A 115,343-nucleotide genomic window follows, 5' to 3' on the forward strand; every position below is an offset into this window, starting at 1 on the left:
GGCGCGGTCACCGGCTGCTTCGCCGTGGAGCACGCGGTCGTGTCCGGCACGGGACGGCTGCCCAAGGCCCTGCAGGCGCAGCGCCGGGAGCTCTTTCTGCGCGTCCAGCACGGGGACACGCCGGGGGTTCGTGGAGCTGCTGGACGCGGGGGTCGACCTCCGGGTGCGGGACGGCGGACGGCGCAGTCTGCTCCATGTGCTGCACCTGCTCGACCACGAGCTCCTGCTGCCCCGGCTGCTGGCAGCCGGTCTCGATCTGGAGGCGCAGGATCACCTGGACCGCACTCCGCTCTGCGCGGCGGTCGACGGCGGTGGTTCGCCGGACCTCGTGAAGGCGCTGATCGAGGCCGGGGCACGGATCGACGTGCTCGATCAGATGGAGCTCTCGCTGGCCCAGCTGATCAGCAAGTACCGGCGGACGGACCTGGACTTCCTCAGGGAACGGGTGGAGAAGGAACATCCGGGCATCGGGTCCGAGTGGTGGGAGGAGTGGGAGGAAGAGAGGGACGACGCGGACGAAGAGGACGAGGACGAGTGAGTACCGGAGGACGAGCGGTGGCGGGAGACGCGGTGAGCACCGCAGGACGGACGGCCGCGCGACAGACGGTGAGCACCGGGGAGAGGGCGGGCATCGCCGCCCACGGCGTCCCCGGGGCGTCACACGCGGTTCCGTCCGCGGGCGCCACTGGCGGGCCCCTGGACGCCGCCGACGATCTCAATCGCAGGCTGCGGACCTCGCGCACCGAAGCCGCCACGAATCCTCAACTGGAGGCACTGGCACTGGCGGTGACGGCCAATCAGCCGGTGTTGCTCTGGGGCGAGCCGGGCATCGGCAAGTCGGCCGGCATGGAGCAGCTCGCTGCCGGGCTCGGTCTCCCGCTGGAAACGGTCATCGCAAGTGTGCACGAACCCTCCGACTTCGCCGGTCTGCCCGTCGTCGGCGACGATCCGGCCGTGACCGGGGTGCCGATGGCCCCGCCGGACTGGGCGGTCCGGCTCGCGCGCACGGGCCGAGGGCTGCTGTTCTTCGACGAGTTGTCCTCCGCTCCCCCGGCCGTGCAGGCGGCGCTGCTGCGCGTCGTGCTCGAACGCCGCGTGGGCAGCCTGACGTTGCCGGAGTCCGTGCGCATCGTGGCGGCGGCGAATCCGCCGTCGAGCGCAGCGGACGGCTGGCACCTCAGCCCACCGCTCGCCAACCGTTTCGTACACCTCCAGTGGACGCACGATCCGCGCACCGTGGCGCGGGGCATGGCCGGTACGTGGCCGAAGGCCGCGGTCCCGGTCGTCGACGCCGCCAGGGTCGCAGGTTCGGCGGCACGGGCCCGGGGTGCGATCTCCGGCTTCCTGACCGCACGCCCCGGCCTCGTCCATCACATTCCGGCCGACGCGGAGAGCCGGGGCCGGGCCTGGCCGTCCCCGCGGACCTGGGACATGGCGCTGCGACTGCTCGCCACCGGGTACGCGACGGACGCCGGGCGGGAGGCGATGGCGGCCGCGTTGACCGGGGCCGTGGGAGACGGTGCGGGCATCGAGCTGCTGTCCTACCTGGAGAACCTCGATCTGCCCGACCCCGACCGCGTACTGGCGAACCCCGCCGCGTTCGCACTGCCCGAACGCGGCGACCGGCAACTTGCCTTCCTCATCGCGGTCGTCGCGGCCGTTCAGGGCGACCTCACCCGCTCCCGCTGGGAGGCCGGCTGGGCGGTGCTGGCGAAGGCCGTGGACGCGGGTGTGCCCGATGTGGCGGCCAGGGCGGCGGTGGACCTGGCGGCGATGCGGGACGCCGACTGGCCGGTGCCGGAGGGCATCGACGCCTTCGTGGAACTGCTGCAGCTGTCCGGCGCCCTGCCGCAGAGCGGCTGAGGCGAGCATGTCGGTGCCGGCGCCGGAAACCGCTTCGGGGCGGCCCCAGTTGGACACGACGAAGCTGCTCGCCGCCCGTTACCGGGCGGCGACCGACCGGCCCTACCTGGCCTCGGCGCTGTACGCCCTGTCGGTGGTGGCGAGCACCGAGGTGCCGACCATGGGCGTGGACCGGCACTGGCGCTGCTATGTGTCACCCGCCTTCGTGGCCGCGACACCGGTGGCGGAGCTCGCGGCGGTGTGGGTGCACGAGGTGGCGCATCTGCTGCGTGATCACCACGGGCGGGCGGAGCGGCTGCCCGCCGCCGACCAGCGTGACCCGCACCACGTCAATGTCGCCCAGGACTGCGAGATCAACGACGACCTCATCGCCGACGGGCTGCCCCTGCCGGCCGGCCGGATGGAGCCGCGGCTCTTCGGCCTGCCGAACGGGCAGCTCTTCGAGGCGTATCTCCCCGGTGTGCCGCAGGGCCCACCCCCGCACAACTGCGGGTCCGGCGCCCATGGGCAACCGATGCCCTGGGAGTCGGCCGGGTCGGACGGGCCGAGCTGCCTGGGGCCGGTCGAGGCCGAGGCGCTGCGGCGCCACACCGCAGAGGCCATGCGTGCTCACCGACGCAGCCGGGGCAGCCTCCCGGCGGGCTGGCAGCGCTGGGCGGACCAGGTCCTGGAGCCCACGGTCGACTGGCGGCAGGCGCTCGCGGGCGCGGTACGGGAGGCCGCGGCGTGGGCCGCCGGGGCGATCGACTACACGTACCGTCGTCCGTCCCGCCGCAGCGCGGCGCTCCGCGGTGTCGTCCTGCCCAGCCTGCGCCGACCGTTGCCCCGCGTCGCCGTCGTCATCGACACCTCGGGATCGATGGGGGACGAGGAGCTCGCCTCGGCGCTGGCGGAGGTCACCGGGGTGCTGCGGGAGGTGGGCATCCGAGGCAACCGCGTCACCGTGCTGGCCTGCGACGCCGATGTGCAAAGCGTGTCACGGGTGACTGCCGCCGAGCAGATCACCCTCGGCGGGGGCGGCGGCACGGACATGCGGGTCGGCATCGCTGCCGCCCTCGCGGCGCGGGACCGCCCGAACATTGTCGTCGTCCTCACCGACGGCTGTACGCCCTGGCCGGACGAGTCCCCCTCGTGCCGGCTCGTCGCGGCACTCATCGGCCCGGACGCTCCGCAGCCCCCGGGGTGGGTGGAGACCGTGCGCGTCACCTCCTGAGGCCGCAACGTCCCGGCCACACGGGAGCACGGGAACACACCGGAACACCGGACCGTACCTGGCTTCAGTCGCCGAGGACGACCGTGCGCCGGGCGGAGAAGTCCCCCCACTTGCCGTCGGGCAGTCTGGCGCGGATCTTCATCGAGTAACGGGTGCCCCGCGGGTCGCTGACGGTGAGCCGGTAACTCGCCCGGCCTGCGGGCGGGGTGGAGCCCCACACGATCGTGGTGGTCAGCCGGCCGTCCATGAAGAGCTGGTACGCCGGGATCTCGCCGCCCGTCTCGGGCTGTTTCCAGTCCAGTTCGATGGCGTACTCCTTGCCCTGGACCCGGTTGCTGATCCGCAGGTCGGTGGGGGCGGTACCGGCGGGTGCGCCCGGCGCCGACGCGGTGGTGAGGTCGAGGGCGTTGCTGTCGGGCGAAGAGGTGTCGGCGGCGTCGCGGGCGCGGACGGTGAAGGTGTAGACGGTACCGGGGCGCAGCCCGGTCAGATGCGCCGTGGTCTGCGTGCCGGGCACGCTGTGGATACGGGAGTCCTCCTGGTAGATGTCGTACGAGGTGACGCCGACGTCGTCCGTCGAGCCGCCCCAGGAGAGGTTCGCCGCCCGGCTGCCGTCCGCCGTGCCCCGCAGTTTCACCGGGCGGGTCGGCGGCTCGTGGTCGGCGGGGGTCGGGGCGGGCGTCGTGACGGTCGCGGCGGCGCTCGGCGCGGAGAGGTTCCCGGCGGCGTCGCGGGCGCGGACGGTGAAGGTGTAGGGGGTCGAGGCGGTCAGTCCGTCGACGTCGGTCATCACCTTGGTCGCCGCGACTGACCTCACCTTCTCGCCGTTGCGGTAGACCTCGTAGCCGGTGACCGCCTTGTTGTCGGTGGCCGGCTCCCACATGACGTGCACGGAGGTGGCGCTGCCGGCCTGTGCTGTCACTTGGTCCGGCGTCGTGGGCTTCCGGGTGTCCGCTGCGGAGGCCGAGTCGCATGCGGCGAGTGCGACGATGAGCAGGACGGTGGAGCAGGCCAACGCGGGTGTTGCGTGGGGGCGTTGCACGGTCGTGCCTTCCGTCGGGCGGCAATGGTCCAGACCTGTATCGCATGGCGCGGGGGCCGCCGACAAGGGGGTGTAGCAGAACCTTCCGCAATGTGCCGGTGTGCGCTCGCGATCGTGCGTCGACGGTCCGTCGACGGGGTGCCGGTGTACACCAGTGGTCTGTCGGCGGGGTGCCGGATGTGACGTACGGTCGGCTGATGCTGTGCATACGCGGGGTTGTGCTGCCGGAGCACGAGGAGCGCACGTTCTGGATCGACGGCGAGGTACTGCGCGCCGGCGGACCGCCGGGCGGACTCGCGGGCCGGGACGCGGAGACGATCGTCAACAGCGGCCGGCTGCTGCCCGGACTCGTCGACGTACACACGCATCCCGGGGCGCTGGAGCCGGGCGCCCCCTTCGACGAAGAGCTGCTGCGACCGATCCGCCCCCGGACCCCGCCGCGCTGGATCACCCGAGCCGGATCGTGCTCCGGGGACGCGTCGTGCGATGAGCGATGAGTTCCGGGCGCCGGAGCAGTCTGCACTGTATGGATACGAACCTGGAGACGACACCCATGATTCCCACGATCGATCTGGAGCCCGCGGCCCGGCAGATCGCCGGCCTGCTCGACGGTATCGACGAACAGCAGCTGGCCGACCCGACGCCCTGTCCCGACTACACGGTACGGGAGTTGCTCGCCCACGTGGTCGGGCTGACCACGGCCTTCCGCGACGCGGCGCGCAAGGACTTCGGGCCGACGACCGACACCGCCCCCGACGCCGCACTCCCGGTCCTCCCTGACGGCTGGCGCGAAGCGCTGCCGTCACTGCTGGACGAGCTGGTGACGGCATGGCGCGATCCTGCCGCCCGGCAGGGGATGACCAGGGCCGGCGGCGTGGATCTGCCGGGCGAGGTGGCCGCGGTGGTCGCGCTGGACGAGCTGGTCATCCACGGCTGGGACCTGGCCCGGTCGACCGGCCAGAAGTACGAGGCGGACGAGGCGAGCCTGCTCGTCTCGCTGGCCATGCTGACTCCCAGCGACACCGTCCCCCGGTCCGAGCACATCTTCGGTCCGCCGATTCCGGTCCCGGACGACGCACCCCTGGTCGACCGGGTCGTCGCCATGAGCGGCCGCCGCCCGGACTGGCAGCCGGGCGACTGAGCGGCGGGTAGCCGAGGCCGGTGGGCCGGGGCGAAACGGGACGGCCCCAGGCGCTGGGCCGGGACGGCCGGTGGCCGGACCCGGCCCGGTCGGCTCAGCATGCGCACCGCCTCACGTGCCTGCTCGCGCAGTCGTTCGTCGGCCGGGGCCATCCCCGATTCCGGGCCCGAGGCCGTCACCCTGAGGTCCCGCTCGGCAAGAGCCGTCAGGCGGCGGCGGTGGTCTTCGGTGAGGACGGTGCGGCCGAGGGCGACGAGCGCCTCCAGCACGGTCACGGCCTCGGCGTCCTCCGATGACGGCCGACCGGCAGGCGGCTTCGTCCGTGTCGCCGTGGTCCGCACCGCCCTCCGCCATCCCGCCGAGCAGCACCAGCAGGTCCTCCGTGCGGTACCCGGCCCCGGTGAGCTGTGCCATGTACGGCACGGCGCGGGCCGTGGGCCGGCAGCCGCTCGCCGTTCAGCTGGTGAAGAACTCCGTGATCTGCTGGGCGACCTGGTCGGGGTGGACCTCATGCACCCGGTGACCACCCCCGATCGTGATCAGCCGGCAGTCCGGGATCAGCGAGGCCATGTCCTGCAGGCGCCCCTGGGGCATGGTGGACTCCGGGCCACCGGCGATCATCAACGTCGGCGCGACAATCTCGCCGAGGCCGGCCGCCCACTCGGGGTCGGGGTCGGCCACCTCGGCCCGGATGGGTGCGACGACTGCCCAGTCGTAGTCCACCGGCCCCTCCGGTTCGGCGGCCGGCTTCAGCTCGCTCGGGAACGGCGGCGGGGTCTCCACCAGCACCAGCCGCTCCACCCGGTCCGCGTGCTCCTGGGCGAGCAGATGGGCGACGACGCCACCCATCGAGTGGCCGACCAGGCCCACCCGGTCGAGCTCGCACTCGTCGAGGAAGCCGAGGACGTCGTCCCGCATCAGCTCGACGGAGTACTCGTCCGGCCAGTCGCTCTCGCCATGACCGCGCAGGTCGATGGCGTACACCCGCCACTGTTCGCCGAGCAGACTCCCGGCCGCCTCCCAGCTCGCGGCGGAGCCGCCGAGGCCGTGCAGCAGGACCACGGGCGAGCCGAAGGGGTCGCCCCAGGTCCGATACGCCAGCCGTACATCGCCGACATCCACAACAGACTGATCTTCCATACCCATGACGCTACAGCCGATTGAGCGAAGACCTTTCACCCACGTCTTCCCGCGGCCTGGCAGGGTTGAGGGGTGAACGTCGTTCCCCGCCCGCTGCTCCTCGCTGTCGCCACTGCCGTCATGGCCGTCTCCGTGCTCTCCGGCTGCTCGTCCGCCGGGTCCGCCGAGGGCGGACCGGAAGCCGGGCTCGACGATCCGGCGAAGAAGGAGATCGCCATGCAGCTGGTCTCCAGCGCGGAGAACTCCTCGCTCGACTGGAAGGCGCAGTACAAGTACATCGAGGACATCGACGACGGCCGCGGCTACACCGCGGGCATCATCGGCTTCTGTTCCGGCACCGGCGACATGCTGAAGGTCGTCGAACGGTACGCGGCGGCGCGTCCCGGCAATCCGCTGGCACGGTTCCTCCCCGCCCTGCGCGCCGTACGGGGCAGCGATGCGCACGACGGGCTCGGCCGCCCGTTCACCGAGGCCTGGGCCGAGGCGGACGCCGACCCCGCCTTCCGGTCGGCGCAGGACGCCGAGCGCGACCGGTCGTACTTCGGCCCGGCGGTCGCCCGGGCCGAGGCGGACGGACTCGGCGCCCTGGGGCAGTTCATCTACTACGACGCCTATGTGATGCACGGGTACGGCGACACGGACGGCACGGTCGGCTTCCGTACGATCCGCCACGAGGCGATCGCCGCGACTGCGCCACCGGCGCGCGGCGGGGACGAGGCGGCTTATCTGAACGCCTTCCTCGACGCCCGTGTCGCAGCGATCCGTAAGGAGCCCTCGCACTCCGACACCAGCCGGATCGAGACGGCCCAGCGGGTGTTCGTGAGGGAGGGCAGGTTCGGGTTGGAGACACCGCTGCGGTGGCGGGTGTACGGCGACGGTTACCGGATCGACGCCCGTTAAACCCGTGATCGACGGGCGCGGGAAGCGTCCGCCCCGCTGACTGCGCACGCCGGTGCACATGTCATTTGACCTGCGCTTTCACTCCTCCACGCAGGGTGATCCGGACCCGTGACCCGACGGTCTGCGGCTCAGTTGAGGCTGACGAACGGCACACGCGGATGTGGGCCGGAATACGGAGGAGAGTTCCGCATGATGAAGAAGATGCTCGCCGCGACGGTCCTGGCCGCCGCTCTGGGGCTGGCCCTCGGCCCCGTCGCCCAGGCCGTGCAGAGCCCGGCCGCCGTACAGACGGCGAAGGCGCCGGCCACGGTCTGCACCGTCAACGACAACGGGGTGAACTTCCGCGGCGGCCCGGGCTCCGAGTACCCGGTCCTGGGTCAGGTGAACCGGGGCCAGAACCTCAACTACCGCGGCCGGCAGGGCAACTGGATCATGGGTGACCTGTGGGGCGGCCCCACGGGCGTCTGGATCCATGCGGCCTACCTCAACTGCTGAGGACGGCACGCCTCGGCCCCGCACCGCGCCTTCCGCGCGGTGCGGGGCCTTCCTGCGTCCGGGGCACATCCCCAACTCCCTTGTGTCGAAGGGGTGTACGGCACTCACTCCACTCTGATAGGAAAGCTTCCTAACAGACTGACACAACGACGAACTCCCTTTGGAGGACTGGTGCACACTCCCCACACACGCACCGCACGTCGCAACACCCGCTCCGTGCGCATCGCGGTCATCGCGGTCGGATTGACCCTCACGGCGATACCCGTCACGGCCTACGCCGGCGCCCCCACACACCCGGCGGTACATCAGCAGACGGCGGTGGTTCAGCACGCCGCCGCGACGGGGCTCGACGATCCGGCGAAGAAGGAAATCGCCATGCAACTGGTCTCCAGCGCCGAGAACTCCTCCCTCAACTGGAAGTCCCAGTACAAGTACATCGAGGACATCGACGACGACCGCGGCTACACCGCGGGCATCATAGGTTTCTGTTCCGGTACGGGCGACATGCTCGACCTCGTCGAGCTGTACACCGAGCGCAAGCCCGACAACGTCCTCGCCAAGTACCTCCCCGCGCTGCGGAAGGTCAACGGCACCCCCTCGCACAGCGGTCTCGACCCGAACTTCACCAAGGACTGGGTGAAGGCCGCCTCCGACTCCGCGTTCAAGAAGGCGCAGGACGACGAGCGGGACCGGGTGTACTTCAACCCGGCCGTCAAGCAGGGCAAGGCCGACGGCATCGGTACGCTGGGCCAGTTCGCGTACTACGACGCCATCGTGATGCACGGCGACGGCGGCGACAGCACCAGCTTCAGCTCCATCCGCAAACGGGCCTTGGCGAAGGCGAAGCCGCCGGCCCAGGGCGGCAACGAGGTCACGTATCTCAACGCCTTCCTGGACGCCCGGGTCTGGGCGATGCAGCAGGAGGAGGCCCACTCGGACACCAGCCGGGTGGACACCGCTCAGCGGGTCTTCCTGAAGAAGGGCAATCTGAACCTGGATCCGCCGCTCGACTGGAAGGTGTACGGCGACAGTTACCACATCGGCTGACGCACACCCCGGTCACGGCTGTGGCGCGTACGGCAGCACCCGCCGGGGTCCCCGTACGCGCCACGGCGCCCTGCCGGCCGAAGCCGGCTTCGGTCAGTGTGCGGCCACCGGAGCCGCGGCCGCCGGGCTCTGCTCCTGCGGCGACGGATCCGGATCAGGCTTCCTGCCGAGGTGGTTGAAGGCCAGGTTGAGCACGATCGCCACGACACATCCCGTCGAGATCCCGGAGTCGAGCACGACGAGCGCATCCTTCGGGAACGCGTGGTAGAAGTCGGGTGCGGCGATCGGGATCAGACCGATGCCCACGGCCGCTGCCACGATCAGCGCGTTCTCGCCCTTCTCCAACGCGGCGGTCGCCAGTGTCTGGATGCCGCTCGCGGCGACCGAACCGAAGAGCACGATGCCCGCGCCGCCGAGGACGGGCAGCGGGACGAGTGCGATGACGGATGCGGCTACGGGGACCAGCCCGAGCACTATCAGGATGCCGCCGCCCGCGGCCACCACGAAACGGCTGCGGACCTTGGTCATCGCGACCAGCCCGATGTTCTGGGCGAAGGCACTGCACATGAAGCCGTTGAAGAGCGGGCTGATGGCGCTGCCCAGGGTGTCGGCGCGCAGGCCGCCCTCGATGGTCCGCTCATCCGCCGGACGGTCGACGATCCTGCCGAGAGCCAGCATGTCCGCGGTGGACTCGGTCATGCAGACCAGCATCACGATGCACATGGATACGATCGCGGCCACCTCGAACTGCGGTGCCCCGAAGTGGAACGGCGTCGGGAAGCCGACCAGGTCGGCGCCCTTGATGGCGCCGAAGTCGGTGATGCCGACCGGGATCGCGATCAGCGTGCCGACGACCAGTCCGAGCAGGATGGCGATCTGCTGGAGGAAGCCGCGCAGCAGTTTGCGCAGGGCGAGGACGATCACCAGCGTCACCGCGGCCATGGTGATGTTGGTCGTCGAGCCGTAGTCGTCGGCCGTGGCGTTGCCCCCCTGGGACCAGTTGAAGGCGACCGGCAGCAACGAGACGCCGATCAGCGTGATCACGGTGCCGGTGACGACGGGCGGGAAGAAGCGGACCAGCTTGCAGAAGTACGGGGCGAGCAGGAAGCCGAGCAGGCCGGCGACGATGATCGCGCCGAAGATGACGGCGATGCCGTCGTGTCCGCGGTCCTTTCCTATCGCCACCATCGGGGTCACCCCGGCGAACGAGACACCGTTGACGAACGGCAGCCGGGCACCGATGCGCCAGAAGCCGAGGGTCTGGAGCAGGGTGGCCAGGCCCGCGGTGAAGAGGCTCGCCCCCATCAGGAAGGCGGTCTCCTTGGGGGTGAGACCCACGGCCGGTCCCAGAATCATCGGCGGGGCCACCACGCCCGCGTACATCGCGGCCACGTGCTGGAGGCCACTGGTGAACATCCTCAGCGGGGGGAGTGTTTCGTCGACCGGGTGTTTCCGGTCTGCCGAGGCCGAATCGCGGGCGGGGTCGAGGTGGGGGTCGGCATCGGTTGCTGCGACTGCGTCTTTGCGAAACCTGGGCGTAGCTGCCACGGCGGTTCCTCCGGTCGGGTACACGTCTGCGGCGACGTGGGTGTCAGGGAGGTGGTGCAAGTGGTGCGTTGGTGCAGGTGGGGCAGGTCGTGCAGCTGGTGCGGGCAGCTTTGGTGCAGGTGGGGCGGGTGAGGCAGGTCGTGCAGGTGGGGCAGGTCGTGCAGCTGGTGCGGGCAGCCTTCTTCACCGGTACAGGGGGCGCGTACATGCAGTACCCGCCCCCTGCACCGGTTGCCGTGGACCCCGCTCGGGTCCACGGCGGTCGGCCGAGGGCCGTCCCCCTCGGCCGACCGGTATCGGGGAGGTGCCCCGGAGCGTCAGGCTCCGGCGGCGATCTGCGCGAGGCGGCGGGCCTCGTCGCGGGTGGCGCGGGCGATGGCGTCCTCGTCCGCGGTGATCAGGTGGTTGCCCTCGACGACCGGCTTGCCGTTGACGAGGGAGAGGGTGACGGGCGCCGCGGCGCCGAAGACGAGTGCGGTCACCGGATCGGCGATGGAGGCGTGCGCGAGGGTGTCCAGTTTCCAGAGCACCAGGTCGGCGAGCTTGCCGGGCTCCAGGGAGCCGATCTGGTCGGCGCGGCCGAGTACCTGGGCGCCCCCGTACGTTCCCAGGCGCAGGGCCTGACGGGCATTCAGGGCCTTTTCGCGATGGGCGCCGAGGCGGTTGATGAGGAGGGCGTTGCGCAGTTCGGTGTGGAGTTCACCGGACTCGTTGGAGGCGGTGCCGTCGACGCCGAGGCCGACCGGGACGCCCGCGGCGAGCATGTCGGGCACCCGGGCGATGCCCGCGGCGAGCCGGGCGTTGGACGAGGGGCAGTGCGCCACACCCGTTCCGGTGCGGGCGAAGGCGGCGATGTCGGAGTCGTTCATATGGACGCAGTGCGCCATCCATACGTCGTCGCCGAGCCAGCCGGTCGACTCGAAGTAGTCGGTCGGGCCCATCCCGAACAGCTCGTGGCAGAACTTCTCCTCCTCCACGGTCTCCGATCCGTGGGTGTGCATGCGCACCCCCTTACGGCGGGCCAACTCGGCTCCCTGCCGCAGCAGTTCGGTGGAGATGGAGAACGGGGAGCAGGGTGCGACGGCGACCTGGGTCATCGCGTCGAACGAGGCGTCGTGGTGCGCGTCGACGGTCGCCTCGGTTCCGGCGAGCGCACCGTCGAGGGTCTCCACGGCGAAGTCCGGCGGCAGCCCGCCGTCCTTCACGCTGCGGTCCATGGAGCCGCGGGCGAGGGTGAACCGTACGCCCATGTCGCGGGCGGCCCCGATGATGGCGCCGGACAGATCACCGGTCCCCTGCGGGTAGACGTAGTGGTGGTCCATGGCCGTGGTGACGCCGCCGCGCGCCATCATGGCGAGCGAGCCCTGCGCGGCGGCGCGGACCATCGGCTCGTCGATGCGCGCCCACGTCGGGTACAGCGCGACCAGCCAGTCGAACAGGTTGTGGTCGGTGGCGAGGCCGCGGGTGATCCACTGGTAGAAGTGGTGGTGCGTGTTGATCAGGCCGGGGGTGACCAGATGCCCGGTGCCGTCGATGCGGCGTACGACGTTCTCCAGGCCTTCGGGGGCCCGGCCCGCGCCGACGGATTCGATGCGATTGCCCGCGACGACGACATGGCCCGAGGCGTACTCGGTGTCGTCGGCGTCGACGGTCGCGATCGAACAGTTCTCGATGACGATGCGTTCCACGTGCTCAGGAGCTGCCGATGCTGCCATGGTGCTTCCTCTTCTCTTCCGGCGATGTGGGCACGGCAGGACCCTAGGAGGATTTGAGTGCCACAGCCGGGCGGCCATGGGTGCCGAGATGGTGGAAGAACAGGTTGAGCAGGACCGCGACGAGCGCTCCGGCACTGATGCCGGAGCCCAGGACGGTCTGGGCCCAGGACGGGAATCCCGCGTAGAAGCCGGGCGCGGCGAGCGGGATGATGCCCGCGCCGAGCGCCACGGCGACCAGGATGATGTTGGAGCTGTCGTCGAGTCCGGCCTCGGAGAGCGTACGGATGCCGCTCACCGCGATCGAGCCGAACAGGACGATGCCGGCGCCGCCGAGCACGGGCATGGGCACGAGGGAGACGACCGCGCCGAGCACCGGGAAGGCGCCGAGGACCAGCAACGCGCCGCCTGCGGCCGCGACCACGTAGCGGCTGCGCACCTTTGTCAGCGACACCACGCCGACGTTCTGTGCGAACGCGCTCGTCGGGAAGCCGCCGAAGACCGGGCCGAGCAGGGTGGCGATGCCGTCGGTACGCAGTCCTCGGGTGATGGTCCGGCCGTCGGTGCGCCGGTCGCAGATCTCGCCGAGCGCCAGCATTCCCGCGGAGGACTCGGTCATCAGGACAAGCATGACGATGCAGAGCGAGAGGATCGCGGCGGGCCGGAACTCCGGGGCGCCGAAGGCGAAGGGGGTGGGCAGCGCGGCGACCGGTGCGGACTCCAGCGCGGAGAAGTCGGCGAGTCCGAACGGGATCGCGGCCAGGGTGCCGATCAACAGACCCATCAGCAGGGCGACTTGTTTGAGGAAGCCGCGCCCGAACCGCTGGATCAGCAGAATGACGACGAGCGTGAAGGCGGCCAGCGCGAGGTACTTCATCGCGCCGAAGTCAGTGGCGCTCTTGTCGCCGCCCTGCGCCCAGGAGACCGGGACGGGCATCAGCGTGACCCCGATGAGGGTGATGACGACGCCGGTGACCAGCGGCGGGAAGAATCGGAGCAGCCGGCCGAAGAACGGCCCGACGGCCAGGCAGAAGACTCCGGCGACGATCACCGCCCCGTAGATCGCGGGGAGTTGGTGACCCGGCGCGGTGGTCTCGGCGATGGCGAGCATCGGGGCGATTCCGGCCGAGGAAGCGGCGTTGACGAACGGCAGCCGGTTCCCGGCGAAGCCTCCGACGCCGAGGGTCTGCAGGACGGTGGCGCAGCCGGCGATCAGGAGGCTCGCCGCGATCAGCCGGGTCATGCCCGCCGGATCGAGGCCGACGGCCTGGCCGATGATGAGCGGAGGGGTGACGACGCCCGCGTACATGGCGGCGATGTGCTGGAGCGCGGCGGGCAGCAGCCGCGCGGGGGCGAGCTTCTCGTCCACCGGATGGACCGAACACTCCGGTGGGGTGGGACACGGGCCTTCTGCTTCTGCGGGCCCGGGTGCAGGCGTTGCCATGGGATTTCCCTCCGGCCCGGCCGGCCCCCGCCCGCTGTGGACGGACGGGAACCGGCGCGGCGCCGCGTCAGAGGTTGGTCATGTCGACCGGGATCTGCGGCTCGATACCGTCCCGCAGCACGGTGGCCTCGATGAGCCCGTACGGACGGTCGGCCGCGAAGTAGACCTCATTGTCGTTCTTGAGGCCGAACGGCTGCAGGTCCACCAGGAAGTGATGGTTGTTCGGCAGCGAGAAGCGGATCTCGTCGACCTCGCTGCGGCTGTTGATGATGCGCGAACCCATCTGGTACAGGGTCTGCTGGAGCGAGAGGGAGTACGTCTCGGCGAAGGCCTGGAGCATGTGCTTGCGCGCCTGCTCGTAGGACTTCTCCCAGTTCGGCATGCGCTCCTCGTCGCTGGTCCAGTTGTAGCGCCAGCGGGCGGAGACGTCGGTGGCCAGGATGCGGTCGTACGCCTCCTTGAGCGTCGTGTACTTGTCCTTGACGTAGCCCCAGAACTCGGAGTTGGTCGAGTTCATCACCGTGAGGTCCTTGAGACCGGAGATGACCTGCCACTTCTCACCGTCGAAGGTGACCTGGGCGGTGCGGATCTCCTGGTTCTTGCGGACGAAGGAGTGGTTGACCTCGTCCGAGCCGATGAACCTGGAGTTGTTGTCCGAGGTCGCGATGCGCTCCCAGGCGTACTCCTCGATCCGGATGCGCGCGACCTTGATCGGTTCCTGCGACGTCACGAAGTGGCGGGCGAGGTGGATGCCGAACTGTTCGGCGGACTCGATGCCGTGTTCCTTGGCGAACGCGTACACCGTGTTCTTGGTGGTGTCCGTCGGCAGGACGTTGGCGTTCGAGCCGGAGTAGTGCACGTCGTCCATGTCGCCGGAAAGGGCGATGGAGACGTTCAGGTCCTTGATGTGGTGGGTGTCGCCGTCCCGCGTGATCCTGACGACGCGGTTCTCCGCTTTGCCGTACTGGTTCTGGCCGAGGATCACAGGGCGGGGGCGGTGGGAATCGGCGGTCATGTCGGTGCTAGCTCCCTCGGTATACGGAGTAGCCGAACGGGTTGAGCAGCAGCGGTACGTGATAGTGCTCGCCCGGCCTGACGGCGAAAGTGATCGCCACCTCCGGGAAGAACGCACCGCTGTCCCTTACGCGGGGGGCGTCCTGCTGCGCCTCGGCTTGCTTCTTGGAGAAGTAGGTCTCGACCTCGAAGTCGAGTCGTACGTGAGTTGTGCCTTCCGGCAGGGCCGGCAGGTCCTTGCACCGCCCGTCCGCGTCGGTCGCGGAGCCGCCGAGCGCCACCCAGGCGGCTTCCGGGCCCGAGCGGGCCGCGAGCGAGACGGCGACACCCTCGGCGGGGCGTCCGACGCTGGTGTCCAGGATGTGCGTGGACACCGATGCGGTGGTTTCAGTGCTCATCAGTCCTTGTCCTCTTCCACGAGACGGGTCAGCCGGATTCGGTTGATCTTCCCGAGTTCGGTGCGCACGATGTCGCGCTCCTGCTCGGGCGAGTTCCCGATCCGGGACTTCATCGCGTCGCGCATCTGCTCACCGGTGGCTCCGGTGGCGCAGATCAGGAAGACATGTCCGAACCGCTCCTGGTAGGCCAGGTTCAGTTCGAGCATCTCGGCCTTGAGTTCCTCGGTGGCATCCGCCATCCCCCGCTGTTCGCGGGAGGAGGTCGGGTCTCCGGGCTTCGGGCGGCCGATCGGCGGGTGACCGGCCATCGCATCGGCCAGATCCTCCGGGGTCAGCGCGGCCGTTGCGGCGTCACCCGCAAGAAGAAGGGCTTGTGCGGTGGCGTACGGGCGTCGGGAGAGGATCGCTCTCCCCCATGCCGCACTGGCACACACCTCGTGCAACGCGGTGGCGGCCTCGTCGTCCGCCAGGGTGTTGAACCGGGCGAGGCCCGGTGTGGAGCTCGAAGTCACGGGAGCCTCCGTGGCTGTGTTCGCTGTGCGTCTCTTCGCGTCGCGTCGGTCGGGCTGCGGATAGCTAACGCCCTCCACAACACCACGTCAACACTTTGTTGAAATTACGCGAACGTAAAAGGCCGTCGCCCGATCCTCCGGACGACGGCCTTCCGTGGCCTTCCACAGCCTTCGCTCACCTACGGCCTCAACTACTCGCCTTTGGCGGCATTTTCCCTGTTGAGGTAGTTGTAGACGGTGAAGCGGCTGACTCCCAGCGCACCCGCCACCGTCTCCACTCCGTGCCGTACAGAGAAGGCACCGCGTGCCTCCAGGGTTCGCACCACCGACTGCTTGGCCTTGCGGTCCAGCTCGGCGAGCGGCATGCCGTGCCGACGCTCCATGGCGGCCAGGATGTGGTCGAGCGATTCCGAGAGCTGGGGCAGCCGGACGGCTATGACGTCCTCACCCTCCCAGGCCAGCACGACGTCGTCGGCCTGCGCCTGTTCGGGCCCGAGCAGTTCGGCGCCCATGGCGTCGACGAGCGGCTTGACCGCGGTGACGAGGGGGTGGTCCGCCGGTTCGGTCACTTCGAGCCCTCCCCGATGACGTTGACCTGGAGCGACACCCGGGTGGCACCCGATGCCAGGGCCCTGCGCAGCAAGGAGTCCACCGCGGTGAGCACCTGGTCCGCGCCGCCCTCCGCCGTGTTGCCGAAGGGGCCGACGTCCACGGCCTCCAGGTCGGCCGTCTGGATGACCTCGCGGGCCACGACCGCGTGGGCGGGCGCCTCGTCGAGATCGAAGGGCTCGGTGGTGAACTCCACTCTCAAGCGCACTGTGCCTCCCTCATGCGTTCGCCGCGTCTTCGTGAATCCGCGGCTCGGGCCCGACCCTAACGGACGGGTGCCGGGGCCGTCCGGTGACGGTTTCGTCCTCAATCGCCGGCCGGGCGCGTACTCCGGTACGGGAGCACGCAGACGGCCACCGGGGCGGGGAAGGCGTCACCGGTGCGGGTCAGGCCGCCGCTGCGGGCGTCGACCCGGAACACCGTCACCGTGCTCGACCTCTGGTTCGCCGCGAAGAGCAGCTTCCCGTCCGGCGAGAAGGCGATCTGCCGGGGGAAGTCGCCGCCGACGGGCACCGTGTCGAGCAGCCGCAGCACGGCGCCGTCGTCCTCGACGGCGTATCGCGTCAGGCTGTTGTGGCCCCGGTTGGCGAGGTAGGCGAACCGGCCGTCGCCGGTGACCAGGAACTGCGCGGGATAGCTGGTACCGGCGCCGGTCCCGGTGGACTGCGGGGCGCCCGGGGACAGGATGCCGGTGGTCGGGTCGTAACCGCAGACGACCGCGGTGTTGTCGACCTCGCAGGCCAGGTAGGCGAAGCGGCCGCCCGGGTGAAACGTGATGTGCCGCGGTCCGGCCCCGGGGCGCAGGGCCGCACAGGAGACCTGGTCCAGCCGGCCGCGGTACTCGTCGAGCCGGTACGTGTACACGGAGTCGTTGCCCAGGTCCACGGCCAGGATGTGGTCGCCGTCCGGGGTGGTGACGATCTGGTGGGCGTGCGGCCCGTCCTGGCCGGGGCCGGGGGGCGGCGCGGTGTGGGCGACCAGGTCCGTGCGCTCCCCCAGCGAGCCGTCGCCCCGGATGGGGTGCACCACGACGCTGCCGGAGGTGTAGTTCGCGGTGAGCAGCCACCTTCCCGTGGGATGGACGGAGAGATGGGTGGGCCCCGCCCCGCCGGTGCTGCGGGTTCCCAGCACCCCGTGGCCGCCGTCCGGTGACAGTGCGACGGCCGTCACCCCGCCCCGGTCCTGCTCGTCGACTGCGTAGACGGTGGCGCCGGAGGGGTGCAGGGCCAGGTACGAGGGGTTGTCGACGCCGGTGATCGCGGGGCCGGCCGAGATCGCCGCGGTGACGGCGTCGTACGAGGCCGTGCCGATTCCCTTACCGCCGCCCTCGGCCGAGGTGTACGTACCGAGCAGCAGCCGCCGGGTGGTGCGCGGGCGCGAACCGACCACCGGTGCGGAGTCCGGCGCGGGCCGGGGAGAGCCGGGCAGCGCGGGGGCCACGGTCAGGGCGGCGCCGGCGAACAGGGCTCCGAGGACGGCGCGCCGGCCGGTGGCGTGGTTCATGCGAGGCACCTCGTGTGGGGGTCGGCTGCATCGGATGCACCAGCCACCCTGACCCGCCCCGCACCCCCTCGGCAAGCGGCGCAATTCCGGTTGCACCTTGCACAACCCGCACGAAGGCACCGGCCGAATTCCGGGCACCCCCTTGACAGCTCTCCCAGCTCCGGGCAATCTTCCGTTACGTAGAAAGAAACTTCCGCAATACGGAAGGAGCGCCGCAACCCTCATGGGCTACCCGGACCAGCGCTTCGATGTGAACCTTTCGATCCTCTTCACGGAACTCCCGCTCCTGGAGCGTCCCGCGGCCGCCGCCGCGGCCGGCTTCACCGCGGTCGAGCTGTGGTGGCCATGGATCGAGACCCCCACCCCGCCGCAGGCCGAGCTCGACGCCCTCAAGAAGGCGCTCGACGACGCAGGCACCCAGTTGGTGGGGCTGAACTTCTACGCCGGACAGCTGCCCGGCCCCGACCGCGGCGCCCTCTCCGTGCCCGGCCCGGAGTCGGACCGCTTCCGCGCCAATATCGAGGTGGTGGCCGGCTTCGCCGCCTCGGTCGGCTGCAAGGCGCTCAACGCGCTCTACGGCAACCGCGTCGACGGTGTGGACCCGACCGTGCAGGACGAACTCGCTCTGGAGAATCTGGTCGTCGCCGCCCGTGCGGCCGACCGGATCGGGGCGGTCCTGCTGATCGAGACCCTCAACAAGCCGGAATCGCCGCGCTATCCCCTGGTGAGCGCACCGGCCGGGGTGGAGATCGTCGACAAGGTCAACGCGGCGACGGGGCTCGGGAACGCGAAGTTCCTGCTGGACCTGTACCACCTCTCGATGAACGGCGAGGACCTCGGCCAGGTCATCACGGCGTACGCCGGCAGGACCGGCCACGTCCAGATCGCCGACAACCCGGGGCGCGGCGCACCCGGCACCGGCTCGCTCCCGCTGGAGCAGCTCCTCGACGAGCTGACGATGGCCGGTTACGACGGCTGGGTCGGCCTGGAGTACAAGCCGGGCGACCGGCCGAGCGCCGAGGCCTTCGAGTGGCTCCCGGCCACCGCGCGGGCCGCCCGCTGAGGGCGGCGAACTCCCCCTCGTACACACGCTTATCGGAAGGCACCCTCATGAGCAACAACCTCCCCAAGGTTGCATGGATCGGACTCGGCATCATGGGCTCCCCCATGTCCGAGAACCTGATCAAGGCCGGGTACGACGTCACCGGTCACACCCTGGAGCAGGAGAAGATCGACCGGCTGGTCGCGGCCGGCGGCGCGGGCGCGGGCTCGATCGCCGAGGCGGTCCGGGACGCCGATGTCGTCATCACGATGGTGCCCGCCTCCCCGCAGGTCGAGGCCATCGCGTACGGCCCCGACGGCATCCTGGAGAACGCGAAGCGCGGCGCGCTGCTGATCGACATGTCATCGATCACCCCGCAGACCTCGGTGGACCTCGCGAAGAACGCGAAAGAGAAAGGCATCCGGGTGCTGGACGCCCCGGTGTCCGGCGGCGAGGCCGGTGCGATCGAGGCCGTTCTGTCGATCATGGTCGGCGGCGAGCAGCCCGACTTCGACGTGGCGCAGCCGATCCTCCGGGCGCTCGGCAGGACCATCGTGCTGTGCGGTCCGCACGGCTCCGGTCAGACGGTGAAGGCCGCCAACCAGCTGATCGTCGCGGTCAACATCCAGGCGTGCGCCGAAGCGGTCGTCTTCCTGGAGAAGTCCGGGGTCGACCTCGGCGCCGCGCTCGACGTGCTGAACGGCGGACTGGCCGGCTCGACCGTGCTGACCCGCAAGAAGGACAACTTCTTGAAGCGGGACTTCGCGCCGGGCTTCCGAATCGATCTGCACCACAAGGACATGGGCATCGTCACCGACGCCGCCCGCAATGTCGGTGCGGCGCTGCCCGTCGGCGCCGTGGTCGCGCAACTCGTCGCCTCGTTGCGCGCACAGGGCGACGGCGGACTGGACCACTCGGCACTCCTGCGCTCGGTCGAGCGCCTGTCGGGGCAGCCCGCCCGGGCCTGACCCGTCCGGGCCTGACCGGTCCGGCCCGGATCGGCAACCCAGAGACTTCCGGACGGCGTCGGCGCTGACACCTGTCCTGTCGCGCCCAGGCGTCGGCGCCGTCCGGAACACCAGACTCCAAATTTCAACAAACTGTTGACGTCTGGTTCGGGGCGTATTTACGCTCCTGGAGCCTCAAGCCGTCGCAGTTCAGCAGCTCCCGTACGGAAGGTCGCCCCGACACCATGACGCAGCGTGTGCTTACGACCGAGTCAGGCGCCCCGGTCGCCGACAACCAGAACTCCGCCACCGCCGGCGTCGGTGGCCCGATCCTCCTCCAGGACCAGCACCTGCTGGAGAAGCTGGCCCGCTTCAACCGGGAGCGCATACCGGAGCGCGTGGTCCACGCCCGCGGCTCCGGCGCGTACGGCTACTTCGAGGTGACCGACGACGTCACCGGCTTCACCCGCGCCGACTTTCTCTCCGCGGTCGGCAAGCGCACGGAGACGTTCATCCGCTTCTCCACCGTGGCCGACTCGCTCGGCGGCGCCGACGCCGTACGCGACCCGCGCGGCTTCGCCCTCAAGTTCTATACGGACGAGGGCAATTACGACCTCGTCGGCAACAACACTCCAGTGTTCTTCATCAAGGACCCGATCAAGTTCCCCGACTTCATCCACTCGCAGAAGCGCGACCCGTTCACGGGCCGTCAGGAGCCGGACAACGTGTGGGACTTCTGGGCCCACGCACCCGAGGCCACCCACCAGGTCACCTGGCTGATGGGTGACCGCGGCATCCCCGCCTCGTACCGCCACATGAACGGCTACGGCTCGCACACGTACCAGTGGACGAACGCCGAGGGCGAGGCCTTCTTCGTCAAGTACCACTTCAAGACGAACCAGGGTGTGCGCTCCCTCTCCAGCGAGCAGGCCGCCGAACTCGCGGGCAGGGACGGCAACTCGCACCAGACGGACCTGCTGCAGGCCATCGAGCGCGGGGTGCACCCGTCCTGGACGCTGTACGTGCAGGTCATGCCGGCCGGCGAGGCCGCTGGGTACCGCTTCAACCCGTTCGACCTGACCAAGGTGTGGCCGCACAGCGACTACCCACTGCAGCGGGTGGGCCGGCTGGTCCTCGACCGCAACCCGGACAATGTGTTCGCCGAGGTCGAGCAGGCCGCGTTCTCCCCGAACAACTTCGTGCCCGGCATCGGTCCGTCCCCGGACAAGATGCTCCAGGGCCGGCTTTTCGCCTACGCGGACGCGCACCGCTACCGGCTGGGCGTCAACCACACCCAGCTCCCCGTGAACGCGCCGCGCACCGCCGTCGTCGACAACTACGGCCGCGACGGACTGCACGCCACGCGCAACGGTGCGCGCCACGACAAGAACTACGAGCCCAACTCGTACGCGGGCCCTGCCCAGACCGGCGCCGCACTCTCCGCCCCGCTCGCGATCCACGGCTGGACCGGCACCCACGAGGCGCCCGCCCACACCAAGGACGACGACTACTTCCAGGCGGGCGAGCTGTACCGGCTGATGTCCGAGGACGAGAAGGACCGCCTGGTCGCCAACATCGCCGGAGGCATCTCCCAGGTCACCCGCGACGACGTGATCGAGAAGAACCTCGCCCACTTCCACGCCGCCGATGCCGACTACGGCAAGCGCGTGGAGGAGGCCGTCCGCGCACTGCGCGAGGACTGAGCCTCCCGCTGAACCCTGCTCGCGACGTGTACCCGGATGAGGGGTGTCACGCGGCGCGGGCAGGACGAGGTCGCGGCGGCTGTGCGACGCCAGTGCGGTGGCGGGGGCCCGGGGAGTCCCGTCTCCTGACCTGAAGGAGATGGGGGCTTCGGGCCCGATCGCCGCCGCCGCGACCCCTGTTCTGCTTCACCCGTGCCAGGGCGCGGAGTACGGATACGGTCCCGTGCTCCGCGCCCTTCTCGGCGTTTCCGGCTGCGCCCGGGGCCGGTCCCCGCCGCGGGGGTTCCGTCCTCACCCGCCTGACGGTCCGGAGACAGCCCGTGGCCCCCGCCCCCGGCTGTCAGAGGCGGGGGCGGGGGCCACGGGCGGGCCGGCCGGTCGTCAGGACATGGTGAGCGGGCGGATCGCGGTCGGTGCATGGGACGGGTCCGTCGCGATGTCCTCGAACTCGTTGACGGACGCGATGTCCGTACCGCTCATCGCAATGTTCGTCACGCGCTCCAGGATCGCCTCGACCACCACCGGGACCCGGAACTCCGCTGCCAGCTTCTTCGCCTCCTCGAAGGCCGGCAGCAGCTGTTCCGGCTCGGTGACACGGATCGCCTTGCAGCCCAGGCCCTCGACGACCTTGACGTGATCGACGCCGTAGACGCCGATCTCCGGCGAGTTGAGGTTCTCGAACTCCAGGTTGACCTGGAAGTCGATGTCGAAGTTGCGCTGCGCCTGGCGGATCAGCCCCAGGTAGGAGTTGTTCACCAGGACATGGACGTACGGGATGCGGTGCTGCGCACCGACGGCCAACTCCTCCAGCATGAACTGGAAGTCGTAGTCGCCGGAGAGGGCGACGACGGAGCCGTCCGGGTCGGCCGTGGCGACACCCAGCGCGGCCGGGATGGTCCAGCCGAGCGGGCCCGCCTGGCCGCAGTTGATCCAGTGGCGTGGCCGGTAGACATGCAGCATCTGCGCACCGGCGATCTGGGAGAGGCCGATCGTGGTGACGTACCGGGTCTCGGGGCCGAAGGCCCGGTTCATCTCCTCGTACACCCGCTGCGGCTTCAGCGGCACGTTGTCGAAGTGCGTACGGCGCTGCAGCGTGGCCCGGCGTTCCTGGGTGGACGCGGCCCACTCCGAGCGGTCCTTGAGGGTTCCGGCCGCCTTCAGCTCGCGCGCCACCTCGACGAACAGTTCCAGCGCGGCCTTGGCGTCGGAGGCGATGCCGAGGTCGGGGGCGAAGATCTTGCCGAGCTGGGTGGGCTCGATGTCCACGTGGACGAAGGTGCGGCCCCGGGTGTAGACGTCCAGCTTGCCGGTGTGGCGATTGGCCCAGCGGTTGCCGATGCCGAGGACGAAGTCTGACTCCAGGAAGTTCGCGTTGCCATAGCGATGCGAGGTCTGCAGACCGACCATGCCCGCGTTCAGCGCGTGGTCGTCGGCGATGATGCCCCAGCCCATCAGGGTCGGGACGACCGGGACCCCTGTCAACTCGGCGAATTCCACCATGAGTTCGGACGCATCAGCGTTGATGACGCCGCCGCCCGCGACGAGCAGCGGGCGATCGGAGCCGTTCAGCATCTCCAGGGCTCGCTCGATCTGCTTGCGGGTCGCGGCGGGCTTGTGCACCGGCAGCGGCTCGTACAGGTCCGGATCGAACTCGATCTCGGTGAGCTGGACATCGATGGGCAGGTCGATGAGGACCGGGCCGGGGCGGCCCGTGCGCATCAGGTGGAAGGCCTGCTGGAAGACACCCGGGACCTGGGCGGCTTCCAGGACGGTCGTCGCGGCCTTGGTGACGGGCGCCGCGATCGAGGCGATGTCGACCGCCTGGAAGTCCTCCTTGTGGAGCACGGCGGTCGGGGCCTGCCCGGTGATGCAGAGGATCGGGACGGAGTCGGCGATGGCGGAGTAGAGGCCGGTGATCATGTCGGTGCCGGCCGGTCCCGACGTACCGATGCAGACGCCGATGTTGCCCGGGCGCGCCCGGGTGTAGCCCTCCGCCATGTGGGAGGCGCCCTCGACGTGACGGGCGAGCGTGTGACGAATCCCGCCGGAGGCCTTGAGGGCCGCGTAGAAGGGGTTGATCGCCGCGCCCGGCACACCGAACGCGTTGCCGACGCCTTCGCGCTTGAGGATCTCAACTGCCGCTCGGGCAGCGGTCATTCGAGGCATTGAGTGCTCCTGCTCGGACCTGGTGGAGTCGGGCTCTGTCGCGCCACCTGAGAGCACCAATTCCGCATTGATTCCGCGTTGATTCCACATTGCGGAAACTGGATTCTGTTATACGGAAGTCAATCTAAAGTGCGGCCGGGCGACCGTCAAGAGAGCGGGCGTGGGGCGGCCGATGCGCGCACCGGTCCACGAAGTACGCCAAGTCACTCCCCAGGACCTCGCTCCTGATGGACCATGGGGATACGGAGTGGAGTCGGCCCGCATCGGCCGGCACCGGCGCGCCCGGGTGCGCCGGGGTGGCCCGTCGCCGGGGTGCGCGACCGGGCCGGAGGGAGTTCATGGTGGAGTCGGTGCCGGTACGCTGCCCGGCCTGTCGCCGCGACCACACGTACAGCACGCCGGTCTACAGCTGCCCGTGCGGTGCACCGAGCGCCCCGCCCGTGCTGCGCGGCGCCCCGGTCGTACCCATCACGCACCGCACCTGGAACGACGACTGGGTGACGGTGCGCTGTCGCACCTGCGGGCGCCACGACCAGTGGCCGCAGCCGGAGCTGTGCTGCCCGTGCGGGACGGTACTGCGGATACCGGTCCGGCCGGTGACGGAGGCCGACAGCGCCCCCGGCCCCGCCGACGGGGCCCGGCCCGGCCGGCCGTCCCACATTCCGCTGCCGCGTACGGCGCCGCCGCCCCGGCCGGCGTTCCAGCCCCTGCCGATCCGTACCGCACCCGATGCGGTCGCGAGCGCCGCCCTGTATCTGAAGTGGCTGGGCTACCACGATGTCGTACAGCCGGCGGAGCGCTCCCCCGCGCGGATCGATCTGCGGGCCACCGGGCTGATCGCCCAGGTCGACGCAGTCTCCCGGCCGACCGTCCTGCGCGACGTCGAGTGCCTCTGGCTGAACGCGCTGAGCACATCGGCCACGAGCGTGTTCTTCTCGCTCGCGGGGTACGCACAGGACGCCGAAGCGCGCGCGGACGGCCTCGGCATGCCGCTCTTCCTCATGGACCGCACGGGAACGCCGCAGCCGGTCAACAGCCCCGCGGACGAGCTGATCAGCACCGGCGCCTGAGCCCGGGGCGCCATACTGGCCGTATGCGTATCCGTACCGCCCGCCGCTCCGATCTTCCGCTGCTTCAGGACATCGAGCGCGCCGCCGGCGAGCCGTTCCGCGCGCTCGGCATGTCCGCCATCGCGGACGACGATCCCCCGCCGCTCGGACTGCTGGACGACTACCGCCGGGCCGGCCGCGCCTGGGTGGCCGCCGACCCCGACGACCGCCCGGTCGGCTACTTGATCGCCGACCCGGTCGACGGCGCGGCCCACATCGAACAGGTCTCCGTCCATCCGTCCGCCGCTCGACGCGGTCTGGGCAGCACGCTCATCGACCACCTCACCGGGTGGGCGCACGAGCGGCAGCTCGGGGCGCTGACGCTGACGACCTTCTCCCACGTCCCATGGAACGCGCCGTACTACGCCCGCCTCGGCTTCCGCACGCTGAGCGAGGCCGAACTCACCGACGGGCTGAGGAAGATCAGGGCGGAGGAGGCGGAACACGGCCTGGACCGCTGGCCGAGGGTCTGCATGCGGCGCGAGATCCCGCCCGCCGGGCACGACCCGCACCTCAGCGGAACCGACCGGCAACAGTGAGTGCAATCGGTCACGTTCGGGCCGAGGGCCACAAATGTTCGGCCGGTTGTCGGTGTCGGGCCTTAAGGTAGGGAACATGGCTTTAACTCCACGGCACACACCACCTGTCGACCCGCCGCGCACGACCCGGCCGACGTCCCCGTCCGCCGCCGAGGCGAACGAGGCGATACGCGCTTTGGTCGACGCGCGCGCCGGACAGGAGTGGTCCTCCGTGGAGTCCGCCGCCTACGAAGTGCTGCTGATCGAATGGGCGGCCGCGACCCGGGGCGTTGCCGGCGACATCATCGAGGCCGCCTGACAACGCCCGGGGCGATCCGGTCCTACTGCCCGTAGCCCTCACGCAGTTCGATCTTCCGGACCTTCCCGCTGACCGTCATCGGGAAGGCCTCCAGGATCTGCAGCCGCCGCGGGATCTTGTAGTGCGCCAGCTGTCCACGGCAGTAGCCCATCACCTCTTCCAGGGTCGGCGGGTTCACCGGGTCCCTCGGGATGACGCAGGCCAGGACCTCCTCGCCGTAGGTGTCGTCCGGTATACCCACCACCTGCACATCCGCGATCTTCGGGTAGCCGTGGAGGAACTCCTCGATCTCCCGCGGATATACGTTCTCCCCACCGCGGATGATCATGTCCTTGATCCGGCCGACGATCTGTACGTAGCCGTCCTCCCGCATCACCGCGAGGTCCCCGGTGTGCATCCAGCGGCCCGCGTCGATCGCCTCCGCGGTGCGCTCCGGCTGTTCCCAGTAGCCGAGCATCACGCTGTAGCCGCGGGTGCAGAGTTCACCCGCCGCACCGCGCTCCAGGGTCACGCCGATCACCGGGTCGACGACCTTGACCTCGATGTGCGGCATGACGCGGCCGACGGTGCCGGTGCGGCGCTCCAGGTCGTCGTCGCGTCGCGTCTGGGTGGAGACCGGAGAGGTCTCCGTCATGCCGTAGCAGATGGACACCTCGTCCATGTGCATCTCGGCGACGACCCGCTTCATCACCTCGACCGGGCAGGGCGATCCGGCCATGATGCCGGTACGCAGCGAGGAGAGGTCGTACGAGGCGAAGTCGGGGAGGTTCAGCTCCGCGATGAACATGGTGGGGACGCCGTAGAGCGAGGTGCAGCGCTCCTGTTGAACGGCGGCGAGCACGGCGGCCGCCTCGAAGGCGGGGGCCGGGATCACGATGCAGGCGCCGTGCGAAGTGATGCCGAGGTTGCCCATGACCATGCCGAAGCAGTGGTAGAAGGGGACGGGCAGACAGACCCGGTCCTGTTCGGTGTAGGCGACCAGCTCCCCCACGAAGTAGCCGTTGTTGAGGATGTTGTGGTGGGAGAGGGTGGCCCCCTTGGGAAAGCCGGTGGTGCCGGAGGTGTACTGGATGTTGATCGGGTCGTCACACGACAGCTCGGCTTCGCGGGCGGCGAGTTGTTCCGTCGTCACGGATCCGGACGCGGCCAGCAGTTCGTCCCAGGTCGGGTCGCCGATGTAGTGCACGGCGCGCAGGTCGGGGCAGCCCGCGCGGACCTGGTCGACCAGGGCGCGGAAGTCACTGGTGCGGTGCGAGAGCGAGGAGACCAGCAGCGAGATCCCGGCCTGCTTGAGCACGTACTCCAGCTCGTGCGCCCGGTACGCCGGGTTGATGTTGACCATGACGGCGCCGATGCGGGCGGTGGCGTACTGCACGAGCACCCACTCGGGGCAGTTGACCGCCCAGATCCCGACCCGGTCCCCCTTGGCCACCCCCGACGCCATCAGCGCACGCGCCAGCTCGTCGACCGCCGCGCCGAATTCGGCGTACGTCCAGCGTCGCCCCGATACGACGTCGACGAGCGCCTCACGATCGCCGAACGCCTCGACCGTGCGGTCGAGATTGCGTCCGATGGTGTCGCCGAGCAGCGCCGTGGTGCCGGTGCCCTGCGCGTAGGACAGCTCGCTCATCGCAGATCCCCCTCGTCGTACTCGGTGCCGGTGCCCTGGGCCGTGCGCTCGCGCAGTTCGATGCGGCGGATCTTGCCGGAGACGGTCTTGGGCAGCTCGGCGAACTCCAGCCGCCGGACCCGCTTGTACGGGGCGAGGACCGCCCGGGAGTGCTCGAACAGCACCTTTGCCGTGTCCGGACCGGGCTCCCAGCCCTCCGCGAGCACGATGTACGCCTTCGGCACCGCGAGCCGTACCGGATCGGGGGCCGGGACGACGGCGGCCTCGGCGACCGCCTCGTGCTCCAGCAGGGCGCTCTCCAGCTCGAACGGCGAGATCTTGTAGTCGGATGCCTTGAAGACGTCGTCGGCGCGGCCCACATAGGTGATGTAGCCGTCCTCGTCGCGGGAGCCGATGTCACCGGTGCGGTAGTAACCGCCCGCCATGGCCTCGGCGGTCCGCTCCGGGTCGCCGTGGTAGCCGGTCATCAGACCCATCGGACGGTCCGACAGATCGAGAGAGATCTCGCCCTCTACAGCGCCGGGTTCACCGGTGACCGGGTCGAGGAGCTCGACCTTGAAACCGGGGCTGGGCCGGCCCATCGACCCGGCCTTCAGCAGCTGGCCCGGGGTGTTGGCGACCTGGACGGCGGTCTCCGTCTGGCCGAAGCCGTCCCGGATGGTGACACCCCAGGTGCGCCGCACCGTCTCGATGACCTCCGGGTTCAGCGGCTCACCGGCCGCGACGACCTCGCGCGGCGGGGTCTTCAGCTGGGAGAGGTCGGCCTGGATCAGCATCCGCCAGACGGTGGGCGGGGCGCAGAAGCTGGTGACGCCCGAGCGGTCCATCTCGGCCATCAGCCGGCCCGCGTCGAAGCGGGTGTAGTTGAAGATGAAGACGGTCGCCTCGGCGCTCCAGGGCGCGAAGAGATTCGACCAGGCGTGCTTGGCCCAGCCGGGCGAGGAGATGTTGAGGTGGACATCCCCGGGCTTGAGGCCGATCCAGTACATCGTCGACAAGTGGCCCACGGGGTAGGAGACATGGGTGTGCTCGACGAGCTTCGGGCTGGCGGTCGTACCGGAGGTGAAGTAGAGCATCAGCGGCTCGTCGGCGTCGGTCTCCCGGTCCGCCCGGAAGGTCTCCGGCTGATCGTCGGCGCCGGTGTACGACAGCCAGCCGGGCACGTCGGCGCCGACCGAGATCCGGGTGTAGTCGCCGGGCACCTCGTCGAACTTGGCGGTGTCGGCGTCCCGTACCAGGACGTGCCGGACCCGGCCGCGCTCCACCCGGTCGCGCAGATCGACCGGGCCGAGGAGCGGGGTGGCGGGGATGACGACGGCGCGCAGCTTCATCGCGGCCAGCGCCGTCTCCCACAGCTCGACCTGGTTGCCGAGCATGACGAGGATGCGGTCCCCGGCCCGTACCCCCTGGGCACGTAGCCAGTTCGCGGCCTGGTTGGAGCGGGCGGACATCCGGGTGAAGGACACCTCGGTGCGGCCGCCGTCCTCCTCCACGATGTACAGGGCGGTGCGGTCGTTGTTCTCGGCGATGGCGTCGAACCAGTCGAGCGCCCAGTTGAAATGGTCGGTCCGGGGCCAGCGGAAGCCTTCGTAGGCGGCGTGATAGTCCTCGCGGTGCTGCAGCAGAAAGTCCCGGGCGGCCCGGAACGTCTCCGTCGCGCTGATTGCCGACATGTGCCCTCCTCATTGCGGACCGGACCGGTCGCTTAACATCATGTAAACAGTGACCCAGGTCTCACCACCCCCGAACGGGGGTGCAGCGGGCGGAGGCCGCCGAGCCTCCGGAGCCGGGCAGAAGGGCGTCAACGTGCCGGATTCCGTCGATGCGGTCGAGATGCAGGCAGCGTTGGTGCGGCTGCGCCGGACCAGCGGGCTGCCCGTGGCCTTCGGCGGGCTGCTCTCGGATGCCCGGCATGCCCGGATCGCCGAGCTGAACGGGGCGCAGACCGCCGCGCTGCGCGGTCTCGTCATCTCGGCGGGCAGCGGGCTCGGCGGCAAGTCGATCGCCCTGTCCCGGCCGTGCGCGGTGACCGACTACCGCTCCTCGCGCCACATCAGCCACGAGTACGACATGGCGGTAGCGGCGGAGGGCCTGCGCTCGGTGGTCGCGGTGCCCGTCGTCGTACGGCGCAAGGTGCGCGGTGTGCTGTACGGGGCGCTGCGCGAGCCGGTCTCGCTCGGGGACCGCACGTTCGACGCGGCGGTCGCCGCTGCCCGCGATGTGGAACAAGCCCTGGTCGTACGGGACGAGGTACAGCAGCTTCTGGCCGTGACCCGGGAACAGGTCACGGACCCGAGGGCCGCGCCGGAGGCGTGGGAGGACGTCCGCGAGGCCCATCGTGAGCTGCGTGCCCTGGTGCCGAAGGTCGTGGACCCGGCGCTGCGCGACGAGTTGCTCTCGGTGTGCGGGCGGCTCGCCTCGGCGGCCGGTGCCCGCGCGCCGCAGCCCTGTGGGGTGCACCTGGCGCCGCGCGAGGTGGACGTGCTGGCCTGTGTGGCGGCGGGGACGACGAACGCCGGGGCGGCGGAACGGCTGGGGCTGCGGCCGGAGACGGTGAAGGGGTATCTGCGTTCGGCGATGCGCAAGCTGGGAGCGCACACTCGTCTGGAGGCGGTGGTGGCGGCGCGGCGGGCGGGGCTGCTGCCGTAGCGCGACGGCGGGAGCTCACCGTTCGAAGTCGACGAACGTCGTGAACCGGATGTCGTACCCGTGCGCGTCGGTGCCCGCCGTCGCCATGGTGCAGAGCATCCGCACGGCCTCTTCCGCGACGGCGTCCCGATCGGCCCGGCTCAGCCTGCCGAGCGGCTGCACGGTGAGGGTCTTCGCCCGGGAGTCGGCGGCGGTACCGGTACCGGCGCCGAGCCGCCAGATCGCCGCGAGGAACCCGTCGACCAGCACCGTGCCGTACGACTGATTGCCGTTCCCGTTGCGCCCCCGGTACTGCGGCGGGATGACGCGCGTACGGTCCGCATGGCCGAGCAGCACATTGTCGAACTCGGGCAGGAAACGCGGCGGGGCAGGGGTGTCCTCGTCGGGGCGTGGGGCGTCCGGCAGGTCGAAGAGTTCGACGCCGTTCTCGTCCCGGAAGGTGATGAGCTGCGGCCTCAGCCGTTCGAAGACCTCGCGCAGCCGGGTCAGTCCGGCCCACGTCTGCATGTCCTGCACGGAGGCGGGTCCGAAGGCTCCGAGATAGCGCAGCACGGTTGTGTCCGGTGCGGGGACCGGCGCCGACGGGCTGCCGAGCCAGTGTTCGGCGGTGGTCAGCGCGACCCGGCCGCTCTTCCCCCACACCCCCCGCGGGGTGACCTGGACCAGCGGCAGCAGACAGCGGGCGGCCACACCCAGTGCCTGCGGGTCGGCGTGGGGCCACTCGGTGAGCAGCGCCTCGCGGATCTCCTTGGGGGTGCGGGGCCGCTCCTCGACGAGTTGTCTGCCGACCGCCCCGAGCCGGTCCAGGTCCACCCCGGCGAGCCCCTTGCGGAACATCTTGAGCTCCCGGTCGCGCGCCGCCTGGACGAGCGGGCGCAAAGTGAGCGCGTCGGCGGCCGTGTGCAGGTGGATGGTGGAGCGCATGGTGACGATACGAACAACCTCGCGGGACTCCATCAGCCCGGCGAGCTCGGCCGGGTCGAAACCGTCGAGGCGGGCGAAGAGCTGGTAGTACGGCGGCCTGGTGTTCTGCGCCTGGAGGCCGACCAGATGCCCGACCGCCTCCTTCGCGGACATCGCGGTCCGGCGCAGCAACAACTGGCGCTCCAGCGTGGCACGGCCCAGCGCGCGCGGGGAGAGCACGGCGGGTGCTGCGGGGTTCTTCTTCACGGCCATGGACGGCACGCTAGGCGGACTTGCGGACACCTTCGGTCCTCATCGGCTGACGTGCCCCGATCCGCAGGGCCGCCATGCCGCCGCCCCGCAGGACCCCGGATCGTGGGCCCGCCACCCGCATCATGGGTCGGTGATCAGTGTCCTGTTCGCCATCCTGACCGCGATCAGCAACGGCGCGGCCTCCGTTCTCCAGCGCCGCGCCGCCCGCACCGTGCCCGACAGCGAGGCGATGCGTCTGTCGCTGATCGGGCATCTGCTGCGCCGGAGGGGGTGGCTCGCCGGGATCGGCCTGGTGATCGTCGCGGCCGTCTGCCAGGCCGTGGCGCTGGCCACCGGGCCGATCGCCCTGGTCCAGCCGATCTTTGTGATCGAGCTGCCGGCCACACTGCTGATGGCCGGGTTCGTTCTGCGGGTCCGTATCCCCCGGCAGATCTGGTACGCGGTGGCGGCCGTGACGCTGGGGCTGGCGCTCGGCATGGCCTCCGCAGCCCCGGGCGGCGGCAGCACGTCCGTGCGGGGAGCGGCCTGGTTCACCGCACTGATCGTGACCGGAATCTTCGAGGCCGCACTGATCGGCGCGGCCCTGAGCACGCGAGGCAACCCCCGGGGCGCTCTGCTCGGCCTCGCCGCCGCATGCGGGTATGCCCTCACGGCCGCACTCATGAAGGACGCCATGGCACGGCTCGAGGGAGGTGGTGGAGCGGTGGCGCTCTTGACGTCCTGGCAGCTGTACGCCACCGCCGCGGCCGGAGTGGGCGCACTGTTCCTCCTCCAGAACGCCCTCCAGGCGGGCATGCTGGTCGCCGTCCAGCCGCCGCTGACCCTCGGTGACGCGCTGATCAGTGTCCTGTACGGGGTGACATTGTTCGGCGAGGAACTGCGCACCGGGTGGTGGGTGCTGCCCGAACTGGTCGCGCTCACCCTGATCACGGTGGGCTGCATCGAGCTGGCCCGCTCCCCGCTGGCGTCCGGAACCGCGCCGCCGCCCACACGCAAGCTCAGGTGAGCCTGCCGCCGCTCCGTCGGAGGCTCTCGCCCCGGTCCGGGCGATTCCCCGCCGGGGGTCGCGCCGCCCGGCCGCACAGGGCTATTCTCCGGTCGAGCCATGTGTGGCAAACGGGCAAGGGGCCCGGTTCTTTCTTGGGGGTTGGTGTGGTTTCTGGTCGCGTGGTGCGGTTCGACGGCGCACGAGGATATGGCTTTATCTCACCCGATCACGGCGGTGAGGATGTGTTTCTCCATGTGAACGACATGTTGATCCCCGAGTCCTACGTGCACACGGGAACGGCGGTCGAGTTCGAGATCGAGGACGGTGACCGCGGGCTGAAGGCCTCGTCCGTCCGGCTCGCAGAGGGTCCCGACGGGAAGCCGTTGACCCCTCCGAGGCCCGCCTCGGTCAGCGTTTCCGGGTCGGCGGACGACGACACCTTGTGCGATGTGCTCAGCGCGACCGAGTACACCAAGGAGGTGACCGACGTGCTGCTGGAGTCTGCACCGTCGCTGACGGGTGCTCAGATCCTGCAGGTCCGGGGCGGGTTGCTGCAGTTCGCCAAGAACCACGGCTGGACCGAGGGCTGACGGGGCGGCGCGGCTCCGGCCCGCCGTCCTGTGGTTCCGGGGCCCGTCCGGTCATGATCTGCCGGACGGGCCCCGGCTCATTCAGGCGCTCGGCTCCCGCACGACCAGCGGAGTGCCGAGCACCTGGTGTCCACCGCTGGCCAGCATCCGCACCTCTCCTCGGTCGCTGATCTCCGCGCGCACGATTCCGGTCTCGTCCTCGTAGATCGGGTATCCACCCGCCCCCGACTGCGCGGTACGCCGGACGATCACCGTGTCGTCCTCCACGGCGGATGCCTGAAATACCAACTGGTAGCTCTCCGGGTAATCCATGGCGGATGTCCCCAATCACGCCCTGAGCCGGGAGACAGCTGCCCCAGCTCGCCGGGATTTTGGAATCCTTCCGCTCGCCGCAGAGGATTCCGCCTCACTCCCAGTTTCCTCCGGCACTCCCCACGCTGCATCCAGAACATCCCGCGTCCGCTCTGCCGCCTCAGCAAAGAGATGCGGGTACGTCCGCAACGTGGTCATGACATCCTTGTGCCCCAGACGCTTCTGCACCACCTTCGGGTTCTCCCCGCCCGCAATCAGCGCCGACGCGCAGTGGTGGCGCAGTAGAGCTTGCGGAGTGCACGGCGTCGCGGCGCAGGCGGGAGTTTGACGACAGGCATAGGGGGGGGCAGGGGCGGAAGTCTGACCGCGCCCGGTCATGAAACCCGGTGAGCCGCCGGTTCCCCTCCTCCGAAGCATGATGCTGCCGGACGCCTCGAAGATCTCGACGTCATCCCTGCCGCGCCTCCGCCAGCCGCCCCCGTGCGGCGGCCTGGATCCGGGAGGGCCCGAGCCCCCACTGGAGGGTGCGTCCGACGGCCGTCGCCAGGGGCCGGTCCCAGCCGGTGCGGACGGGGGCCGGGCGGTGGATGCCGAGTTCGGTGCGGGCCCAGTCGGGAAGGAGTCCGACCGAGGCGTTCGTGAGCAGGCTTACGACCAGCCGCTCCCGTCGTGTGCGTCCGAAGCGGCGGAGGAACAGTACCGAGTCCAACGCGGCCGGAGTGGCGTGGAGTCGGGGGCGGAGGCGAGCCAGGTACCGCTCGACTTCGAGGGACGTGCACGGTACGTTCCGTGCGCCCAACGCCTCGGCCACGGGGGCGGCCTGGCGGTAGTAGGCGTCGCACTCGGCGGGGGTCAGTCGGAGCGGCCGGGGTGCGTAGGTCTGGTGGCCGGCGAGGAAGCTGCGTACCTCGGCGGTGTGCACCCAGGTGAGCAGGTCGGGGTCGTCCGCGCGGTACGGCCGGCCGTCGGGGGCGGTGCCGTGCACCCGGGTGTGGATCCGCCGGACGAGGTCGATCACCTCGCGGGCGGCGGCCGAGGAGCCGAAGGTGGTCGTGGTGATGAACCGTACGGTTCCGTTCAGCCGCCCGACCGGATCGGCGCGGAAGTCGGAGTGCTGGTCGACCCCCGCCATGGCCAGCGGATGCAGCGACTGGAGCATGAGCGCGGCGAACCCGCCGGTGAGCATCCCGGTGGCCTGCCCGTGCACCCGCCACACCGGATCCCCCGGCGCGATCCCGAACAGCCCGGGATCACCGGGCGGCCCCGCGTACCGCTCCAGCTTGAGATCCCCGCCGTGCATGGTCGCCGTGAGTTCCGCCGCGATCCGTTCCCGCAGTCCCACCAGCACCTCCAGGATCCGATTCCCTCAGCCGAGGGTACCGAGCCGCCCGGCGAGCACGGCCACGAGGATGAGCAGTCCGCACAGAGGATTGGTGCCGAACGCCCGCCCGCAGGCTCCGACATCCGCAGGGTCGGCCCGCCATACCTGCCATCCCAACTGCCCCGCGACCACGCACAGTCCGGGCCAGTACAGCGGCCCGAGCCCGGCCACGATCCCGAACCAGGCGAGCAGCACCACACACCCCGCGTACACGCCGCCCACCACCACCCGGCTACGCCGCCCCAGCAGCACGGCGGCCGACCGCACCCCGGCCCGCACATCGGCCTCCCGGTCCTGGCAGGCGTAGATCACGTCCGTCCCCACGGCCCAGCAGATCAACGCCCCGTACAGCACCCCGCCCCCGAGCCCGAGCCCTCCGGCGAGCAGGCCGTACACCAGCGGCACCGTCCAGTTGATGGTGAGCCCCAGCCACACATGCGGCCAGTGGGTGACCCGCTTCATATACGGATACACCGCCGCGAGGGGTGCACCGGCCGCCGCCCACACCACGGCCTCCACACTCCAGAACCCCATCACCAGCGGAGCGACGGCCCCCACCACGACACACAGCACCAGCGCCCGCCCGGCCGCCAGCCGCCCGGAGGCGACGGGCCGCCCCGCCGTACGCGGCACCTGTGCGTCGAACCGCGCGTCCAGCACGTCGTTGAGCCCGCAGGCGGCCCCTCTCGACAGCACCCCGTACACCAGGAGCAGCAACCCGAGCAGGCCCCCGTCCCGGGGCCCGGCGATCGCTCCCAGGGCGATCCATCCGGGCACCACCAGCAGCCAGGCCCCCACCGGCCGGTCCAGCCGCAGCAACTCCAGATACGGCCGCACCCCGGCGGGGGTCCGCCCCACCAACCGGGCGGCACGGCCTCGGGCCGGGACTTGAGTCGGGACTTGGGCCGGGGCTTGTGAGGCGACGGTCATACCGATTCATGTCCCTTTCCAGAGGGATTGCATGCCGATCGGTCCAACCTAGCCCCGGCCGGGTGGTGCCTTCAAATGATCTCGAGGGTGGATCACGGTCGGGTGTCGACATGAACTGTCGTATGGCGAGAGTGAGTTCGTCCGGCCGCTGCTGCCCAAGTCGTTGCGGGGCAGGAAGCGGCTGGACGACCGCACCGTGCTCAACGGGATGGTGTGGAAGTTCCGTACCGGGACGGCTTGGCGGGACGTCCCTGAGCGGTACGGTGCGTGGGCCACGCTGCACACCCGGTTTCGCCGGTGGGCCCTGGACGGCACGTTCGAGCGGATGCTCCAGGCCGCCCAGGCAAGAGCGGACTCGACCGGCGGCATTGACTGGCACTCGCTGGGGTGGTCATCTACCCGCCCCGTCCTGATAGGTCACACATCAGCGAACACGCAGCATCGGAAGTGTCCCGCTTCGAAGGTCGGGTCCTGGTCCGTTTCGTCGATACAGAGGTCAACTTCCGGGATGTCGAGGACCCGCGCAGCCGCATCCGGATTACCTGGCACAAGCGCAACTTCACGGAAGTGCTCATGCCTGAACGGGGAGCGTCGATCGGAAATATCAAATGGCGGGCGCACATCCGCCACGACGTCCGCCCATTCGCGGCCACTGACGCTGAGGCCGAGCAGATAACCCAAGATCACTGGCCTGCGATACGTCGAGAGCTGCACGACGAGGAGCCGGGGGAATGGCGCAGCGTTCCAGCACCAGACGCCTGGAACGCACACCTGCCGTGAAGTAGGGCGCGCCGCTTGGCACCCGCCCGTCGCGCGCCGGGGCGGGCTGAAGAGCCTTGCGGCGAAACGAACTTGCCGGTAGACCGCTCCACAGGATGAAATGCACTCATGAGCAGAATGGCACAGGCCCTTGTCCTTGCACGGTACGAGGACGAGGTGATGGAACCGTTGACGCGGTTCGACGAGACGCGTACTTGGCACGGCTGTTTCGAGCGGATACCGGACTGGTTCGTCGGCGGGTGGTATCTCGAGTTCTTCCGGGAGAGCCAGCGCCGCGGGGTCCTCGCGGACCTGGAGGCGCTGCCGTGGAACGCGCCGGAGTGCGTCCAGGTCATGCTCCACGACGAAGACGACGATTGCTTCGGGCTGTGGATGTTCCAGGATGGGGCGCTGGTCGAGGTATCGATCCCGCGCACCCAGCGGGTCCACACCCCGCCACCGTCGTGGTGGGGTGACAGCCCCCGACCCGGATACCTGTGTCGGACGGACGGACCGGACGCAGAGGCGCTGTCCCCGCACTCCCCCGAGCACGAGCAGGACCCACGAATGTCCTGGTAACGAGAACACAGCGGGACAGCCCTTGGTCAACGTCCGGTCGTGCTGCTCGTGACCGACAGGGGCGGTGTCGTTCTGATTGATCTGGTCTCTGAGCGTGATTCATAGTGACCCCACCAGGGCGTTGAATCATGTCGAGCTGGGGCGACGTAAAACGGGGTTGGACTTCTGGATAATGCTCTCCGACTTTAGGTCGGGTGCACTGCGTGAAACTTTTTGACCTGAGCGGATAGGGGTCTCCTGGCGAGCGCTATGCGTGATATCTGGCATTCACCTGGTACGAAAGATCACGGCAGCTGGCGATGAAGTTGTTTGCGGCTTCAGAAGTGACCAAGGTAAGAGTGTGCGCTGCTCTGTCCCAGAGGTCTTTCAGCGACATGTAAACGGCCACCGCTCCGGGCTCGAGGCCCAGTCTGTGCAAGTGCTCCCACGAGATGTCCCACGGATGCCATCGAGCACCGTCCGGGGGGTCGGGGATGCGGCGCTGATTCAGGGCGTGGGTGAGATCTTCTTGGAGGAAGTCCCAGCTGCGGATAACGGCCAGTGCAGGAGAACGGATAGCCGTGAGTCTCGCGGACTCGTAGATACCGAATCCCTGGTTGTCGTTCCTTGGAGTCGGAACTTGTGGACTCTCCTGTTCAGGGTTTGGTTCATCAGATCCCTGAGAGGCCGGATCGTCGGAGGCAGGGGTGGTGGACAATTCTTCTGCGTTCTGTCGAACCTCCCGCGCGTCAGCCTCGAACTCGATCGCGCCTGCTGGCGTCTCCAACCTGGTCATCCGCGTGAATGCGTACTGAATGTGGGTGCGTAAGCCCCACACCAGGGCGACGGTGACCACAGGCCACACCAGGGTTTTCACGTACTCCAGAACGAGTTCAGCTATCTCCACGCGGCGAGACTGCCAGTCAGGGAACTGCCGGGCGTAGAGACCGCTGCACCTGTGACAGAGCTGAGACGCCGTCCGACCAGTGGGCGCGCAGTCGGCGCGCGGCAGGGCACGGATACTCTGGTTGTGCCGCTGGTTTTGGGCCGGGCGCGCCGCACGACGCTTGGGAACCTTTATGGCCCGGGAGGGTTTCGCCCTCAACAAAGAACCCCACGTTGCCGAGATTATTGACGACGTCGAACGGTCGCACTTTCAATCAATTCCACCGACCATCGCTCCTCGGCCCCGAACCCGTGCAGTGCGGGTCCCATCGCCCCTCGGACCGGCCTGCCACGCCCGGGCAGCGGCCCACGGCTGCGGGCTCACACCCGGGCCACTTATCCTGAACCCATACGGGCGGTTCGACGGCACTCGGGCGCTTACCGAATACATGCCCCCCTTTCTCCCGAGTCACGTGCGCGGCAGGCGCGACCGGGACCCCGAAACCGGGAAGGGACACACCATGAAGGACGCCGACATGGGAGACGATGTCTACCAGCCCCAACAGCCTGAGGCCTCCGACCCCGCCGAGCAGCTCGACATCGAGGACACCCTGGACAACCGGGGGCTGACCGACCTTCTCGATGAGGGTTACTCCCCGCCCGAGCGACCGTGGGCGGTGGAGGATCTGGGCACCACGGCCGCCGAACAGCACAGTGGCGAGCCGCTGGAGGGCCGCCTGGCACGGGAGCTGCCCGATGTCACCGAAGCCGACGGCGACGGCCTGGGAGATCTGTCCGACGGTGACGGCGAACTCTGGGACGCGGAGGTCGGTACGGTACGCGCCGGCCGACTGACCCGGCAGTTGGACATCAACGAGCCGGACACCCTGGCGGCCGAGGACGTCGGGATCGACGGAGCGGCAGCATCGGCCGAGGAAGCCGCCATGCATGTCGTCCCGGACAGCCTGGGGTGAGGAGGCGCTCTTCCCCTTGCCCCGACGCCGAAGACGCATCGGCGGGAATACGTTGACGCCAGGAATTCTGTACGTCCGCTCCACTGCGATGTGACATCTCACCGGCGGCCCTCCGACCATGACCTCGGAGGTAATCGACGCCTTCCACGCCATCGGACATCGTGTTCCTCACGAGCACACGGGAGCCCGGCCCCAGGGGCCGGGACGCGAGAGAGGACAGCACGATGACCGCATACGAGGACGCCGTTCAGCGCTACTTCGTCGCCTGGAACGCGGCCACCCCCGAGGACCTGGAGAAGGCCGTGGCGGCCGCCTTCACCGAGAGCGCCACCTACACCGACCCGCTGGCCGACGTGCGTGGCCACGAGGAGCTCACGGCCACGATCAACGGGGCCCATCAGCAGTTCCCCGGTTTCGAGTTCCGCCCGACCGGCACCCCGGACGGGCACCACGACATCGTGCGCTTCAGCTGGGAACTGGTCTCCACCGCCGACGGCTCGGCGCCTGTCGCCGGCTCGGACGTACTCACACTCGCCGACGACGGACGCATCACTTCGGTCAGCGGCTTCCTCGACCGGGTACCCGGAGCCTGAGCCGAGGGCAGGAGACAGCCACCACATGCACATGAGCTCCGCCGGTCCGATGCCGAGATGAACCTCGCCGCGGTCGGCGGTCTCGAACAGCCGGTTGGCGGGGCGCGGGGGCCGCGCAGCGTTCCGCCGCACCGGCGAAAGGCGCGGCGACCGGGGCCGCCGCCGAGCCGGCCGATCAGTTGACGCGCAGACCCGATTGACGCACAGTCAGGTGCTCTCGCCTGCGCCCGCCGTGTGCTGCCCGCGCATTGCGCTGCCGCGGCGGGCGCCCGGCGCCGCCCCGAAAGCCGGCGCCGGACCGCTTGGCCGTCATGCCGGCTCGTCGAGGAACTTCCCGCCTTCCAGAAGGGTCTTCAGCGACGAGAGAATCACAACCCAGCCGCCGCTGACGCCCTCCAGCATCTTGCTGTCCGGGCCGTCGAACCCGTCATGGGTGATCGTCAGCTTGATGCCCATCTCGGGCTCCTCGGCCGGCTCGATGTCGAAGGCGACCTTGGACCGCTCCTGGACGGCCTTGTCCCACTCCTCGTCCGAGGCGAAGTCGAACATCTGGCGGTGCATGGGCTGCAGGGTGTGCCAGGTGTACGAGAGCCGCTTGCCGGGCTCCGCCTCCAGGACCCGCTGACCGACCTCCTCGAACTCGCCGTCGGGGTCCATCTTCCAGCGGACCGGCGCGCCGACCTCCCAGGTCGACTCGGGACCGTAACCGCCCATGTAGATCTTGATGAACTCGGGGTCGGTCAGCGCCTGGTAGAGCTTCTCGGCGGTGGTCTGGATGTAGATGACGTAGACGAACTCGGGCTTGTCCATGGCCGTTCCTTCCAGGGTCTGTCCGATGTGGGACAGCGCGGTCGGGCGGTGGCGTTCGTACCGGCCGATCCAGCGGTCGGCGAGCTCCTGGATCGGCGCCGGGTTGAGGTAGTGCAGCTTCTCCCGGCCCTGGCGCACAGCGGTGACCAGCAGCGCCGATTCCAGCACCGCCAGGTGTTTGCTCACCGCCTGCCGGCTCATGCCCAGGCCCTCGCCCAGCTCGCGCGTGGTCTGACCGCCCCGGGCGTCGAGCCGGTCGAGCAGTTCCCTGCGGCTCGGGTCGGCGAGTGCCTTGAATATCGGATCCATCGCCGCCATCACCGTCACCATCGCCTGTGCGTGTCCTCGGCCCCTTTACAGCATAGGCAACCTCTTGGTTGCATGTCGAACCGGTGCCGGAGAAGACACCCCCACCACATCCATGCTCCTCGCCCCATCGCCTCCGGGCCGCCGGAACGATTTCTGGAATTAACTTCTGATGTCTTGTCACGGCTGGTTCTACGCGCATAGCTTTTGCCCTCACCACACTTCGGGAGCAGCCCACCGTGCACATATCCAGACCCCGTTCCGTCCTGCTGGCCGGCGCCGTCGCCGTGACTCTCTCGGCCACCGCTCTGCCCGCCGCCTTCGCGGCTCCGTCCTCGACCGCCGTGATCTCCGAGGTGTACGGCGGCGGAGGCAACTCGGGTGCGACACTCGCCCGAGACTTCATCGAACTGGCCAATGCCGGTTCCGCCTCGTACGACCTGTCCGGTTTCAGCGTGCAATATCTGCCGGCCTCCCCTTCCGCCGGTTCGCTGTGGCAGGTCTCCGCACTGAGCGGGTCCGTCGCCCCCGGCGGCCGCTACCTCGTCGCCGAGGCCGCGGGCACCGGCGGCACGGTCGCCCTGCCCACGCCGGACGCCACCGGCACGGTCGCGATGGCGGCCGGCGGCGGAACCGTCGCGCTGGTCTCCGGCACGACTCCGCTGACCTGCAAGACAGCGGCCGACTGCGCGGCCGACACGCGGATCGTGGATCTCGTCGGCTACGGATCCGCGGTCGTACGGGAGGGCAGCGGCCCGGCGGCGGGGGCATCGAACACCTCCTCGGTGGCGCGCGGTGCGTCCCTCGTCGACACCGACGACAACGCCGCCGACCTCACCGCGGGCGCCCCGACGCCGGTCAACTCGGCCGGTGAGACCCCCGGTGGCTCCGGCCCGGGTGACCCCGGCGGCCCGACCGAGCCCGGCACCGTGCGGATCCACGACATCCAGGGCACCACCCGGGTGTCGCCGCTGAAGGGCCGGCAGGTGACCGGGGTCCCCGGCATCGTCACCGGCGTACGGACCACCGGTTCGCGCGGCTTCTGGATCCAGGACACCGCGCCCGACGCGGACGCCCGGACCAGCGAGGGCGTGTTCGTCTTCACCGGCTCCACCTCCCCGGAGGTCGCCGTGGGCGACTCGGTGCTGGTCAGCGGCAAGGTGGACGAGTACTACCCGTCGACGACCACCCAGTCGATCACCGAGATCACCACCCCGAAGACGACGGTCCTGTCCTCGGGCAACGCGCTGCCGGCCCCGGTCGTGCTCGACGCGGCCTCGGTTCCGGACGCGTACGCTCCGTCGGCGGACGGCGGTTCGATCGACTCGCTGGCCCTCGACCCGTCGGCGTACGCCCTCGACCTCTACGAATCGCTCGAAGGCACCCGGGTCCGGATCTCCGACACCCGGGTGACGGGTGCGACGACCGCGTACGACGAGGTCTGGGTGACCGTCAAGCCGGACGAGAACCGGACCGGGCGGGGCGGCACGCTGTACTCCTCGTACAACGACCAGAACACCGGCCGTATCAAGGTGATGTCGCTCGACCCGGCCAAGCCCGTCCCCGTCGCCGACGTCGGCGATGTACTGTCCGGCGCCACCACCGGTGTCATGGACTACGCGTCGTTCGGCGGCTACAACCTCCAGGCCACCGAGCTCGGCACGCTCACCGACAACCACCTGCGGCGCGAGGTCACCCGGAAGCAGAAGGGCAACGAGCTCGCCGTCGCCACGTACAACGTGGAGAACCTGGACGCCCTCGACGAGCAGGCCAAGTTCGACACCCTCGCCGAGGGCGTCGCGGTCAACCTCTCCTCCCCGGACATCGTGTCGCTGGAGGAGATCCAGGACGACAACGGTGCGGTGAACGACGGCACGGTCGGCTCCGAGGCGACGCTGAAGCGGTTCACCGACGCGATCGTCGCCGCGGGCGGTCCGCGGTACGCGTGGCGGTACGTCGCCCCCGAGAACGGCAAGGACGGCGGCGAACCCGGCGGCAACATCCGCAACGTCTTCCTCTTCAATCCCGAGAGGGTCGAATTCGTGGACCGCGCGGGCGGTGACGCGACCACCGCCGTGACCGCGGTGAAGACGAAGAAGGGGGTGACGCTCTCCGCGTCGCCCGGACGGATCGCCCCGACCAGTGACGCGTGGGCCGACAGCCGCAAGCCGCTCGTCGGCGAGTTCCGCTTCCACGGGAAGCCGGTCTTCGTCATCGGCAACCACTTCACGTCCAAGGGCGGCGACCAGCCCCTGCACGGCCGGTACCAGGAGCCGCGGCGCAGCTCGGAGACCAAGCGGGTGAAGCAGGCGGCGGAGGTGAACACCTTCGTCAAGTCCCTGCTGGCCGCGGACGATTCGGCCCGGGTCATCACGCTCGGCGACCTCAACGACTTCGCCTTCTCTCCGACGATGGACGCGCTGACCAGCGGCGGGGTACTCAAGCCACTGATCACCACGCTGCCTGCGAGCGAGCAGTACAGCTATGTGTACGAGGGCAACTCGCAGACGCTGGACCACATCCTGACAAGCCCCGGCGTCCGCCGCTTCGACTACGACGTGGTGCACATCAACGCGGAGTTCGCCGACCAGGCGAGCGACCACGACCCGCAGATCGTACGGGTGGATGTCAACGCCCAGGGCCACGGCGGGCACTGACCTCCGAAGCCTGCGCGAACGCGCCGGCCGCAGGTGGGGACGTCCGGTCGCCGGACGTCCCCACCTGCGTCGACATGTGGATCGGGGCCGGCCCGTACCGACTGCCCGGATCCGCTTCTCACGCCCTGCGCGCCGGATGCACGCGCGTCGACTCCGCGGGAGGGCGGCCGGTCCCGGCGCCGTCTGACGTGCGCCTCTCGGCCCTGCCCGGTGACCGCCGAACAGGTCACCTGGCAGGGCTCCGACCTGCGCCTCAACCGCGTTGGAGTGAAGGGGAGTTCGACACGCGGTCAGATGATTGTCATGCCCTGTACACGCCGATACTCTGAGCGGGCTTCGGCCCCTCGGCCCACCCCACTCGGGCCCGGGGGCCGTTCTTCTCTCTCCCCCCACACAGAGCAGGAGCAGGTATGCCCAGACGAGCCGCCGCCCACACAAAGCGCCGCGCATCCGTCCTAGCGGCCCTCACCGCCACGGCCCTGGCCGCGACCGGAAGCCCGGCCTTCGCCGCTCCGGCCGACGACCACTCCATGAACCGGGCCTTCGCACAGGCGGCCGCGAAGTTCGACGTTCCGCGTGATCTGCTCGCCGCCGTCGGGTATGGCGAGACCCATCTCGACGGCCACTCCGGGCGCCCCAGCCAGGCGAACGGGTACGGCGTGATGCACCTGGTGAGCAATCCCACGAACCCGACGCTGGAGCGGGCGGCCGCCCTCACCGGCGAACCCCTCGCCGACCTCCGCACCGACACCGAGGTCAACATCCTGGGCGGCGCGGCGGTGCTGCGCAGTTACGCGGACAAGCTCGGCCTCGACGACCGGAAACGCGACGACGTCAACGCCTGGTACCCGGCCGTCGCCCGGTACAGCGGCTCGACGGGACCCGCCGCCACCCTCTACGCCGACGCCGTGTACACCTTCCTGGCCAACGGGCTCCACGCCACCGTCCCCGGTGGTGAGCACATCTCGGTGACAGCCCGTCCGGTCTCACCGCAGAAGGGCTCGCTCGACACCACCGACGTACGCACACAGAGCACCGACTACCCGTCCGCACTGTGGGTCCCGGCCCATGCGAACAACTTCGCCGTGGGCCGGACGGCCAGGATCGACAAGGTGATCATCCATGTCACGCAGGGCTCGTACGCGGGCTCGATCAGCTGGTTCCAGAACCCGACGGCCGAGGTGAGCGCCCACTATGTGGTGCGTTCCTCCGACGGTCAGATCACCCAGATGGTGCGCGACAGCGACACCGCATACCACGCACGGGGCCAGAACGCCTCGGCGCTCGGCATCGAGCACGAGGGGTTCATCGACGACCCCTCCTGGTTCACGGACACGATGTACCGCTCCTCGGCAGCCCTGACCCGCCACCTGTGCGACCGGTACGGCATCCCGAAGGACCGGGCGCACATCATCGGGCACAGCGAGGCACCGGGCAACGACCACACGGACCCGGGTCCGTACTGGGACTGGAATCGCTACATGCAGTTGGTGGGCGGCAGCACCGGCGGCGGCAACAGCACTGACACCCTGAGCTTCACCTCGTACGAGACCCAGCGCAGCGGTTCGACGGGCCCCCAGGTCAAGGCGGTTCAGCAGCTGCTGAACGAGCAGGGATACGCGGTGGGCGCGGTGGACGGCAGCTTCGGCCCGGCCACGAAGAACGCGGTGATGGCGTATCAGGCGAACCACGGCCTGACGACCGACGGCGTCGTGGGAGGCAGGACCTGGACCGCGCTCCTGTCCGCCGGTCCGACGACGCCCCTCGAACAGGGCGCCTCGGGCGACGGAGTGAAGCGGCTCCAGCGCTCGCTGACCGCGGCGCTCGGCTCGACCGTCGGCATCGACGGGAGCTTCGGCCAGGTGACGGCGACGGCGGTGCGCAGCTACCAGGCGAGCCGGGGCCTGACGGCCGACGGCGTCGTGGGGGCGAACACCTGGGCGGCGCTGCAGGCGGGGCACTGACGAAAACCTCACGGGCGCGGGGCGGGGTGATGCGGATCGCGCACCACCCCGCCTTTCGCATGCCGCTCGCGCTTCCCTGTCCGGTGCCGTGCATCGCCCTCCCGCCCTCACAACAGCACCGTCAAGGCCCACGTCACATTTGAGTAACCTGCCGGAAACCCTTGACGTTTCTCCTGACTCGTTCTTAACCTCACTGCGTAGTTCGTACTTCTTGCAGTTCACGTGCTGCGGCGCTTTCCGCAGTGTTTTGACAGGCACAGACATAGACCACCTGTCGGTGGTTTCGTCATGCCTGTTTTTTTGTGCTCCCCGTGCCGCCGATGGGTCTTCCTCGAAGGCGGATTCATGGCACAACGTCCGAGCGTCAAAGGCGTCGCCGACGTCGTTGCGCTCATCGATGGGCTGGGAAAGATCACCGGCCGGGCGCAAGTCATCTGGTTTCTCGTGTTCGGCGGGCTGTTTCTCGACGCCTATTCGAATGCCGCACTGAGCGCCGGTCTGGGACCGATGACGTCCCAGATGGAGCTGACCAGCACCCAGGTCTCGATCCTCACGGCCACCGCTCCGGCCCTGGCGATCATCTTCAACCCGGTCGGCGGCTGGCTCGCCACCCGGATCGGCCGCGTCCCCCCGCTGCTCATCGCCAAGGTGTTCGCCATCGCGGGCGCCCTGCTCGCCGCCTTCGCCGGTGACTTCACCGTCGTCTGGTTCGGCCGGGTCCTGGTGGGTGTCGCGTACGGCATCGACTTCGCGGTCGCCATGGCGCTGCTCGCCGAGTACACCCCCGCGAAGCTGGGCGGCCGGCTGAACCTGTGGCAGGCGGTCTGGTACGTCGCCACCACCAGCAACCTCGCGCTCGCCCTGCTCTTCTTCAACCTGGACGTCGGTGCGGACATCTGGCGCTGGTCGGTCGGCTCGGCCGCGATCGTCGCCGCCACGCTGCTCGTGGGCCAGTGGCTGATGCTCAAGGAGAGCCCCACCTGGCTGGCGAGCAAGGGCCGTCTGGACGAGGCGGTCGTCAATCTGGACAGGATCTACAAGATCAAGGCCGTCGCCGGCAACCCCGACGAGGCGACCCGCGCCGCCACCGAGGCGCCCGCCATCGGGTTCCGCCAGGCCGGACTGCTCTTCAAGGGCGAGTACCTGCCGCGCACGGTCCTCTCCTCGGTGATATCGCTCGGTCAGTCGATGCAGTACTTCGCGGTCGGCTGGTACCTCCCGCTGATCAGCCTGACGATCTTCGGTGAGAGCTTCGAGAAGGCCACCATCGGCTCGATGGTCTTCAACGCCTTCGGTATCGCGGGCGGGCTCCTCTCCGCGTACTTCGGTCGCCGGCTCGGACTGCGGCTCAGTTCCGCCGCCGGTTTCGCCGGGGTCTTCGTCGCCCTGCTCGCCATGGGGCTGACCTTCGAGAAGGTGCCCACCGCCGTGGCGTTCCTGCTGCCGGTCCTGTTCATCCTCTGCCATTCCTCGGGCCCCGGCGCCAACGGCAAGTCCATCGCCGCGCTCTCCTACAGCAGCGATGTCCGTGCGCTCGGCACCGGTGTCACCGGGATGGTCGGCAGCTTCGGCAGTGTCGTCGGGCTGTATGTCTTCCCGCAGATCAAGGACTCGCTCGGGCTCGCCGACACCTTCCTGGTGCTCTCCGTCGTACCGCTGCTCGGCCTGATCACCTGTCTGGCGATCAAGTGGGACCCGACGAAGGCCGCTTCGCCCGACGAGGTGGCCGGGCAGGACCGTGCCGCGCCCGGCGCCCGGACCGGCTCGACGCAATCCGCGAAGTCCGTGACCGCGCGCTGACCGGCCGCCGGACCTGTCGCATCACACGATGGTCCTCTCCCCTTCCGTATCCCTCCACACAGCTCGCGATGCTCGCAATGAAAGGGCTGCAATGACGCAGACGTTCCCCGGCGCCGCCCCACGGCGCGGTGTGCTGTCCATCGACGAGGGCACCACGGGCACCAGGGCCGGAGTCGTCCTCGACTCGGGCGCCACCCACGAGGTGTTCTACCGGTCGATCAAGGTCAGCCATCCGGACGACCTCTCGGTCGAGCAGGATCCGATGGAGATCTGGACCGCCACCGTCGAGGTGGCGCGCCGGGCCGTCGGCCGGGCCCGCGAGGAGGGCATCGGGATCACCGCGGTCGCGCTCTCCACCCAGCGGGCCACCGCGATGCTGTGGGACCGGGTCAGCGGGCGGCCGTTGCTGCCCGCGGTGGTGTGGCAGGACCGGCGGTACGCGACCGAGCTCACCGCGTACGAAGCCGAGTGGGACGCCGCCCTGCTGGCCCGTCAGGGCCGGCCGGTCGGCGCCCGCGCCCCGTTCCTCTGGGCCGCCCGGCAGATCGCCGCACACCCGGAGGTGGCCGCCGCCCACCGCGAGGGCCGGCTGCTCTTCGGCACCGTAGACACGTGGCTGATCTGGCGCCTCACCGGCGGCGCCGTGCACGCGACCACACCGACCAATGCCGCATCCACCGGCGGCTATCTACTGGAGCGGCACGCCTGGGACGAGGAGTGGATCAGCCACCTCGGCTTCCCCCTCGACCTGCTGCCGGAACTCCGCTCCGACGACGCCGGATTCGGTACGACCGACCCTGCCGCCCTCGGGATCGCCGTCCCGCTGGCCGCCTCCATGGGCGACCAGCACGCCGCACTCGTCGCGCTCGGCGGCCTCGCCGCCGGGCAGGGCATGTGCGTGTACGGGACCGGTGCCTTCGTCGACGCGGCGACCGGCACCACGCCCGCCCTGCCCAGGCCGGACATCTCCGGGGTGCTCGCCCAGCCCGGCCGGCGGCAGGGCGACATCAGCCACTACAGCCTGGAGGCGTACACCTCCACGGCGGGTTCGGCGCTGCGCTGGCTCTGCGACGACCTGGGGCTGTTCGCATCGCCGAAGGAGCTCGGTGAGGAGGCGGGCCGGGTCCCCACCCGGCCGGGCCGCACCCCGCGTTTCGTCCCGGCACTCGCCGGGGTCCGTACGCCGGTCTGGCACCCGGAGGCCACCGCCTCCCTCACCGGGCTCACCCTCGCCACCACCCGCGCCGATCTCGCGCGCGCCGTGCTGGACGGGATCGCGCACTCGGTGTGCGACCTGATCGACGGGGTCGCCGACACCATGGGCACGCCGTTCACCCGGCTCCGGGTCGGCGGCGGCGTCTCCGGCAGCGACCCCCTCATGCGGATCCAGGCCGACCTGACCGGCCTGCCGCTGGAGCGGGTCTCCGACTCCGCGACCGCCAGCCTGCGCGGCACCGCCTATCTGGCCGGTGTCGCCCAGGGCCTGTGGTCCTCGCTGGAAGAGGTCGTCGAGGCGCAGCCGCACGGCCGGGTCTTCGAGCCGTCGATCCCGGCGGCCGAGCGCGCCGAGCAGCGGGCCGCCTGGCGCGACGTGCTGATCGCCCACCTGAACGACCCCGCACTGCTCCCTCCGAAGGATCCCGCACCCAAGCCTCACACCCCCCATTGACGGCCCCTCACCGTCGCACTGGCGCCCCGTACCCGACTACGCGGCCGCCGCACCGAAACACCAGGAGTTGATGTTGTGATCACCATGCCCGCCCGGAAACCGCGGCGAAGCGCCGCGGCGACCCGCCGAACGCCACTGCTGCTCGACCGGGCAGCCCTCAAGCGCCGGCTGGCCGACGACACGTACGACGTGCTCGTCATCGGCGGCGGCATCACCGGGGCGTACGCCGTGCTCGACGCGGCCTCGCGCGGGCTGCGCGTGGCGCTGATCGAGAAGGACGACTTCGCATCCGGGACGTCGTCGAAGTCCTCGAAGATGGTGCACGGCGGCCTGCGCTACATCGAGCAGGGCAACGTCAACCTGGTCCGCCACTCGCTCCTGGAGCGTCACCGCTTCCGCAAGAACGCCCCGCATCTGGTGCACCGGCTGCCGTTCCTCTTCCCGATCCTGGAGAAGGAGGGCATCTTCGACGCCCGCCTCGCCAAGGGCTTCGAGGGTCTGCTGTGGACGTACGACCTGGTCGGCGGCTGGCGGATCGGCAAGCTCCACCAGCGGCTCACCGTCCCCGAGGTCCTCGCGCAGGCGCCGACGCTGCGCGCGGAGAACCTCAAGGGCGGGCTGATGTACTTCGACGCCCGTACCGATGACGCCCGGCTCGTCCTCACCATCGTCCGCACCGCCGCCGCGCTCGGTGCGACGGTGCTCAACGGCGCCAGGGCCGAGGGCCTGCTGATGCAGATGGGCAAGGTGGCCGGCGCCCGGGTCTCGGCGGACGGCGACACCCTCGACATCCGCTCGCGGGCCGTCGTCAACGCCACCGGGGTGTGGACCGACGAGCTCGACGCGAAGGCGGACGACGGCCACAAGCCGCAGGTGCGGCCCGCCAAGGGCGCCCACATCGTGGTGCCGTGGGACAAGGTCCGGATCAACTGCACGGTCACCGTGCCGATCCCCGGCCGGGCCCGCCGCGCGACCTGCACCCGCTGGGGCAACAGCGTCGTGCTGGGCACCACCGACGAGGACTACCAGGGCTCCCCCGACGATGTGCACTGCACCCGCGAGGAGATGGACTTCCTGCTGGAGGGCGCCAACACCGCCTTCGAGGGGAAGCTCACCCCGGACGACGTGGTCGGTTCCATCGGCGGTCTGCGTCCGCTGGTCGGCGGCAAGGAGGGCGCCACACTCGACATGCGCCGCGACCACCACATCACCGTCGGCCGCACCGGCATGGTGACGGTGACCGGTGGCAAGCTCACCACCAGCCGGCACATGGGCGAACTCGTCATCGACAAGGTGATGACGGTCCTCGGCCGCAAGGGGAAGAGTCGCACCACCGACCTTCCGCTGCTCGGCGGCGCCGGTTACGACGCGGAGGCCGTCGCCGCGTCCGGTGGCATCGCCGCCCATCTCGGCGAGCGCTTCGGCACCGAGGCCCGGTTCGTCGGCGACCTGATCCAGGACGACCCCGCACTGGCCGAGCCGATCGTCGCGGGACTCCCGTACACCAAGGCCGAGGTCGTCTACGCGGCCCGTGCCGAACTGGCCCGCTCGGTCGACGACGTGCTCTCCCGCCGGATGCGCGCCCGACTGTTCGCCCGGGACGCGTCCGCCGCCGCCGCCGAGGCCGTCGGCGCGATCCTCGGCCGGGAACTGAACCTCACCCAGGCCGAGGTGGAGCGTTCGGTCTCCGAGTACCTCGCAGCCGTCCATCACGAAAAGTCCGTACTCCTCGAAGGGGCAGCAGCATGATCAGCCGTCAGACCATCACCCACCCGTTCAACCGGGGCAACTACACGATCGGCGCTCCCAGCTTCGCCAAGTGGGCGCAGAACACCCCGATCGGCGACGGCGAGGCCGCCCTCCAGGTGAACCCGGTCGAGGTCCCCGAGGCCGTGGTCGAGGCGTTGCGCGAGGCCGCGCACGCGGTGCACACCTCCCGCGACGAAGTCGTCACCCGGACCCGTGACTGGTGGGCCGGCTCGATGATCGGCGAGACCGAGGGCCGTCCGGCGACGCCGGACGCCGTGATCGTCGAGGCGGCCGACGCCGACCAGGTCGCGGCCGTGCTGCGGATCTGCCACGAGGCCGGCATCCCGGTCACCCCGTCCGCGGGACGTTCCAACGTCACGGGCGCGGCGCTCCCCGTCTTCGGCGGCGTCGTCCTGGACGTCTGCGGACTGAACCGCATCACCGGCTTCGACGCCGAGTCGAACATCGTGGACGTCCAGGCCGGCATGTTCGGCGACCTCTTCGAGAAGCAGCTCCAGGAGGAGTACGGCGTCACCACCGGCCACTGGCCGTCGGCCTTCGCCGTGTCCACGGTCGGCGGCTGGATCGCCTGCCGCGGCGCCGGTCAGCTCTCCACGCGTTACGGCAAGATCGAGGACATGGTCGTCGGCGTCGACGTCGTGCACGCGGACGGTACGCGTGCCACGTACGGTGACTACGCCCGAGCCGCGGTCGGCCCGGACCTGCGCCAGCTGTTCGTCGGCTCCGAGGGCACGCTCGGTGTGATCGTCTCGGCGCGGCTGCGCGTCCACCCGCTGCCGGAGTACGCGAACGCCGTCGCGTTCGGCTTCAAGACCTTCGCGGAGGGCCTGGACGCCTGCCGCAAGATCATGCAGCGCGGTGCGACCCCGGCCGTTCTGCGGCTGTACGACACCCTGGAGTCCGGCACCCACTTCGGCCACCCCGAGACCAACCTGCTGCTCGTCGCCGACGAGGGCGACCCGGCCATCGTCGACGCCTCGATCAAGGTGGCGACCGAGGTCTGCGGGGCGTACGGCCCCGAGCTGGACAGCAAGGCGGTCTTCGAGCGCTGGCTGGACGAACGGATGCTGGTCGGCAAGTCCGCCGACGGCTTCAAGCCCGGTCCGGGCTTCGTCGCCGACACCCTGGAGATGGCCGCGTCCTGGACCGACCTCCCAGTCATCTACGACGAGGTGGTCGCCGCGATCCAGTCGGTGCCCGGCACCCTGGCCGCCTCGGCCCACCAGTCCCACGCGTACACCGACGGCGCCTGCGTCTACTTCTCGCTGCGCGGCGACGTGGCGCCCGAGTCGCGCCGCGACTGGTACCGCTCGGTGTGGGACGCGGCCAACGCCGTACTCATCGAGCACGCGGCGGCGCTCAGCCACCACCACGGCTGCGGTCTGCTGCGCGGCCCCTACCTGGAGGAGTCCCTCGGGGCGGGCTTCGCGACGTTCGTCGCGGTGAAGAAGGCCCTGGACCCGGCCGGCATTCTCAACCCTGGCAAACTGGGCCTTCCCAGCCGATTCGGTACGTCCCCGTTGAACTGACGTCAGCAGTCACGAACCCTCCTTCTCCAGGCAGGCCCTTGCCATGACCCCTTCCCCGTCCCGGTCCGGTGCCGCACTCGACCCCCGGCTCGCCTCGGCCTTCGCCGAGGTGCCGGTCGTCGCGTCGGTCGTCGGCACCCAGCCGCTGCGGCAGTTCCTGACCGCACCGGCGAAGGTGTGCATCCTCGCGTCGCTCGCGGTGGGGCAGCTGCCCCAGGTGGTGCCGGCGCTGGGCCGGGCGGGGAAGACCGTGTTCGTGAACGTGGACAGCAGCCCCGGTCTGGCTCAGGACCGGGGCGCGCTGGAGTTCATCAAGAACATGGGCGCGCACGGCGTGGTCAGCACCCGGCTCTCCCTCATAGAGAAGGGCCGCCCGCTCGGCCTGCTGACGATGATGAAGGTGTTCGTCACCGACCGGTCCAATCTTCGCCGCTCCACGGACGCCATCTCGCGCGGGGCACCGGACCTGGTCGAGATCATGCCCGCCCCGATCGTCGCCCGGATGAGCGCGCAGGCACAGCGCGCGATGTCCCCGTCGGTCGCCGCCGGCTTCGTGGAAACCGCCGCGGACGTGGCGCTCGCGCTGGCCCTCGGGTCGGCCGCGGCCGCCACGTCCGACCCCCGCCTCTGGCACCTGCGCCGGGACCAGCTGCCACCGGTCCCGCCCGCCGCCCTGAAGAGGCCCGCCACACCCCAGGAGTGATCCCCCCATGACATATGTGGTCGTTGCCCGCTACCGCACCGAGGCCGGCGAGGAAGACACCGTCCTTCCCCTCCTCGACACGATGGCCGCCGCCTCCCGCGAGGAGCCGGGCAATCTCGCCTACCGGGTCCACCAGGGCATCGAGGACCCGCAGACGATCGTGCTGTACGAGGAGTACGCCTCCGAGGCCGACTTCACCGCGCACTGCGCAACCCCGCACTTCCAGGAGATCGTGCTCGGCAAGGTCGTCCCGCTGCTGGAGAGCCGCGACGTGCTGCGCTGCGCTCCGCGTGCACAGGTGCAGTCGTGAAAACCCGTGCCGCGGTCCTGCGCGGGATATCGACCGCCCGCCCCTACTCCGGTACCCGCCCGGTCGAGGTGGAGGAACTGGAGCTGGGCGCCCCGCGCGAGGGCGAGGTGCTGGTCCGTATCGCGGCCGCCTCGCTCTGCCACTCGGACCTCTCGGTGGTCAACGGCGACCGGGTCCGCCCGCTGCCGATGGCCCTGGGCCACGAGGCGGTGGGCGTCGTCCAGGAGACCGGACCGGGCGTCGGCCGTGTCTCCCCCGGCGACCATGTGGCCCTCGTCTTCGTGCCCAGCTGCGGTTTCTGCGGCAACTGTGCGGCAGGCCGCCCGGCCCTGTGCGCGCAGGCAGCGGCGGCGAACGGCTCGGGCGCGCTGCTGCACGGCCCGTCGCTGCTGACCGACGCCTCCGGCAACCGGGTCCACCACCAGTTGGGTGTCTCCGCGTTCTCCGAACACGCGGTGCTGGCCCAGGAGTCGGTGGTCCCGATCCCCAAGGACATCCCGTTCACCGTCGCGTCGATGTTCGGCTGCGCGGTCCTGACGGGCGCCGGTGCCGTCATCAACACGGCGGCCCTGCGCCCCGGCCAGTCGACGGTGGTCTACGGCCTGGGCGGCGTGGGCCTCTCCGCGGTCCTGGGCGCCCGCGCGGCAGGGGCGTATCCGATCATCGCGGTCGACCCGGTCCAGGAGAAGCGCGACCTGGCCGTCCGGCTGGGTGCGACCCATGCGTACGCCCCCGGCGACGCGATCGAGACCATCCTTGAACTCACCTCGGGTGGAGCCGAGTTGGCAGTGGAGGCGGTGGGCAGTCCCAAGGTCATGGCCGCGTGCCTGACGGTCGTGGCCCGGGGCGGCAGGGTCGTCTCGGTGGGCCTTCCCGCCCCCGACCGGGTGCTGGAGGTCCCGGCTCTGGCGTTCGCGGGCGAGGGCAAGTCCCTGCTGGGCTCGTACATGGGCGACGCGGTCCCGCGCCGCGACATTCCCAGGTTCCTGGACCTGTGGCGGGCGGGCCTGATGCCGGTGGAACAGATGCACACGGGCACGCTTCCGCTGGCCGACATCAACGCGGCGATGGAGGAGCTGGCTTCGGGCCGGGCGATCCGCCAGGTCATCGACACGTCGGGAATGCTGAACGCCTGACGCGTCGCCCGGAATCCGTTGACGGCGCCCCTGGGCCGCAGGGGCGCCGTCAGTATCCGCCTGCGGCATCCGGGGACATGCGACATGTCATTCGGGCCGCTTGTTCGCGTCATTCGCACCGGTGGGCGCATGCCGTACGGCGACCTTGCGACGGTTGATGCGCCACCCCCTCTCACCACGCACGACCACGTCCTCGTACGTCACACTTCCGCTCGTACCGTCCGCCTTGATTCCGATCCCCTTGGACCGGGCGCGCACCTGATCGTCGCCGACCTCGGTGAGGACGACGTTGGTGACGTGATGACTGACGAGGCCGCGTCGCCCCATCGCCCTGGCCGCGTCCCGGAAGGCCTCCAGCCCGTGCATCGATCCGTGGCCCAGGTCAGAGGCGTCGTAGACGAGGTCGGCGGTGAACAGCTCGTCCAGTCGGTCGAGTTCACCGTCATCGACCAGGTGCCATTGCAGGGCGATCAGTTCATTGATGGCCAGGCGGTCCTCGGCTCCGAGTGTCATGCGCCGGTCCTTTCGTGAGATCTCGCGACGGTTCGGCAGTTATACGGGGAGATCTCCCGTACGGCCCGGCAATGCAGCGGTCCTGCCACCGTGGGCTCGGGGAGTTCATCCCGGTGGAGCAGCCGCCGGGCGTTCGTAGCGCAGGAGCACGACCCCGTTGCCGAAGGTGCGGGTCTCGGCCAGTTGCAGATGTGTCCGGGCATCCGAGGCCGGGAACAGGGGCTTGCCTCGTCCGATCAGGACCGGATGGACGTAGATGCGGTACTCGTCGATCAGGTCGAGCCGCATGAAGGACGCGGCGAGATCGGCACCGCCGAGCGACAGATCTCCGCCGGGCCGGGCCTTGAGAGCCGTGATCTCGTCGACGTCGACCTCCCGCATGATGGTGGTGTTCCAGTCGGCCCGCTCCAGGGTCCGGGAGAACACGATCTTGGGCATGTCCCGCCAGATGGCGGCAAACTCCGCCATGGGTCCGGCACTTGAGGGATCGGAATCGGCGGTCGGCCAGAAATCAGCCATGAGTTGATAGGTCACACGGCCGTCCAGGAAGCCGCCCATGGTCCTGAGCTGCTCGTTGAAGTGAGTGTGCAGTTCGTCGTCGACCAGGTGCCAGTCGATCTCACGGTCCGGTCCCTCGACGAAGCCGTCGAGGGACACCGACATCATCAGGATGATCTTTCTCATCGCAGTCCTCTCTCGCAGGAGCCGTCGCGCCAGACAAGTGTGTAGCGCCAGAACAGTCGACGCCTGAGCCGCACGCCCGGCAACACCTGACGTGCCTCGCGGACGATGTCGGAGAAGGACATCTCCGCCGCCCGGGTTCTCGCGGTCATCGAGTCGGGGCGGGGCGCCCTGCGCCCCTTGTTCTTGATCCAGCCCATGGCGGCATTCAGTGGAATCGAGGTGCAGCTCAGCAGGTGATCACCGAGGGTCGTCTCCCTGGAGAGGCCGACCACCACCAGTGTTCCGCCTGGTGCCAGATGCTCACGGAAATGGGTGAGAGCATCGGTGAACGTCAGATGGTGGACGGTGGCGACGCAGGTGATGATGTCGTACGGGCCGGGCGGTATCCCAGCGGGCGCGTCCGCGACGGTGAAGGTCACCGGAGCGGCCTGGGCGGTCAGTTCACGGGCCCGGGACACGATATCGGGGTCGGAGTCGATTCCGTGCACCGCCTTGGCCCGTGTCGCCAGGAGCCGGGCCAGTTCTCCGATCTTGTTTCGACATAGGTGCAGTGTCACTTTGATGACCGAGCCTCCCACTGGCCAGCAGATGTGAGGGAGCCCAAGGGGTGTCTCTCTGGCTAGCATCCCCGACATGGAACAGACGTTCTACTCATCAGAGGACTGGGAAGGTTGGGGCTTGGAGTTCAAGCCGGTCATTCCTGAGGGGATGGTGCTCGTCTTCGACGACGACCTTCGGTTTGAAGACGAGCACGGCTTGCGTACCTCAGCGATCGTGAACCGGTGGGCCTGTGAGCTTCCGACCAACGGCTGCCCTGCGGCGAACTCCTGGACATCGTATGTCGGCGCCGTACGCCAGTGGTCGGAGTTCGGAGAAGAACACGGGGTCGGCCTCTTCGACAGTCGAGAACGGCTCAAGGCGCTGCTGAGCGCCTACGCGGTGTACCGCTCGCAAGGCCCCATCAGCGGCAGGCAGAGGTTCCGGGTCACCACCTGGAACCAGCACATGACCATGCTCAGCATCTTCTACGCCTGGGCGATCGAGAACGGCTACACCACGTCCCTGCCCTTCACCTACCGGCAGGCCACGGCTGTCTTCTCCGGGCAGTGGCGGGAGGTCCGCCGGAACTCCGCCCGGCGCCGCCAGCCGAAGCCCCACGTGACCATCAAGTACTTGGAGGACGATTTCGCCGACCTGTTCCACAAGGGCCTGGCCCGGCTACAGCCCGACGGATCGATGGAGCGCGGCTACCGCGGCCGGGAAATGGCCCGCAATGCGGCGGTTGGCCGGTTCGTCTTCTCCTCCGGGCCCCGCAAGCAGGAGTTCTCCTACCTTCTGGCCTGCGAGGTCCCAAAGTTGCCCAGCCGCCGCAGCGAAGTGCCAGTTCTCGTCCCACTGCCGGAGGGCATTACCAAGGGCAGCAAGTTCCGAAACGCATGGATCAACTACGACGCGCTGGCCGAGCTGCACAACTACCTGGAGTTCGAGCGGGCCGCAGCAGTTCAGGGATCAACCTGGATGCCGCCGCAGCGCTGGGGCGAACCGCTCATCGTGACCGAGGCGACAGCCCTGGGTGGCCGGGTCAACGGCGCCTGGACGACCTGGGAAACGCTGGGCCCGCCCGAACGCCGTCGGCTCGTCGCGCCCGGCGGCGGATCGATGCTGCTCTCCGTGTGCGGCCCGGGGCGCCCGTTCACCGACTGGAACACCGTGTTCGAACGCGCATCGGACCGGATCCGTGAACGCTACGAACCGCGATTCCCCCATGTCACACCCCACCGCGGGCGCCACACCTTCGCCATGCAGACCATGGCCAAGCTGGTACGCGGCTACTACGAGCGGGCCGCCCGCCTGGTCAAGGACGGCGATGACGACGCCGGACTGGCGTTGTACCTCAAGACCACCGAGCCGCTGCTGGTCCTGCGCGACCTTCTTGGCCACTCCAGTGTCCTGACCACGGAAGTTTATCTCAATCGCCTGGATACGACCCGAATCTTCGCCGAACTGCACCGGCGGATCGGCGAGGCCAGCGGGCTCTTGCCAGCGTCGGCCGTCCGCGAGGCCGAAGCGGAGTTCCAGGACGAAGACGACGACAGCGAGGACATCTGATGCCTGCCACCGTACTCGAGGACCCACTAGGCATCGCCGCCGTCTTCAGCGACGGGACGAGCGTGTCGATGATGATGAACGTCACGGCGGGCGGCAAGATCTACGCCACGCGGAACCCTGCCCTCGCTCGGGACATGCTGATGGGGCTTGCCGATCTCGTGCACCCGCACGGCGACATCGACGCGAAGCGCACACTCAACGACTACACCGCGGCGATCCGCGCGCTGACCAACGATCTGGCGGACCAGGGCTTTTCCGGCGGCGCCGCCGAGTTGACGCGTGCTCACCTGGCCCAACACTGGCTGCGAGGTGACCACCGTGCCGCGCTGGAGTCGCTCAGCCGACGGATGCTCGCCCGCGCCGACGATCTCCACGGACTGCTGAAAGCGGATGTTCGGGAAATGGTGGACGGCCGCCATTTCCAGATCCAGCGCCAGTCCGAGAACACGCTCGCTCCGTACACCGAGGGCGAGTGGGCGCGGCTCGCCAAGGTATGCGAGACGGTCGTCAAGGATTCGTATTCCGCCTTCCGCAGAGCAAGGAGGGCGGCTGAAGACGGACAGGATCCGCTCAAGGGCGGATGGAGCGAGGCCAACGTGTACTGGGCCTATGCTCAGTTCGGACCGGTGGAGGCGACGCCGTACGCCGACTGGTCGCCGGGCCACTTCTCCGGCCTGCCGGAGAAGCAGTTCCGGTACCGCAAGGTCGCCGTCTCGGCGCTGCTGTTCCCCGACGCCTCCACCGTGCTGGCCTACCGACTGTTGTTGGGCATCTACACCGGCATCGTGCCCGACGGCTTGGACGACCTCGGACTGGGTGATGTGGACTGGGCCGGCGAGTCGACCGTCCTGCTCTCCTACATCAAGGGCCGCACGGCCGAGGAGAGCCGGACTCTGACGAAGCGGGCCAGCCTGCTGCTGGAGCAGTGGCTGGACCACTCCTCTCTGACCCGGAAGTTCGCTCCGGCGGGCATGCGTGACGCCTTGTGGGTGCGCTACGTACCCCGTGGCGTGCACCACTGGGTAACCACGGCGACCAGCAACGAGACGAGCCTGAAATGGATCCTTTCTCAAGGGCTCCTGGCCGACGGCGGCGGACCGCTGCGACTGCATCTGCACCGGATCCGGACGACCTATGACTCGATGCGGGACCGCCGCTCATGGGCGGGCAGCCGACGCGCGACGCTGGATCCCAACCGCAGCCCGCAGGTCGAAGCCGACCACTACCTCGGCGCCGGCACACCCGAACAGCAGGCCCTGGTCGAGGAGATCATTGTCGAGGCGCAGAACGACATGCTGCGCAAGGCCGAGCCGCCGATGGTGCTTGCCACCGAGGACACTGCAACCCTGGTGCGGGACTACCCCGAGCAGGTCGCCGCTCTCGGACTGGATGACACGGCGCTCGCCGAGCTCGTCCACGGGGAACGGGATGTCTTCAGCGCCGCCTGCGGCGACCACCTGTCGGGACTGCACGGGCCCAAGGGCAAGCCGTGTCCGGCCCGTCCTTGGGTCTGCCTGCTCTGCCCGCTGGCACTGTTCACTCCGCGGCACCTGCCGAACCTGATGCGCCTGCGCGCGTTCTTCGCCCGCCAGTGGGACCAGAGGACTGCCGAGGAGTTCATGCGGAATTTCGGCCCGTACGACCAGCGGGTAGCCGAGATTCTCGCCCCCGACGTCCACTTCCCCTCCGCAACGCTGCTGGAGGCCGCAGCTCAAGTAGCTGATATCGACGACGAGTTGCCCCTGCGGCCGGAAGAGACGACGCGATGATGAGCAGCATCACAACCACTGTCCTGGCCCAGGGGCGCCATCACGCCAGTCCGCTGGCGGACGTCGACATCTGCCAGGCCGTGGGCCTGGCGGTTCGTCCGGGCGGGATCCGGCCGCTGGTCGGCCAGTTGATCTGGGACTTCGCCGATCTGGAGGACTTGCCCGCCCACCTGCAGCCAGCCCAGGCCCGACTGGATTTCACCAGTATCCAAAGCCCGAAGTGGCGGACCCTTGCCCAGGAGTACATGTTCGCGCGCATGGCCCCCGGGCACGAGGCGGTGCGGCACCTGCCCAGCGCGTTCCGCATCCCGCTCCACTTCGATACATGCAGGAACCGCCTTGCCGAGCTCATGCGGTGGTTCCACTGGCTCACCGAGCGCGGCGTCACTTCCCTGGAGGACGTGACACAGCAGCACTGCCAGGGTTTCTACGAGTCCCGTCGGCATACCCGGGGCAGGCACCGAGGGCCGTTGCGCCCGTCCGGGCAGAGCACACGCATGGCCGCGGCCCAGGTCGTGCAGGAACCTGCCTTCTACAGCAACCTGTTCACCACGGACCGCTTCGCCGAAGGGTTCGTCCCGTGGGCCGGCCGAAGCCCCTACGAGGTCGCGGGCTGCAAGCGGGCCGGAGAGAACATCGCCCAGCCGCTGCGTGACGAAGCACTGCGGCCCTGGCTGGCCGCCGCCCTGTACATCGTGCAGACGCTTGGTCCCCACATGCTCGAACTGATCCGCACCGTGCGGCAGTACGACGACGGGGCGCCCTGGAAGGGCGAAGGCACCCAACTGGAGCGCCTGGAAGCGGCCATACGCACCCACCTCGACCAGGGCGTCCCCCTGGAGCCGGTCGGCGCCAAGGAGTACGCCGCGCGGACCGACGAGGGCTGGTCCGCCGAGGACCCCCTGCTCGCGGTGAACGTGCTCTCCATCGCACGGGAGGCGGGGATAACGTCCTTCGCCTACCAGTACCTGCCCCCGCTGCGTCCCCTGCTGGAACAGACCCTGGCAGCGGTGGGACTGCGGCCGAGATGGGCGTGGAACGCCGCCCAGGTGGACCGCGCCGACGGCACCGGAACAGTCCCGTGGACTGAGGGCTTCGCCACGGCCGAAGAAGCGGGCCACATGGTGGAGCGGGTCCGCACCGCCTGCCAGGTCGTCGTCGCCCTGCTCACCGGCATACGCAACAGCGAGCTGGCGGCGATGCCGCTCGACGCGTGCGTCCCCCCGCAGGACCTCGGTGCCAGACGCATGCGCTACCGCCTGCGGACCAAGCTGATCAAGGGCCAGGAGAAACTGGGCGGGGTGTGGGAGGAATGGGTCACCGTGGCCCCCGCCTACGACGCGGTCGCCCTCGCCGCCAAACTGGCGGACCCCCGCCGGCCCACCAACCATGTCTTCGGCCGCACCACGATGGCCAACCGCTGCGCCAAACTGCGCCGGTGGGTCAACGGCCCCGAGGGACAGCGCCTGGGCCTGGAGCAGATCCCAGAGGACAAGATCAATATGCGCATCACCCGCCGCACCCTGGCCGTGGCACTCGCGCACCGCCCCGGCGGCCTGCTGGCCGCCAAGATCCACCTCAAGCACGTCTCAATAGTCACGACCGAGGGCTACGCCGCCAGCCCTGGCGGCTCCCAGGCCAAGTTCATGGCGGAAGTCAGCGCAGAGGAGCAGACCCGCAACAAGAACCTTACCCTGGCGGCGTTTCGCGACTACCAGAACGGGATCCGTCCTGCCGGGCCTGGCGCCCGCGATCTGATTGACCACTTCAAATCCGTCGATGAGGAGATCCTCGCGATGCAAGCATCGTCACCCGGTACCCGTCCCGGAGACGAGGAGGTGATCCAACTCCTGGCCCGCCGGGCGAAGACCCTGCCCCTGGGAATCGCGAACTACTGCTGGTTCGCCGACCCCTCCAGAGCGCTGTGCCTGCTCCTGGCCGGCACACCGAAAGCGGACAAGCCGCTGGTCGGCATGTGCGACTCGGCCCGCTGCCCACAGGCCACCCACCACAACCGACACCGGCCGGTATGGGCCTCCAGCGCGGAGAACAAGAAGGTGTTCATCGGCAAAATCGGACGTGTACAGAAGGACGAAAAGGCCCGCCTGCAGAAGGAACTCGACCGCGACCTACGGGTGTTGGCCGAGATCGACGCCGCGACCGGAACGGCAGCGTGACATGGGACGCATCAGCGAGGACACCCGAACCCGCAACGAGGAAGCGATCCGGGCGGCGATGGATCGTCTGCTGCGCGGCGACCTGCCGGCCAGTGGTAAGTGCGATCTGCGGACGCTGGCGAGCGAGGCCGGCGTACCGCGCACCGCCTTCTACAGCAAGAAGAACCGCGATGGCACCGCCCGGCCAGGTCCCTACCAACATCTGGCCCAAGAGTTCGAAAGGCGCCTAGCCGCCCTGCGGGACGCCGGGACGGTCCTCGATCCCCGGGCCGCGCAGGTCGAGCGGCTCAAGGAGGCCAACGCCACCCTCAAGGCCCGGCTGGATCAACGCGACGCCGAACTCGAGTCCCTCAAGGACTTCAAACAACGCGCCCTGTCCCAAATTGCCGCTCAGCATCTGGAAATCGAGCGCCTGCGGGAACAGGCCGCGGCCATCGGCAACGTCCGCAGGGTACCGGCCGCCCCACGGGGCACGGCGCCGTACGGGTCGTGCAGCTGAAGCTGTGGACGTGTGGCAGGCTGTCTACCGTCGGCCAGGCCAGGTCAGGAAGGGTGCGTTGACCACGGTCGTGGTGGTGTTGATCTATTTTTCTGGCCTGTTCCATGGCTTCGAGCTGGGCGGCCAGCGCGGGCCTGCCCCGGGCGGCCGGTGACGGTGGTGCAAGCGGTGTCGGTGAGTACGGTGATGCCTTCGGCGGCGAAGCCTTCGGTGACGGCGGCGGAAATCTCGGGGTTCTCGGCGGGCAGCAGCCGCCCGGCGCGCTGGATGAGGGTTACCCGGGAGCCAAAGCGGGCGAGCATCTGATCGAACTCGGAGCCTATGTAGCCGCCGCCCACCACGATGAGGTGCCCGAGCAGCTCGGTGAGGTCCAGTTGGGTGCGCGAAGTGTCGTGCGGGGTGGTGTCGAGGCCGTCTATGACCGGGAGGGCGGTGCGCATCCCTGTCACCAGGAAAATCTTGTCGGCCTCCAGTACCGTGCCGCCCACGGTGAGCCGCCGCGGCGCGGTTAAGCGGTTTTCGGTATGGAAGAAGTCCAAGTCCTGGACCCGGTCGACCGCCTTGTCCCGAGCCGGAGACGATGCCCTCGATGATGGCGTTCTTGTGGGCGACGACGGCGGCCAGGTCCAGGTGGGGACGCTGGCGGTCACGCCGAACTCGGTGGCACGGCGACCAGGTGGGTCACTGCGGCGGAGGCGATCATCGTCTTGGGGGTGATGCAGCCGCGGTTGAGCCGGTGCCGCCGAGTTTCTCCGTCTCCTTGTGATGGGCTGGGTCCATGACCTGCGGTGCGCGGACCTCCGATTGAAAACTACTGTCTGCGCGGCCTGCTGTGTGACCGGTTGAACTGCGGTCTTACCGCCTGACAGCGGTCGTCAGGAAGGGCTGTCAGCCTGTCCGCCTGCTGCGAGGAGGAGTGCGACTGTTTCGGCGTGGTGGCCGTCCTTAGCCCACTCAAGGGGAGAGCGGCCCTTGCCGCCGTCCTCTCGGAGATCAGGGGTGGCACCGTGAGCGAGAAGCTGACGTACCACGTCGGTGTGGCCCCAAGCGGCGGCCGCACACAGGGGGGTGCCTTCCGTTTCGTCACCGCTTTCAACGTCAGGGGAGGCTCCCGCGTCCAGCAGGTACTTGACGATCTCTGTGGCTCCTCTGACCGCAGCCGCGTACAGCGGTGTGGTGCCATCGGAATTTTCGACATTGGGGTCGGCGCCTGCTCGAACCAGCGCTTGCACAACGCCGACCCCCTCGAACTCTGCTGCCTCGACCAGCCTTCTCGACAGTTTCTTCTGCCTCCGTCTGTTCACGGCGGCAAGCATAGTTGGTGTCTGATGCCAGTAGACCGGTTGTTCGCGTGGTAGTTGGCCATGGAGGCGGTGCCAGTAAAGGGAAGGGAAGCCACCACATGAGCAGTCATCCCTCCCCTTTACGGGAACTTCACATCATGCTTCGTGTCGGGTCACGGCCCGCATCCACACCAGCTGCCGTATGTCCCACGCCATACATAGCTGTAGAACATGGCACCGCCGGTCCAACGGTTCATGCGGCGCATCCAGTCAGGAGGGTTACGTGTGTGGATCACCCTGGGCGTGAAGTCGGCATCCCACCACTGTCTGAAACTGCTCTTGGTGCAGTCGCCAACAATCCGGCAGTGCTTGGTGCGGCAGCCTCGTGGTGCCTGACTGGAAGCGTCTTTCTTCGCCGCTTTGGCTGCCGCGTCCTTGGTCTTGCCCGAACCCGCGCCCCAGACATATCCGGTGCATTTGGGGTCACTGCCGACCAGAGCGCACTTGGCCTTGCACGCCCATTTCTGGCCGTCGAGGTCGTACTGGCTGATCGGGTCACCGGGGTAGCCGTAGAGGTTCGCACCACCCCCGACGATCGGGTCGACCGAAAGGAAGCGTCCGGTGTCCGGGTTGTAGACCCGAACCCCCATCAGCGTGAGACCGGTGAGGGTCTCACCTGAACGCTGCTTCCCGCCCAGCCAGCCGTAGCGGGTGTCCTGCTGGCCGGGCCTCGGGCTGCCGTTCTCGTCACTGTCGAGCGCGAGCGGAGCCGCGCTGCTGTCCAGCGGGAGCAAGAGGGCAACGTCCCCATGGATGTTCGTAAGCTGGAGGACGCGGTCGCCGGTCTTGCTGGTAGTCGCGGTCAGTTCGCCGCTAGCCGTGGAGACATTACGAGTCACTGCTCCGGTGGAGGTGTCCTCGACGATCCAGCGAGGGCTGTCGGACTCGCTGCAGTAGTGGTTCAGCTTGGTCTGCACCGTGGTCCACGAGCTGCCGCTGCCGGTCTCCACCGTCCAGGACCGGAAGCGCTGTGCCGCGTCTAGGGCCCAGGTCTGACGTTCGCCGTTCGCGGTCTGCTGGTAGACGAGGTCGTTGACGTAGAAGCTGAACGTGCCGTCACCGGGGACCGCAGTGGATCGCCCGAACGCGTCGTACGTGTAGCCGGTGTCGACGAGCCTGTCCGCGCTGTCGTACGTGTAATTGGTGGTGGTGCCTCCGCTGGTGGGGCAGTCGGCGCCCGGCGAGCCGGTCGCGGTGGTCAGGGACTTGCGGTTGGTGCGGGCGTCGAAGGTGTACGCACGGCGGGTGCAGATCGTCTCGGAAGTGTCCTCGACAGTGGTGAGACGTCCCGCTGCATCGTATCGGTAGGTTTGGTCGGACCAGCCGGCATGCCGGGACACCTGGTCGTGAGCCGTTGTGGCCACCGTGTCCGAGTAGACGATGGTGCCGTCGCTGTCCCGGGTGTAGGTGCGATTGACAGTCGCACCCGTCGTGTCGTCGGTCACCTTGAGGGTGTAGCCGCCGGGCATCTTCTCGCTGCTGACCGAGCCGTCCGCGTCGTACGTTGCCTGGAAGGCACCGGCGACCGAGTCTGTCGTGGTCGTGGCCAGGCCCCGGGGTTCAGCTGAGTGATCGTATGTGTAGGTCACGGTTGACGGGACGGAGTCACTCACCTTGACCGGGCGGTTGAGGATGTCGTACTCGGTCGTGGTCTTGCCGTTGTCGGCGTCTGTGTAGGAGACCAGACGGCCGAGTTTGTCGTACTGCTTGGTGATGGTCCCGGCAGTGGGCGACACGGTCTTGACCGCGCGGCCGCTGGCGGTGTCGTACTCGGTGGTGCTCTCCGGCAGAGCTTGTCCTGTGCCGCCGCTCGTCTTCACCGTGGTGACCCGGCCGGCCCCATCGTAGGACGTGGTGGTGGTCCGGGTCACGCCGTTCGCGGTGTCAGTGACCTTGGCCGGGTTTCCCCACCAGTCGTATTCCGTCGTGCTTGCCGGCAGCTGAGTGGGGTTGGACCCACCGCCAGTGATCGCACCCCCTGGGCTGGTGGTGCACACCTGGTCGGCCCACTCGGGGCGTCCCTGGCACGTTCCGGTTCCGGTTGCCGCCCAGTAGGTGATCCCCTGGGTCGTGGCGTCGGTCCCGGCGGCGCCGGGCTGAATCTTCTTGGTGACGCGACCTTGTGCGTCGTATTCCGTCGTGGTGGTCAGGGCCAGTCCGGCTGGGTCCTGGATGGACTTCACGGGAAGACCCTTGGCCCAGTCGTACGTGGTCTCCGTGATCCGTGCCTCCCCGTGGACGCCGGGGTGCTCGCGCACCTCCAGACCCGAGGAGACCTTGGTGACCTGGTCTTTGACCTTGGCTGTGCCATCCGTGGGGCGCCCCTCGTCGTACGTGGTCAGTGTCCAGGAGCGCCCGGTCACCGAAGTCCCGGAGGGAACAAGGGTGGTCGTCCCGGACTTGAGGTCGGAAGTGAGATCCACCCTGTGCAGGGGCCCGAACTCTTCCAGTTCACGGGTCCCGGTGCCGTTGTACATCCACCGGTCGGAGAGCAATTCGGCGCGCTCGGCACTGGTCAGCTGACCGATGCCCAACTCGGCCTGCTGCTCCCGGTCGGCCGCAGTCACTCCGAGGGCGATTGCCCGGTTGGCGGCGGAGAGCTGGCGGACGGTGTTGCCGTGCTGGTCGTGCTCGGTGGTCGTGGTGTGCCCCCCCGGCACGACAAAGTTGACCTCGCGCCCGGAGGCGCCCAGATAGTGGATGCTGGCGCGCCGATAGTCAGTGGCATTAAGTCCGCCACCGGCATGGGAGGCAGGCTTCACATCGGCGAGGAAGATCGCGGTTGCGTCGGTCGGCGTATCGGTCTGCCCCCATGCCCTGACATTCGAGGAGCCCATCGCATAGGGGGCTGCCGTGCCGGTCAGCGGCACATCGTACACGAGGCTGGTTACGACCTCGCCGTCCACCACGTCGAGGGTGCCTTGCTGCAGGGCGGGCCGGGAGACGGTGAGGAGCATCCCATCGGCAGCCGCCGAGCTGCCACCCGCTTTGCCGTAGGTGAAGTTCCACGGCAGATCGCCAGGCTGCGTGAGCCGGATGACCCGACCAGAGCTGTCGTAGGTGTAACTCGTCTTCGGAGCGGGACTGATCTGCGGGTTCCAAGCCTCCCGCAGCCTGCCGAGGTCGTCGTAGGCATAGGTCTGGGCGACCTTGGAGGTGGCGTTCGACGCGCCAGGCTCCGTTGCCCAGAGCCGGATCTCCTTCACCTGCCCGCTGTAGTCGCCGAACGCGCTGCTGGTGGCAGTGGTGTTCGTCGCGTAGACGAACTCAAGGACACGGCACCCCTTCGTGGCCGGATCCGACGAACAGGACGTCGAGGCGACACCGGAATTCGGAGCGATGACCCGCTTGGGGCGGGCGAGCGTCTTGCCGCCCGAAGTGACGGTCTCGGACACGACGGTCGTGCTGTTTCCGGTGAGGCCGAGAGGCTCGGTCTTCGACACCTGCCATGTTGTGGCGCTCGCCTCGGGCTTGGTGAAGGTGGTTTTGATCCCCTCGGTGTCGGCCAGCGTGAAGCTGCCGCTCACACTGCCCGTCAGCGTGAGGGACTCCGAACCCGGTTCGGGGATCCAGCCGTCCTTCGCGGCGTTGGCGGTGAAGTGGATGCTGTCACCGTCGGCCGAGACCACGTCTACGGCCGTGTCGGACACCTTGCGCAGGTAGGTGGAGTTCGACTCCGTGAGCTGCGCGACCGTGCCAGACACCCATTCCTTGCCGAAGATGGCAGCCTGGCCCTCTTCCTCGGCGCCCTTGTTGGGTGTCCTGGATGAGGCAGTGCGTGAAACGGAGAGGGCGAACGCGGAAACGTCCGTCTCGGAAATGGTGTAGTCACCGGTGAGGAGGTTGACCAAACCTGGGCCGAGCCGCTCTGTGGCGGCCCCCTCGGCGTTGCGGTCGACAACCACGGTCAGTGGCTCGGTGCTGCCCGAGGCGCTGTTCGGTCCCGCGAAGTCGGCCTTGAGCTGTACCGTGCCGTCCGGGTCGACGGTGTCGGTCGTGTTCCAGACCAGGGCTGAGTTCTTGCCGTTGGTGAGGGCGACCGGCCACGCAGTGAGCCCGTTGCCACCCGAAGTGACGTCTCCGGCCGGGATTTTGACCCAGGCGTCGGCCTCGGAGCGGCGCCAGGAGAACGAGACGCTGTCGTACTTCGTCGCGTCGGCCTCGGCGACCAGGGACAGGCGGCGCGCGGTGCGCTCGCCGTCGGAGGGCTGCACGAAGCCGCCCGGCCCGGCGTGGAAGGTGTACTCGATCGCCTCGGACTTGTTGTCCGCCTTGTCGACCGCGCGCACCTGCAGGGTGTGGGTGCCGTTCTGCGGTGGGGTTATGGAGATGGCCTTGTCGGCGCTGGAGCCGCTGGTGGCGACCTTGGTCCAGGTGACGCCGTCCAGGGACCACTGCAACCAGTTGTGGTCGGAGGCGGGCGGGGTGACGGTGAAGGTGCCGGCCTGGCCCGCGCCCTTGACCCAGGCGGTCGACGGATAGTCCGTGGACACGATCTTCGATGGGGCGGAGGGGGCGCTGGTGTCGACGGTGAAGGTCTTCCACGCCGACCAGCCGGCGTTGTAGTGCGTGCCGTCGTACGGTGACGTGCGGAACTTGTACGTCTTGCCGTTGGCCAGAACGCCGGACGGGACGGTCACCGAGGCAACCTGCCCGGAGGGTACGTACTTCGACACGATGACATCGCCGACCTGGGTGTTGGTGGCGTTGTCGTAGATCTGGAAGGTGCCGTTGACCTTGTCACCGTCGGCGTCGACGAAGGTGTCCCGCAGCGTCGGCGTAGTGGTGTTCACCGTGTAGGCGCCGCTGTAGGAGAAGTACGGCGGGCCGGCCTCCTGCTTGGTGCCGGTGCGCGGCCTGTAGTTGTAATTGACCACCAGCTTCGGCGGGTTGGAGGCCGCGTTGGCGGAGTTCACGCGCTTCCACTGCGCCACGACCGACTCGTCCGAGGCGCGAAGGCCCATGTGACCGCGGGTGGCTTTGGCCGACGCCCACTCCTGCACCAGCGTCGTCACGTCCGCGTTGATCCAGCCGTCTGGCTGGGTGGAGCAGCCGGCGTTGCCGCGGGTCTCGGTTGAGGTGGCCTTCTTCGCCGTCATCGTCGGACGGTTCGTCCAGCGGCTGGAGGTGGACGCCGCTCCGGAGGCCCACACTTCCCACGGGTAGAGCTTGCAGTCCGTGTTGCCCGAGTGGAAGTTCCACAGGGACAGCTTCGCGTCCACCACGAGTGCGTCCTGGATCGGCGACGTGTTCCAGGAGATGAACGACTGCGCGGTGCGCGGAGTACCGTCGGCGTTCTTCGTGCCCGGGTTGCCGAAGTCGAGTTCGGTGTCGTTGGACCAGTCGACCGTCTCGCCCTGCTGCACGTAGGTGTCGAACACGTTGGACAGCGACGAGGTGGAGGGGTCGACGGTGACCGGGTACTGAGTCTCCGGGTCGGCGAGGAAGTCGGCGTCCGGGATGATCACCAGGTCGACGGACGAGCCCTTCTGTACCACCTTCAGGCCGACCCTGGCCTTGCGGGTGTGCTCGCCGGACCGCTTGTCGACGGTGGCGTCCCACATCACCGGGGCGGGCATCACGGCCCGTTTCTTGTTCTTCTTGTCGGTGAACAGCACGCTGCCGTCGGCCAGTTGCTTCGCCTTCAGGCCCTTGGCCTTCAGCGGCAGCGTGTAGGAGTAGCCACCCGAGGCGGGGCGTTCCTTGATCTCGACGTACTGCTCGAAGCCAGTGCGTGTGGCCTCGACGACCACGTCCGCACCGGGCACGGCGTTGATGTACTCCGCCCGCGTCCCGTCGAGCTTCGGCTTCGGCAGCCCGCCCTTCCACTGCAGGGTGATCTGCTGGTCGCCCTCGCCGAGCGTCACCAGGTCGGTGGCCTTCGCCTCGCGAGCGGCCTTCAACGACTTCGCTGGCGTACCTGTCTTGCCCGCGAGCCGCAGCCCCTCCGGGTGCGCGACCGGCTCCACACCTGAGCCGGATTCACGCAGTTTCACATCGACGTCGACCCACTTGCCGTCCCGCTTGAAACGGACCGGCCCGGCCGCGAACTCGGTGGTAAGGCTGCCGTCCTTGTTCACCCACGTCATCGACGTCTCGGTGCGCTCCGAGAGCGCTTCAACCCGCTTGCCGGACAGCCTTGCCGCGACACGGGCGGAAGGAATGTCAGCTGCCTGGGTTGCTGTCGCTTTCTTCGGCACGTCCGCGACTGCAGGCGGTGCTGTTGCAACGGAACTTGTGGCGTCGAGCAGGGTGATGGCCATGGCCAAGGCGACTCCGCCCGCTGTCCAGCGAACGTTCCCCCCGAGCCAAGGCCGCCCGCGCAGTCGTGGCGCGGGTCTGTGAACCGTCATGATTCTTCGACCTCTCGCATTTCCATTGGCATCACCCACGTGATGCCAATGTGAAGGTATGCGTCAGGTAAAGATCGGAAACGGTGACGAGATCATAGAAGCTGGACAGGGAGCGGCTTGTCGCTTTGGTGATCTGTGTCACTCTGGCGGGGCAACTGGTATGGCAAAACTGAGAGTTCGCTCTGGCGGTGCTGGAATTTTGGCCACTGATGGCTGGAAAGTTCAGGTAGAGCGCGCTTCCGAACTGGGTCTGGGTGTAGGCGGATACGAGCAGTGCTCCATCGGTATGGCCTCGCATGTAGGGAACGCCGCGAGTACGAGTTGTGATGGGCCCGCCCTGGCAACCGGCCGGGCCACAGTTGGCGCCTCTATTGCCAGCCGTCGAGGGAGACCTCCCTGCCTCCCGCGAGGTACTGGTGGAGGGCGCTGAAGGTGGTGTCCACGTGGTTCTCGGGGATGTCGTCGGTGTCGACCCACCGGACCTGGGCGTGCTTGCGCGGTTCGCCGATCCATTCGTGGGCTGAGAAGACGACGGCCGACGGCCCCCAGTTGGTGGAGGGCTGTGGCGCGCCCCCGGGACACAGGCGCTCCGAAGACAGTACCCGGCGACCCGGGCTCCCCGGACCAACGCGTGCGAGCCCCTGGTACGAGCCAGCCGCTCCATCGGCCGATCGGCCGCCCCCTGGAAGCGGCCTACAGGACCTCTCCATACCTCATAGAGTCAACCGATGAGAGAGCCCAAGGCTCCTGTCATCCCGGTTGACCGACTGCTCCACTCGATGTGATGTCGACCATACTCCTGAGGGTGGAAAGGAACACGATGAGTCGCCGCAACGCGACAGGCGCTTGGAACTCCGCCACCGTGTAAAGCGACACGACCTGCGGGGGACACGGTCTCTGCGGAAACAACCGATCCCGGAGCCGACGTCCAGGGCGCTGTCGCACCTGCCGGGGAGCCGGCGCAGGATCCACGGGTGGTAGTGGGTGTTGTGGTCCCAGGGGTGGGCGGCGTTGAAGCGATCGAGGACCTGGAAGACTCGGTGCAGCAGGTTCTTCATGCCCTGATTCCAGCAGACCGGTATGCCGACCGGTTGGTGGCCGCGTTCTTCTTCAGCAGCGACATCACCGCCGAGGCACGGCCGATCGCCATCGACGGAAGCCGGCACCTCATCGAGCGCGGCGACCGCCGCGAAGCCGTCTGCTGGATCACCGCGACGTTCGCCCGATGTCGCACCGTCCTGGCCGCGGACGCCCCCGACCAGCACCTCGCCCGCCTCCCGGCGTTCCAGGAGGCCGTCGCCGACCTCGGCGTCACCTCCACCGGTGACCTTCTGCACCGTGCCGAGGAGGTCACCGGCTTCCTCCCGCGGCTGAGGCAGACCGCCGGGGAAGACCTGGCGGCCCATGCCGACATCATCGGATGAGGGGGCGGCAACCGGGTCAGTAGTAGCCTGTCTCGCCGTCCAGGATCTCCCTGATGGCGTCCAGATGGCCCGCGTGCCGGGCGGTCTCCTCGATCATGTGGAACATGATCCAGCGCACGCTCGCGGCCGAGGCGCCGAAGTCCGGGTGCCGGCCCACGTCGTCGAGCGACTTCGCCGCAACGATCTCGTTCGACACCGCGATCTGCCGGTCGTAGTTGTCGAGGAGCTCGGCGAGCGGCACACCTTCGACCATCATGTCGGCATCCTCGGGCCCGTCGAACTGGGGCCCCACGGCGGGGCGGCCCAGCAGGACGACCTCGTACCAGAGGTGCTCGACCCATCGAAGGTGTGATACGACACCCGCCACCGTCATATGGGGCGAGGACGGCAGGACGGACCGATGGGCGTCGGTCTCGGAAAGCCCTTCGCACTTCCAGCGGGCGACCGCCCGCTGCATGTCGAGCCAGCCGACGAGCTGAGTCCGCTCGTCCGCGTCGTAGGGAGGGCGATTACGGGAAGGGGAGGGCGACATGAGCGCCGAGGCTACTCGATGCGCTGTCACATCTCACAGCAATTTTCGGCCGCTGTGGCCCTGCAGCGACCCTCCACAACACACTTCCCCCCCTGATAAGTTGGCCGGCGTGTTCCTCTCCCGTGCGTAGAGCCCCGTACTGACCGCACCCCGTCCCACCGGGTGCGGCACTTCGGTGTCCCCGCATGCCCGCAGCGCCGCCTGCCGCGCTGCCCTCACGAGGAACGTCCTCATGCTCTCGCCTTCACCCGCGCCCTCGCGCACCCCTTCGTATGCCACCGTCCTGCGTACTCCTCACGCTTCCCGCACCTTCGGTGCCGCTCTGTTGGGGCGGCTCTCGTACGGGATGGTCTCCCTCTCCCTGATGCTGGCGGTGAAGGACGCCACCGGCTCGTACTCCGTCGCGGGCGCCGTCATGGCTCTGTTCGGGGCGACCAGTGTCTTCCTCTCCCCCGCCCGTGCCGCGCTGATCGACCGGTACGGGCCGCGGCGGGCACTGCCACCGATGGCCGGTGCCTACGCCGCACTGCTCGCCGCCCTGGCCTACGTCACCTGGCGGCCGGGGGCTTCCCCGCTCCTGCTGGGGGTGCTTGCCGTGACGGCAGGTGCCTGCACCCCGCCGTTGGGACCGGTGATGCGGACCCTGTGGAGCAGTCTCGTTCCCGACCGTGAGCTGTTGCAGCGCGCGTACAGCCTGGACGGTGTCGCCGAGGAACTGCTTTTCGTCACCGGGCCGTTGCTCGTGGGTCTGGTCATGAGGTTCACCGTCCCCGCGGCAGGTGTCGCGATCAGTGCCGCGCTCGTGCTGGTGGGCGCGCCGGCACTGGTGTCCTCGCCCGCGGTGCGCCGTATCGGCGCGCCACCGTCGGCAAAGAAGGCCGCTGCCTCACAGGACACGCCCCGCAGGCAGCGGTTGCTCGGCATCGCCGGATTGCGGCACGCCGCGATCGTGGCAGCCGCCGTGGGGCTGTGTCTGGGGGCGCTGGATCTGCTGGTGGTGGCGTTCACCGAGCAGCATCACCGGGGCGCGTCGGTGGCGTGGGTGCTGGCCGCCCTCTCCGCCGGAAGTGCGGTCGGTGGGCTCGCCTACGGTGCCGTCTCATGGCGTGCGTCGAACCGGGTGCGGCTGCCGGTGCCGGCCGCCGGTCTCGGTGTGGCAATGGTCGTGGCCGGGATGTCGCCCGATGTGTATGTGCTGGTCGCGGTGGTCACGGCCGCCGGGGTCTTCGTCGCCCCGGCCCTGACCACCGCGTATCTCGTCGCGGACGAGTCCGTGGGCGCGGACAGCCGCACACAGGCGGGTGCATGGGTGAACACCGCGGTCAATGCCGGGTCCTCGGCGGGCACCGCGGCAGTGGGCCTGCTGGTGGACCGTCTGCCGCCGGCCGTCTGTTTCGCGGTCGCGGCGGTGCCTGCGCTGCTGTGTGCGGCTGCGGTGGCACGCGGCGCGATCAGCCGTTCCTGACCGTGATGGAACCGTTGGCGGTGGCCAGATCGATCTTGTGGTCGCCCGCCGGGTCATTGGGGATGCCGATGTCCTTGTGACCGTGGTGGGTGCTGGCGGCGACCACGTACCGACCCGCCGGCGCAGTGACGACGATGGCCCCGTTGGATGTCCTGGCCCGGACATCCTGCGGGTTCACCGGGGTCAGTTCGATCCGGCCGTTGGAGGTCTTGGCCCGGACGGGACCGGCCAGCCCGCGCCCCTCGATCCGGCCGTTGGAGGTGTGCACATCGGCCGGGCCGGTCACTCCGTCCAACTCGATCCGTCCGGAGTGTGTGGTGACGTTCACCGGCCCCACTCGGGCCAGGACCACGGATCCGGACGAGGTCCGGCCGGAGACCGGGAGGCCCTCGGGCACCTCGACGGCGTAGGACACCGAGCACTGGCTGCCGCAGCCGCTCAGCACCAGGACGCCGTTCTCGACCCGGTGCGACGCGCCTTCGGGCTTGTCCCCCCGATAGCGGACCGAGCGGTGCAGGGACACGTCGGCGGTTTTCGCCACGCCCCGCAGATTCACCCGGCCGGAGCCGAGATCCAGCCTGACGGAGGTGATCTTCTGCGGCACATGGGCGTCGTCCTCGAAGGTGTTCCAGTCGATGAGACCGCATGCGCCGAGCCCGATCAGACCGCTTCCCGCCATCGTTGCCGCCATGAAGGCTCTGAGCCGGTGACGCATGAATATCCCCCTGGATCCCGATCAGTCTGGTCTCCGGCCCGCTCGGGGCCGGTGCTCAGCGCAGGCTATCCAGGCGTGTCCGGGGGCGACCATGGGGCAGACCCCCGGCTCGGACGGGGGAAACCCCGCCGTTCCACGCCATGGTGATGGCACGTCACTTTCATTTCCGGGAGCCGCACCGGTCGGCAGAAGAGGCGGCCGTACACCCCACTGAAGGGTGTACGGCCGCCTCAAGTGCGAACCTCAGAAGGTCACTTCAGGCCGAAAGCCCGGATGATCTCCTGATCGATGCCGAGCCCGTCCCCGGCCTCGGAGTGCGCCTTGATCGAGACGAAGCCGCCGGCCTTCTTGGGCGTCTTGAACCGGGCGGTCCAGTTGCCCTCGGAGGTCTTGCGCAGCTCCACCGCGTCCCAGGTCTTGCCGTCGTCGTAGCTGACCGACAGCGACGCCTTCTTCGCCTTCACGGCACCGTCCATCCACTCCTGTGTTCCGGAGGTGAGACCGATCTCGGTCCACTGGCCGGCCTCGACGTCACCGGCGAGGTCGGTGTGGACCTTGTAGTCCAGCTGCAGCAGCGGAAGGTCGGCCCGGTACGGGCCGTTCTCGTCCATGGCGCCCGAGACGAAGTTCCACTCGGTGTGTGTGCGGGTGGAGGTCTTCCACACGTCACCGTCCCGGGTGGAGTCGAGGACGAAGCGGTACGGCAGCTTCTCCGGCGACAGGCCTCCGAAGTAGCCGGCCCGGCCCGCGACCTTCTTGATCAGGGTGTCGCCCTGGTAGACGGCGGTGGTGGTCGTGTCGTACTCGTCCTCCGGCATGGAGCCCGAGTGGCCCGCGCCCGAGTCCGTCCACGCGGTCAGGTTGAACTGCATGTCGTTGTAGACGGTACGGAACGGACCCCAGTAGCCGGTGCCCAGACGCGGGCGGGCGATCGGCGCGAACCACTCGGCGGGGTAGGTGCGGCCCGCCTTGTAGTCCAGGTTGCCGCTGCGTACCTCCTGCGCGAAGTCCGTCTCGGTGGCGTTGAAGATCGAGTGGTCCTCGTACCAGAAGGAAGCGCCGGGAAGCGGGTTGACCCACTCGGTACGGGTGCCGGGGAACTTCTCGTACTCCCTGAAGCCGAGGCCGGGCCCGTAGTCCGGGATGTCATAGCGGTAGCCCCCGCCGAGCACGCCCTTGTGGCCGTAGAAGGTGTTCTCCACCTTCGCCAGTTGACCGGCCGACGGGGCGAACTCCAGTGAGCGGTCGGGGACGACGCCGTCGTGCCGGTCGACCAGGTCGTACATGTAGCGCGCGAACCGACGTTGATCGATCGTCAGCTTGGCACCTCGCTGGACGGACTTGATCAGGTCCTCGCCCGCCAGGCGCTGGACCGAGGCGACCGGGATGGTGCTCTTGGTCCCGTAGGGGGTGTAGCTCTCCATCAGGACGCCGTCGCCGTCGTTGACGACGAACAGTGCCCCGGCGCCGGCGGCCACCGCATTGGCGAGCCGGTCGGCGGGAGCGACCGTGTCACTGCTGCGGATGACGACGGCCTTGCCCTTGACGTCCAGGCCCTCGTAGTCGGCCACGGCACCGTTGCCCGCGAAGACGCCGGTCAGCTTCTTCTCGCCGTCCTCGGCGATGGCCGCACCGCCCTGCGGGAAGACCGGCACGTCACGGCCCTCGGCGGATACGTCCAGCTGCTTCTCGCCCTGCCGCCAGCGGGTCAGGAAGGAGAAGCTGCCCTGTGTGACCTTCTTGGTGGGGCTGGCCCACAGCTGGTCGTAGGTCAACGGGATCTGGTACGCGTCGCGCTGGACCGTGCCGTCCGGTGCGGTACGTGCCATGTCATAGCGCAGCTGTCGGGTCTCGGTCTCCTTCGGCGTCCGCACGCTGACCTTGCGGGCCTTGGACGCGTCGAGGGTGACCGTGGTCGCCTTGTCGAGGATCGTCTCGGGAGCCGCGAGGAAGGCCACGGCCTTCGAGTCTGTGCGGTCACCGGCGATGTCGACGGAACTCCAGGCGGTGTAGTTGCCCGGCGGCAGTCGCAGCGTGCTCTCGCCCGACACCTGGACGATGCCCAGGTTCGGGTCGCCGAGCTCGCCGATGACGACCAGGCCGTCCATCGGCTTGCCGTCGCGGTCGCGGAGCCTGAGCGTCAGGTCGTACAGCTCCCGTTCCTTGTTCAGGGCGAAGCCGGTGTGCGCGACGACGGTACCCGCCGCGTCCTTGGCGATGACCTGGCCCGAGAACTGGGTGCCGCTCGCGACCTTCGACGGGTCCAGCGAGAGCACGGCCTCGGCGGTGGAACCGGCCGGGACGCTCAGCTGCTTCGTCGACAGGGTGTAGGCGTCGGTGTCCGTGTCCGTGGCGAGGTCGAGCGTGACGTCCTTCGTACCGGTGTTGCGGTACGTGATGGTCCGCTGGGCGACCGGGTCGGACGCGGAGTGCGGCCAGTCGTAGGAGGCGACGGCGACGGAGCCGGTGGCCTCGATGGTGGTGTCGACCGCGGCCTTCACATCGAGCCGACCGGTGCCCTGCTCGTACGGGGTGTACGCGTCGAGCTTCTTCGACGAGCTCATCAGCGCGTCCTTGATCCGCTGGCCGGACCAGTCGGGGTGACGCTGCTTCAGGATGGCTGCGGCGCCCGCGACATGCGGGGTCGCCATCGATGTACCGGACATCGTCCGGTACATCCCGTTGACACCCGGGACCGCCTGGGAGGCGGCAGCGTTGATGTCCACACCCGGTGCGGACAGGTCGGGCTTCAGGCCGTAGGACCTGACGAGCGGGCCCATCGAGGAGAAGTCCGCGCGGTTGTCCTGCTTGTCGACGGCGGCGACGGTGAGCGCCTTCTCCGCCGAACCGGGCGAGCCGATGGTGCCCGCGCCGTACGCGTTGCCCGCGGCGATCACGAACAGCGGCCCGCCGTCGGCGGAGAGTGCGTCCACGGCCTGGGACATCGGGTCGGAGCCGTCGTCCGGGATACTGGAGCCGAGACTCATGGAGACGACATCGGCGCCTTCGGCCTTGGCCCACTCCATGGCTTCGATGATCCCGGAGTCCGCGCCGGAGCCCTCGTTACTGAGCACCTTGCCGATGATCAGGTCGGCGCCCGGGGCGACGCCCTTGTTGACGCCCTCCGAGGCGGCGCCGGAGCCCGCTATCGTGGAAGCGACGTGCGTGCCGTGGCCGTGCTTGTCGAGGACCTCCTCGCCCGGCACGAAGCTCTTGGTTTCGAGAATGCGGTCCTTGACGTCCGGGTGGGTCGCGTCGATTCCGGTGTCCAGGACAGCGACCTTGGAGCCCTTGCCGTCGTAGCCCTCGGCCCACGCCTGGGGGGCGTTGACCTGTGGCACGGAGTCCTTGAGCGCTGCCTCCGCCCGGCCGTCGAGCCAGAGCTTGGCGATGCCGTTGTCCAGTGAACGGGCGGTGGAGGTACGGGCAATGTCGTTCCAGAAGGCCCTGGTGGTGTCCTTCTCGGCCTTCAGCGCGGCGCCGTGGATGCTCTCCAGGGTGCGAGTCTTCTTCGCACCACGAGGGGCGGCGGGCAGTGAACGGCTCCGGCTCGCCGAGTAGGTGGCGATCAGCGGAATGCCGTCCGACTTCCTGTCGTCGTACCCCATCTTGGCCAGAGCCGAGACATTGAACAGCCGGCGGTCCAGCTTGCCCGCTGCGAGAAGGGAGTTGGCCTCGTCGGGCAGGACGTACAGATCGTCACCGGCCTGTTGGACATGCACGCCGCCGACCGCTCCGTCGGGGCGGTCCACGGTGACGGTGTCCTGCTTGCCGACGCCGTCCGAGTAGTGCACGACATCACCCGTGAGCAGGGTGATGTCGTACTCCTTGACGGGGTCGGCGGCCTGGCGGTCGACGGGCCTGGACTGGCCTGCGGCGGCGGAAGCGGAGCCCGCTGCGGACAACAGTGCGCCGCTCACCAGCGCGACCGAAGTCGCTATGAGCAGAGCCCTGCGTCCCGCACGAGCGGATCTCGCCCGGCCGGAAGCGGAGGAGGGTGTGAATGTCATGCAGCAGATCTAAAGGCAAAATCGAAGCTACGGTTGAGTTCACACCTGGCGTGAAGCCGCCGTGGCGGCAACCCGCCCTCGGGCCATGATGGTTCAGGGGATGGTTCAGGCCACGGATGTGATCAGTCCGGTCGGCGGCCGGCCGCCCTCGTGGTGGATCGGGGTGTGCGCGCCCTTGAGCGGTACGCCGCTGCCGCCGCGCCGGTCGGCGACGATTTCGGCGGCGATCGACAGTGCGGTCTCCTCAGGGGTACGGGCGCCGAGGTCGAGGCCGATCGGCGAGTGCAGCCTGGCCAGTTCCAGCTCCGTGACGCCGACGTCACGCAGCCGGTCGCTGCGCTCCAGATGGGTACGGCGCGAGCCCATCGCTCCGATGTACGCCACCGGCAGCCTCAACGCCAGCTCCAGCAGCGGAACATCGAACTTGGCGTCGTGGGTGAGGACACACAGGACGGTGCGCGCGTCGACGTCGGTCGTCGCGAGATAGCGGTGCGGCCAGTCGACGACCAGCTCGTCGGCCTGCGGGAAGCGGGCCTTCGTGGCGAAGACGGGGCGAGCGTCGCACAATGTGACGTGGTACCCGAGGAACTTTCCCGCCCGGACCAGTGCCGAGGCGAAGTCGATGGCCCCGAAGACGATCATCCGGGGCGGCGGGACGCTCGATTCGACGAGCAGGGTGAGCGGTTGTCCGCAGCGCGAGCCCTCGGCGCCGATGGTGACGGAGCCGGTGCGGCCGGCGTCCAGCATCGCGCGGGCGTCGGCCGCAGCGGTGCGGTCCAGCTCCGGGTGTCCGCCGAGGCCGCCCTCGTACGAGCCGTCGGGGTGGACGAGGAGGGGGCGGCCGATGAGTTCCGCGGGCCCGCCGGTGATCCTGGCGACCGCTGCCGCCCGACCCCGAGCGGCGGCGGCGAGCGCGGCGGCGAACACCGCCCGTGCGGGGTCGTCCGCACGGACCGGTGTCACCAGGATGTCGATGACGCCGCCGCAGGTCAGTCCGACCGCGAAAGCGTCCTCGTCGCTGTAGCCGAACTGTTCGCGCACGGTGATTCCGTCGTCCAGCGCCTGCCCGCACAGTTCGTACACCGCTCCCTCCACACACCCGCCGGAGACCGATCCGATCGCCGTGCCGTCGCGGTCGACGGCGAGGGCGGCTCCCGGCTGCCGGGGCGCGCTGCCGCCGACCGCCACAACAGTGGCCACGGCGAAGTCGCGCCCCTGCTCGACCCACCGGCTGAGCTCTTCGGCGATGTCCAGCATGGCGTTCTCCTTCTACGGGTGTGCGGAGGGGCGGAGGAGCCTTGTGCGGGCCGGTCCTACTTGGCGCCGATCCAGCTCTCGATCGGGCTGAGCGCGAAGTACACGACGAACACGCCGGTCAGCACCCACATGAAGGCACCGACCTCACGGAACTTGCCCTGCGCCGCCTTGATCGCGGCGAAGGAGATCACTCCGGCGCCGACTCCGGCGGTGATGGAGTACGTGAACGGCATCAGGGCCACGGTCAGGAAGACCGGCACTGCGACGGAGCGGTCGCCCCAGTCGACATGGCGGGCGTTCTGCATCATCATCGCGCCGATGACGACCAGCGCGGCGGCGGCGATCGGCCCCGGCACGATCTGGGCGAGCGGGGTGAAGAACAGTCCGGCGGCGAAGAGCACACCGGTGACGACGGAGGACAGACCCGTGCGGGCCCCCTCGCCGACGCCGGTCGCCGACTCGATGAAGACGGTCTGGCCGGAGGCTCCGGAGACACCGCCGATCGCGCCGCCCGCGCCGTCGATGAACAGCGCCTTGGACAGGCCCGGCATCCGGCCCTTGCTGTCGGCGAGCCCGGCCTCCGTACCGACGCCGATGATGGTCGCCATCGCGTCGAAGAAGCCGGCCAGTACCAGAGTGAAGACGATCATGCCGACGGTCATGACGCCGATGTCGCCCCAGCCGCCGAACTCGACATGACCGAAGAGTCCGAAGTCCGGCATCGAGACGGCGCTGCCCTGCAGTTCGGGTGCGCTGCCGCCCCATGCCTCGGGGCTGATGTCACCGACGGCGTTGACGACGACGGCGAGGATCGTGCCGACCACGATCCCGATCAGGATCGCGCCGGGCACATTACGGGCCTGGAGCATGAAGATGAGCAGCAGGGTGACGCAGAAGAGCAGTACGGGCCAGCCGGAGAGCTGCCCGCCCACGCCGAGCGTGACCGGGGCGCCCTTACCGACGAAGCCGGCGTTGACCAGGCCGATCAGCGCGATGAACAGGCCGATGCCGATGGTGATGCCGTGCTTCAGCGCCAGAGGTATCGCGTTCATGATGATCTCGCGCAGCCCGGTGACCACCAGCAGCACGATCACCGCGCCGTACATCACACACATGCCCATGGCCTGCGGCCAGGTCATGTGGGGTGCCACCTGGGTGGCGAGCACGCCGGAGACGGAGAGCCCCGCGGCGAGAGCGAGCGGCACCTTGCCGATGAAACCCATCAGCAGGGTGGAGACGGCTGCGGCGAGCGCGGTCGCCGTGATCAGCCCGGCGTGGCTGAGGCGGTGGCCCGCCGCGTCCGGGCCGGACAACAGGAGCGGGTTGAGCAGAAGGATGTAACACATCGCCATGAAGGTGGTGATGCCGCCGCGCACTTCTCGTGCGACGGTGGAGCCACGGTCGGAGATGTGGAAGTACCGGTCGAGCCAGGATCTTCCGGCGGGGATGCGCGAGCCCGGGCCCGCATCCTCCGCACTGGTCCTGGGCTCCACTGACTGCTGGGTCATGATGCCTGACTCCCAAGGTTCACAGGGGCACCCGCGATGAAGAATCGATATGCGGGATTTGGGATGACTGCGCTGGCGGCACGACCCGGGGGACGGCCCGAGACGAACTGTTCATGCAGAGTGGAATCTGACGTGTGACGTGTTGCATGCGGTGTCACCCGCACTGCTGGCACTGCGGTACTGCGGAGTACTGCCCTTTCCTCGGTGCATGGTGGAATCAATGGCCGTGAGCGGGACGGCACTTGGGTACTCCGGGCGGCGCGGGCGACGGAAGTGTGACGTTCCTGGGAGGCACGCACCGCCCGGAGAGCTCAGGAGGGAGCGGTGGCTCAGGTGCCGGTGATGTGCTCGGGGCGTACCGGCGTCCTGTTGAGCTCCAGGCCCGTCGCGTTCCGGATCGCCGCGAGAACGGCCGGGGTCGACGAGAGGGTGGGGGCCTCACCGATGCCACGGAGCCCGTACGGGGCGTGGTCGTCGGCGAGTTCGAGGACATCGACCGGGATCGTCGGGGTGTCGAGGATGGTGGGGATCAGATAGTCCGTGAAGGACGGGTTGCGCACCTTCGCGGTCTTCGGGTCGACGATGATCTCCTCCATGACGGCGACGCCCAGGCCCTGGGTGGTACCGCCCTGGATCTGTCCCTCGACGGACAGCGGATTGAGGGCCTTGCCGACGTCCTGGGCGCAGGCCAGTTCGATGACCTTGACCAGGCCGAGTTCGGTGTCGACCTCGACGACCGCGCGGTGGGCGGCGAAGGAGTACTGGACATGGCCGTTGCCCTGTCCGGTACGGAGGTCGAACGCCTCGGTGGGCCGGTGACGCCACTCCAGCTCGATGTCGACCGCCTCGTCCTCCAGCACGTCGACCAGATCGGCCAGCACCTCGCCGCCGTCGGTGACGACCTTGCCGCCTTCCAGGAGCAGTTCGGCGGTGGCCCAGGCGGGGTGATACGTGCCGAACTTGCGGCGGCCCATCTCCAGGACCTTCTCGCGGACTGCCTCGCAGGAGTGCTTCACCGCGCCGCCGGTGACATACGTCTGCCGGGAGGCGGAGGTGGAGCCGGCCGAGCCGACCTGGGTGTCGGCCGGGTGGATGGTGACCTGGGCGACGCCGAGTTCGGTACGGGCGATCTGGGCGTGGACGGTGACACCGCCCTGCCCGACCTCGGCCATCGCGGTGTGCACGGTCACGACAGGTTCGCCGCCGATGACCTCCATGCGCACCCGGGCGGTGGAGTAGTCGTCGAAGCCCTCGGAGAAGCCGACGTTCTTGAGACCGACCGCGTAGCCGACGCCGCGTACGACGCCTTCGCCGTGGGTGGTGTTGGACAGTCCGCCGGGCAGGGCCCGTACATCGGCCTGCTCGCCGGCCACCTCCCACTGGCGCTCGGGCGGCAGCGGCCTGGCCTTGACCCGGCGCAGCAGCTCGGCGACCGGGGCGGGCGAGTCGACGACCTGTCCGGTCGGCAGGAGAGTGCCCTGCTCCATGGCGTTGAGCTGCCTGAACTCGACCGGATCCATGGAGAGTTCGGCGGCGAGCTTGTCCATCTGGGCCTCGTAGGCGAAGCATGCCTGGACCGCGCCGAAGCCGCGCATGGCGCCGCACGGCGGATTGTTGGTGTAGAGCGCGATGGCCTCGATGTCGACGTCGTCGATGACGTAAGGGCCGACGCTGAGCGAGGAGGCGTTGCCGACGACGGCCGGGGAAGCGGAGGCATAAGCTCCACCGTCCAGTACGATGCGACATCTCATATGGGTCAGCTTGCCGTCGCGGGTGGCGCCGTGCTCGTACCAGAGCTTGGCGGGGTGACGGTGCACATGCCCGAAGAAGGACTCGAACCGGTTGTAGACGATCTTGACCGGCTTGCCGGTGCGCAGGGCGAGCAGGCAGGCGTGGATCTGCATCGACAGGTCCTCGCGGCCGCCGAAGGCGCCGCCGACGCCGGAGAGCGTCATGCGGACCTTGTCCTCGGGCAGGCCGAGTACGGGGGCGATCTGGCGCAGGTCGGAGTGCAGCCACTGGGTGGCGACGTACAGGTCGACGCCGCCGTCCTCGGCGGGCACGGCCAGACCGGACTCGGGGCCGAGGAAGGCCTGGTCCTGCATGCCGAAGACGTACTCCCCGCTCACGATGACATCGGCGCGGGCCGCCGCCGCGTCCGCGTCGCCGCGGACGATGGGCTGGCGGTGGACGATGTTCGGGTGGGGGACGTGCCCGGCGTGGTGGTCGTTGCGTCCCTCGTGGACGAGGACGGCGTCGGGGGCGGTGGCGGACGCCTCGTCGGTGATGACAGGCAGCTCGCGGTAGTCGATCTTGATCTTCGCGGCGGCACGGCGGGCCGTCTCAGGGTGGTCGGCGGCGACGAGCGCCACCGGTTCACCGTGGTGACGGACCTTGCCGTGGGCGAGGACCGGGGTGTCCTGGATCTCGAGCCCGTAGTTCTTCACGGAGGTCGGCAGGTCGTCGTAGGTGAGTACGGCGTAGACGCCGGACGTGGCGAGCGCTTCCGAGGTGTCGATGGAGACGATCTCGGCGTGCGCGACCGTGGAGCGCAGCGTGTGGCCCCAGAGCATGTCCTCGTGCCACATGTCGGAGGAGTACGCGAACTCGCCGGTGACCTTCAGGATGCCGTCGGGGCGCAGCGTGGACTCACCGATGCCGCCCTTGGTGCGGGTGCCCTGGTTGATGCTGGTGGGGTTGCCGGTAACGCCCATCGTCAGACCGTTTCTTCCGCGCGGGCGGCCGCGAGACGGACCGCGTCGAGGATCTTCTCGTAGCCGGTGCAGCGGCAGAGGTTGCCGGAGAGCGCCTCGCGGATGTCCGCGTCGGACGGCTGCGCGTTGCGCTCCAGCAGCTCGTCGGCGGCGACCAGCAGACCGGGGGTGCAGAAACCGCACTGGACGGCGCCCGCGTCGATGAACGCCTGCTGGATCGGGGAGAGTTCACCGGTGTCCCGGGTATCCTCGCCGGCCGGCTTGGCCTCCCACTGCCGGGCCTTGTCGAGTGCGGTGCCACAGGCGCCGGAAGCACAGCCGCTGCCGGGGTGTGCCTGGGAGCGGTGGGCGGCGAAGTCCGCGAGACCTTCTACGGTGACGACCTCGCGGCCCTCCACCTGGCCCGCGGCGACCAGACAGGAGCAGACCAAGACACCGTCCAGACGGACTGTGCACGAACCGCACTCGCCCTGCTCGCAGGCGTTCTTCGAACCGGGCAGGCCCATCCGCTCACGCAGCACATAGAGGAGGGACTCGCCCTCCCAGACGTCGTCCGCCTCGTGCCTGCGGCCGTTGACCGTGAAATTGACGCGCATGATCAGGCAGCTCCTTCGGTGCTGCGGCCGTTGCCGCGGTACGACTCCCAGGTCCAGCCGAGGGTCCGGCGGGCCATGATCCCGACGGCGTGCCTGCGATAGCTCGCGGTGCCGCGTACATCGTCGATCGGGTTGCAGGCACCGGCGGCGAGCGCGGCGAACTGCTTGGCGATGGACGGGGTGATGATCGTGCGGCTGTCCCAGAATCCGCCCTCTTCGAGTGCGGCGTTCAGGAATTCCTCGGCCTCCTTCGCCCGTACGGGTGTGGGGGCGGCCGAGCCGATGCCGGTGCGGACCGTGCGGGTCTCGGGGTGCAGGGCCAGGCCGAAGGCACAGACCGCGATGACCATCGCGTTGCGGGTGCCGACCTTGGAGTACTGCTGCGGTCCGTCGGCCTTCTTGATGTGCACGGCCCGGATCAGCTCGTCCGGTTCCAGAGCGTTGCGCTTGACGCCGGTGTAGAAGGCGTCGATCGGGATCATCCTGGTCCCGCGTACGGATTCGGCCTCGACCTCGGCGCCCGCGGCCAGCAGCGCCGGGTGCGCGTCCCCGGCGGGCGACGCGGTGCCCAGGTTGCCGCCGACGCCGCCGCGGTTGCGGATCTGCGGCGAGGCGACGGTGTGCGAGGCGATTGCCAGTCCGGGCAGCTCGGCGCGCAGATGCTCCATGATGTGGCTGTAGGGGACACAGGCACCGAGCCGTACGTTCTCCTGGCCCACGTCCCATTCGGACAGCTCTCCGATGCGGTTCAGGTCCAGGAGGTACTCGGGCCGCCGGTGGTCGAAGTTGATCTCGACCATCACATCGGTGCCACCCGCAATGGGCACAGCCGTCGGGTGCTCGGCCTTGGCGGCGAGCGCCTCCTCCCAGCTGGCGGGGCGAAGGAAGTCCATGAGTGGCTCTCTTCTTCTCAATCGGTCGTTCGCTGGGGCTGGGGACGGCCGGCCCTCGACTGGTCGTTCATGTGTTGTTAACGCGGTGTGGGGCCAAGTACACAAGCCGTGCTCCACCCGGTGCAGTCACCGAAACCATGAAGGAGTTGGCTGGTCGATCTCCTCGTCTTGTAGATTCGAACGAATGGCGGGGGTCAGTAACCTCACCGCAATACCCAGTTTTCACCCGCACCAACGAAAGAGATCGGCGGCGACGAGATGCGGCTGCGCGCACTGCTGGAGACCGACGCGCTGGGCCTGCGGCTGCTCGGCGGCGAGGACGAGCTGGACCGGTCCGTCCGCGGCGTGATGACCACCGACCTGCGGGATCCCAGCCGCTATCTGTCGGGCGGCGAGCTGGTCCTGACGGGCCTGGCCTGGCGCCGGGACGCGACGGACTCGGAACCGTTCGTACGGATCCTGGCGGGCGCCGGGGTCGCCGGGCTCGCGGCGGGCGAGGCGGAGCTCGGCGAGATCCCGGGCGATCTGATCGAGGCGTGCGAGCGGCATCACCTGCCGCTCTTCGCCGTCCATGAGACCGTCGCGTTCGCAACGATCACCGAGTACGTGGTGCGCCAGGTCTCCGGGGAGCGTGCGGGCGATCTGGCCGCGGTCGTGGACCGGCACCGCAGGCTCATGACCTCGGGCCCGGCGGGCGGTGGGCCCGAGGTGGTCCTCGATCTGCTCGGATCCGACCTCGACCTGCACGCCTGGGTGCTCTCCCCCACCGGCCGGCAGATCGCGGGCGCCGGTGACGCACCGCTGGCCGGACCGGTCGGCGCGGCGCTCGCCGGCCACCATCTGGCCGCCACCCGCACCGGCCGCCGGGCCCCGCACCGGGCCACGGTCGGCGGCACCACGTATTCGCTCTTCCCGATCCGGAATGCCGGGCGGGGCCCGGTCCCCGCCTCCCGCGATGTGCGCGAGTCGGTGCTCTCCGACTGGCTGCTCGCGGTCGAGGCGGACGCGAGCGACTGGCCGCCCGCCCGGCTGGATCTGCTCCAGGGCGTCACCCAGCTGATCGCGGTCGAACGGGACCGGCGCGACGCGGCCCGTACGGTACGCCGCAGGCTTGCCCAGGAAGTCCTCGAACTGGTCCAGACGGGCGCCCCGCCGGCCGAGATCGCCGCCAGGCTGCGGGTCGCCGCCCCGGTGCTGCTCCCGGGTCTGGGGAGCGCACCGCACTGGCAGGTCGTGGTGGCGCGGGTCGAATGGGGTGTCGCAGAGGGCTCCGCCGCGACGGGCGCCCCGGCCGGCAGCTCCGGCTCCGCCGTCGCGGGCGGCCCGGTCGCCCAGGCGCTGCTGGAGGAGATCCTGGTCGACCCCGCGGTCACCGGCCCCGACTCCGCGGACCGGATCGCGGTCGCCCACACGGGCGACGAGGCCGTCGCCCTCGTACCCCTGCCCGCCGTCACCGCGCCCGCACCGGCCCACGACTCCGGCCCGGACCTGGCGCCCGCCGAGGCCTCCACCGACGAGGATTCCGCGCTGCACGCCGATGTGCTGCTCGCCGCCGTCCGCGAACCGCTCTCCGCCGGCCTCGCCGACGACGGCCGGCTGACACTGGGTGTCAGCGCGGCCGTGCACTCCCCCGAGGGCCTGCGCGGCGCCCTGGAGGAGGCCCGGCACGCCCGCCGGGTGGCGGCGGCCCGCCCCGGCAGGGTCTGCGCGGCCGGGCACCACGAGCTGGCCTCGCACGTACTGCTGCTGCCGTTCGTCCCCGACGATGTGCGCCGCGCGTTCACCGCACGGCTGCTCGACCCGCTGCGCGACTACGACCGGCGCCATCGCGCGGAGCTGATCCCGACGCTGGAGGCGTTCCTGGACTGCGACGGTTCCTGGACGCGCTGCGCGTCCCGGCTCCATCTGCACGTCAACACGTTGCGCTACCGGGTCGGGCGAATCGAGCAGTTGACGGGGCGTGACCTTTCGCGCCTGGAGGACAAGCTCGATTTCTTCCTCGCCCTGCGTATGAGCTGACTTCCGGGCCCCGCCGCGGCTCTCGGCGGGTCCGGGCGTTTGTGAAATCTTTCACCTGACATTGACCCGACCCCTTGGCCCGGCGTGCCATTCCGTGCTGAGATGCGGCCAGACTCAACAGCTCGATGGCGCGCTCGGGGAGGGCAATGTGGCGCATACCGCCATGTCTGGTTCCGGAACGACAGCAGATGACGATCCGCCGCTCCAGACAGCGGTATGGCGGCTGCGGTCACGCGCCTGCTGGACGGACGCCGCCGCGCTGCTGGAACACGACGCCGCCACCGATCCGGCAGCGGCACTCCAGCGCACCGCCCTGCTGACCGAGCGTTGCCTGTACACCGGGCAGGGCTGGACCGACGCCGAGGACGCCCTGCGCACCGCCGAGGCGCTGGCCCACGACGACGCCGAACGCGGCGCGGCTGCCTGTGAACGTGGCCATCTGGCCTACGCGTCGACGCTTCTCGGCGTACGGGACCGGGCCGACGAGGCCAGCGTCGCCCTGAGCCGGGCCGCCGCCCTGCTCTCCCCGTCGGCTCCGGGACGTCCGCTGCTGGACTTCCGCCGGGGCCTGATCGCGCAGAACATCGCCGACTCGCCGGAGGCCGCGCGTGCCGCGTACCGCAGAGCCCACGCCGGCGCCACCGCCCAGGGCGACGCGTTGCTGCTCTCCTCGACCTGGCGCCATCTCGCTCTGCTCGCCCTGCGCGAGGGCGAACTGGCGGAGGCGCGGCACGGTTTCGCCGAGTCCCTGCGGATAAGGGAGGAGCTGGGCTATCTGATCGGTACGGCTCCGGCCCTCATCGCGCTGGCGGACTCCGAGCCGGAACCGGAGGCGGCGACCCGGCTGCGCGCCGAGGCGGGCCGGCTCTTCCGGCTGCTCGGGGGCGTTCCGACCTGGCTGGCTCCGCACCTGGACCCGCCGCCCCCGGAGACGGCCGAGGCGAACTGAGCCCCGGAGGGCCCGTGTGACGTCAGGTCTCGGCGCCGGTGAAGTGTTCGCGTACGAGCGACTGCACCACGGTCAGGTCCTGGGCGATGAGCGCATCGAGCAGGGCGGTGTGCTCGGCGGCGTCGGCGAGCAGGTCGGCGCGGCGGGTGGCGGGGGTGTTTCCCAGAGGCCACTGGGAGCGGCGGTGCAGGTCGTCGGCGACCATCACCAACTGCTCGTTGCCGCAGAGCGCGAGGACCGCGCCGTGGAAGGCCCGGTCGGTCTCGGCGTAACTCGCCCGGTCGCCCACGGCGGCCGCCGCAACCGTGGCTTCGGCCAGCGGGCGCAGGGCGCACCAGCGGGCCGGCGGGACGGTGCGGGCCAGCCGCAGCATGACGGGGACCTCGATCAGGGCCCGCACCTCGGCCAGCTCGGCCAGCTCGCGCGGGCCCCGCTGGGACACCCGGAACCCGCGGTTCGGTACGACCTCGACGGCGCCCTCGATGGCCAGCTGCTGCATCGCCTCGCGCACCGGGGTCGCTGAGACCCCGAAGCGGGCGCCGAGAGCCGGAGCGGAGTAGACCTGCCCCGGAACCAGCTGACCGTCGACCAGCGCGGCGCGCAGGGCGTCGAGGATCTGGCCGCGTACGGAGTGCCGCTGCACCGCCGGCCGCGGGACGGGCGGCTCGCTGTGGATGTGCTCGCCACGGACCTGCTCGCCACGTGCCTGCTCGGGCACGCGCACGGACGCCGGGGTCGTCGCGGACGCGACGGACGCATACGGCGGCCGCGCCTGCTCACGCGCTCTGCCCTGCTCCACTCGGACCTCCTCGGCCTGCCGTGGGCGCGGCTCGCGTGCGCCTTGCCCCTGTGCACGATAGGCGGCGCAGGCCGCAGTTCAAACATCGATCCATTCGGGTAAGGTAAGGCTTACCTGCAAACGATCGCGATTCGGTGGGCCCTGCATGACACTCGCCACTCCGCTTCCCGGCACCACCGCGTCCGCCGTGACGGGCGCGTACGCACGTCTGGCCGAGGTCTTCCCCGGGCTCCGTGCAGAGGTGCTGGAGGACGGCAAGGCCGCCCCTCGAGGTGCCGGCTGGGTGGGCGCGGACGAGTTGGCGGCGGGGGGTGCCTCGCTCGACGCCTTCCTCGCCTGGGACCACGCGCAGGTGCTGCGGGACTACGGCCAGCAGCCCCGGCCCGATGTGGTCGCCAGCTTCGGGCTGCACCGGTACGCCTGGCCCGCCTGCCTGCTGGTGACGGTGCCGTGGTTCCTGCACCGACGGGTGCCCCGGATCCCCGTCAAGGATGTGGCGTTCCAGCGGGCTCTGGGCCATCTGACCGTCCGTGTACGGGAATTCGCCTGCCTTCCGGAGGATCCGGCGGCCGGACTGCCGGGCGCCCGGGTGGTCCCGGACGAGGTGGCGCTGCGGGCCGAAGTGCTCGCCGCTGTCGCCGACCACATCGGTCCGGTGCTGGAGGGCTTCGGGCCGCGGATGCGGCGCGGCAGGCGGGCGTTGTGGGGCATGGCGACGGACGAGGTCGTCGAGGGCCTCTGGTACATCGCCCACCTGCTCGGCGAGGAGCGGCGCGCGATGACCGAGCTGGAGGCGCTCCTGCCGGGCACCACGAAGCCGTACGTGGGCTCGGCGGGCTTCCGTGAACTGACCGGGCCGAACGGCGAGTCGCTGCCCACCCGCGACCGGGCGAGCTGCTGTCTCTTCTACACGCTGCGCCCCGAGGACACCTGTGTCACCTGCCCGCGCACCTGTGACGCCGAGCGTGTACGGAAACTGACGCCCACTCATTGATCGACACCGCTCGTACGAGTAGTACTATTCGAACGCAGATCACTGGCCGTGTACGGACATTCGATCAGATTCCGGCTATCCGTATGCCCTGCCAACCCAATGGCGTTCTCTTGCCCCGAAACCCCCTGAGTGTGACGGGGTTTCGGCAATCATGGCGCCCGAAATGCCCTACGCGACGCAAGGGACCGCGCATGAGACTGACCGACATATCGCTGAATTGGCTGCTTCCGGGCGCCGTGCTGCTCGTGGGAGTCCTGGCGGCGGTGGCGGTGGTCGCACGCGGCAAGCGCGCCGCTGACAATCCCGCGGCCGACGACAGCTGGGAGCGCAGCGAGGAGCGTCGCAGACGCAAGGAGGCGCTGTATGCCACCGCCTCGTACGTCCTGCTGTTCTGCTGCGCGGCCGTCGCTGCCGCCCTCTCCTTCCACGGGCTCGTCGGCTTCGGCGAGCAGAACCTCGGCCTCTCCGGGGGCTGGGAGTATCTCGTTCCGTTCGGCCTCGACGGGGCCGCGATGTTCTGTTCCGTACTCGCGGTGCGCGAGGCCAGCCACGGTGACGCGGCGCTCGGATCCCGGCTGCTCGTATGGACGTTCGCCGGCGCGGCCGCCTGGTTCAACTGGGTACACGCGCCGCGCGGTATCGACCACGCGGGCGCCCCGCACTTCTTCGCCGGGATGTCGCTCTCGGCAGCCGTGCTCTTCGACCGGGCACTGAAGCAGACCCGCCGGGCCGCACTGCGCGAACAGGGCCTGGTACCCCGTCCGCTGCCGCAGATCCGGATCGTACGGTGGCTGCGCGCCCCCCGCGAGACCTTCGGCGCCTGGTCGCTGATGCTGCTGGAGGGCGTACGCACTCTGGACGAAGCGGTCGACGAGGTACGCGAGGACCGGCGGGAGAAGGAGCAGAACCGTCTCCGCAGGAAGGACCAGGAGAAGCTGGACCGGGCCCGCATCAAGGCGCTGAACCGGCAGAACCGGGCCTGGCGCAGGGTCGGCCGGGGCGGCACCCAGGTGGACATTCAGGCCATCGCCCCCGCGACGGGCTCCACGCAGTCCGTCGTGGAGCCCGCCCTGCCGGCCGAGCCCGGACAACTGCCCTTGCGCTCCCGGCCGTCCCTGCAGGCCGTGACGGGTCCGAGTTCCAGCGCCTCGGACCGGAACTCCCATGATCCGGTCACGGTCGACCTCACCGCCGAGGACGACACGCAGGCACTGCCCCGGCTCGATTCGCTGGAGCGGAAACTGAAGGACCTGGAGCAGCAGTTCGGCTGATCCCGTCAGTAAAAGCCCTGATGGCCCGGTCCCTTCCGGGCTCTCAGGGCTTTTCGCCGTCCAGCTCGAACCAGACGACCTTGCCCAGCGCGTGTGCGCTGACCCCCCAGGCGTCCGCGAGGCTCTGCACCAGGATCAGCCCTCGGCCATGCGTACCGTCGTCGGCGTTCGGTACGTACGACAGGGGCATTCCGGATACGAAGTCCCGCACCTCCACCCGTAGTTTCGCCGGTGCCGCACTCACCGTGACGACCGCGCCGTGCCTCGTATGGATCAGCGCATTGGTCACCAGCTCGCTGAGCAGGAGCTCCGCCACCTCGGCCGACTCGGCCCGCCACCGGTATCGCAGGAACTCCCGTAACGCACCACGCACTTCGCTCACGGCCGCCAGATCCGTGTGGGCCAGTCTGCGACGCAGCCGGACCGGCTGCCGCCCCTGCGCCCCTGGCTCGTGCGCCTCCCCGTCCGCCATGGAATCGGCATCTCCCTGACGCTCCATCGTTTCCCCCGCCCGCACAGTGAACCGCCCCCTTCTCGACTTCTCGATTTCTCGTCGTCTGGGGATGCATGCCCCAGAGGCGGGCCGCCACGCTTGTCGACTCATCAATAAGTGAACAGAGAACGGACGGCACGGCCCGGAGCGGCGGACACATGGATGTCACCTTTCTTCCTCTCCGGTTAACTTCCAAAAAATTCACACCGGTTGACGTTGACGGGAACATGTCTACGCGCGTCATCATGGTGGCTATGCGAATCCCCCCACGGATCACCACGCTCGGCGGCGCTGCCGCCCTCCTGTCCGTCCTCTTCATCGGCGGCCCGGTCCCCACGACCGCAACGGCCGCCACCACCTCGGTCGGCAGCATCTGTTACTCGGCGCTGCCTGCCCAGGCGCACGACACCCTCGAACTGATCGACGCGGGCGGCCCGTTCCCCTACTCGCAGGACGGCGCCGTCTTCCAGAACCGTGAAGGAGTCCTGCCCGGCCGGAGCACCGGCTACTACCACGAGTACACGGTCGTCACCCCCGGCTCCCCCACCCGGGGTGCGCGACGGATCGTCACGGGTGAAGAGGTGCGGGAGGACTACTACACCAGCGACCACTACGCCACGTTCGATCTGATCGACCAGGGCTGCTGAAGCCCTGCCCTCCAAGCCGATCCGCGCCGTAGCCCCCCACCTGCGGCGCGGATCACGGACCGCCGGAAGCGGCCGGACTTGTACCCTCCCCCCATGACCGTGACCTATGTGATCGACGGCTCCCGGGTCACCGGCCTGGAGCAGTTCTGGAAAGTGATCGGCGAGGCCGTGAACGGCCCGGGCGGATACTTCGGCCGCAATTTCGACGCCCTCGTGGACTGTCTCAGCGGTGGTATGGGCACTCCGGACGACGGTGACTTCGTCTTCGAGTGGCGGGACCACGCTCTCTCCGCACGGGCCCTGGGCCACGAAGAGACGGCCCGTCAGCTGCGGCGGAGCCTGGAGCGGGCACATCCCACCAACCGGCCCTCGATGCAGGAGCGGCTCGACGAGGCCCTGGCCGGACGGGGGCCGACGCTCTTCGACCTGATCGTGGAGATCCTGGCGGACGGCGCGACGCCCGGCACGCTGCGGCTGTCGTGAGCCCCGGGCCGGGTCCGGCGGACGCGCCCCGGGACGGTATCGGCCGGCCGAGCGGGAACATCACTCGGCCGGCCGACACCGTGGGGGTCGTGGGGATCAGAACTCGGTGGTGACCTTGGCGCCGTCGAACTTCTCGTTGCCGTAGAGGCTGATGAAGTGGTAGCCCGGCGCCGGGTTGTTGACGGTCAGGGTGTGCTCGTTACCAGCCCCGACGGACTTGTCGGTGTTGACCCGGGTGGTCGCCCATTCCTCCGAGCTGTAGTAGAGGTCGGCGTCACCCGTGCCGCCGGACGCGGTGATCTTCAGCTGGGTGATGCCGGCCGGGATGAGGACGGCCAGGTAGGCGTAGTCGCCCTTGACGGCCTTCAGCTCGCTGCGCATGCAGTTTCGGCCCAGCAGCCTGGTGTCGGCGTCCTTGCACTCAGTGATCTCGGGCGGGTTGGTGGACCCGCTGCCGCAGGCGCCGGCCGCGCAGGCGGTCAGCCAGGTGTCCCAGTCGGCGTCGTAACGGCTGCCGATGGTCGACGTGAGCAGGGTGCGGGCGCCGTCCCAGTCACCCTTGCGGTAGAGGCCGAGCAGGGTGTCGATGTCCGAGCGGTGGGATTCGAGCATGTAACGGACCGCCAGGTAGCCCCAGTTGTACACGCGGGTCTGGTCGGCGTTCTCGTAGGTGGTGTCGAACAGGGTGCTCAGGCGGTAGGTGCGGTTCGCGGCCTGGGCGATGGCGGCCTTGTAGTCGAGCTTGCGGTACGAGTAGGAGACGAACTCCGCGAAGCCCTCGACCCACCAGACGGTCGGCGTGGTCATTCCGGCCTCGAAGTCGCCATACATGTTGTAGCGGCCGTCGAGGTAGTGCGTGTACTCGTGGTTGAGGTTCCAGATCTGGAAGTCGGGACGGGCCCACTCGGCCTCGTAGGCGATGAACCGCGGCTGGTTGCCCGCGACCTTGGGGTCGCCCTCCAGGTACATGCCGCCGTTGTTGGTGTCGATGCCGAAGATCACTCCGGCGTAGGTCTGGTAGTCGGCGCTGGAGTCGAAGGCCACGACCTCGATGGTCTTGTTGTTGTCGTCGGCGACCGCACCGTTGTCCCGGGCCACCCCGTGGAAGTAGGCGTCCTGGTTGCGCAGGCTGGTGCAGCTGGCTTCGAGCTCCTCCGCGGCCATGTCCTGCGCCCGGATGGTGATGCTGTCGCTACAGGTGTGCTTCACCGGCAGGACGACCTTCTCCAGACGCTCCGCGAGGTTACAGGCGTCGTATTTGGCGCAGTTGCCCTTGTCGTAGGCGTCGACCATCTTGGCCAGGTTGACCCAGAGCGGAGCGGTGGGGCCGTCGATGGAGCTCTTGCTCATCAGGTCGACCGCGAGCGGGCTCGCCTCGGCGCGCAGCGGGTCCTCCTTGAGGAAGCGGCCGAGCTCGAGTCCCGCGTTGGAGGCCAGGAACGACTGCTTGGTGCCCAGCAGGTCGACGTGGTTCGCGGCGAAGTCGTGCAGGGAGTTCAGCACGCTGGAATCGGCCTGGATGGCGCTGATGAACTCGGGCACCTGGTGACCGCGGAACATGATCGTGTACACGCTGTTCACGGCGTTGAGCATGTACCAGGAGCTGTTGTACGACTCGTCGTAGTCGGCCAGCATCCGCTTGACGATGTTCAGGTAGCGGGCGTTCTCCTCGGCGCTGTCGACCAGGATGATCGCCTCGGACAGGCTCTCGCCGTTGGCGTCGGTGACGTCGAAGGCGTGCGAGGAACCGAAGAAGCCGTCGAGCGCACCCTGGATGGCCGTGCGCAGGCGCGGCCCGTACTCTCCGACGGTGTCGGGGTCGTAGTACTGCACGTAGTAGCCGGCCCGGAGGAAGAGGATCAGCTGAGGCATGCCGGTGGTGGCGTCACCGGGGTAGGAGGCCGACGCGTCGCGCATGGCATCGGCGATGGTGACCATCTGGTCCTCGCGGAAGGCGTGGTAGCCGTCCTGGCCCTGGAGACGGAACAGCGTGTTGACGCAGTCGGTGGTCGCCGCCTTGACCTTCTCGACCAGCGCGCCGCCGGTGTTGTTGGTGAAGTCGGTGACGTTGCACTCGGCCGCGGCCTTGCCGGACTTCTTGGCGCGGGCCTGCTTCTCGGCCTTCATCGAAGGTGCCAGGTGGCTCGGAAGCGCGGTGGCCGGGTCGTCGTAGTCCCGCTTGAGCGCGTCCTTGGACGCGGACAGCGGCGGCCGGTCGGCGGCCTTGAGCGACTTGCGTTCGGCGTGAGCGGCATCGTCGGCGGGTGCCGTCAGCGCCTCGGCGGTGGGGCCGCCGGGGTCCTCGGTCCGGGGCTCCGCCCGTTTCTGAGCGGCGTCCGGGGAGTGGGGGGTCGCGGCCGATGCGACGGGGCGTTGCTCGACGGCCTGGCTCGGTGCCGTGAACAGGCCTACGCCCAGGCATGCCGCCAGAACCGCAGTGGACAATCCGGTTATCTTCTGTCGAACCCTCAGGTTCTTCACTTGCCGCCTCCCAGCGGAGTGGTGACCGCGCAACTTCGCGCGGCTGTGGGGGAATGCGCGGGGGTGGGTTCGGGTCGGGTCCTGGTGAGCGCTATGGCATGGACACGACCTCATCCCCTCTGCGCGCTGTACAATGGCACATGTCACATGTTCTTTGGAAGCCCTCTCGCGCACATTCATCTCCGCGACAACTCACCGACGCAGTACGGAAGTTCAGTGGCGTCCCGCACGCTGACGGCCTCCGCCATCGGTTCCCTGACCACCGAGCCGCTGTCCGGGCAGCCCCGAGCCCCGACAGAGCCTTGAGGAGAAATCGCCCGTGTCCCGTTCCCTCCCCGCACCCGGAACCGGCAGCCATGACCTTCCCGTGTCGCCCGCACTGGACGCCTTCATGAGCACGGCGTGGGCGGATACCCCGCTGCCTGCGGACATCCGGGTCCCCTCTTACGACGTCACCCCGGCCCGCCGGGCCCGGCTCGCCGCCCGCTTCCCGGGCGAGCGCCTGGTCATCCCGGCGGGCACGCTCGCGGTCCGCTCCAACGACACCGACCATCGCTTCCGTCCGCACACCGGCTACGCCTGGCTCACCGGCCTCACCGGCGAGGACCAGGCCGGACACGTCCTCGTCCTGGAACCCGACGGCGACGAGCGGCACGAGGCAGTGCTGTATCTGCGGCCTCGGTCACCTCGTACCGGCCGCGAGTTCTACAGCGACCGCAGATACGGGGAGTTCTGGGTCGGGCGCAGACCCGACCTGGAGGAAGCCGCCCGGATGACCGGCATCCGCTGTGCACACCTGGACGCCTGGGAGAAGCTGCTGACCGGGTCGCAGCCGCCGGTGCGGGCGCTGGGAGGAGTGGACCCTGCCGTCGACGAACTACTGCGTTCCTGCCGCTCGTTGCGCCGACGGTCGGCGCCGGCAGGGCTGGAAGCAGTGCTCAGTGAGCTCCGACTGGTCAAGGACCCTTGGGAGACCGGCCAGTTGCAGCAAGCCGTCGATGCGACGGTGACAGGATTCGAGGATGTGGTGCGGAGCCTTCCGCAGGCGCTGCGGCACCCGCGCGGTGAGCGTTGGATCGAGGGCGTCTTCGATCTGCGGGCCCGGCTGGAGGGGAACGGTCCTGGATACTCCACGATAGCCGCAGCCGGGGCGCACGCCTGTGTCCTGCACTGGATCCGCAATGACGGCCCCCTGGAACGCGACCAGTTGCTGCTACTGGACGCCGGGGTGGAGACCGATTCGCTCTACACCGCCGACATCACCCGCACCCTGCCGCTGTCCGGCCGTTTCTCCCCCGCACAACGCGGCGTCTACGAGCTGGTGCTCGCCGCGCAGGAAGCGGGCATCGCGGCCCTGCGCCCCGGGGCACGATTCCGTGACTTCCACCTGGCGGCCATGCGGGTCATCGCCGAAGGGCTGTACGGATGGGGGGTGTTGCAGATGTCCGCCGATGAGGCGCTCGACGCCGACAACGGCTTCTACCGCCGGTACACGCTCTGCAGCAGCGGTCACATGCTCGGCATGGACCTTCACGACTGCGCTCAGGCGCGCGCCGACCGCTATCTGGACGGACGCCTGGAAGTCGGCCAGGTACTGACCGTGGAACCGGGGCTCTATCTCCAGCCCGACGACGAGACGCTGCCCCGGTCGCTGCGCGGGATCGGGGTGCGGATAGAGGACGACCTCGTGATCACGGCCGACGGCGCTCGTCTCATGTCGTCCGCACTGCCGCGCACCGCCGACGGAATCGAGGAGTGGATGGCCGCCCTGCTGGACGGTTGAACCGGGCGGCCCGTTCCCCCGGCCGCCCCCGTGCGCGGAGGGCGGGGCGGCCGGGGAGGACGGAGTGCCGCTTGGGGCTCCAGAACGAAACCGGTGGCTCAGGCCTCTGCGACCGGCAGCGACGCCCTTCTGCCACGGGTGCCTCCGGCACCGACGTCGTCGCCGTCCTCCTCGGCCCATATCGACCTGACATGTGACATGTGGGCCAGCATGCAGGCCTCCGCGCGCTCGGCGTCACCGGCGATCACGAGGTCGAGCAGTTGGACATGCTCCTCGGCCGATACGGTCAGCTGCCCCGTTGCGTCAAGCCGGTTCAGCCCGAAGAGGCGCGATCGCTTGCGCAGGTTGCTGACTTCCTCCACCAGCCTGCGGTTGCCCGCCAGACCGAGCAGTTCGAGATGGAAGCGGCGGTCGGCCTCCAGATAGCCGATGATGTCGTGCTCGGCGGCAGCAGCGACGATCGCCAGGGCGAGCGGCCGCAGCGCCTTCAGCTCCCTGACCTTGCCCATCCGGGCAATGCGGCCGACGGTGGGTACCTCGATCATGGCGCGGAGTTCGGTGAAGTCGTCGAGGTCCTGGTCGGTCAACTCGGTGATCCGGAAACCCTTGTTGCGTACTGCTTCGACCAGGCCTTCACGCGCCAGATCGAGCATCGCCTCGCGGACCGGCGTGGCGGACACCCCGAATTCGGCAGCGAGCGCGGGAGCTGAGTAGATCAGGCCCGGACGGAGGTCCCCGGCGATCAGGGCCGCCCTGAGTGCGTTCGCCACCTGGTCGCGCAAGTGCTGTTGCGCCGAGATGACATTGAGCGTCGACAGGCGGGCCATGTTTGTTCCTCCAACGCCGTACGGGCCCTCAGAATACAATGTCACGTTTCCGCTCGGGCCCGTCGCTGCTCACCTGTGGACCACTCGGTCAGGGCGCAGCCTTCCGGTGCACCGCCGCGGCGACCGCGAGGTCTTCCCAGCCCATTCCTACGCTTTTGAAGAACCGGGGGCGCTCGAAGGCAGCCGGCTGCTCACCGAGGCGTAGGCCGGACACCAGGTCGGCGAGGTTACCGGCGATGTCCTCGGCGCTGAAGGCTCCTTCCGCCATCGGGATCAGCAGATCGCCCGCCTCCGACAGCGCTGCCGCCCTCGATTCGACGATCACGGAGGAGCGTGACACCAGCGTGGTGTCCACCTCCCGGGCATCCGGGGTGTGTGAACCGACCGCGACGACCGTCGCCCCGTCCGGTACCAGGGCGCCGTCGAACAGCGGAGTTGCGGACGTGGTGCAGCAGAGCACCAGATCGGCCGTGGCCACCTCCGCGGCCCCGTGTGCCGTGCCCGCACGGGCGTCCACGCCGAGTTCACGGGCATGCTCGACCAGAGCGGCGACCCGGAGCGGGGTACGGCCGATCACGGTGACGCGTTCGACGTGCCGTTCCGCGAGCACTGCGGCAAGGTGTCCGTACGCCTGGGGGCCGGTTCCGAAGAGCACCAGATGACGCAGGACGGGCCCGGTGAGGTGGCGGATCGCGAGTGCGGACACCGCCGGTGTGCGCAACGTGGTGAGCGCGGCCCCGTCGAGCAGGGCGAGCGGCAGCAGGGTGGGGCCGTCGAGCAGCAGATAGCTTCCGGTGATCCGGGGCAGGTCGCGTGCCGGGTTGCCGGGGGCGACTCCGGCGATCTTCACTCCGGTCACCCGCTGGGTGGTGGCCGGCATGATCAGAAGTTCCCCGCCTGGCACTGTGACATGGTGCCGGGCCGGGGAGGTTTCCGGATCGAGTCCCCCGCTCAGCGCCGCCTCCAGGGCGTCCACGGCTCCGGTCGGTCCCAGGGCCTCGATGTCGTCGGCGCCGAGCAGGGGCAGATTCACAGCAGGAATCCTTCGGGAAAGGGGTCGGACGGGTTCAGGAAGAATTGTGCGGTACCGGTGATCCAGGCACGTCCGGTGACAGTGGGGACGACGGCGGGAAGCCCGCCCACGGTGGTCTTCCCGACGAGACGCCCGGTGAACGAGGTTCCGATGAACGACTCGTTCACGAAGTCGGTGTCCAGGGCCAGTTCACCACGGGCGTGCAGCTGGGCCATGCGCGCCGATGTGCCGGTTCCGCAGGGCGACCGGTCGAACCAGCCCGGGTGGATCGCCATCGCATGCCGGGAGTGGCGAGCATCGGAACCGGGTGCGATGAACTGCACGTGCTTGAGGCCGTGAATGTCCGGGTCCTCCGGGTGGACGGGCCGGTCGGCGGCGTTGACCGCGTCCATCACGGCGAGTCCGGCCGCCAGGATGTCGTCCTTGTGCGCCCGGTCGAAGGGCAGCCCGAGGTCGGCCAGATGGACCATCGCATAGAAGTTGCCGCCGTAGGCGAGGTCGTGGCGCACCGGTCCGTAGCCGGGTACGTCCACCGTCCGGTCGAGTGCGACGCTGAATGCGGGAACGTTGGTCAGGGTGACGGCGGTGGCCGCTCCGTCCTTCACCTGGACGTCGACGCTGACGAGTCCGGCCGGGGTGTCCAGCCGTACGGTGGTGACGGGTTCGGTGACCTCGACCATGCCGGTCTCCACCAGAACGGTCGCGACTCCGATGGTGCCGTGCCCGCACATCGGCAGAAACCCGGAGACCTCTATATAGAGGACGCCGAAGTCCGCGTCGGGCCGGGTGGGCGGCTGGAGGATCGCGCCGCTCATGGCGGCGTGGCCGCGCGGTTCGTACATGAGCAGCGTGCGCACGGCGTCCCGGTGCTCCTGGAAGTACCTGCGCCGTTCGGCCATCGTGGCGCCGGGAATGGTGCCGATGCCTCCGGTGATGACGCGGGTGGGCATGCCCTCGGTGTGTGAGTCGACCGCATGGAAGATGTGACGTGTCTGCAAGGCTTCCCCTGGTTCGTCAGTTCGTCATGAACAACACGAAGAACGGGCCGGGTCGGGCGCGGTCCGGACGTACAACGGCCGGACCGCGCTCAGCCGAGGCCCCCGGCCAGTGCCTTCTCCGTCGCGGCACGTACAGCGGCCTCGTCGTCTGCGGGCAGGGGAAGCCGTGGCGGACGGGTACGGCCGCCGTGGCGTCCGACAACGTCCATGGATGCCTTGATGGCCTGGACGAACTCCGGCTTCGAGTCCCACCGCAGCAGGGGATGCAGCTCGCGGTACAGCGGCACGGCAGTTGCCATGTCGCCTGTCACAGCGGCCCGGTACAGCTCGACGCAGCAGGACGGCAGCATGTTCGGACAGCCGGCGATCCAGCCGACGGCCCCGGCGAGTGCCAGTTCCAGCAGTACGTCGTCGGCACCCACGAGCAGGTCGAGGCCGGGCGCCTGTTCGGCGATCTCGTAGGCCCTTCGGACATCGCCGCTGAACTCCTTGACCGCCACGATGCTGCCGTCCTGGTGGAGAGCGGCGAGCAGGCTCGGTGTGAGATCCACCTTGGTGTCGTACGGGTTGTTGTACGCGACGACCGGAATCCCGACTTCGGCCACAGCGGCGTAGTGGGCCCGCACCGCCGCGTCCTCGCAGCGGTATCCGTTGGGCGGCAGGAGCAGCACGGAACCGGCGCCCGCCTCTGCGGCCTGTTCCGCCCAGCGCCGCGACTCCGCGCTGCCGTAGGCGGAGACGCCCGGCATGACGCGGCTGCCGTCGCCTGCCGCCTCGACGGCGACCCGGACCACCTGCTCGCGTTCGCTGTCGGTCAGGGTCTGGTACTCCCCCAGTGACCCGTTGGGCACCACACCGTCGCAACCCGCCGCGATGAGCTGTCGGACGTGCGTGGCGTAGGCGTCGTAGTCGATCGTGCAGTCGTCGCGCAATGTGAGCGGGGTGGCGACCATGACTCCGTGCCAGGGGCGGGTACGCGGGTGGGTGTTCGTCTGCATCGTGGCTCCTTGAGAGGTGTGACAGGTCATGGTTCGACGGAAGCGTGGGCAGCATCTGACGGCGCGCGGTGCCGAGGTGTGTCGGGGAGCGGCTGCGGGTCTATCCGGGGTCTGCCAGGTCGGCGAGCGTGGACAGCCCTACCGGGCAGGCCAGCGGGCGCCGGTCGGGGCCGTCCGGCTCTTTGCCGGTGCTGCGTCCGGCGCCGTGCGCGTCGGACAGTTCGCGGACGGCGAATCCGCAGGTCCGGCCCTGGCACCACCCCATTCCGGCCCGGGTGAGCAGTTTGACGGTCCTGGCGTCACCGGCTCCGAGCTCCTGGCACGCGGTACGTATCCGGCCCGCGGTGACTTCTTCGCAACGGCAGACCTCCGTGTCGTCGGTCAGCCATTCGCTCCACCCCGCCCCCGGCCGGTGCACGGCACCCATCAAGGCGGAAAAGGCCCGCAGACGGCGCCGGGATCGACGCAGAGCGACTGCTCTGCGCGCCGCTGTCCGCGGCACCCCACCCCGCATCGCGCGAATGACCGACAGCGCTGCCAGCTCTCCCTCGCACAGAGCGAGTTCGACGCCACCGATGCCGCCGGTCTCTCCCGCCGCCCAGACCCCCGGCACGGTGGTCCTGAGCTGCTCGTCGAGGGTGACCGCATGTGTGCCGTCCGCACACATGCGCGTACCACAGCCCGCCGCCACGGCGAGTTCCAGCTGAGGAACGAGCCCGTGTCCGACGGCGAGCGCATCGCAGGCGATCTCGCGGCCGGTCCCCGGCACGGGGCGCCACCGGCGGTCCACCCGGCTGACGGTCACCGCCTCCACCCGGTCCTCGCCGTGCACGTCGGTCACCGCCCGGTGAGTCAGCATGCGAACTCCGGCACCGGTCAGCGCCGCCCCGTACCGGACCCCTTCCGCCATCTTGCCGGGGTTGCCGGCCAGCACCCGGGGAGCACGCGCGTACGTCCCGTAACCGGACGCTTCGACGACTGCGGGAACGCGCGCACCGGCACGCGTCAGCGAGAGGGCGACGGCCTGCAGAAGCGGGCCGCTCCCCGCGACCACGATCCGGCGGCCGGGAAGCACCAGGCCGGACTTGAGCATGGCCTGGGCACCGGCCGCGCTCACCACGCCCGGAAGCGTCCAGCCGGGGAAGGGAAGTTGACGTTCATGGGCACCCGTCGCCAGCAGCAGTCGGCGGGCCCGGACCGCGGAACGTCGACCCCCTTCGGTTCCGGTGACGGCGTGCAGGATCCAGTCGCCCTCACCGGCTCGTTCGACCGTCCACACCTGATGGTTGTGGAGATGGCGGATCGCCCCGGAGTCGCGGTGCGCGGCAAGTCGTGCGGAGAGCTCGACGAAGACGGGCCAACCGTGGTGGAGGGCGCCGGGCCGGGTCGCGCCGAGCCCGCCGGGCGGACTTCGGTAGTACTGTCCACCGGGCGTGACGGCCGAGTCCAGCAGAACCACGTCGAGCCCGTGATCGGCCGCGGTGACGGCGGCAGCCAGGCCGGCCGGTCCCGCGCCCACCACGGCGAGTCCGGCACAGTCCGCGTCCCGTGGGCGGCGTTCATCTGTCGAGCGCGGCATGCCCGTCGCCCTCCTGTGTGGTGATGACGTCGCCGGGGCGGGCGGGAAGCAGGCATGCGCGCTGGTTCGGCCGGCCGTTGACCGTGGCCAGGCAGTCGTAGCAGGCACCGATGCCGCAGAAGGCTCCCCGCGGCCGGCCGTGGACCCGAGTGGTGCGCCAGGTCAGGATGCCCGCCGACCAGAGGGCGGCGGCGATGCTCTGCCCCGGCAGTCCATGAATCGGGCGCCCGTCGAAGGTCAGCTGGAATTCCGGTTCGGGCTCCGCCGCGACGAGCTCGACCGGGGTACGTGCACGGGTACGTCTCACAGGGTCCTCTCCTGGGGCACACGAGCCCCCTTCGCAGTCATGTGACATGGCACGTGGTGTCGAACCGGTCCGGGGCGAACGGCCCGAGATCGAGTACCGGCTGCCGCCCGGCGATCACGTCGGCGATCAGCAGTCCGGTCGCGGGGGCCAGTCCGATCCCGGCTCCTTCATGGCCGCAGGCGTGGAAGAGGCCTGGCACCCGGGGGTCCGGGCCGATCGCCGGCAGGTGATCGGGCAGGTAGGGGCGGAACCCGTGGTAGGCGCGCATCACCCGCACATCCGCCAATACGGGGAAGAGAGCGGTGGCCTGGGCGGCCAGTCGGGCGATCGCCGGAACCGACAACGTCCGGTCGAAGCCGACCCGTTCACGGCTGGCCCCGATCAGCACCGGCCCCGACGGGGTTCCCTCCACCACGGGCGAGGTCTGCAGCGCCGCGGACCCGCTCGACACATCGGACACGTACTCCGCCGCGTATACCTTGTGCCGGATCAGCCGCGGCAACGGCTCGGTGACGAGCACGAACCCCCTGCGCGGCCGGACCGGCAGATCCACCCCGGCCATTGCGGCCAGGTCACCGCTCCAGGTGCCCGCCGCGTTGATGACCACCGGGGCGCGCAGTTCGCTCCGTGCGGTGCTCACCCCGCATACCGCGCCGTCCCGGTCCCGGAGTATCCCGAGGACTTCCTCCCCCGGGTGGAGGCGCGCCCCCGCGCGGCCGGCTTCCCGCAACAACTCGGCGGCGGCCAAGGCTGGTTGGACCTGAGCGTCCTGCGGGTAGTGGCAGCCTCCGGCGAGGTGCGGAGCGAGGTGGGGCTCGGCATCGCGGAGCCGGTCGGATGTGACGTGGTACGCCTCGACTCCGGCTCCTCGCTGCGCGGCGGCCGTCATGGACAGGGTGGTCAGGGATTCCTCGGACGCCGCCACGACCAGGCCGCCCTTGATCTCGTACTCGATGTCCGAAGAAAGTTCTTCCGAAAGTTGGCGCCACAAGGAGGCGGAGAGCAAGGCCAGTTCCAGTTCGGGGCCTGGCATTTTGTCGGAGACCAGGAGGTTGCCCTCCCCGGCTCCGGTGGTGCCTCCGGCGACCGGCCCCCGGTCGACGACGGCTACGGACAGTCCGGACCGGGAGGTGTAGTAGGCGCAGGCAGCACCGACCACTCCGGCCCCGACGATGACGACATCCAGGGGCTGTCTCATGAGCACGACAGTAATATGTCACATTGTTTTGGAGCCGCCAAGGGTAAGTGCAGGGCCAGTTGATCAACCATCACCCCGTCGCTCCGCCCGCAGGGGTGCCGGTTCCGCCGCCGGGGAAGTGGAGCCATGAACCCCCCAGGCGCCGACCCGAGGAGCCGTGATGCACGACGACCGCACATTGGTGGAGGACCGCCTCGAAAGGGCCCTGCACCAGTTCATCCGCCCGGCCCGGTACCCGGCCCGGACCCCGCTCGCCCTCTCCGTCCGGCACATTCCCGGCGAACCCGTACCGGTGGCCGAGGTACTGGAGAAAACCTACGAGCCGTTCAGTGCAGGTACGGAGTGGGGGAAGCCGTGGTCCACCAGCTGGTTCCGGCTGGAGGGAACGGTGCCCGAGGACTGGGCGGGGCGGCGCGTCGAGGTGGTCGTCGACCCCGGCTTCTCCGGCCAGGGGCCCGGATTCCAGGCCGAGGGGATGCTGTACGACACCGCGGGCGTTCCGCTCAAGGGCATCCATCCGCGGAACCGGCATCTGACGGTGGCGTCCCCGGCCACCGGCGGTGAACCGGTCTCGTTGCTCCTGGAGGCGGCGGCCAACCCGGCGGTTCTGGAGCACGGCTTCGCGCCGACGCCGCTCGGCGACGTACTTACGGCGGGTGACCGGCCCCTTTACCGGTTCGCATCCGCGGACCTCGCCGTACTGGACGAGGAGGTCTGGCATCTCGTCCTTGACATCGAGGTGCTCTCCGAGCTGATGCGGGAGCTGCCCGTCGACCGGTCGCGGCGACACGAGATCCTGCGGGCGCTGGAGCGCATGCTCGATGCCCTGGATCTGCACGATGTGGCGGGCACGGCGCGAGCCGGCCGGAGCCGGCTCACCGAGGTGCTGTCCCGGCCGGCGTCGGCGAGCGCACACCGGATCTCGGCCGCCGGGCATGCGCACATCGACTCGGCGTGGCTGTGGCCGCTGCGCGAGACGGTACGCAAGGCCTCTCGCACCTTCGCCAATGTCACCGCGCTGGCCCAGGACTATCCGGAGCTGGTTTTCGCCGCGTCGCAGGCCCAGCAGTACGCATGGGTGAAGGAGCATCAGCCGCACATCTGGGAGCGCATCAAGCGGGCCGTGGCGGACGGGCAGTGGACGCCCGTGGGGTCGATGTGGGTGGAGTCGGATGCAAATCTGCCGGGCGGTGAGGCGCTTGCCCGGCAGATCGTGCACGGCAAGCGGTTCTTCGAGCAGGAGCTGGGGGTGGAGACCGAGGAGATCTGGCTGCCGGACTCCTTCGGTTACACGGCCGCCTTCCCGCAGCTGGCGCGACTGGCCGGGGTGAAATGGTTCCTGACGCAGAAACTGTCCTGGAACCAGAGCAACAAAATGCCACATCACACCTTCTGGTGGGAGGGCATCGACGGGACCAGGGTGTTCACTCACTTCCCTCCTGTGGACACCTACAACGCACAGCTTCATGGCCGCGAACTGGCCCATGCGGAACGGAACTTCGCGGAGAAGGGACTGGCGACCCGCTCCCTCGTCCCGTTCGGCTGGGGCGACGGCGGGGGCGGTCCGACCCGCGAGATGCTGGAGAGGGCACGCAGGCTCAGGAATCTGGAGGGCTCGCCCAGGGTCGAGATCGAGAGGCCGTCGGCGTTCTTCGCGGCGGCCGAGGAGGAGTACGGGCCGCAGGCACCGGTCTGGTCCGGTGAGCTGTATCTGGAGCTGCACCGGGCGACCTACACCACCCAGGCCAAGACCAAGCAGGGCAACCGACGGAGCGAACACCTGCTCCGTGAGGCCGAGTTGTGGGCCACCACGGCGGCGCTGCGGACTCCCGGCCACCGCTATCCGTACGAGGCACTGGACCGGCTGTGGAAGACGGTGCTGTTGCATCAGTTCCATGACATCCTGCCGGGCTCGTCGATCGCCTGGGTGCACCGGGAGGCCCAGGAGACATACGCACGGGTGCGGGAGGAACTGGCCGAACTGGTGGCGGACGCGGTGGCGGCACTGGGCGGGGCCGAGGGTCTCGTGGCGCTCAACTCGTCGCCCTACCGGCGAAGTCAGGTGGTCGAGCTGGATGCCGAGGCGAGCGCGGTGCTGCCCTCGGGCGCGCATGTGCAACCGCTGGGCGAGGGGCGTACCGCGGTGCTGGCCGAGACACCCGGGCTGGGCGCGGGTCTGCTGGACGGTTCGGCGGTTCCGGAGCACGCCGTCACGGTGACCGGCTCGGCGGACGAGGGTTTCGCATGCGACAACGGGCTGCTGCGGATCGTGGTCGACGGCGACGGGTTGATCGCCGCCGTCCGCGATCTCGAGGCGGGGCGGGACGTACTCGCCCCCGGTCACCGGGCCAACCTCCTCCAGTTGCATCCGGATCACCCCAATCACTGGGACGCCTGGGACATCGACCGCCATTACCGCCGCACCGGCACCGATCTCACCGACGCCGACTCCGTCGAACCGGTCGAGGAGGGGCCGTTGCGGGCCGCCGTCCGGGTCATGCGGTCGTTCGGGGCGTCGCGCATCGTGCAGGAGATCCGGCTGACCGCGGGCAGTCGGCGGATCGACATCGACACAGAGGTGGACTGGCGGGAGTCGGAGAAGGTCCTCAAGGTGTCGTTCCCGCTCGATGTGCACGCCGAACGGTCCACGGCCGAGATCCAGTTCGGGCACATTCACCGCCCGACACACGACAACACCAGTTGGGACGCGGCCCGTTTCGAGATCTGCGCCCATCGCTGGCTGCGGGTCGCCGAGCCGGGGTACGGCGTCACATTGCTCAATGACTCGGCGTACGGGCACGAGGTGACCCGGACCCCGCACGGTACAGGCCTCGGGACGACCGTACGACTGACGCTGCTGCGCGCCCCGCACAGCCCGGACCCGGAGACCGACCTCGGCAGGCATCGGTTCACGTACGCGCTGGCACCGGGCGGTGAGGTCACGGATGCGGTACGGGAGGGGCTGGCGCTCAATCTGCCGTTGCGGGCGGCCGTTGCGCCGGTCCTGCCGTCGCTGATCAGTACCGGGCATCCGGCGGTCACCGTGGAGTCGGTCAAGCTCGCCGAGGACCGCGGCGGCGATGTGATCGTGCGGCTGTACGAGTCGGCGGGCGGGCGCGCCGACACGACACTGCGGGTGGGATTCCCCGTCGTACAGGCCCGGATCACCGACCTGCTGGAACGGTCGCTGCACGAGGCGGACACCGATGAGCACGGTCTCGTACTGTCGCTGCGGCCGTTCCAGATCCTGACGGTTCGCCTGACCCCTGCATGAGGTCCCGGCCGGCCACGGCGTGAAGTCCCGGCCCGTCCCGCCCGCTGCTCGGGTTCGTTCAGGGGCGGGGCACGTTCCGCAGGTTGGAGCGGGCCATCTGGACCATCCGGCCGACTCCACCGTCCAGCACGATCTTGCTGGCGGAGAGCGCGAAACCGGTCACCATCTCCGCGCTGATCTTCGGTGGGATGGAGAGCGCGTTGGGGTCGGTGACGACATCGACGAGCGCCGGGCCCTTGTGCTTGAAGGCGTCCTTGAGGGCGCTTTCGAGTTGCTTGGGCTTCTCCACCCGTACGCCGTATACCCCGGCTGCCCGGGCGATCGCCGCGAAGTCCGGATTCTTGTTGGTCGTACCGAACGACGGCAGGCCTGCGACCAGCATCTCCAACTCGACCATGCCGAGCGAGGAGTTGTTGAACAGTACGACCTTCACCGGCAGGTCGTACTGCACCAGGGTGAGGAAGTCGCCCATCAGCATGGTGAATCCGCCGTCGCCGGACATCGACACCACCTGCCGGTTCCGGTCGACGAACTGGGCACCGATGGCCTGCGGGAGCGCGTTGGCCATCGATCCGTGGCTGAACGAACCGATGACACGGCGTCTGCCGTTGGGCGAGAGATAGCGGGCGGCCCAGACATTGCACATACCGGTGTCGACGGTGAACACGGCGTCGTCGTCCGCCAGATCGTCCAGCACCGAGGCGACGTACTCCGGGTGGATCGGGATGTGCTTCTCGACCTTGCGGGTGTACGCCTTGATCACGCCCTCCAGCGCGTCGGCGTGTTTCTTCAGCATGCGGTCGAGGAACTTGCGGTCGGTCTTGGTCCTGACCCGCGGGGTCAGACAGCGCAGCGTCTCGCGGACATCGCCCCAGACCGCCAGATCCAGCTTGGAGCGGCGGCCGAGGTGCTCAGGTCGCACATCGACCTGGACGATCTTCACATCGCTGGGAAGGAAGGCGTTGTACGGGAAGTCGGTGCCGAGCAGGATGAGGAGATCGCACTCGTTGGTCGCCTCGTAGGCGGCGCCGTAGCCGAGCAGTCCGCTCATGCCGACGTCGTACGGGTTGTCGTACTGGATCCATTCCTTGCCGCGCAGCGCGTGCCCGACCGGGGCCTTCACCCGCTCGGCGAACTCCATCACCTCGGCATGGGCACCCGCCGTGCCGCTGCCGCAGAACAATGTCACCCGCTTCGCCTCGTCGACCATCCGGCCGAGCTTCTCGATCTCCTCGTCACCGGGCCGTACCGTCGGCCGCGAAGTGACCAGGGCGTGCTCGACCGACTTCTCCGGGGCGGGCTGCGATGCGATGTCACCCGGCATCGAGACGACGCTGACGCCGCCTCGGCCGATCGCGTGCTGAATGGCCGTCTGGAGCAGCCGCGGCATCTGCTGCGGGTTCGAGATCATCTCGTTGTAGTGACTGCACTCCTGGAAGAGCAGCTCCGGATGGGTCTCCTGGAAGTAGCCGAGACCGATCTCGCTCGAAGGAATGTGCGAGGCGAGGGCGAGAACGGGTGCCATGGAGCGGTGGGCGTCGTAGAGGCCGTTGATGAGGTGCAGATTGCCGGGGCCGCAGGAGCCCGCACAGGCCGCCAGCGAGCCGGTGATCTGGGCCTCGGCTCCGGCGGCGAACGCGGCGGTCTCCTCGTGCCTGACCTGAATCCACTCGATGGCCGAGTTGCGGCGGATGGCGTCGACGACCGGGTTGAGACTGTCGCCGACGACGCCGTACATACGCTTGACGCCCGCCCGGGCGAGGATGTCGACGAACTGCTCCGACACATTCTGCTTGGCCATGGGTGCGTACCCTTTCCGCGCTTCGGCTTCCGGACTCCGCATCCATCAACCCATGGCACGCGCGGTTACGCCTCCCAGACGCCGACACTCGTACGGTCGTCGGAGTACCCCTTCACCCTGAGCTGGGTGTCCGCGAGGAAGGCGGCGAGCCCGGGTGCCTGGTCGGGGGTCCAGCGTTCGGCGAGCTCCTGGGCGAGCGCGGGCTCACCGCGGAGGGGTTCGGCGAGGCCGCTGCTGCACAGCAGCAGGGTATCCCCCGGCCGGGCCACCGACGCCCGGAACCGGAACGGCTCGGTGGGCGGGCCGAGCGGGCCTTCGGCAGTACGGGACGGGGGCGTGACGATGTCCAGGTCCATGGTGAGGTGGTCTCCGTCGGGGCCGCTCCCGGAAGAGGCGGAGCCGATTCCGACCGCGGCTTCGCCGCTGACGTCACGGGCTTCCGGCGCCTTCGGTTCGAGGTCCTGCCAGACGCCGTGGCGCAGCCGGAAGAGCCCACCGGCGCCGACGCCGAAGAAGACCCTGGTACGGCAGTCCGGGTCCGCCGACAGCAGGAGGCAACGCAGGCCCGCCGTGTACTGCTGCGGTTCGAGTCCCAATTCAGCGGCGCGGGCGCGCAGCTTGCCGTAGCTGCGGTCGGTGAGGCGGTTCAGGCCGGAGGTGAGGTCGCCACGGCGGCCGGCCCTTATGTCCTCGGAGAGCCGGACATGGCTGCGGCCGACGGCACCGCCGATCCAGCGGCAGGCGTCGGCCGCCGCCAGATGCGCCCGCTCGGTGGCGCGGGCCCCGGTGGCGACGGCGACCAGGACGAGCGCGCTCCTGTCGGTGCCGAAGCGCACGGTGAGCAGCGCATCGCGGCGGGGCTCGCCCCGGAACCGTGCGGAGTCCCCGCGCACGGAGGCGGCGCGCAGGGTGTACGTGCCGTATCCGGCGCCGTCGAGCACGGTGTCGGATACGAGACCGTCCAGCTCTTGGGGGACGGTGGCGGGCAGCGCGGTGGGCTCGGCGTCGTAGGTGGGCGGCCGGTCACCCACATGGCCGATCGCGGGGCGAAGTGGGGCGGGTGTGGGTGCGGGTACCGCGGGTATGCGTTCCGGCTCGGGTGCAGGTGCCTGTGCGGTGACCGCGGTGACCGCGGTGACGGGGGCTTGCGGGGCGGCGGGTCCCTCGCCACCCGGCTGCCCGGGCAGAGGCGGCGTCGCCGGCGCCGACGCCGCATCGGCGATGGACGGCTCGGGCGCGAACTCGGGCCCCCACGGCACGTCCGGCCCCGACGGCTGGTCAGCCGCGGCCGGAGGACCCGCCGGGACCGGCGGTGCGGCGAAGGTGCGCGGCTGCGAAGGGCCGGCTGGGAACGCACCCGGGCCGCGTACGGGCGCAACCGGCGGCTCCCACGGAGCACGCACCCGCACCGGTTCAGGCACGACGGGCGCGGACGGTGCAGACGGCGCGGACGGCGCGGACGGCACGACTGGCGCACGCGGAGGCGGCGGCGCGGATGGCAGAGGCGGCGGTGGCGAGGGCAGTGGCGGTGGCGGTGGCGGTGGCGGCCCAGCCGACGTGCCCGGCACCACCGCCGAAGGCGGAAGCAGAAGCCCAGCTCCCTCCCCCGCTCCGTCGAAACCCCTGGGCCCGCCCGGACTCACCGCGTCCGACGCCGAGTCGAAGCGGTCGTCGAGGCTGTCGGCCGCGTTGCTCGCCCCGGTGTCCCTGGCGGTCTCGTCGTACAGCCTGCGCCACCAGTCGTCCTCGTGGGCGGCGGGCCTCTCCCCCTGCTGGCTCATGCCCTTATTGTCCACCGCGCGGGCCTTACGAAAACGGGTCATCCGGAAAACGTGGCCATGGAAAAGGTCCGCCGGGCGGCCCCACCCCCCACGGGAAGGACGCCCGGCGGACCGGTCAGGACGTGATCAACGCACGGCGTACGCGTCGTTCACGGTCTGGATGACGGAGTTGCCGTTGGCGTCCGTCAGTTCGGTCTTCAGGGTGACCGGCTTGCCGGCCGCGCCCGCGTGGTTCACGGTCGCGGTCCAGTGGCCCCCCTGCTGTGCGGTGGTGGCCTGGGTCCAGGTCTCGCCACCGTCGTACGAGTAGGAGACCTTGGCGGCGACCAGCTTGCCGGGCGTGTAGCCCGCGTGGCCGGTGACGCTCAGGCCGATCGTCTGACCGTCCTTCGCCGGGAGGGTCTTGAGTCCGTCGGTCTCCAGGTCGTAGCCCGGGAAGAGCAGCGGGATCCCCTGCGAGTACACGTTCTCGTCCCGCTTCGAGCGGAACTTCCAGGTGGTCTCGGTGCTGGTGGACCGCTTCCACACGGCGGCGGGCTGGCCGAACTTGGCGGTGGTCATGGTGAGTTCGTACGCGGCGTCCTCGGCCGGGACGGTGAACACCCCGGACGGCCAGCCGGACTCACCGAGCACTTCACCACCGCTGGTCAGCCGCATGTTGCCGACGTCTCCGAAGGAGCCCTGGAGACCGGCGTGCTCGGTGTCGCTCCAGAAGCCCGGGGCGACGCCGATCAGGTTGTCCTGACGCTCGGCGGCGAGCTGGACCTTGCCCGCGGCGTCACGCGGAGCGGCCGGGGCCGGGATGCCCCGGTACCAGTTCTCCGTGCGCTCGGAGCCTGCCGTGTACGTACGGGGCTGGTCGACCATGTACTCGCCCCAGGGGAAGCTGGAGGAGACGTACCGCTCCCAGCCGGTGTCGCCCGCCGAGTAGTACTCGGTGCGCTTGCCGGGGACGGCGACGGTGTCGAAGCCACCGGAGTAACTCCCGCCGTACGGGCGGTTGATGATCATCATGTCGATGTAGTCGGCCGCGACGCCCATCGCCTCGTACGTGGCGGTCGACTTGCCGAGCTTGCTGTCACGGACCTTGTACGTACGGTCCGAGGTGACGGGGCCGGTCTCGGGGAACGCGAGGTTGTAGACGAACGGGCTGGCAGCGGTGGCCTTCCAGCTCAGCTTCACGGGGCCGTCGGCCAGGGCTGCCTTCAGGGCGTCGGCCTCGCTCGACTCGATACCGAGAGAGGGCAGCGGCGCCGAACCGTAGCCGACGGACGGCTTCCAGGGGCCCGCGGACGGCCGGTACGCGATGACCGCCTTTGCGCCCGCGGCCTTGGCGTTCCGCGCCTGAGTTGCCATCGCCCCGTCATCGGCGACCTCGACCAGGGCTATCTTGCCCGAGACACCGGCGGCCTTCAGCTCGTCGGAGGTGCCGGTGCCCGCGTCGACGAGTGCGGCCTCCCCGGTACCGTCGAGGTTGACGGAGCCGGCGCTCGCCACCGTCGGGTGCAGTGCGGCGCCGCCGACGACCGACAGCTTCTCGATCTGCGGGGCGTATGCGCGCCAGAGGCTGGCGAACTCGAAGTCGCCGTCGCTCGCCTTGCCCTGCACGTCGGCCAGGTAGTTCATGCCGGTGCCGGTGCCGGTGATGGAACCGGAGTGCAGCCAGACGTTGTCCCAGCTGCGGCCGAAGGAGAGCGTCGTGGAGCGGCTCTCGGACGCGCGGTCCTCCGTCTTCACCTGGATCCGGTGGGCCTTGCGGGCGTCCAGGACCAGGGTGGTGTCCTTGGTGACGTTCAGCTGCGGCCTGGCGAGGTAGCCGACGGACTCGACCATCCGGCCGGTGGCATCCTTCAGGTCCGGCGACATGACGAAGCTGGAGACGAAGTACGCGCCGGGGCGCACCTGGTACACCTGGTCGGCCGCCCCGTCGTTGAAGCGCCGCTCACCGCTGGCGGTGTCGGTGCCGATGACGTCCAGCGAGGAGGAACCCGCGGCAGGCTTGCCGGTGCGGTCGATGAGCTTGACGCGCAGGGTGACCGTCTCGGCGCCGACGTACAGCGAGAACGGGGTGGAGACCTTGACGCCGTCGGGCCCGGTGGCGAGCACACGTCCGGTGACATCGCCGTACTGGGATGCCTTCAGCTTCGCGGTCGGGTCGATGTGCAGCGGGACCTTGACGGTGGCTCCGGCCGGGACGGTGACGGTGCTCGCGTCGAGCTTCGCAACCGAGGAGCGGACGTCCGAGCCGTCGTTGCCGGTGACGCCCTGGACCTTGAGCGACAGCTTCACCGGCTTGGTGCCGGAGTTGGTGTACGGGACATCGACCGCGGTGCGGTCGCTCTTGTCCTGCGGCCAGTTGAACGTACCGCCCTGAACGGCGGGGGCGCCGACGACGGTGGTGTCGATGGCGGCCTTCACATCGAGGCGGCCACCGCCGGTCTCGCGTACGTCGCCGGGGATGTCGCTCTTCGCGGACGACACCAGGGCGGCCTTGATCTGCTGAGCGGTCCACTCCGGGTGACGCTGCTTCACGATGGCTGCGGCGCCCGCGACATGCGGGGTGGCCATCGACGTACCGGACATCGTCCGGTAGGCGTAGACGCCGCGGCCGCCTGCTGCGGCGGCCGAGATGGCGACGCCGGGAGCGGCGATCTCGGGCTTGAGGGTGTGCGATCCGATCACGGGTCCGCGGCTGGAGAACTGGGCCGTGGAGTCGTCGCGGTCGACGGCGCCGACAGTCAGCACGCTCGGGGCGCACCCGGGCGAGGAGACGGTGTTCAGCGTCGGTCCCGAGTTACCGGCCGCGATCACGAACAGGGTGTTCTTGCTCTGGGCGAGTTCCTCGGCGGCGACGCTCATCGGGTCGGTGCAGTCGGTCGGCGTCGGGCTGCCCAGGCTCATGGAGACGACGTCGGCCTTCTGGTCGACGGCCCACTGCATACCGGCGATGATCCAGGACTCGGCGCCGGAGCCGCTGTCGTTGAGGACCTTGCCCGCAAGCAGGTCGGCGCCGGGGGCGACGCCCTTCTTCTTGCCGTCGCTGGCCGCGCCGGAGCCGCCCACGGTGGAGATGGTGTGGGTGCCGTGGCCCTGCCGGTCGTCCGTGGTGTCGGAGTCGGTGAAGTTCTCCGAGGCGGCGATCCGGCCCTTGAGGTCGGGGTGTTCGGCGTCGACACCGGTGTCGAGCACGGCGACCTTGGTGCCCTTGCCGTCGTATCCGGCGGCCCAGGCGAGGTCGGCACCGATCTGCTTGGTCGACTTGTCGAGAGTGGCCTGAACCTTGCGGTCGAGCCAGAGCTTCTTCAGGCCGGAGGCCGAGCGGGAACGGGTGCTGGTGACGTCCGACCAGAAGTCGGCCGCCTTCTCCTTGTCCGTCTTGAGCGCGACGCCGTCGATCGCGTCGAGTTCGAGTCCACGCTTGGCGCCGCGCGGGGTGGCGGGCGCGGAGCGGGCCACGTCCTTGCCGTAGACCGCGATCAGCGGCAGCGACTTGGTGCTCGCGTCGTCGTAGCCCTGACGGATGAGCCCGGTGACGTTGAAGAGTTCCTCGTCGACCGTGCCGGCGGCCAGCGCGTCGGTGGCGGTGTCGGGATAGACGTAGAGGTCCTTGCCGGACTGCCTGGTCTGCACGAGGGGGACGGTGCCGTCCTCGCGCGGCAGTGCGACGACCGATGCGGCCCCCGAACTGTCCGTGCTCACCAGGACCTTGTCGCCGGTGACCAGGGTGACGGTGACCGGCTTGCCCTCCTTGGTGTCGGCGGCCGCACTGCCGGTCAGTGGTCTCTTCGCGGTCGTGTCGTCCTGCGGCGCTGCCGCGGACGGTGCGATCGCGGTGACGGCCAGGACGGCAGCGGTGGCCGCCCCCAGTGCCGTACGCGATATCGGACGCATCGCTCTCCCCAAGTGAAACCGGAATATCTCTGAACAAACCGCGCTATTCCGGAGGTTGTTGGTACTGCGGTGGCGCCACATTGGCAGAGCGACGAGCGATAAAGGGATGATGTACACGGCGGGTTTACGCCGTGGCCGCTTTCCGCCACGACCGGGTACCCGAAGACAGTGACATCGTGCGGAATCAATGCGTCCGGGAGGGGTCCGGGGATGCTGGGAGCCATAGGTCTCGACGAGATACAGGAGTCGGCGTACCGCGCGCTCGTGGCGGTGGGAGCCGCGGAGGTCTCCGATCTCGCGCACCGGCTGGCACTTCCCGAGTCGGACACCGAACGGGCGTTGCGCCGGCTGGAGCAGCATGGGCTGGCCGCCCAGTCGTCGGCCCGTACGGGCCGCTGGGTGGCCGCACCGCCGGGCGTGGCGCTGGGTGCGCTGCTGACCCAGCAGCGCCATGAGCTGGAGCAGGCGGAACTGGCTGCGGCGCTGCTCGCCGAGGAGTACCGGGCGGAGGCCACCGATTCGGCCGTGCACGATCTGGTCGAGGTGGTCACGGGCGCGAGTGCGGTGGCGCACCGTTTCCACCAGTTGCAGTTGGGTGCGACGAGCGAGGTGTGCGCCCTGGTCACCGGGAAGCCGATCGCGGTCAGCGGAATGGAGAACGAGTCCGAGGAGCAGGCCGCCACGCGCGGTGTGTCGTTCCGGGTGGTGGTCGAGCGGGAGGTGCTCGCGCTGCCGTCCGGGATCACGGAGCTGTCGGCCGCGCTGAGCCGTGACGAGCAGTGCCGGGTCGTCGACCGGGTGCCCACGAAGCTGGTCATCGCCGACACGGCGCTGGCGATGGTGCCGCTGACCGGACGGGGAGCCGAGCCTGCGGCACTGGTGGTTCACGCCTCCGGGCTGCTGGAGTCGCTGATGGGGCTCTTCGAGGCGGTGTGGCGCGATGCCATGCCGCTCAGGCTCGGCGAGAACGGCCGGATGGAGGAGGAGTCCACCGGACCCGATACGGCGGACCTGGAGATTCTTTCGCTGCTGCTGGCCGGGCTGACGGATGCGAGCGTGGCGAAGCAGCTGGAGCTGGGGCTGCGGACCGTACAGCGGCGGGTGAAGGGTCTGATGGAGCTGACCGGGGTGTCGACCCGGCTGCAGCTGGGCTGGCACGCGTACGAGCGGGGCTGGGTGTCCCGGACGCCACGGACCTGAACGCGGCCCCCACCGAATATCCCGGCCCGGTTTCCCTGCCGCTTCGTCACGGCTCCGAGCTCCACCGGCGGTCCCCGCGCCGAGCCGCGCTGACGGGCGCGACCGGCCGGACTCCGGCAGGCTGGTCAGATGGGAGTGTGGCAGCTCGTCGCCGTCGGCCTGGTGATGCTTCTCGGCCTGGTCGGCGTGCTGGTGGCGGGGGTGCCGGGGCAGGCGATCGTCTGGGCCGCCGTGCTGTGGTGGGCGTTGACCGACATGACTCCGGCCGCCTGGGGGGTACTCATAGGTGCCACCGCACTGCTTCTGCTGAATCAGGCGCTGAAGCTGTTGCTGCCGCCGCGCCGCCCCCGTGAGTCCGGTGCACCGCGCAAAACTCTGATGCTGGGCGGGGCCGGTGCGATCGTGGGCTTCTTCGTAGTGCCGGTGGTGGGCGGGATCGTCGGCTATGTGGGGGCGATCTACGGGGCGGAGCGGCTGCGGCTCGGCAGCCACGGGGCGGGGTGGGCATCGGT

General features: G+C 69.5%; 95 protein-coding genes and 3 pseudogenes (1 of these 98 running past the window's edge). 47 read left to right on the plus strand and 51 right to left on the minus strand.

Annotated features, from left to right (window positions below; translation table 11 throughout):
• The first annotated feature begins 130 nt into the window (after positions 1 to 130).
• The 3 genes from GA0115254_RS15710 to GA0115254_RS15720 all read left to right on the plus strand — a co-directional run bounded on the left by GA0115254_RS15710 (position 131) and on the right by GA0115254_RS15720 (position 3,076).
• On the plus strand, positions 131 to 538 hold the full coding sequence (locus tag GA0115254_RS15710; protein WP_093895909.1) for an ankyrin repeat domain-containing protein: 408 nt from the start codon (positions 131 to 133) through the stop codon (positions 536 to 538).
• Positions 539 to 696: 158 nt separating this feature from the next.
• Positions 697 to 1,863, plus strand: coding sequence for an AAA family ATPase (locus GA0115254_RS15715; protein ID WP_370740881.1), 1,167 nt, complete (start codon positions 697 to 699; stop codon positions 1,861 to 1,863).
• 7 nt (positions 1,864 to 1,870) lie between these two features.
• On the plus strand, positions 1,871 to 3,076 hold the full coding sequence (locus tag GA0115254_RS15720; RefSeq protein WP_093895910.1) for a vWA domain-containing protein: 1,206 nt from the start codon (positions 1,871 to 1,873) through the stop codon (positions 3,074 to 3,076).
• A gap of 64 nt (positions 3,077 to 3,140) precedes the next feature.
• Here GA0115254_RS15720 and GA0115254_RS15725 read toward each other — a convergent pair whose 3' ends face one another.
• Positions 3,141 to 4,118 (minus strand): fibronectin type III domain-containing protein, encoded by a 978-nt coding sequence (locus tag GA0115254_RS15725; RefSeq protein ID WP_093895911.1) that lies wholly within the window; start codon positions 4,116 to 4,118, stop codon positions 3,141 to 3,143.
• 197 nt (positions 4,119 to 4,315) lie between these two features.
• Here GA0115254_RS15725 and GA0115254_RS15730 point away from each other — a divergent pair, with 197 nt between their 5' ends.
• Genes GA0115254_RS15730 through GA0115254_RS15740 form a run of 3 tightly spaced genes read left to right on the plus strand, consistent with a single transcriptional unit; the run spans position 4,316 to position 5,555 of the window.
• Positions 4,316 to 4,615 (plus strand): hypothetical protein, encoded by a 300-nt coding sequence (locus GA0115254_RS15730; protein ID WP_256102593.1) that lies wholly within the window; start codon positions 4,316 to 4,318, stop codon positions 4,613 to 4,615.
• Positions 4,616 to 4,644: 29 nt separating this feature from the next.
• On the plus strand, positions 4,645 to 5,259 hold the full coding sequence (locus GA0115254_RS15735) for a TIGR03086 family metal-binding protein (RefSeq protein WP_093895912.1): 615 nt from the start codon (positions 4,645 to 4,647) through the stop codon (positions 5,257 to 5,259).
• Positions 5,260 to 5,279: 20 nt separating this feature from the next.
• On the plus strand, positions 5,280 to 5,555 hold the full coding sequence (locus GA0115254_RS15740) for a hypothetical protein (protein WP_093895913.1): 276 nt from the start codon (positions 5,280 to 5,282) through the stop codon (positions 5,553 to 5,555).
• A gap of 160 nt (positions 5,556 to 5,715) precedes the next feature.
• Here GA0115254_RS15740 and GA0115254_RS15745 read toward each other — a convergent pair whose 3' ends face one another.
• Complete coding sequence (locus GA0115254_RS15745; RefSeq protein WP_093895914.1) at positions 5,716 to 6,399, minus strand: alpha/beta fold hydrolase; 684 nt, start codon at positions 6,397 to 6,399, stop codon at positions 5,716 to 5,718.
• Positions 6,400 to 6,519: 120 nt separating this feature from the next.
• On the opposite strand from GA0115254_RS15745, the gene GA0115254_RS15750 reads away from it, so the two are divergent.
• From GA0115254_RS15750 to GA0115254_RS15760, 3 genes are all read left to right on the plus strand, one after another.
• Positions 6,520 to 7,299, plus strand: a complete 780-nt coding sequence (locus GA0115254_RS15750; protein WP_093895995.1) for a chitosanase — start codon at positions 6,520 to 6,522, stop codon at positions 7,297 to 7,299.
• 189 nt (positions 7,300 to 7,488) lie between these two features.
• Positions 7,489 to 7,794: an SH3 domain-containing protein gene (locus GA0115254_RS15755; protein WP_093895915.1), complete on the plus strand. Its 306-nt coding sequence runs from the start codon at positions 7,489 to 7,491 to the stop codon at positions 7,792 to 7,794.
• A 171-nt stretch (positions 7,795 to 7,965) separates the two neighbouring features.
• Positions 7,966 to 8,841 (plus strand): chitosanase, encoded by an 876-nt coding sequence (locus GA0115254_RS15760; RefSeq protein WP_093895916.1) that lies wholly within the window; start codon positions 7,966 to 7,968, stop codon positions 8,839 to 8,841.
• Positions 8,842 to 8,934: 93 nt separating this feature from the next.
• Here the strand turns inward: GA0115254_RS15760 and GA0115254_RS15765 are convergent, their stop codons facing one another.
• From GA0115254_RS15765 to GA0115254_RS15810, 9 genes are all read right to left on the minus strand, one after another.
• Positions 8,935 to 10,389, minus strand: coding sequence for a nucleobase:cation symporter-2 family protein (locus GA0115254_RS15765; RefSeq protein WP_176740142.1), 1,455 nt, complete (start codon positions 10,387 to 10,389; stop codon positions 8,935 to 8,937).
• Positions 10,390 to 10,706: 317 nt separating this feature from the next.
• Positions 10,707 to 12,104 carry an 8-oxoguanine deaminase gene (locus tag GA0115254_RS15775; protein WP_093895919.1) on the minus strand — a complete coding sequence of 466 codons (1,398 nt, stop codon included), beginning with the start codon at positions 12,102 to 12,104 and terminating at the stop codon, positions 10,707 to 10,709.
• Positions 12,105 to 12,147: 43 nt separating this feature from the next.
• Positions 12,148 to 13,545, minus strand: coding sequence for a nucleobase:cation symporter-2 family protein (locus tag GA0115254_RS15780; protein WP_093895920.1), 1,398 nt, complete (start codon positions 13,543 to 13,545; stop codon positions 12,148 to 12,150).
• Between the two features lie 67 nt (positions 13,546 to 13,612).
• Positions 13,613 to 14,560: a factor-independent urate hydroxylase gene (gene pucL / locus GA0115254_RS15785; protein ID WP_093895921.1), complete on the minus strand. Its 948-nt coding sequence runs from the start codon at positions 14,558 to 14,560 to the stop codon at positions 13,613 to 13,615.
• Between the two features lie 7 nt (positions 14,561 to 14,567).
• Entirely contained in the window at positions 14,568 to 14,957 is a 390-nt protein-coding gene (uraH, locus tag GA0115254_RS15790; RefSeq protein WP_093895922.1) for a hydroxyisourate hydrolase, read from the minus strand.
• A complete protein-coding gene (gene uraD, locus GA0115254_RS15795) occupies positions 14,957 to 15,469 on the minus strand; it encodes a 2-oxo-4-hydroxy-4-carboxy-5-ureidoimidazoline decarboxylase (protein ID WP_093895923.1) in 513 nt (170 codons plus the stop codon). Before uraD ends, uraH begins: the two co-directional genes overlap by 1 nt.
• A gap of 191 nt (positions 15,470 to 15,660) precedes the next feature.
• Positions 15,661 to 16,038: a helix-turn-helix domain-containing protein gene (locus GA0115254_RS15800; protein ID WP_093895924.1), complete on the minus strand. Its 378-nt coding sequence runs from the start codon at positions 16,036 to 16,038 to the stop codon at positions 15,661 to 15,663.
• Positions 16,035 to 16,286: a YkoF family thiamine-binding protein gene (locus GA0115254_RS15805; RefSeq protein ID WP_093895925.1), complete on the minus strand. Its 252-nt coding sequence runs from the start codon at positions 16,284 to 16,286 to the stop codon at positions 16,035 to 16,037. The genes GA0115254_RS15800 and GA0115254_RS15805 overlap by 4 nt, the downstream gene beginning before the upstream one ends.
• 98 nt (positions 16,287 to 16,384) lie before the next feature.
• Positions 16,385 to 17,581: a lactonase family protein gene (locus GA0115254_RS15810; protein ID WP_093895926.1), complete on the minus strand. Its 1,197-nt coding sequence runs from the start codon at positions 17,579 to 17,581 to the stop codon at positions 16,385 to 16,387.
• A gap of 223 nt (positions 17,582 to 17,804) precedes the next feature.
• Between GA0115254_RS15810 and GA0115254_RS15815 the strand changes: the two genes are divergently transcribed.
• The 3 genes from GA0115254_RS15815 to GA0115254_RS15825 all read left to right on the plus strand — a co-directional run bounded on the left by GA0115254_RS15815 (position 17,805) and on the right by GA0115254_RS15825 (position 21,273).
• Positions 17,805 to 18,644: a TIM barrel protein gene (locus GA0115254_RS15815; protein WP_093895927.1), complete on the plus strand. Its 840-nt coding sequence runs from the start codon at positions 17,805 to 17,807 to the stop codon at positions 18,642 to 18,644.
• A gap of 47 nt (positions 18,645 to 18,691) precedes the next feature.
• Entirely contained in the window at positions 18,692 to 19,591 is a 900-nt protein-coding gene (locus tag GA0115254_RS15820; protein ID WP_093895928.1) for a 2-hydroxy-3-oxopropionate reductase, read from the plus strand.
• Positions 19,592 to 19,815: 224 nt separating this feature from the next.
• The gene (locus GA0115254_RS15825; protein ID WP_093895929.1) at positions 19,816 to 21,273 is read left to right on the plus strand and encodes a catalase; all 1,458 of its coding nucleotides are present in this window, start codon (positions 19,816 to 19,818) and stop codon (positions 21,271 to 21,273) included.
• Positions 21,274 to 21,654: 381 nt separating this feature from the next.
• Here the strand turns inward: GA0115254_RS15825 and gcl are convergent, their stop codons facing one another.
• A complete protein-coding gene (gcl, locus tag GA0115254_RS15830) occupies positions 21,655 to 23,430 on the minus strand; it encodes a glyoxylate carboligase (RefSeq protein ID WP_093895930.1) in 1,776 nt (591 codons plus the stop codon).
• A gap of 350 nt (positions 23,431 to 23,780) precedes the next feature.
• On the opposite strand from gcl, the gene GA0115254_RS15835 reads away from it, so the two are divergent.
• The 3 genes from GA0115254_RS15835 (at position 23,781) to GA0115254_RS15845 (ending at position 25,385) form a co-directional block, all read left to right on the plus strand.
• Positions 23,781 to 24,509 carry a hypothetical protein gene (locus GA0115254_RS15835; RefSeq protein WP_093895996.1) on the plus strand — a complete coding sequence of 243 codons (729 nt, stop codon included), beginning with the start codon at positions 23,781 to 23,783 and terminating at the stop codon, positions 24,507 to 24,509.
• A 23-nt stretch (positions 24,510 to 24,532) separates the two neighbouring features.
• Entirely contained in the window at positions 24,533 to 25,087 is a 555-nt protein-coding gene (locus tag GA0115254_RS15840; protein WP_093895931.1) for a GNAT family N-acetyltransferase, read from the plus strand.
• A gap of 76 nt (positions 25,088 to 25,163) precedes the next feature.
• Entirely contained in the window at positions 25,164 to 25,385 is a 222-nt protein-coding gene (locus GA0115254_RS15845; protein ID WP_093895997.1) for a hypothetical protein, read from the plus strand.
• A 22-nt stretch (positions 25,386 to 25,407) separates the two neighbouring features.
• Here GA0115254_RS15845 and GA0115254_RS15850 read toward each other — a convergent pair whose 3' ends face one another.
• Entirely contained in the window at positions 25,408 to 27,015 is a 1,608-nt protein-coding gene (locus tag GA0115254_RS15850) for an AMP-binding protein (RefSeq protein ID WP_093895932.1), read from the minus strand.
• Complete coding sequence (locus GA0115254_RS15855) at positions 27,012 to 28,688, minus strand: AMP-binding protein (RefSeq protein WP_093895933.1); 1,677 nt, start codon at positions 28,686 to 28,688, stop codon at positions 27,012 to 27,014. The genes GA0115254_RS15850 and GA0115254_RS15855 overlap by 4 nt, the downstream gene beginning before the upstream one ends.
• 133 nt (positions 28,689 to 28,821) lie before the next feature.
• Between GA0115254_RS15855 and GA0115254_RS15860 the strand changes: the two genes are divergently transcribed.
• A complete protein-coding gene (locus GA0115254_RS15860; RefSeq protein ID WP_176740143.1) occupies positions 28,822 to 29,664 on the plus strand; it encodes a response regulator transcription factor in 843 nt (280 codons plus the stop codon).
• 15 nt (positions 29,665 to 29,679) lie between these two features.
• Here GA0115254_RS15860 and GA0115254_RS15865 read toward each other — a convergent pair whose 3' ends face one another.
• Complete coding sequence (locus tag GA0115254_RS15865; protein ID WP_093895999.1) at positions 29,680 to 30,840, minus strand: winged helix DNA-binding domain-containing protein; 1,161 nt, start codon at positions 30,838 to 30,840, stop codon at positions 29,680 to 29,682.
• A 130-nt stretch (positions 30,841 to 30,970) separates the two neighbouring features.
• Between GA0115254_RS15865 and GA0115254_RS15870 the strand changes: the two genes are divergently transcribed.
• Complete coding sequence (locus GA0115254_RS15870; RefSeq protein ID WP_093895934.1) at positions 30,971 to 31,846, plus strand: DMT family transporter; 876 nt, start codon at positions 30,971 to 30,973, stop codon at positions 31,844 to 31,846.
• 146 nt (positions 31,847 to 31,992) lie between these two features.
• A complete protein-coding gene (locus tag GA0115254_RS15875; protein WP_093895935.1) occupies positions 31,993 to 32,418 on the plus strand; it encodes a cold-shock protein in 426 nt (141 codons plus the stop codon).
• Between the two features lie 81 nt (positions 32,419 to 32,499).
• Here GA0115254_RS15875 and GA0115254_RS15880 read toward each other — a convergent pair whose 3' ends face one another.
• From GA0115254_RS15880 to GA0115254_RS15895, 4 genes are read right to left on the minus strand one after another with little or no spacing between them, the layout of a single operon-like run.
• Entirely contained in the window at positions 32,500 to 32,730 is a 231-nt protein-coding gene (locus GA0115254_RS15880; protein ID WP_093895936.1) for a DUF6296 family protein, read from the minus strand.
• Positions 32,731 to 32,745: 15 nt separating this feature from the next.
• On the minus strand, positions 32,746 to 33,147 hold the full coding sequence (locus GA0115254_RS47580) for a tyrosine-type recombinase/integrase (protein ID WP_093895937.1): 402 nt from the start codon (positions 33,145 to 33,147) through the stop codon (positions 32,746 to 32,748).
• 31 nt (positions 33,148 to 33,178) lie between these two features.
• Positions 33,179 to 34,072, minus strand: coding sequence for an oxygenase MpaB family protein (locus GA0115254_RS15890; protein WP_256102596.1), 894 nt, complete (start codon positions 34,070 to 34,072; stop codon positions 33,179 to 33,181).
• Between the two features lie 24 nt (positions 34,073 to 34,096).
• Complete coding sequence (locus tag GA0115254_RS15895; protein WP_176740145.1) at positions 34,097 to 34,969, minus strand: 4-hydroxybenzoate octaprenyltransferase; 873 nt, start codon at positions 34,967 to 34,969, stop codon at positions 34,097 to 34,099.
• A gap of 187 nt (positions 34,970 to 35,156) precedes the next feature.
• Between GA0115254_RS15895 and GA0115254_RS47585 the strand changes: the two are divergent.
• Positions 35,157 to 35,357 (plus strand): annotated as a pseudogene (locus tag GA0115254_RS47585) (transposase); the annotation flags it as partial.
• 101 nt (positions 35,358 to 35,458) lie between these two features.
• Here the strand turns inward: GA0115254_RS47585 and GA0115254_RS46090 are convergent.
• Positions 35,459 to 35,755, minus strand: coding sequence for a hypothetical protein (locus GA0115254_RS46090; protein WP_256102597.1), 297 nt, complete (start codon positions 35,753 to 35,755; stop codon positions 35,459 to 35,461).
• 174 nt (positions 35,756 to 35,929) lie between these two features.
• On the opposite strand from GA0115254_RS46090, the gene GA0115254_RS15905 reads away from it, so the two are divergent.
• A complete protein-coding gene (locus GA0115254_RS15905; RefSeq protein WP_093895940.1) occupies positions 35,930 to 36,379 on the plus strand; it encodes a hypothetical protein in 450 nt (149 codons plus the stop codon).
• Positions 36,380 to 36,626: 247 nt separating this feature from the next.
• On the opposite strand, the gene GA0115254_RS43865 is transcribed toward GA0115254_RS15905, so the two are convergent.
• Entirely contained in the window at positions 36,627 to 37,265 is a 639-nt protein-coding gene (locus GA0115254_RS43865; protein WP_141720837.1) for a hypothetical protein, read from the minus strand.
• Positions 37,266 to 37,764: 499 nt separating this feature from the next.
• Between GA0115254_RS43865 and GA0115254_RS15910 the strand changes: the two genes are divergently transcribed.
• Together GA0115254_RS15910 and GA0115254_RS15915 are read left to right on the plus strand one after the other, a co-directional pair.
• Positions 37,765 to 38,217, plus strand: a complete 453-nt coding sequence (locus tag GA0115254_RS15910; protein ID WP_093895941.1) for a DUF5709 domain-containing protein — start codon at positions 37,765 to 37,767, stop codon at positions 38,215 to 38,217.
• A gap of 224 nt (positions 38,218 to 38,441) precedes the next feature.
• Positions 38,442 to 38,810, plus strand: coding sequence for a nuclear transport factor 2 family protein (locus GA0115254_RS15915; RefSeq protein WP_093895942.1), 369 nt, complete (start codon positions 38,442 to 38,444; stop codon positions 38,808 to 38,810).
• A 309-nt stretch (positions 38,811 to 39,119) separates the two neighbouring features.
• Here the strand turns inward: GA0115254_RS15915 and GA0115254_RS15920 are convergent, their stop codons facing one another.
• Positions 39,120 to 39,929, minus strand: a complete 810-nt coding sequence (locus tag GA0115254_RS15920; protein WP_093896001.1) for an ArsR/SmtB family transcription factor — start codon at positions 39,927 to 39,929, stop codon at positions 39,120 to 39,122.
• Positions 39,930 to 40,165: 236 nt separating this feature from the next.
• On the opposite strand from GA0115254_RS15920, the gene GA0115254_RS15925 reads away from it, so the two are divergent.
• The 9 genes from GA0115254_RS15925 to GA0115254_RS15965 all read left to right on the plus strand — a co-directional run bounded on the left by GA0115254_RS15925 (position 40,166) and on the right by GA0115254_RS15965 (position 53,464).
• Entirely contained in the window at positions 40,166 to 42,583 is a 2,418-nt protein-coding gene (locus GA0115254_RS15925) for an endonuclease/exonuclease/phosphatase family protein (RefSeq protein ID WP_093895943.1), read from the plus strand.
• A gap of 410 nt (positions 42,584 to 42,993) precedes the next feature.
• Positions 42,994 to 44,547 carry a peptidoglycan-binding protein gene (locus GA0115254_RS15930; RefSeq protein WP_093895944.1) on the plus strand — a complete coding sequence of 518 codons (1,554 nt, stop codon included), beginning with the start codon at positions 42,994 to 42,996 and terminating at the stop codon, positions 44,545 to 44,547.
• A 345-nt stretch (positions 44,548 to 44,892) separates the two neighbouring features.
• Complete coding sequence (locus tag GA0115254_RS15935) at positions 44,893 to 46,347, plus strand: MFS transporter (RefSeq protein WP_093895945.1); 1,455 nt, start codon at positions 44,893 to 44,895, stop codon at positions 46,345 to 46,347.
• Positions 46,348 to 46,438: 91 nt separating this feature from the next.
• Entirely contained in the window at positions 46,439 to 48,016 is a 1,578-nt protein-coding gene (locus GA0115254_RS15940) for an FGGY family carbohydrate kinase (RefSeq protein ID WP_093895946.1), read from the plus strand.
• A gap of 75 nt (positions 48,017 to 48,091) precedes the next feature.
• Positions 48,092 to 49,765 (plus strand): glycerol-3-phosphate dehydrogenase/oxidase, encoded by a 1,674-nt coding sequence (locus GA0115254_RS15945; RefSeq protein WP_093895947.1) that lies wholly within the window; start codon positions 48,092 to 48,094, stop codon positions 49,763 to 49,765.
• On the plus strand, positions 49,762 to 51,315 hold the full coding sequence (locus GA0115254_RS15950; RefSeq protein WP_093895948.1) for an FAD-binding oxidoreductase: 1,554 nt from the start codon (positions 49,762 to 49,764) through the stop codon (positions 51,313 to 51,315). The genes GA0115254_RS15945 and GA0115254_RS15950 overlap by 4 nt, the downstream gene beginning before the upstream one ends.
• Before the next feature lie 43 nt (positions 51,316 to 51,358).
• Complete coding sequence (locus GA0115254_RS15955; protein ID WP_093895949.1) at positions 51,359 to 52,018, plus strand: glycerol-3-phosphate responsive antiterminator; 660 nt, start codon at positions 51,359 to 51,361, stop codon at positions 52,016 to 52,018.
• Positions 52,019 to 52,025: 7 nt separating this feature from the next.
• Positions 52,026 to 52,328, plus strand: coding sequence for a putative quinol monooxygenase (locus GA0115254_RS15960; RefSeq protein ID WP_093895950.1), 303 nt, complete (start codon positions 52,026 to 52,028; stop codon positions 52,326 to 52,328).
• On the plus strand, positions 52,325 to 53,464 hold the full coding sequence (locus tag GA0115254_RS15965; protein ID WP_093895951.1) for a zinc-binding dehydrogenase: 1,140 nt from the start codon (positions 52,325 to 52,327) through the stop codon (positions 53,462 to 53,464). Before GA0115254_RS15960 ends, GA0115254_RS15965 begins: the two co-directional genes overlap by 4 nt.
• Positions 53,465 to 53,551: 87 nt before the next feature.
• On the opposite strand, the gene GA0115254_RS15970 is transcribed toward GA0115254_RS15965, so the two are convergent.
• The 3 genes from GA0115254_RS15970 to GA0115254_RS15980 all read right to left on the minus strand — a co-directional run bounded on the left by GA0115254_RS15970 (position 53,552) and on the right by GA0115254_RS15980 (position 55,218).
• Entirely contained in the window at positions 53,552 to 53,977 is a 426-nt protein-coding gene (locus GA0115254_RS15970) for a nuclear transport factor 2 family protein (protein ID WP_093895952.1), read from the minus strand.
• Positions 53,978 to 54,082: 105 nt separating this feature from the next.
• Positions 54,083 to 54,661 (minus strand): dihydrofolate reductase family protein, encoded by a 579-nt coding sequence (locus GA0115254_RS15975; RefSeq protein WP_093895953.1) that lies wholly within the window; start codon positions 54,659 to 54,661, stop codon positions 54,083 to 54,085.
• On the minus strand, positions 54,658 to 55,218 hold the full coding sequence (locus GA0115254_RS15980) for a class I SAM-dependent methyltransferase (protein ID WP_256102598.1): 561 nt from the start codon (positions 55,216 to 55,218) through the stop codon (positions 54,658 to 54,660). Before GA0115254_RS15980 ends, GA0115254_RS15975 begins: the two co-directional genes overlap by 4 nt.
• Before the next feature lie 76 nt (positions 55,219 to 55,294).
• Between GA0115254_RS15980 and GA0115254_RS15985 the strand changes: the two genes are divergently transcribed.
• From GA0115254_RS15985 to GA0115254_RS16000, 4 genes are read left to right on the plus strand one after another with little or no spacing between them, the layout of a single operon-like run.
• Positions 55,295 to 56,770, plus strand: a complete 1,476-nt coding sequence (locus GA0115254_RS15985; RefSeq protein ID WP_256102599.1) for a site-specific integrase — start codon at positions 55,295 to 55,297, stop codon at positions 56,768 to 56,770.
• Entirely contained in the window at positions 56,770 to 58,539 is a 1,770-nt protein-coding gene (locus GA0115254_RS15990; protein ID WP_093895955.1) for a hypothetical protein, read from the plus strand. The genes GA0115254_RS15985 and GA0115254_RS15990 overlap by 1 nt, the downstream gene beginning before the upstream one ends.
• Positions 58,539 to 60,716 (plus strand): site-specific integrase, encoded by a 2,178-nt coding sequence (locus GA0115254_RS15995; RefSeq protein ID WP_141720838.1) that lies wholly within the window; start codon positions 58,539 to 58,541, stop codon positions 60,714 to 60,716. The genes GA0115254_RS15990 and GA0115254_RS15995 overlap by 1 nt, the downstream gene beginning before the upstream one ends.
• Before the next feature lies 1 nt (position 60,717).
• Positions 60,718 to 61,215: a hypothetical protein gene (locus GA0115254_RS16000; protein WP_093895957.1), complete on the plus strand. Its 498-nt coding sequence runs from the start codon at positions 60,718 to 60,720 to the stop codon at positions 61,213 to 61,215.
• A 44-nt stretch (positions 61,216 to 61,259) separates the two neighbouring features.
• Here the strand turns inward: GA0115254_RS16000 and GA0115254_RS16005 are convergent, their stop codons facing one another.
• From GA0115254_RS16005 to GA0115254_RS46100, 5 genes and pseudogenes are all read right to left on the minus strand, one after another.
• Positions 61,260 to 61,754, minus strand: coding sequence for an FAD-dependent oxidoreductase (locus GA0115254_RS16005; RefSeq protein WP_256102600.1), 495 nt, complete (start codon positions 61,752 to 61,754; stop codon positions 61,260 to 61,262).
• A gap of 336 nt (positions 61,755 to 62,090) precedes the next feature.
• Positions 62,091 to 62,519, minus strand: coding sequence for an ankyrin repeat domain-containing protein (locus GA0115254_RS16010; RefSeq protein WP_093896003.1), 429 nt, complete (start codon positions 62,517 to 62,519; stop codon positions 62,091 to 62,093).
• Between the two features lie 152 nt (positions 62,520 to 62,671).
• Entirely contained in the window at positions 62,672 to 68,821 is a 6,150-nt protein-coding gene (locus GA0115254_RS16015; protein ID WP_093895958.1) for a DNRLRE domain-containing protein, read from the minus strand.
• Between the two features lie 458 nt (positions 68,822 to 69,279).
• Positions 69,280 to 69,459: pseudogene (locus GA0115254_RS46095) on the minus strand (DNA mismatch repair protein MutT); the annotation flags it as partial.
• Between the two features lie 348 nt (positions 69,460 to 69,807).
• A pseudogene (locus GA0115254_RS46100) lies at positions 69,808 to 69,969 on the minus strand (SAM-dependent methyltransferase); the annotation flags it as partial.
• On the opposite strand from GA0115254_RS46100, the gene GA0115254_RS16030 reads away from it, so the two are divergent.
• On the plus strand, positions 69,913 to 70,335 hold the full coding sequence (locus tag GA0115254_RS16030; protein WP_256102612.1) for a hypothetical protein: 423 nt from the start codon (positions 69,913 to 69,915) through the stop codon (positions 70,333 to 70,335). The pseudogene GA0115254_RS46100 and the gene GA0115254_RS16030 sit on opposite strands and share 57 nt — an antisense overlap.
• Positions 70,336 to 70,351: 16 nt before the next feature.
• Here GA0115254_RS16030 and GA0115254_RS16035 read toward each other — a convergent pair whose 3' ends face one another.
• Positions 70,352 to 70,867, minus strand: a complete 516-nt coding sequence (locus tag GA0115254_RS16035) for a DinB family protein (RefSeq protein ID WP_093895959.1) — start codon at positions 70,865 to 70,867, stop codon at positions 70,352 to 70,354.
• Positions 70,868 to 71,099: 232 nt separating this feature from the next.
• Between GA0115254_RS16035 and GA0115254_RS16040 the strand changes: the two genes are divergently transcribed.
• Complete coding sequence (locus GA0115254_RS16040; RefSeq protein WP_093895960.1) at positions 71,100 to 72,332, plus strand: MFS transporter; 1,233 nt, start codon at positions 71,100 to 71,102, stop codon at positions 72,330 to 72,332.
• Here GA0115254_RS16040 and GA0115254_RS16045 read toward each other — a convergent pair.
• The 7 genes from GA0115254_RS16045 to GA0115254_RS16075 all read right to left on the minus strand — a co-directional run bounded on the left by GA0115254_RS16045 (position 72,319) and on the right by GA0115254_RS16075 (position 84,025).
• Positions 72,319 to 73,047: a DUF4097 family beta strand repeat-containing protein gene (locus GA0115254_RS16045; protein ID WP_093895961.1), complete on the minus strand. Its 729-nt coding sequence runs from the start codon at positions 73,045 to 73,047 to the stop codon at positions 72,319 to 72,321. The two genes, GA0115254_RS16040 and GA0115254_RS16045, sit on opposite strands and share 14 nt — an antisense overlap.
• A 251-nt stretch (positions 73,048 to 73,298) precedes the next feature.
• Positions 73,299 to 77,057 (minus strand): S8 family serine peptidase, encoded by a 3,759-nt coding sequence (locus tag GA0115254_RS16050; RefSeq protein WP_093895962.1) that lies wholly within the window; start codon positions 77,055 to 77,057, stop codon positions 73,299 to 73,301.
• Positions 77,058 to 77,162: 105 nt separating this feature from the next.
• Complete coding sequence (locus GA0115254_RS16055; RefSeq protein ID WP_093895963.1) at positions 77,163 to 78,314, minus strand: XdhC family protein; 1,152 nt, start codon at positions 78,312 to 78,314, stop codon at positions 77,163 to 77,165.
• Positions 78,315 to 78,370: 56 nt separating this feature from the next.
• The gene (locus GA0115254_RS16060; protein ID WP_093895964.1) at positions 78,371 to 79,822 is read right to left on the minus strand and encodes an NCS2 family permease; all 1,452 of its coding nucleotides are present in this window, start codon (positions 79,820 to 79,822) and stop codon (positions 78,371 to 78,373) included.
• A 329-nt stretch (positions 79,823 to 80,151) separates the two neighbouring features.
• Complete coding sequence (gene pucD, locus GA0115254_RS16065; RefSeq protein WP_093895965.1) at positions 80,152 to 82,536, minus strand: xanthine dehydrogenase subunit D; 2,385 nt, start codon at positions 82,534 to 82,536, stop codon at positions 80,152 to 80,154.
• A 2-nt stretch (positions 82,537 to 82,538) separates the two neighbouring features.
• Positions 82,539 to 83,132 (minus strand): (2Fe-2S)-binding protein, encoded by a 594-nt coding sequence (locus GA0115254_RS16070; RefSeq protein WP_093895966.1) that lies wholly within the window; start codon positions 83,130 to 83,132, stop codon positions 82,539 to 82,541.
• Positions 83,133 to 83,134: 2 nt separating this feature from the next.
• A complete protein-coding gene (locus tag GA0115254_RS16075) occupies positions 83,135 to 84,025 on the minus strand; it encodes an FAD binding domain-containing protein (protein WP_093895967.1) in 891 nt (296 codons plus the stop codon).
• Between the two features lie 258 nt (positions 84,026 to 84,283).
• On the opposite strand from GA0115254_RS16075, the gene GA0115254_RS16080 reads away from it, so the two are divergent.
• Both GA0115254_RS16080 and GA0115254_RS16085 read left to right on the plus strand, forming a co-directional pair.
• Positions 84,284 to 86,044, plus strand: a complete 1,761-nt coding sequence (locus tag GA0115254_RS16080; protein ID WP_093895968.1) for a PucR family transcriptional regulator — start codon at positions 84,284 to 84,286, stop codon at positions 86,042 to 86,044.
• Between the two features lie 163 nt (positions 86,045 to 86,207).
• Complete coding sequence (locus GA0115254_RS16085) at positions 86,208 to 86,993, plus strand: hypothetical protein (RefSeq protein WP_093895969.1); 786 nt, start codon at positions 86,208 to 86,210, stop codon at positions 86,991 to 86,993.
• Between the two features lie 22 nt (positions 86,994 to 87,015).
• Here GA0115254_RS16085 and GA0115254_RS16090 read toward each other — a convergent pair whose 3' ends face one another.
• Positions 87,016 to 87,792, minus strand: coding sequence for a GntR family transcriptional regulator (locus GA0115254_RS16090; RefSeq protein ID WP_093895970.1), 777 nt, complete (start codon positions 87,790 to 87,792; stop codon positions 87,016 to 87,018).
• 145 nt (positions 87,793 to 87,937) lie between these two features.
• Between GA0115254_RS16090 and GA0115254_RS16095 the strand changes: the two genes are divergently transcribed.
• Both GA0115254_RS16095 and GA0115254_RS16100 read left to right on the plus strand, forming a co-directional pair.
• Entirely contained in the window at positions 87,938 to 88,786 is an 849-nt protein-coding gene (locus GA0115254_RS16095; protein ID WP_093895971.1) for a (2Fe-2S)-binding protein, read from the plus strand.
• A 191-nt stretch (positions 88,787 to 88,977) separates the two neighbouring features.
• Positions 88,978 to 90,057 (plus strand): DUF2637 domain-containing protein, encoded by a 1,080-nt coding sequence (locus GA0115254_RS16100; RefSeq protein ID WP_093895972.1) that lies wholly within the window; start codon positions 88,978 to 88,980, stop codon positions 90,055 to 90,057.
• Between the two features lie 43 nt (positions 90,058 to 90,100).
• Here GA0115254_RS16100 and GA0115254_RS16105 read toward each other — a convergent pair whose 3' ends face one another.
• Positions 90,101 to 90,463 (minus strand): ATP-binding protein, encoded by a 363-nt coding sequence (locus GA0115254_RS16105; RefSeq protein WP_093896004.1) that lies wholly within the window; start codon positions 90,461 to 90,463, stop codon positions 90,101 to 90,103.
• A 341-nt stretch (positions 90,464 to 90,804) separates the two neighbouring features.
• On the opposite strand from GA0115254_RS16105, the gene GA0115254_RS16110 reads away from it, so the two are divergent.
• Positions 90,805 to 91,197 (plus strand): guanyl-specific ribonuclease, encoded by a 393-nt coding sequence (locus tag GA0115254_RS16110; RefSeq protein ID WP_093895973.1) that lies wholly within the window; start codon positions 90,805 to 90,807, stop codon positions 91,195 to 91,197.
• 93 nt (positions 91,198 to 91,290) lie between these two features.
• Positions 91,291 to 91,680, plus strand: coding sequence for a barstar family protein (locus tag GA0115254_RS16115; RefSeq protein ID WP_093895974.1), 390 nt, complete (start codon positions 91,291 to 91,293; stop codon positions 91,678 to 91,680).
• Between the two features lie 96 nt (positions 91,681 to 91,776).
• Here GA0115254_RS16115 and GA0115254_RS16120 read toward each other — a convergent pair whose 3' ends face one another.
• A complete protein-coding gene (locus tag GA0115254_RS16120) occupies positions 91,777 to 94,161 on the minus strand; it encodes a M9 family metallopeptidase (RefSeq protein ID WP_370740880.1) in 2,385 nt (794 codons plus the stop codon).
• A 319-nt stretch (positions 94,162 to 94,480) separates the two neighbouring features.
• On the opposite strand from GA0115254_RS16120, the gene GA0115254_RS16125 reads away from it, so the two are divergent.
• Positions 94,481 to 95,944 (plus strand): aminopeptidase P family protein, encoded by a 1,464-nt coding sequence (locus tag GA0115254_RS16125; RefSeq protein ID WP_256102603.1) that lies wholly within the window; start codon positions 94,481 to 94,483, stop codon positions 95,942 to 95,944.
• 98 nt (positions 95,945 to 96,042) lie between these two features.
• On the opposite strand, the gene GA0115254_RS16130 is transcribed toward GA0115254_RS16125, so the two are convergent.
• The 7 genes from GA0115254_RS16130 to GA0115254_RS16160 form a co-directional block, all read right to left on the minus strand.
• Positions 96,043 to 96,771, minus strand: a complete 729-nt coding sequence (locus GA0115254_RS16130) for a GntR family transcriptional regulator (RefSeq protein WP_093895976.1) — start codon at positions 96,769 to 96,771, stop codon at positions 96,043 to 96,045.
• A gap of 88 nt (positions 96,772 to 96,859) precedes the next feature.
• On the minus strand, positions 96,860 to 97,804 hold the full coding sequence (locus GA0115254_RS16135) for an ornithine cyclodeaminase family protein (protein ID WP_256102604.1): 945 nt from the start codon (positions 97,802 to 97,804) through the stop codon (positions 96,860 to 96,862).
• Positions 97,801 to 98,802: a proline racemase family protein gene (locus tag GA0115254_RS16140; protein WP_093895977.1), complete on the minus strand. Its 1,002-nt coding sequence runs from the start codon at positions 98,800 to 98,802 to the stop codon at positions 97,801 to 97,803. The genes GA0115254_RS16135 and GA0115254_RS16140 overlap by 4 nt, the downstream gene beginning before the upstream one ends.
• A gap of 89 nt (positions 98,803 to 98,891) precedes the next feature.
• On the minus strand, positions 98,892 to 99,800 hold the full coding sequence (locus GA0115254_RS16145; protein ID WP_093895978.1) for a dihydrodipicolinate synthase family protein: 909 nt from the start codon (positions 99,798 to 99,800) through the stop codon (positions 98,892 to 98,894).
• A 100-nt stretch (positions 99,801 to 99,900) separates the two neighbouring features.
• The gene (locus GA0115254_RS16150; protein ID WP_093895979.1) at positions 99,901 to 101,379 is read right to left on the minus strand and encodes an FAD/NAD(P)-dependent oxidoreductase; all 1,479 of its coding nucleotides are present in this window, start codon (positions 101,377 to 101,379) and stop codon (positions 99,901 to 99,903) included.
• Positions 101,360 to 101,686 (minus strand): (2Fe-2S)-binding protein, encoded by a 327-nt coding sequence (locus GA0115254_RS16155; RefSeq protein WP_256102605.1) that lies wholly within the window; start codon positions 101,684 to 101,686, stop codon positions 101,360 to 101,362. Before GA0115254_RS16155 ends, GA0115254_RS16150 begins: the two co-directional genes overlap by 20 nt.
• Before the next feature lie 37 nt (positions 101,687 to 101,723).
• On the minus strand, positions 101,724 to 102,890 hold the full coding sequence (locus GA0115254_RS16160) for an NAD(P)/FAD-dependent oxidoreductase (protein WP_093895981.1): 1,167 nt from the start codon (positions 102,888 to 102,890) through the stop codon (positions 101,724 to 101,726).
• Between the two features lie 154 nt (positions 102,891 to 103,044).
• Between GA0115254_RS16160 and GA0115254_RS16165 the strand changes: the two genes are divergently transcribed.
• Entirely contained in the window at positions 103,045 to 106,158 is a 3,114-nt protein-coding gene (locus GA0115254_RS16165) for an alpha-mannosidase (RefSeq protein WP_093895982.1), read from the plus strand.
• Between the two features lie 58 nt (positions 106,159 to 106,216).
• On the opposite strand, the gene GA0115254_RS16170 is transcribed toward GA0115254_RS16165, so the two are convergent.
• From GA0115254_RS16170 to GA0115254_RS16180, 3 genes are all read right to left on the minus strand, one after another.
• A complete protein-coding gene (locus GA0115254_RS16170; protein WP_093895983.1) occupies positions 106,217 to 107,959 on the minus strand; it encodes a pyruvate dehydrogenase in 1,743 nt (580 codons plus the stop codon).
• A gap of 65 nt (positions 107,960 to 108,024) precedes the next feature.
• On the minus strand, positions 108,025 to 109,740 hold the full coding sequence (locus GA0115254_RS16175; RefSeq protein ID WP_093895984.1) for a protein phosphatase 2C domain-containing protein: 1,716 nt from the start codon (positions 109,738 to 109,740) through the stop codon (positions 108,025 to 108,027).
• 126 nt (positions 109,741 to 109,866) lie between these two features.
• A complete protein-coding gene (locus GA0115254_RS16180) occupies positions 109,867 to 113,631 on the minus strand; it encodes a S8 family peptidase (protein WP_093895985.1) in 3,765 nt (1,254 codons plus the stop codon).
• 210 nt (positions 113,632 to 113,841) lie between these two features.
• On the opposite strand from GA0115254_RS16180, the gene GA0115254_RS16185 reads away from it, so the two are divergent.
• Both GA0115254_RS16185 and GA0115254_RS16190 read left to right on the plus strand, forming a co-directional pair.
• Positions 113,842 to 114,831, plus strand: a complete 990-nt coding sequence (locus GA0115254_RS16185; protein WP_093895986.1) for a helix-turn-helix domain-containing protein — start codon at positions 113,842 to 113,844, stop codon at positions 114,829 to 114,831.
• Positions 114,832 to 114,960: 129 nt separating this feature from the next.
• Positions 114,961 to 115,343, plus strand: partial view of a DUF456 domain-containing protein gene (locus GA0115254_RS16190; protein WP_176740148.1) — the 5' portion only. 100 nt of this gene lie beyond the right edge of the window; 383 of the gene's 483 nt are visible here — the first part of the coding sequence; the start codon lies at positions 114,961 to 114,963; its stop codon lies beyond the right edge, outside the window.

This window comes from Streptomyces sp. Ncost-T10-10d, from assembly GCF_900091955.1.
GTDB lineage: Bacteria > Actinomycetota > Actinomycetes > Streptomycetales > Streptomycetaceae > Streptomyces.

Coding starts and splice junctions, on each gene's coding strand:
- GA0115254_RS15810 (WP_093895926.1), bottom strand. CDS start 17,581: ATGAACCACGCCACCGGCCGGCGCGCCGTCCTCGGAGCCCTGTTCGCC.
- GA0115254_RS16095 (WP_093895971.1), top strand. CDS start 87,938: ATGACACTCGCCACTCCGCTTCCCGGCACCACCGCGTCCGCCGTGACG.
- GA0115254_RS15735 (WP_093895912.1), top strand. CDS start 4,645: ATGGATACGAACCTGGAGACGACACCCATGATTCCCACGATCGATCTG.
- GA0115254_RS15990 (WP_093895955.1), top strand. CDS start 56,770: ATGCCTGCCACCGTACTCGAGGACCCACTAGGCATCGCCGCCGTCTTC.
- GA0115254_RS15865 (WP_093895999.1), bottom strand. CDS start 30,840: ATGGCCGTGAAGAAGAACCCCGCAGCACCCGCCGTGCTCTCCCCGCGC.
- GA0115254_RS15910 (WP_093895941.1), top strand. CDS start 37,765: ATGAAGGACGCCGACATGGGAGACGATGTCTACCAGCCCCAACAGCCT.
- GA0115254_RS15825 (WP_093895929.1), top strand. CDS start 19,816: ATGACGCAGCGTGTGCTTACGACCGAGTCAGGCGCCCCGGTCGCCGAC.
- GA0115254_RS15960 (WP_093895950.1), top strand. CDS start 52,026: ATGACATATGTGGTCGTTGCCCGCTACCGCACCGAGGCCGGCGAGGAA.
- GA0115254_RS16000 (WP_093895957.1), top strand. CDS start 60,718: ATGGGACGCATCAGCGAGGACACCCGAACCCGCAACGAGGAAGCGATC.
- GA0115254_RS16035 (WP_093895959.1), bottom strand. CDS start 70,867: ATGTCGCCCTCCCCTTCCCGTAATCGCCCTCCCTACGACGCGGACGAG.
- GA0115254_RS15820 (WP_093895928.1), top strand. CDS start 18,692: ATGAGCAACAACCTCCCCAAGGTTGCATGGATCGGACTCGGCATCATG.
- GA0115254_RS15840 (WP_093895931.1), top strand. CDS start 24,533: ATGCGTATCCGTACCGCCCGCCGCTCCGATCTTCCGCTGCTTCAGGAC.
- GA0115254_RS16175 (WP_093895984.1), bottom strand. CDS start 109,740: ATGAGCCAGCAGGGGGAGAGGCCCGCCGCCCACGAGGACGACTGGTGG.
- GA0115254_RS16060 (WP_093895964.1), bottom strand. CDS start 79,822: ATGACCCAGCAGTCAGTGGAGCCCAGGACCAGTGCGGAGGATGCGGGC.
- GA0115254_RS15975 (WP_093895953.1), bottom strand. CDS start 54,661: ATGAGAAAGATCATCCTGATGATGTCGGTGTCCCTCGACGGCTTCGTC.
- GA0115254_RS16085 (WP_093895969.1), top strand. CDS start 86,208: ATGTCTGGTTCCGGAACGACAGCAGATGACGATCCGCCGCTCCAGACA.
- GA0115254_RS16070 (WP_093895966.1), bottom strand. CDS start 83,132: ATGCGCGTCAATTTCACGGTCAACGGCCGCAGGCACGAGGCGGACGAC.
- GA0115254_RS15745 (WP_093895914.1), bottom strand. CDS start 6,399: ATGGAAGATCAGTCTGTTGTGGATGTCGGCGATGTACGGCTGGCGTAT.
- GA0115254_RS16050 (WP_093895962.1), bottom strand. CDS start 77,057: ATGACATTCACACCCTCCTCCGCTTCCGGCCGGGCGAGATCCGCTCGT.
- uraH (WP_093895922.1), bottom strand. CDS start 14,957: ATGAGCACTGAAACCACCGCATCGGTGTCCACGCACATCCTGGACACC.
- gcl (WP_093895930.1), bottom strand. CDS start 23,430: ATGACCGCTGCCCGAGCGGCAGTTGAGATCCTCAAGCGCGAAGGCGTC.
- GA0115254_RS15915 (WP_093895942.1), top strand. CDS start 38,442: ATGACCGCATACGAGGACGCCGTTCAGCGCTACTTCGTCGCCTGGAAC.
- GA0115254_RS16170 (WP_093895983.1), bottom strand. CDS start 107,959: ATGGCCAAGCAGAATGTGTCGGAGCAGTTCGTCGACATCCTCGCCCGG.
- GA0115254_RS15730 (WP_256102593.1), top strand. CDS start 4,316: ATGCTGTGCATACGCGGGGTTGTGCTGCCGGAGCACGAGGAGCGCACG.
- GA0115254_RS15720 (WP_093895910.1), top strand. CDS start 1,871: ATGTCGGTGCCGGCGCCGGAAACCGCTTCGGGGCGGCCCCAGTTGGAC.
- GA0115254_RS16185 (WP_093895986.1), top strand. CDS start 113,842: ATGCTGGGAGCCATAGGTCTCGACGAGATACAGGAGTCGGCGTACCGC.
- GA0115254_RS16045 (WP_093895961.1), bottom strand. CDS start 73,047: ATGCGTCACCGGCTCAGAGCCTTCATGGCGGCAACGATGGCGGGAAGC.
- GA0115254_RS16055 (WP_093895963.1), bottom strand. CDS start 78,314: ATGCTGGACATCGCCGAAGAGCTCAGCCGGTGGGTCGAGCAGGGGCGC.
- GA0115254_RS15930 (WP_093895944.1), top strand. CDS start 42,994: ATGCCCAGACGAGCCGCCGCCCACACAAAGCGCCGCGCATCCGTCCTA.
- GA0115254_RS15950 (WP_093895948.1), top strand. CDS start 49,762: ATGATCAGCCGTCAGACCATCACCCACCCGTTCAACCGGGGCAACTAC.
- GA0115254_RS15775 (WP_093895919.1), bottom strand. CDS start 12,104: ATGGCAGCATCGGCAGCTCCTGAGCACGTGGAACGCATCGTCATCGAG.
- GA0115254_RS15995 (WP_141720838.1), top strand. CDS start 58,539: ATGAGCAGCATCACAACCACTGTCCTGGCCCAGGGGCGCCATCACGCC.
- GA0115254_RS15935 (WP_093895945.1), top strand. CDS start 44,893: ATGGCACAACGTCCGAGCGTCAAAGGCGTCGCCGACGTCGTTGCGCTC.
- GA0115254_RS16110 (WP_093895973.1), top strand. CDS start 90,805: ATGCGAATCCCCCCACGGATCACCACGCTCGGCGGCGCTGCCGCCCTC.
- GA0115254_RS15750 (WP_093895995.1), top strand. CDS start 6,520: ATGGCCGTCTCCGTGCTCTCCGGCTGCTCGTCCGCCGGGTCCGCCGAG.
- GA0115254_RS16100 (WP_093895972.1), top strand. CDS start 88,978: ATGAGACTGACCGACATATCGCTGAATTGGCTGCTTCCGGGCGCCGTG.
- GA0115254_RS47580 (WP_093895937.1), bottom strand. CDS start 33,147: ATGCTTCGGAGGAGGGGAACCGGCGGCTCACCGGGTTTCATGACCGGG.
- GA0115254_RS16075 (WP_093895967.1), bottom strand. CDS start 84,025: ATGGACTTCCTTCGCCCCGCCAGCTGGGAGGAGGCGCTCGCCGCCAAG.
- pucD (WP_093895965.1), bottom strand. CDS start 82,536: ATGGGCGTTACCGGCAACCCCACCAGCATCAACCAGGGCACCCGCACC.
- GA0115254_RS16145 (WP_093895978.1), bottom strand. CDS start 99,800: ATGCAGACGAACACCCACCCGCGTACCCGCCCCTGGCACGGAGTCATG.
- GA0115254_RS15880 (WP_093895936.1), bottom strand. CDS start 32,730: ATGGATTACCCGGAGAGCTACCAGTTGGTATTTCAGGCATCCGCCGTG.
- GA0115254_RS15755 (WP_093895915.1), top strand. CDS start 7,489: ATGATGAAGAAGATGCTCGCCGCGACGGTCCTGGCCGCCGCTCTGGGG.
- GA0115254_RS15905 (WP_093895940.1), top strand. CDS start 35,930: ATGAGCAGAATGGCACAGGCCCTTGTCCTTGCACGGTACGAGGACGAG.
- GA0115254_RS16130 (WP_093895976.1), bottom strand. CDS start 96,771: ATGGCCCGCCTGTCGACGCTCAATGTCATCTCGGCGCAACAGCACTTG.
- GA0115254_RS16150 (WP_093895979.1), bottom strand. CDS start 101,379: ATGCCGCGCTCGACAGATGAACGCCGCCCACGGGACGCGGACTGTGCC.
- GA0115254_RS15940 (WP_093895946.1), top strand. CDS start 46,439: ATGACGCAGACGTTCCCCGGCGCCGCCCCACGGCGCGGTGTGCTGTCC.
- GA0115254_RS15985 (WP_256102599.1), top strand. CDS start 55,295: ATGGAACAGACGTTCTACTCATCAGAGGACTGGGAAGGTTGGGGCTTG.
- GA0115254_RS16165 (WP_093895982.1), top strand. CDS start 103,045: ATGCACGACGACCGCACATTGGTGGAGGACCGCCTCGAAAGGGCCCTG.
- GA0115254_RS15780 (WP_093895920.1), bottom strand. CDS start 13,545: ATGGCAACGCCTGCACCCGGGCCCGCAGAAGCAGAAGGCCCGTGTCCC.
- GA0115254_RS15845 (WP_093895997.1), top strand. CDS start 25,164: ATGGCTTTAACTCCACGGCACACACCACCTGTCGACCCGCCGCGCACG.
- pucL (WP_093895921.1), bottom strand. CDS start 14,560: ATGACCGCCGATTCCCACCGCCCCCGCCCTGTGATCCTCGGCCAGAAC.
- GA0115254_RS15970 (WP_093895952.1), bottom strand. CDS start 53,977: ATGACACTCGGAGCCGAGGACCGCCTGGCCATCAATGAACTGATCGCC.
- GA0115254_RS16080 (WP_093895968.1), top strand. CDS start 84,284: ATGCGGCTGCGCGCACTGCTGGAGACCGACGCGCTGGGCCTGCGGCTG.
- GA0115254_RS16015 (WP_093895958.1), bottom strand. CDS start 68,821: ATGGCCATCACCCTGCTCGACGCCACAAGTTCCGTTGCAACAGCACCG.
- GA0115254_RS15920 (WP_093896001.1), bottom strand. CDS start 39,929: ATGGATCCGATATTCAAGGCACTCGCCGACCCGAGCCGCAGGGAACTG.
- GA0115254_RS15850 (WP_093895932.1), bottom strand. CDS start 27,015: ATGAGCGAGCTGTCCTACGCGCAGGGCACCGGCACCACGGCGCTGCTC.
- GA0115254_RS16040 (WP_093895960.1), top strand. CDS start 71,100: ATGCTCTCGCCTTCACCCGCGCCCTCGCGCACCCCTTCGTATGCCACC.
- GA0115254_RS16180 (WP_093895985.1), bottom strand. CDS start 113,631: ATGCGTCCGATATCGCGTACGGCACTGGGGGCGGCCACCGCTGCCGTC.
- GA0115254_RS16115 (WP_093895974.1), top strand. CDS start 91,291: ATGACCGTGACCTATGTGATCGACGGCTCCCGGGTCACCGGCCTGGAG.
- GA0115254_RS15855 (WP_093895933.1), bottom strand. CDS start 28,688: ATGTCGGCAATCAGCGCGACGGAGACGTTCCGGGCCGCCCGGGACTTT.
- GA0115254_RS15955 (WP_093895949.1), top strand. CDS start 51,359: ATGACCCCTTCCCCGTCCCGGTCCGGTGCCGCACTCGACCCCCGGCTC.
- GA0115254_RS15815 (WP_093895927.1), top strand. CDS start 17,805: ATGGGCTACCCGGACCAGCGCTTCGATGTGAACCTTTCGATCCTCTTC.